The sequence below is a fragment of the Geminicoccus roseus DSM 18922 genome (assembly GCF_000427665.1).
GTDB classification, from domain to species: domain Bacteria; phylum Pseudomonadota; class Alphaproteobacteria; order Geminicoccales; family Geminicoccaceae; genus Geminicoccus; species Geminicoccus roseus.
Window position 1 is genome coordinate 2,825,820 of the sequence record NZ_KE386572.1, and the last position, 114,697, is coordinate 2,940,516.

Sequence of the window (114,697 nt, forward strand, 5' to 3'; positions counted from 1 at the left end):
CGGGTGACCATGCTCACCGATGCCGCCGCTCCCCCGGCCGGCGAGCCGTTCGCGGTGGCAAGCGTGCCCAGGCTGTTCGGACGCGACGAGCCCACCCGGGCGACCCGGGAGGCGCTGGCCGAGCTTCGGCCCGAGCGGATCTTCGTGGTGGTCGGCATCCACGAGTTCCTGCGGCCTGGCCGGTTCCGGCTGGGGGCGCCCACCTTCCTGGTGGTGGCGGCGCAGCCGTTCCGGCTGGGCGACTTCCTGCGGATCGCGCCGCTGGACCTGTGGCGCGAGCGCCATCTGCTCGGCCGCGCCCTGCTGGGCTCGCTGCTGCCGGGTGCCATGCTGCGCCGCGGGTTCAGGGCCAGCGGCGCCTCCGGCCTCGTCTTCGTGTCCGAGGCGGCCAAAGCGCGCTTCGCCGAGCTGGGGATCGAGGCGTCGGTGACCATCCATCCGCAGGTCGAGCCTCCCGCAGCACCGCCCGCCCGGGTCGGCACCTGGATCCCGACCATCCTCTACAGTGGCCCGCCCTTGGCCCTGCGCGGCGCCGACCTGGCGCTGCAGTCCTTCGAATATGCGAGGGCAGCGGGGCTGACGGCGCGGCTGCAGCTCCTGCTGCGGCCGGACGACCGGCCGGAGGCCACCCAGCGCTTCCTGGCGCGGGTCGAGCGCTCGCCCTGGCGCGCCTCCATCGAGGTGGTGACCGGGATGCTTTCCGCCGACGAGATGAGCCGGCGCCTGTCCGCCGCCGACGTCCACCTGCTGCCGTTCCGGGTCACCGTCTCGGACGCCCCGCTGGTGGTGATCGAGGCCGGGCTCACCGGCCGGCCGGTCGTGGTGCTGGACACGGCTGGGGTCACCGAGTTCGCCCGCGCCTTCGACGGCCTGGTCGCGGCCTCCGCCGACGCGCTGCCCGACGCGCTGCGCCAGGCCTGCAGCCGGCCCCGCCAGGCGGTTGCGGCGCAGGGCTGGACCCGCTGGGAGCAGGCGGTGGCTCCCCTGGCCGAACTGGCGCCGCTCGGGCCCGAGCGCCTGGGCACGGTCGCCCTGATCGGCATCGACGGTGCCGGCAAGTCGGTGCTGGCCCAGCGGCTGCAGGCCCGCCTGGCGGATGCCGGCCATCGCAGCACCCATGTCTGGAGCCGCTTCCGCAACTATCTGAGCAAGCCCCTCCTGGCCCTGGCCCGCCTGACCGGGCACAACCGCAAGCTGGTGGTCGGCGGGGTGAAGGTCGGCGTCCACGATTTCGAGAACCGGTACGGCCGGCCGTTCGTTTTCCTGCAGCGGATCGACCTCGTGCTGGATGCCTGGCTGCGGGTGCGGCCCGCTTCGGCGCGCGGGCTCGTGGTGATGGACCGCTGCGCCCTGGACCAGCTGGTGGATGTCGCGGTCGATACCGGCCTCGACGACGAGCTCATCGACCGGCTGGCGCCGCGCCTGTTCGCGCTCCTGCCGCAGCCGGCCAAGGTGGTGCTGGTCGAGCGCGAGCCGCTGCTGATCGGCCGGACGCGTCCGGACGCCCTGATGGATCCCAAGCTCCTGCGCCGCCGGGCTGTCTACCGGCGCCTGGCCGCCCGCCTGGGGCTCCCTGTGCTCCTGAACGACGGCAGCATCGAGGCGGCCGACCAGCAGCTCGACCGGATCGTGGGCCTTGCACCGCCCTCCGACGCGCTAAGGGCGCAGGGTTGATCCGGGTCTTCTACGCCAACGACCCGCAGGCGGCCGACCAGGGCGGCGGCGCCGAGCATTTCCGCGGCATCTTCCGCGCCCTGGCCGGCTCGGACCTGGACTGGCGGCTGGTGGCGGCCCGCCTGCAGGACCAGGACCATCCCCGGATCGACTACATCTCCCGCAGCTCGCATTTCGGCCGCTGGTACCTGGCCCTGTGGTGCTGGTTCTGGCGCAACCGCCACCGGATCGGCCGGGACGAGGTCCTGCATTTCCACCGCAACTACGCGGCCTGGCCGAAATACCTGCTTTGCCCCGGGCGCGGCCGGGTGGTGATCACCTACCACAATGTCAGCGGCCGGGTGCTGGACGGCCTGCTCGGGCGGCTGGCGCGCCCGATCCGCTTCTGGATGAAGCTGCTGGAGCGCCGGGCGGTGTCCCTGGCCGACCGGCTGGTCTGCGTCAGCGAGCGCGACCGCGCGGAACTGGAGCGCACGGTGGCGCCCGCCGCCTTCGCCCGCGCCGCCGTGCTGGCAGCCTCCGTGGACCTGCAGGGGCTGGCCGACCCGCCGCCGCGTCCGCCAGGCTCCTGCCAGCACCTCCTCCTGCTCGGCCGGCTGGAGCACCAGAAGAACCCGGAACGGGCGGTCGAGGTCCTGGAGGAACTGGTCCGACGGGACGACCAGGGCTGGACCCTCAGCATCGCCGGCGCCGGCAGCCTGCAGGCCCGGCTGGAGCGGCGGATCGCCGCCAGCCTGGCGCGCGGCCGTATCAGCTGTCTGGGCCTGGTCCCGCACGACCGGGTTGCGGCCCTTCTGGATGCCCACGACCTGCTGCTGCTCACCAGCCGCTACGAGGCCTCGCCGACCGTGGTGAAGGAGGCGTTGCTGCGGCAGCGGCCGGTGGTCGCCACCGATGTCGGCGACGTCCGGCGCTGGATCGAGCCCGGCAGCGGGCTGGTGTGCGACGACGATCCGGTGGCTCTGGCCGACGGGGTCCGGGCAATGGCGACGGTGCTCTCGTGCGGCGGCTACCGGCCGTCCAGCCGGCTGTCCGGCGATGTCGAGCGGGACCTGATGCAGCCGCTCATCGACCTCTACCGCACGGTCCTGGCTGGCGCGTGACCGCCCTTCAGGATCGCCTGCTGCCGCTGCTGGTCGGTACCGGCGCCCGCCTGGCTGCGGCCTGCATCGGGCTGCTCGGCACCATGGTGGCCGCGCGGGCGCTGGGTCCGGAAGGCTGGGGCGCCTGGGTGGTGCTGTTCGCGCTGTTTGGCTGGAGCCAGCATGTCGCGGAATGGGGGCTGCGCGGCGTCGCCCTGCAGGAAGGCGGGCGGCGGGGGCATGCCTGCCCTGGTCTGGTGCGGGACCTGCTGCGGGCGCGGCTCCTGCCGCTTGGGCTGGCGATCGCCGGCCTTGTCGCCGCGACCCTGCTCTGGCGCCCCGAACTCCTGGTGGCGACGGTTTGGCTGGCCCTGGCCCTGGCCGCGATCGCGGTCAACCTAGACTGGGCGGCCCTGGTGCGGGGCAGCCCGCTGCCGGCGGGCGCCACCCAGGTCCTGCGCCCGGTCCTGTTCCTGCTGGCCGTGCTGCTCCTGCCGGGGCCGCTGGGTGCTGGCGGGCTGGCGTTCGCCACCTTCGCCGGCTGGGCGGGCTCGGCGGCGCTGGCGGCGCTGGAGCTCAAGCGGATGCCGCCAGCACCGTTTGGCCGGCGGCCGCTGGGTGCCGGCCGCCTCCTGTCCGCGGGTACCCCCTATTTCCTGGTCAGCGCCGCCAACCAGCTGGCGCTGTCGGCGGACCTGCTCCTGGTGGCGCTGGTGCTGGGCACGAAGGCCGCCGGCACGTTCGGTCTGGTGGTCACCATTGCGCAGACCGCGACCCTGGCGGCCCAGGCGAGCGCGCAATGGTGGCTGGCCCAAGGGGGCCTCGCCCGGGCCGGGTCGCCGGGTCCGGCGCGGCTGCGCCTGGTCCTGGTCGAGACCGGGACGCTCGGCCTGCTGGCGGCAGCCGGCCTGGCGGTGCTGGGACCGCCCCTGGTGCGGCATCTGTTCGGGCCGGCCTGGCAGGCGGCGGCCCTGCTGTTGCCGATGGCGAGCCTCTATGTGGTGCTGGTCCATGTCTCGGCGGTGCTGGCGGCTCTGGCCTGCGCGCAAGGCGCGGCGCGCCAGGTGGCCGGGCTGCAGCTCGGCAGCCAGGTCCTGTCCTGGCCGGCACTGCTGCTGCTGGCCGGGTGGTGGGGGCTGGAGGCGGCGGTCCTGCTGCGCGGCGGCGTCGAGCTGGCGCGGGTGCTGGGGCTGGCATGGATCTGCCGATACCTGCCGGCGGTGCAGGTCCGACCAGAAGCGAATCCTGATCCGGTGATAATTCAATAAAATGCCATCCAAATCAGTTTGATATTTGAAAGCAAAGTCGAATCGAATCCGAAACGATAATGATTGCGAGAAATTGATCTTGGAGATTATTTACTGATGCAGAGGGAAGTGGACGAGAACTTCGCCGGTCGATGTCCCCGCGATGGACCGACGGCGAGCGGAGAAACCAGATGGCTGCTTCGACCCGCGAGCTGCATGCGTTGCTCAACCGCGAGAGCCGGGCGTTCCGCGAGGAGCGGCGCAGCGCCACGGTGACCCGCTTCCCGTCGTGGCGGAGCCGCTCGCCGGAGCTGGAGCTGGAGCATCTGAGCGTGGAGCTGGATGCCTCGGCGGGTCTGCTGTTCGCGCGGATGAAGCACCGCGCCCGGGCCTGCTACACCCCGGCCCTGATGCAGGACATGCGCCGCCTGCAGCACCACCTGGTCGAGCTCTATGCCGGCCGCCCGGCCGAGGAGATCCCGTTCCGCTACCTGGTCTGGGCGTCCGAGGCGCCCAAGGCCTGGAGCCTGGGCGGCGATCTCGCCACCTTCACCGGGATGATCCGTGCCAAGGACGAGGCCGGGCTGCGCGCCTACGCCCATCTCGCCATCGACATCCTGCACGACAACCTGACCAGCCTGGGCCTGCCGATCCTGACCGTGGCGCTGATCCAGGGCGACGCGATCGGCGGCGGCTTCGAGGCGATGCTCACCGACGACCTGGTGATCGCCGAGGCTAGCGCCAAGTTCGGCCTGCCCGAGATCCTGTTCAACCTGTTCCCCGGGATGGGCGGCTACAGCTTCCTCAAGCGCAAGCTGGGCGCCGCCCTGGCCCGGCAGATCCTGGAGGACGGCCTGTCCCGCTCGGCGGCCGAGGTCAAGGCGCTGGGCCTGGTCGACCTGGTCTGCGCCGAGGGTCAGGCCGAGGCGACCTTGCGCGGCTACGTCGCCGACAACGCCCGCCGCTTCAAGACCCTGCTCACCCTCAAGCAGGTCCGCGAGCGCGCCGATCCGCCCTGCAAGGCCGAGCTGGTCGACATCGTCGACCTGTGGGTCGACCTCGCCCTCGACCTCGGCGAGGACGAGCTGCGCCGCATGGACTGCCTCGCCCGTGTCCAGGAAAAAAAGCGGGCGACCCCGGGCGGCCGCAGCTGCACCGCCGCCTGATCTTCTTTCCGTTTTTCTCCGCGTTCCCCGCTCGGCGCGATGCCTCCCGGCATCGCGCCTTTTCTTTGTTTTCCGGGCTATCCGGTTGCAATGGCGATCCAACGCCGATGCCAGCCTGGAACGGGCGGCCAGGCCGTCCGGCCACGACCAATGGGATCGGCCGGCGGGCCAACCTCACCCCCTAACCTTGGTCCCGCCCATCCTGAGAATCGGCCGGGCCGGATCGGCGGTGCTGCAGCTCCGCGCCGCAGGCATGGGCTGGCCGGCATGGGAGCAGTGGGGGGCTGTTCCGGAAGCTTCGCCGTTGCGGGCGGCCTTCGGGCAGACGCCGAACAGGACAGTCGCGCCGCTCGCACCGGTGCCCTGCTGCCTCGGCTGGCCTGCTCGGGCAGCAGTGACCAGGCGGACGCTGCTGCCCGATGTCCGCCGGCAGCCTCTCCAGCACCGCAGGCACCTGCGACATGCTCGCAGCCGGATGGTGGCTCGATGCCGTTGCTGGGCGCGCGGCGTCCCTCCCGGACGGGAACGGTATGCCGGGTCACCGCCAGGCCCTGTGCGCCTGGATGAGCAATGCATGGCGCCACCGATCAGGTGGTGATGCACTGGACCTGCCCCCAGGAGGGGACAGCCTCAGCGCCAGCAACCGGTCCGCCGGCAGAGCGATCAATGACGTGCTGGCAGCGGCTTGGAGGAATGTCGGTCAGCCGGTGCTGCTCAGGAGGCGCGCCGGCCGCTGCCAGTGGCTGGCGAAGGGGGCAGTGCTTCGGAAGCGGGCCTCCGGATACCACCTGATCCGAGGGAGGTCGCCGCAGGCGGCCATGTCGGGATGACGAGGAGGCGTTGAGGCCGCTCGAGGCTTGGGGCAGCACTCACCCAGGGGCCATCCCTGGGAAAGCCGCCGGTCGGGCGGGAGGGGACGCCTGTGTTCTCAGGACGGCCGCTTCGCGCCTCGCGCCCATTGCCGTCTCGGTGGAGCAGCGCCGGCTGAGGCGTTCAGGGTGGCTTTTCGTTCCGTCACTCGGGTCGGCGGGCCGAAAGTCTTAGGCTGCTGCTGGGACTGCCTGGGAAACGGGAATGGATCTGGTCCCGGCTCCCGGCCATGGCGAAGGTTTGACGTCGTGCCGGGATGGCGCCTGAAGCGGCCGGACCGCCGGAGGGCCATGCGCCGGGAAGGCGCCTTGAGGAATCCGGCTGCCTTCCATGGGCAGGTTCCGCGGCGCGGCTTCCGCAACCAGCCCGTTCCGCCCGGTTAAAGCCGGCACGGAGCGGAACGGCCGCCTCGCCAGGGCGCACGGACCTCGGCCACGGAACGTCCCGGAGCAGGATCCGGATGGACAAGGATCTAGCTTCTCCCGGCGTGCTCGGTTTGCCAGGCCAGCAGGCCGGTCGCGGCCCGTTCCAGTTCCAGCTGGAGGCGCTGGACTTCCGCCGGGCCGCGCGCCAGCAGCCGGGCGTCGTCCAGGCCGCGCCAGCCCAGCAGCACGTCGAACAGCGCGCTCGCCCCGACATGGGCGGCGCTGCTGCGCAGGGCATGGGCATGGTCGCGCATGGCGGCGGCATCGCCCTCCGCCACCGCCCGCTCGATCGCGTGGATCAGTTCGCCGGCCTCGGCGACGAAGGTGTCGATCAGCTCCTCCACGAAGCCGTCGCCATGGTCCAGCGCCGCCAGCCCGTCCAGCTTGCGCCGGTCGAGGGCAGGCCGGCCTTCGCTGGCGGGGGCCAGCGCCAGGGCCGGGCGGGCCTCGGCGGGCGCGGCGGGCCGTGCCGGCAGGTCCGGCCTTGCCGGCGCAGCCGGTCGTGGAGGCGCCGCCCTCTGGCCTGATGTGGCGGGATGGACGACGCGCAGGCTGGCGGGGGCCGGGGGTGGACTGGCGGGGGGCTGGGGGCGGACGCGGTTCTCGACCAGGCGGTCGATCTGGGCCAGCAGGATGGGCGCGTCGATCGGCTTCACGGCATGGCCGGCAAAGCCGACCTGGCGGCATTCCTCGACGGTGGCCTCGGTGACGTCGGCGGTCAGCGCCAGCACCGGCGGCAGCTCGTCCTCGACAAAGCGCAGCAGCTTGAGCGCCTCGATCCCGCTCATGCCCGGCATGTTCAGGTCCATCAGCACCAGGTCGAACGCCTCGGCGGCGATCCGGTCGACCGCCTCCTGCCCGGAGCCGACCACCACCACCTGGTGCCCGGCGCTCTCCAGGATCCGCCTGGCCACCTGCTGGTTGGTCAAATTGTCCTCGGCCACCAGCAGCCGGGCCGGATGCGCCGCCCGCACCGGCGCCGGGCGGCCGTCGGGCAGGGCCTGGTGCGGCGCCAGCGCCGCGCGCACCAGCACCGGCAGGTCCCGCTCCAGGTCCGGCGCCGCCAGCGCCGCCAGGGCAGCGTCCGGGACCGGCCGCTCCGGCGGCTGCACCAGCACCAGGTCGACGCTGCCCTCGATCCGCCGCGCCACCAGCTGGGCCAGCTCGGCCAGGTCCTCGGCCAGCGGCTCGGCCAGCACCAGCAGCTTGCGGCCATGGCCCAGGCGCAGCGCCCGCACCGCGCTGGCCAGGTCGCCGGCGGCCATGGCCGCAGCGCCGGCCGCCTCCACCGCCGCCCGGGCCCGCGCCGCCAGGTCTCCCCGGCCCAGCACCACCACGGTGCCGTGCAGCGGGAAGGACGCCACCGTCGGGGCCGGGGCCGGCGCCAGCGGCAGCACGAAGCCGAACCGGGCGCCTTCGCCCACCGTACTGGCCAGGGTCAGCCGCCCGCCCATCAGCTCCACCAGCTCCTTGGCGATGGTCAGCCCCAGCCCGGTGCCGCCATAGGCCCGGTTGGTGGTGTCCTCCGCCTGGGTGAAGCTCTCGAAGATCCGCGCCTGCAGCTCAGGCGGGATGCCGATCCCGGTGTCCTCGACCACGAAGCCGACCCCGGCCCGGCCGTCCGGCAGCGCCGCCCTGGCCACCCGCAGGGTCACCCCGCCCTGCTCGGTGAACTTCAGCGCGTTGGCGACCAGGTTGGCCAGCACCTGCTGCAGGGCGGCGACGTCGCCCGACAGATGCGGCGGCACGCTTGGGTCCAGCACCAGGCGCAGCCACAGGCCGCGCGCCTGCGCCTGCGGCTCCAGCATGCCGCGCAGGACGCCCAACAGCGCGTGCAGGTCGAACGGCTTGGTCACCACCACGAACCGGCCGGCCTCGATCTTGGCCGCGTCCAGCACCGCGTCGACCAGCCCCAAAATGGTGCCGGCCGCGGTGCGGATCGTGCCGACCATCTCGCGCCGGTCGTCGTCGGCCTCGTCCTGGCGCAGCAGGTCGGACAGGCCGATCACCGCGTTGAGCGGGGTGCGGAACTCGTGACTCATCACCGCCAGGAACCGGCTCTTGGCCTGGTTGGCGGCCTCGGCGCGGCGGATCGCCTGCTCCAGCTTGCGCAGCAGCACCGACACGTAGGCCGGCAGCACCACCAGGGCCAGGATCATCGCCACGTCCAACGCCGGCACCTGCCGCCAGTCCGGGTTGAGCAGCACCACCAGCCCGAACAGCACCAGCGACACCGCCGCCGAGCCGAACAGATAGGGCCGGCCATAGCGAAAGCCGTGGCCGAAGATGATCCACAACAGGATCGGGTAGAACGGCGCCGCGGTCATCCCCCCCGCCAGCATCACCGCGTTCACCCCGCCGGTGTCGATCAGCATCCCCAAAACCCGGCGCACCACGCTCACCCCGGGCCACACCAGAATATGCACCAGAACCAGAACCGCCAAAACCAGCGCAACCACGCTGATCCCAAGGCCCAGCAGGAGGAACCGGGCCGGATCGGCATGGGTGGGGGAGGCGGCCAGGATGTAGAGGGCGATCGCCAGCGCGAACCCGATCCGGATCAAGGCCTGCTCGTGCTCGGTGTCCGGACGCGAGGCCAGGCGCTGGCGGAACCTGGCCAGGAGGCCCGGCCGCTCGGCCGGCGGGACCGGTTCAGCCGCGGCCAAGCCGCATCTTCCCGCAGGTCCGCCGCCTCATCCGGGCCATCTCCGGCCGGCGCCCGGATAAAGGCGCTCGAACTCCTCGGCCGGCATCGGCATGCCGATCAGGTGGCCCTGGATCTGGTCGCAGCCGACCCGCTGCAGGGCGGCACGCTGACCCTGGGTCTCCACCCCCTCAGCGAGGACGGTCAGCCCCAGGGTGCGGGCGAGCTCCACGATCATGTGCACGATCCGGCCGGACTGAGCGTCGTTCTCGATCTCGAGCACGAACTGGCGGTCGATCTTGAGCCGGTGCACCGGCAGGCGCTGCAGATAGGCCAGGGACGAATAGCCGGTGCCGAAATCGTCCAGGGACAAGGACAGGCCGAGCCCGGACAGAAAGCGCATCGTGGCCATCGCCTGGGTGGTGTTCTCGAACAGCGCATCCTCGGTGATCTCGATGTCGATCCATTTCGGGTCGATCCCGGTCTCCGCCAGGAGCTGGCCGATCTGCCGCTCCACGCCCTTCTCCCGGAACTGGCCGGGGCTGATGTTGACCGACAGGTTGAAGCCGCCGATCCCGCGCTCCTGCCAGGCGCCCAGCTGCCGGCAGGCCTGCTGCAGCACCCAGTTCGACAAAGGCGCGATCAGCCCGATATCCTCGGCGACATGCAGGAACTCGCCCGGGCGCACGATGCCGCGATGCGGGTGGTTCCAGCGCACCAGCGCCTCGACGCCCACCAGCTGCCCGGTGCGCAGGTCCTGCTGGGGCTGGTAGTAGACCGTGAACTGCCGGGAGGTGAGGGCCTGGCGCAGCTCGCGCTCGAGCTGGATCGTGCGCTTGGCGGTGACGTTCATCTCCTCGGCGAAGAACCGCCAGGTGTCGCGCCCGGACTGCTTGGCCCGGTGCATGGCAAGCTCGGCATTGCGCAGCAGCTGGTCCAGGTCATGGGCGTCGGTCGGCCAGACGGTGACGCCCATCGAGGCGCTGACGCTGATCTCGCGGTCCTCGATCTGGAACGGCTCGGCGAAGATCTCGCTCAAGCGGCCGCACAGCTCGGCGGCCTCGTCCGGCCGGCGCAGGCCCGGATGCACCACCAGAAACTCGTCGGAGCGCAGGCGGCCCAGGGTCTCGACCTCCTTCATCCGGCTGCGCAGCCGCCGCGCCAGGGCCTGGAGCAGGGTGCTGCCGAACGCATCGCCATAGGCGTTGTTGAAGCTCTTGAACCGGTCGATGTCGAGATGCACCACGGCCAGCAGCGTGCCGTCGGCGCTGGTGCGCCCGATCTCCTGGCTGATCCGCTCCAGGAGCGCGGGGAACGAGGGCAGGCCGGTCAGCGCGTCGACCCGCACCGCCGGCTGGACACCGGCCTCGGCGCGGAGCAGCCCGTCGATCTCCTGCCAGATGGTCAGCACATGGGCGACCTGGCCGGCCGGATCGGCCAGCGGCGCGCAGGTCAGGAGGATGCGCCGCGCCGCCTCGCCGGTGCCGACCGCCTCGACCCAGGGATGCTCCGGCGCCTGGCCGGTCTCCAGGACCTTGTCGGCCTGGAGCCGGTGGCGCAGCGCAAACTCCTCGCCCAGAAGCTCGTCCAGGCGCGGCAGCCGGCCAGGGCGGTGCGGCGCCTGCGGCAGGTCCAGGCCCATCAGGCGGGCCCAGCTGGCGCTGGCCGCCACCACCCGGCCGAGCGGATCGGTGACGAAGGCCGGCATCTCCAGCCGCTGGCACAAGGCAGCCGGGTCGAGCAGCAGGGCGGCGCTGCCGCCCTCGCCGACCAGGCGCTGTTCCAGGTCGGCCGCCCGTTCCGCCAGCAGACGCTGCTGGCGGCGCATGGTCAGCAGGTTCTTGACCCGGGCCCGGAACTCCAGATGGTCGACCGGGCTCAGCAGGAAGTCGGTGGCCCCGGCCTCCAGGGCCCGGTAGCAGAAGTCGCGGTCCTCGTAGACGGTCACCACGATGATCGGGATCAGCTCGCAGCCGGCCTGGCCGCGCAGCTGGCGGATCAGCTCCGCCCCGTTCATCCCCGGCATGTTGAAGTCGGTGACCACCAGGTCGGGAACGCTGTCCGCCGTGATCGAGGCCAGGGCGTCGGTCGGGGAGGCGAAGGCCTGCACCCTCAACCCTTCCTCGACCGACTGGGCGAGCCGGGTCAGAACGTTGCGGTTGGTGACCCGGTCGTCGATCACCATTATCCTGGCCATCCGGCCTCCATGCCGAGACCGGCCGGATCCGCTCCGAGCGGCGGGTAGCGTGCGACGGTGCCGGGCGTCCTCGGTGGCCGAAGCGCCGCGGAAGGGACGGACATGGGCGACACAACGACCTCTTCCCTGATCCCGCAGATGATGCGGGCGAGAAAAATCAAGTCAATGGATAGCCTCACGGTTGAGTACGCTATTGTGACATTTCGCGCATATGGAAGTTCCGGCAGGCCGCCCTGCCGGGCCGGGCGGTGCTGGTGACGGCGGACCGGCGGGACTATCCGCCCAACCCGATCGTCGGCGTGGGGGTGGTCGTCCGGCACCAGGGCAAGGTCCTGCTGATCCGGCGCAGCAAGCCGCCACGGGTCGGGCAATGGAGCCTGCCCGGGGGACGCCAGCATCTGGGCGAAACCGTGGAGGAGGCGGCGCGCCGGGAAGTCCAGGAGGAGGCGGGCCTGCCGCTGGGAGCTTGCCGGCTCCTGACGGTGGTCGACCTGATCGAGCGCGACCCTGACGGCCAGGTGGCCTGGCACTACACGCTGATCGATTTCGTGGCGGACGCGCTGCACGACCAAGCGGTTGCCGGCGACGACGCTGCGGAAGCGGCCTGGTTCACGCCGGCCGAGGCAGACAAGGCGGTCGCCTGGGCGGAGACCCGGCGGATCCTGGCCATGGCGCTGGCGGCGGACTGAGCCCCGCTCCCTGCGTCCGGCCCCTGGACGGGGCCGGGAACGGCTGGCGTCAGGCTTCCTCGCGCTCGGAGCCGGCCAGGACGCGTGCCAGGTTGCACAAGGCGTCCTGGTGCTTGCGGTTGCCGATCGACGAGAAGTTGCGCGCCAGCTCCAGGAGCATGCGCTGCTGCGGCATCAGCTCCTTGTCCTTGGGCTTGGCGTTCTTGTCGGGCTCGACGTCCTCGAAGAAATAGCTGATCTCGACGCCCAGCGCCTGGGCGATCTGGAACAGGCGGCCGGCGGAGATGCGGTTGATGCCGGTCTCGTATTTATGCGCCTGCTGGTAGGTCACCCCGATCAGCTCGGCCATCTGCTGCTGGGTGAGGCCCAGCATGATGCGGCGCTGGCGGATGCGCATCGAAACATAATGGTCGACATCGAGAGCCCGGGACCGGCCGCCGGTCCCGCGGGCGACGACCTTGGTGGTGGCCACCTGATTCATGAGGCGAAATCTCCAACCGCGTTCGAGACTCCCTCGGAACCCGGTTCCGTCTCGCGTCCCGATCGATTTCGCTAAAATACCGACAAATTTGCCGGAAGCCAGCACTTCGATAATTTCTCATCAACCATGATAGCTGGGCTCCTAGAGTTCCTCCGCCCGGGCCGTGCCGACGGCCGTGGCCTCCAGCACCCCCAGCACCGGCCGCGCCTCGGCGACCGCGGCCAGCATCGCGCCGCCGCCGCCGGCCAGGCAGAGCAGCATGGTTTCCGGACGGGGGCCCGGCAGCACCCGGCGCAGCAGCTCGCGGCCATCGCCCAGGCGCACCAGGGCATCGCGGCCGGCCACCTCGGCCGGATCGACCGGGTCGGCTGCCACCAGCGCCAGCTGGCCGGCCCGATAGAACGGAGCGTTGCTGTTGTCCTCGACCAGCCAGGCCTGGAGCCGTTCAACCCGCAGGGAAAACGGCGGAAGCGGCGTCGCCAGCGGCGAGCCGATGCCACCGGCACCGATCCGGCCGGCTGCGGTCAGCGCCGGGCGGTCCGGACTGCGGCCGAACCAAAGATATTCCGGGGTGGTCTCAAGCAGCTCGGCGATCCGGTCGACCACCTCGCGCGGCGGGGCATACTCGTCGCGCTCATAGGGACCGATCGTGGTGGGGTGGCGCCGGATCAGCCGGGCCAGCTCCACCTGGGACAAGCCCTTGGCAGAGCGCAGCGCCCGCAGGCGCGTGCCAAAGCTGTCGCCGATCATCCTGCCCTCCCGAACTACACCCCGGTCCACCTGCGGTTCATCGACTAGGGTGAATATCTCAGTTCATCGAGAAAAACTATATCATCCTCGGGTTGTTGGGAGCCACTGGGAGTGCGGCGATGTTCCGGGAAGGGCGGACGTGGAGGTTGTAGCGCCCGATCAAGCCGGCTCACCGGGCGGCCGGCGTCAGCTCCAGCCGGACCGGCAGGTCGCGCGAGGGCAGCGTGGTCCGCCGGTCGGCGGCGTAGCGGTCGACCCCGTCGCCGAACCAGCGCGACCAGGGATGCCCGCTCTGTCCGCCGGCGGCGACGATCTGGATCGCGTCGGGCTCCGCCAGGTCCACCAGGATCCGCAGGCTGGCTGCGTGGGTGACGGTCCGGCGCACCAGGGCCGGATCGACCGAGGCACCGGCGACGTCGACGCTGTACGGATCGCCGGCCTTCCTGGCGGCGTGGCCGAACAGGCGGCCCAGGACGGGCACGCTGTCCAGCACCGGATGCGGCAGGAGCGCGGTCTGGACCTCGTGCAGGGACCAGGCCTCCCGCTCCGGCCCGAACGTCGCCACCAGGGCCTGGTGCGCCTGCGCCAGGGCCCGGGCGGCCAGCGCCGCGCAGTCTTCCGTCACCGGAGTGCGCCGGTCGTCGCACCAGGCCTGTCGCTGGCGGACCACCCGGACCAGGAACGCACCGCGCAGGCCGCCGACTTCGCCGGCGGCAGCGCCCAGTTCGTCGCTGCGGACCAGCCGCGACAGATGCTCGGCGAACGCCAGGAACAGCCCGGCCCGCCAGCTGTCCTCGGCCATCGTGCCGTCCCAGCCGCGCATGGCGTCGCGCAGTTCCGCCAGGGCCGGCGGCAACCCGTCCGTCCGGAGCAGGACCGGCAGCAGGTCGCGGGCGAAGCCGGAGCGATGGTCGCGCTGGATCCGGATCAGGTCGGTGCCGTCCAGCCGGTCGCGCCCCGCCAGGAGGGCCTCGATCCGCCGGCGCCGCCAGACCGGCTCGGCGGTGGCGCTGATCGTGTAGGGGTAGTCGCCGTCCTCGACCCGGTCGTTGCCGTTGGCGACAACGCCCGTGGCCGGATCGAGCCTGACCGGCAGCTGGTCGGCCGGGATCGTTCCGACCCAGTCGGACTCCCCGCTGGCGCCGTCGCCCGGCATGGAGCCGTCGCCGCTGCGCCGGATCGGCACCGCGCCGGCCACCAGCAGCCCGACCGCGCCGGTCGCGTCGGCGGCGACGAAGTTCTGGACCGGGTTGCGATACGCCGCCAGCACGGTGCGCAGTTCCTGGAGGTCGGCGGCATGAGCCAGGCGGAAGCCCGCCGCGATCGTGGTGTCGGCGGGATCGAGCGCCGTCCAGGAAAGGCTCAGCACCGTGCCGGGCCGGGCGGCATCCTCCATGAGGTCGGAGATCACCGGGCCGTGCCGGGTCCGGCGCACCTCAAGCGTCTCTGGCTGGCCGCCCGCGACCCGGATCGTCTCCTGGCGCAGCTCGAACGGCTGCGGACCGTCCGGGGTGAGGTAGCGGGACGGATCGGCCGGATCCAGGGTCTCGACGAACAGGTCCTGCACGTCGGCGCCGGTGGTGGTCAGGCTCCAGGCAAGCGTGTCGTTGCGGCCGATCACCACGAACGGCAGGCCCGGCATGGTGGCGCCGGTGACGGCAAGGCCGGGGGCGCGCAGATGCGCCAGGTACCACACCCCGGGCGTGCGCAGTTCGAGATGCGGGTCGCCGGCCAGGAGGGCGGCGCCGCTGGCGCTGCGCGAGGCCGCCACCGCGAAGGCGTTGGAGCCGGTGCCGGGCCCGGGAGGAGCCGGGAGCGTCGCCAAGAGCCGGCTGGCCCGGGCCGCCGGCAGGGCCTGCCGCTCCGGCTCTGGCGCTTGGATGCCCGGCCAGAGGTCCTGGAGCTGGTCCGGCGAGAGCAGCCCGGCTAGGCGGCTGCGCAGCAGCTCGCCGTTCATGTCGCCGTCCAGGGTCAGCGCCATCATCTTGATCCAGACCGCGCTGTCCGCCGCGGTCCAGGGCTCCGGCTCGTGCCAGAAGATCCAGAACTCCGGCGGCAGCAGGCGGTCGCGGCCCTCGATCCAGTCGTTGATGCCCCGGACATAGGCGTCCAGCAGGTCGCGGGAATGGGGATCCAGTGCCGCCAGCGACGCTTCGGCCGCCTGGCGCAGGCCCAGCACCCGCAGGTAGCGGTCCACCGGCAGCGCTGCGGCGCCGACCACCTCCGCCAGCCTGCCCTGGGCGACCCGGCGCTGGAACTCCATCTGCCAGAGCCGGTCCTGCGCCTGGGCGTAGCCCAGCGCCCGGTAGGCGTCGCGCTCGCTGGACGCCTGAATATGCGGCACGCCGAACACGTCGCGGGCGATGGTGGCCGGGCCGTCCAGCCCCTGAAGCGCCTGGCTGCCGCGGATCCCGGGCAGCGAGCCGATCCCGATCGCCAGGACCGGGAGCGCAGCGGCGGCGGCCGCGAGGGCGAGGGCGCCGGCCAGCCGGCGCAGCGCCCGCCTGGCCATCAGCCGGCCGGGCCCAACAGGCCCTGCTCCACCAGCCAGGCGCGCAGCAAAGCGGGCTCGGTGAACCGATGGGCCCGCCAGCCGCGGGCCTGGGCCGCCGCCACGTTGGCCGGGTTGTCGTCGATGAACAGGAGCCGGTCCGGCGCCTTGCCCAGATCGTCCTCGACATGGGCGAAGATGCGCGGGTCGGGCTTGATCATCTTCAGCTCGCCGGAGACGTAGATCTTCGCGAACTCCTCGAAGAACGGGTAGCCCGGGTCGTGGCGGACCAGCGGCAGGGTCTCGACCGACCAGTTGGTCAGCGCCACCAGATGGGTGTCGCGCGCCGCCAGCTCATCCAGGATCGCGACGCTGCCATGGATCGGCCCCTTGATCATCTCGATCCAGCGGCTCTTCCAGGCGCGCAGCGGCATCTCGTGATGCGGATGGGCCGCCAGCAGCTCGGCGATCCCCTCGTCCATCATGCGGCCGGCATCGAACTGCTCGTTCCAGGCGCCGCTCGCGACATGGGTGAGGAAATGCTCCATCGCCGCCGGATCGTCGAAGATCGTCCGGTACAGGTAGCGGGGGTTCCAGTCGACCAGCACGCCGCCCAAGTCGAACACCACCGTCTCGACGCCGCGATCTTCCGTCATGCGATCCGTCCCTGAAAATAAGCTGGGATGCCGCTACGACCGGCCCGAAGCATCATCAAGTCGCTTCTCGACGGGCCGGTGACACGGCGGCATCTTGGCCCGGCCTGCGTCACACCCCGGGCACACCGGCCTTACCGGGTCCCACCGTCTCCTTGGGGTTCCTTTCATGCCGCTCGTTCCGATCGCCCCTCCCGATTTCGATGTCGAGATCGACCTGCGCTATGCGACGGAGCGCAACTTCACCGGCCGGCCCGTCTATGCCCGTGCCCTGCCGCTCCTGCACCCGGCCGCCGCGGCAGGACTGCGGCGGGCCATCGACCTTGCGCGGCCGCTCGGCCTGCGTCTGAAGCTGTTCGACCTGTACCGGCCGCCGGAAGCGCAGTGGAAGCTCTGGAACCATACGCCCGACCCGGAATTCCTGGCGGTGCCCTGGCGCGGCTCGCCCCATGGCCGCGGGGTCGCGGTGGACCTGACCCTCCTGGACGAGCAAGGCCGGGAACTCGACATGGGGACCGAGTTCGACGCGTTCACGCCCCGCTCTCACCATGGCGACCAGGAGATCCCGGTGGCGGCCCAGCGCAACCGTCTCGTCCTGCTCGGGCTCATGACCGCCGCCGGGTTCGACTTCTATCGGGCCGAGTGGTGGCACTACCAGCTGTTCGACGCGCGCGCCCTTTATCCCCTGATCGCGGACGGTGCGGCGGCGCCCGCCATGATGTGACGGCGCTTGCGGGCGGCGTGCAGCGCATCCTATTGCTTCTCCGCCCGCCGACCGGCGGGTGATGATCTCAGGGCGGGGCGGAAATCCCCACCGGCGGTGGTCGCGGCGGAAACGCCGCGCGAGCCCGCGAGCGCCTGCCGGCCGGAAGGCCGGCTGGGTCAGCAGACTCCGGTGCGATCCCGGGGCCGACGGTCACAGTCCGGATGAAAGAGATCGGCCGCCTCGTCCTGTTCCGGCCGGGGCTGCTGTCACCATGCCCTGATTCATGAACCGGCAACCCGAGGAAGCCGCCCGTGGATCAGTCTTCTTCCCGTTTCGCCTTCGTCCAGGCCTGCTGGCACAAGGACATCGTCGACCAGAGCCGTGACGCCTTCCTGCAGGCCATGGCCGAGGGCGGCGTCGCCCGTTCCCAGATCGACCTGTTCGAGGTGCCCGGCGCGTTCGAGATTCCCCTGCACGCCAAGCTGCTGGCGAAGTCCGGCCGCTACCAGGCGGTGGTCGGCGCCGGCCTGGTGGTCGACGGCGGCATCTATCGCCACGAGTTCGTCGCCCAGGCGGTGATCTCCGGGCTGATGCAGGTCCAGCTCGAGACCGAGGTGCCGGTCCTCTCGGCGGTCCTGACCCCGCAGCACTTCCACGAGCACGCCATCCACCAGGAATTCTTCACCCGCCACTTCCAGGTGAAGGGCCGCGAGGCGGCGTCGGCCTGCCTGGCGATCACCGCGGCGGTGGCGAAGCTGCCGCGATGAAGGGCAGGGGGTCCCGTCCGCACGGGACGGGGCCCCGGCCGCCGAGAGCTGCCGGCGCCGCTGTCGACCGCGCCATCGTCAACCTTCCTCCTGGTCCGGGTTCTCCGCGAGCCATTCCTTGAAGGAAAGGCGGGTCTTGGCCGGGATCGCGCTCTGGATGACCGACCGCACGTGCTCGGCCTTGCGGTCATTGCCGGCAAGGGCCCGGGCCACATGCCGGATGAGTTCGGCATCCTCTTCCCGTATCGACACCTCGACCCGCTTCATGCCGGCCTTCTTCATGCGATGGCGATAGGCTTGCAGAGACTCCTTCATGGGCTGGATTTCCTTTTGGCGGCCGGATTATCGGGGTGAAGAACAAAATCGGACCATCATGAATCGATGGGTGAAATCCTGGATCATGATCAATCTGCCAAGTATTCGTCGTCATCCGGCTGCCTGAGGCCAGCCGGAGGCAGGAAAGTCCGGCTCAACCGAAAATGAAGTCGGCCGGCTTGAGCACGAGCGGGTCCTGCCCGATAGTCTGCACGAGGACGTCGCTGCGATCGTCGAACCAGACCGTCACCGCGGTCGTGCCGTTGTCGAAGATGTCGAGCTGGTCGAACCCGTCGATCTCGTAGCCGCTGACGTCGATCCGGTCCTTGCCGCTCTCGAAATCGCCGATCAGGTCGTAGCCGCTGTTCGGGCCGAGCACGAACACGTCGCGGCCGCCGGTCACCTCGCCTTCGACAAAGGCGAAATCGCCCCACAGGACGTCGTTGCCGGGTCCGCCGACCAGCACGTCGTCGCCGCCCCGAACGTCGAGCGCCGGCCGGCCGATGCCGGCCTCGAAGGCGTCGCCGAACAGGCTGTCATTGCCGGAGCCGCCGACGAGCCGGTCGTTCTGGCCCCAGGCGGCGCCGGACATCTCGTAGGCGTCGCCATACAGCTGGTCCTGGCCGTCGCCGCCATGGAGATGGTCGCGGCCGCCACGCGTCTCGTGGGCCATGGTGTAGGCATCGCCGAACAGCCGGTCGTCGCCCTGGCCGCCATAGAGATGGTCGGCGGTGCCCCAGGCGTCGCCCCACATCTCGTAGGCCTCGCCGAACATGTTGTCCCGGCCCAGGCCGCCATAGAGATAGTCGGAGCCGCCGAGCGTCCGGTTGGACATCTCGAAGGCGTCGCCGAACAAATTGTCGTGGCCCCAGCCGCCGAAGATCTGGTCGCCGCCGCCTTCCGCCCGGCCGGTCATCGTGAAGGCGTCGCCGAACAGGTTGTCCTGGCCGCGCCCGCCGTCGATGCGGTCGCTGCCGCCGTGGCCGTGGGCGGTGAGCACCCAGGCATCGCCCAGCACGTTGTCCTGCGCGGCTCCGCCCGTGATCACGTCATGGCCGCCCTGCCGGTTCAGGAAGCCGCCGACTTCCTCCACCCCGTCCGGATTGCCGGCGGTGTAGCGGTCGCCGAAAATATAGTTGTCCTCGTCGTCGCCGAAGATGAAGTCGCTTGCATTGGCAGCCTTGCCCATGCCGCCGATGATGATTGCCATGGCTTTCACTCCCTGATCTGATGTCAACGGTTCTGGCTGGATCACCGTCCCCGACGGGCTGGACCTTGTCTGCAGGACGTCCGCGGGATGCTGAACGAGCGGTGCTCGTGTCAGCGACCGTTGCCGTTGCCGTTTCCGTTGCCGCTACCGGTGTTGCCATTCCCGTTGCCATTGCCGTTGCCGCTGGCACCGCCCTGGCCGGAACCGCTGCTGCCGTTGCCGCGTGAATCGCCGACGCCGTCATTGCCGCGGTTGTTGCCGAGATTGTTGTTGCCGTTGTTATTGCCGAGATTGTTGTTGCCGTTGTTGTTGCCCTGGCCGTCGCTGCTCAGGGTGGGCGTGTCGGGTCCGCCCGCTTTTGCATCCGACCTCCCGGCCAGCTGGGAGTCGTCGCCGAACCAGCGCTGCCAGTAGTCGGTCAGGTAGCGGTCCTCGGCGACCCGGCGGACACCCAGGTCAAGTTCCGGCGGCCCGACCCAGGACATCGCGGCGGCGCTGGTGGATCCGGCCATGAACAGGAGCGGGGCAAGCAGCATCCGGGGGAGCGGCCTGGTGTTCCGCCCGGGCCCGCCGGGGCCGCTCATCGGTCGATCCCGTTGCCGTTGCCGTTGAAGCGGCCGATGTTGCGGTTGCCGTTCAGGTTTCCGCCGTTCCGGTTGCCGTTGAAGCTGCCGATATTGGCGTTGCCGTTGCCGTTGCCGGAATTGTAGCTGCCGTTGTTCCGGCCGATATTGGCGTTGCCATTGTCGCTGCCGGTATTGTGGCTGCCGTTGCCGATCCCGATGTTGTGGTTGCCGTTGTTATGGCCGGAGTTCTGGTAACCGTTGTGGTTGCCGATGTTGCCATGGCCGCCGTTGTGGTTGCCGACGTTATTGTTGCCGGTGTTGTTGTTGCCGACATTGTTGGTGCCGGTGTTGTTCCGTCCGACATTGCCGTTGTCGAACATGCCGCCGGCAAACGACGAGAACGAGCGTGTTCCGTTGCCCTGCGCGGCGGCCTGGTCGATCGCCAGGAGCGGCGCGGCGGCAAGGGCGATGACGGCGATGGCTGTCGCTGGTCTCATGGCGTTGATCCTTTCCTGGGTGGGGCGGGGACATCCCCCGTGCCGGGGAAGGCACGGGGGACTCCTCGCGACGTCAGAAGGTCATCGGTGACCTGTCTGGATCACCACGCCCGGCCGCGATTGCCGTTGCCGTTGTAGTTGCCGTTGTCGTTGCCGCGGTTTCCGCTGCCGTTGTAGCTGCCGTTGTTGCTGCCGCGGTTGTCGTTGCCGTTGACGTTACCGTTGCCGTAGCCGCGGTTGTATCGGCCGTTCAGGTTGCCGTTGGCCGAGCCGTAGTTGAAGTTGCCGTTCTCGTTGCCGTTGTAGGAGCCCTTGTTGTGGCTGCCGTTCTTGTTGCCGTTCCAGTTGCCCCTGTTGTCGTTGCCGTTGCCGTTGCCATTGTAGGACCCGGCATTGGAGTTGCCGTTGTAGTTGCCGTTATGGTTGCCGACATTGCCATTCCCGTTCCCATTGCCGTTGTTGTTGCCTCCCGCCATTGCGGTCGCGGAGACCAGGCCGAGAACGGCAACCGAGCAGAGAAGAATTTTCAGACCACGCATTGCAATACTCCCGACATCCCTTCGACGAATATCCTCCGGGGAATTCCGGAACTATCGAGGGATATTTTTGGGATATCATGAATTTTCTGGATAACAACGAAAAAATGATTAAAATTTTCTGCTTTTATTTCCCAATATTTGGGCGCGGGTAATCGTTCCGCCTTCGTGCCAGAAGGCGGCGGCGAGGGCGCCAAGCAGCCGGCCCGAGAATTTCCCGTGTCAGCCGGCGACGTTGTTTCAGCGGATTGGCGGACGGCCTGTCAGCGACAGGCCCATGCTCCAGGTTGCTTTTGTTCTGCGCATGCCGGGGATCGACCGCCGGCCGGGAGGACGTCCGCTGAAGCGGATTCTCGTTTCACTCACTATTCTGGTAGTTTCCAGATGGTGACTTGTCGATGCCTGGATAGAAGAACCACCTTTCCCGATTTGGTTTTGGCGCAATCCTCGACGGAGTGCAGGAAAGAATCGGAAGGGTGAAAGTACGTAACTGAAAGATATTACCTTGAAGGATCCAGCCATGATCGCGTTTCCATTCCAAATTATTTATGTGTGACCAGAAATGCCAATTGTTCCAATTTTTATTTTCAGATTATTAGCAGAGCCAGATCGGATAATCCAAAATTGGTAGTAATATTCCTACAGATAACATAGAATATTCTTTTGGAACAAGAACATTCGTTCCGGAACCGGCTGCTCGGAGGGCCCCCGCAAGAATCAGCGGGTGGCGCGGCCGCCAAGCAGCGCCGCATCGGAGCCTCCGATCCTGTCCTGAAAGGAGAAGCCCGTTCCGTCGGGAACGGGAAACGGCCGGCGGTCGGCCGGTCAGCCCAGGGCCTGGTCCAGGTCCTCGATCAGGTCGTCGGCGTCCTCCAGCCCGACCGACAGCCGGACCAGGTCGTCATGGATGCCGATGCGGACCCGCTCCTCGCGCGACAGCCGGCCATGGGTCGTGGTGCCCGGGTGGGTCACGATGGTGCGGGTGTCGCCCAGATTGTTGGTGATCTCGATCACCTGGAGCCGGCGCAGCATCGCGAAGGCCCCCTCCTTGCCGCCGCCGGTCCGAAAGGCCAGCAGCGTGCCGCCGTTCAGCATCTGCCGCAGCGCCACGTCATGGTGCGGGTCGTCCGGCAATCCCGGATAGCGCACCGAGCCAGGAGCCAGCCGCCCGTTCAGGAAGGTGGCGATCCGGGCGGCGCTCTCCGCCATCCGCAGCACCCGCAGTTCCAGCGTCTCCAGGCTCTTCAGCAGCACCCAGGCGTTGAACGGGGAAAGCACCGGGCCGGTATGCTTGATGAACGGGTGGAGCAGCTCGTCCCGGGTGGCCCGGTCGCAGGCGATCAGCCCGCCCAGCACCCGGCCCTGGCCATCGGCATGCTTGGTGGCGGACGTCACCACGATGTCGGCGCCGTGCTCGGCGGCGCGCTGGCAAATCGGCGAGGCCAGCGCGTCGTCCACCACGAGCTTCGCGCCCGCCGCATGGGCCAGGTCCGCAACCGCGCGGATGTCGACCAGGTCCAGGGTCGGGTTGGCCGGGGTCTCCAGCAGGACCAGGTTCGCCGGACGGGCCAGGGCGCGGGCGAAGCCGTCCAGGTCGCCGGCATGCACCAGATCGACCTGCACGCCGTAGCGGGGCAGCAGGTCGGTGCACAGCCAGAAGCACGAGCCGAACAGCGGCTGGGAGGCAACCAGCCGGTCGCCCGCCTTCAGCGACGCCATCAGCACCGCCTGCACCGCGGCCATCCCGCTCGCCGTGCTGATCGCGGCCTCGGTGCCTTGCAGCAGGGCCCAGCGGTCCTCCAGCGCATGAACGGTGGGATTGCCCACCCGCGTGTAGCAGTAGCGCCCGCCGGGCTCGGCAAAGCCCGGCTCCGCCTCCTCGCCGCTCGCATAGGAGAAGCTGGCGGTCAAAAACAGCGCGTCGGAGGTTTCGCCGAACTCGCTGCGAACCCTCGGGCGATGGATCATCGCCGTGGCGCGGCGCAACTTGCTGGCCAACTCTCAGGACTCCGCTGGGCGCTCGGGAATCGGGCGATCTGGATGCGCTTGCCGGGTCCCCTTCGTCAATGGCGCGTGCAGCACCGCCAATGGCGCCCGGGGGCCGGACACGTCGCGCAGATGGGCGATTCCCTCCGCCTCCAGCCTTGCCCGCAGGCCGAAGCGAAGCTGGCGGGCGAGGCCAGCGCCCTGGCTGACCATGCCGCTGTAGACCTGGATGGCGTCGGCGCCGGCACGGAATTTCTGGAAGGCGCGCTCCACCGAATCGATCCCGCCGACCCCGATGATCGGCATGGCCGGCAGGCGGGCGCGGAACCGGCGCAGCAGGTCGGTGGACGGCTGGAACAAGGGCGCTCCGGACAGCCCGCCGGTCTCGTCCTTGTGGCTGGAGCGCAGGCCGGGCGGCCTGGCCACCGTCGTGTTCGACACGATCAGCCCGTCGGCGCCCTCGGCCAGCAGCACCCGGGCGATCGCATCCTCGTCGTCCGGCTCCAGGTCCGGCGCCACCTTGACGAAGAAGGGCCGCGCCCGGCCGGCGGCCGCCACCTGGTCGCGGGCGGCCCGCACCTCGGCCACCAGCCGCGCCAGCGCGTCCTGCTTCTGCAGCAGCCGCAGGCCCGGCGTGTTCGGCGAACTGACGTTCAGGACCAGATAGTCGACCAAGTCGTGCAGCCGGCGCACGCAGGTCCGGTAGTCGGCGATCGGATCGGCGGAATCCTTGTTGGCGCCGACATTGGCGCCCAGCACCGGCCCCTTGGGAGAGCGCCGCTCCAGCCGGGCGGCGACGGCGTCCAGGCCGTCATTGTTGAAGCCCATCCGGTTGATCACCGCCTGGTCCTCGTCCAGGCGGAACAGGCGGGGCTTCGGGTTGCCCGGCTGGGGCCTGGGCGTCACCGAGCCGATCTCGACGAAGCCGAACCCCATCCGCCCGAACCCGTCGAACGCTTCCGCGTTCTTGTCGAACCCGGCCGCCAGGCCGATCGGAACCGGCAGGTCGAGTCCGGCCAGTTCGGTGCGCAGCAAAGGCTCTGGTACCGGTCTGCCGGCCGGGAGCAGGGCAGTGCCGCGCACGGCCGCGCGGTGCGCGGCCTCGGACGGCAGCAGGCGGAGCAGGTGGTGCAGCATCGGCCGGCTCAAGAACCCCGTGCGATGAACTCGGGATTCTCGAAGCCGGGCTTGGCATAGCACAAGGGCTTGCCGTCCAGGCGCAGGACCTGGCCGCCCGCCGCCTCCAGCACGCCCTGGCCGGCCGCCGTGTCCCATTCCATGGTCCGCCCGAAGCGCGGGTAGAGGTCGGCCTTCGCCTCGGCCACCCGGCAGAACTTCAGGGAACTGCCCGCCGAGACGATGTTGGCGACCTTATTCTCCGCCAGCCAGGCATCGGTGCGCGCGTCGCGATGCGAGCGGCTGGCGACCGCCACCGGGGCGTCCGGCACCGGCCGCGCCTGGATGGGCCGGGTCCCATCGGCGTCGCGCACCGTGGCGCCGTGGCCGAGCGCCCCCCACCAGGTGGTGCGGATCGCCGGCGCCAGCACCACGCCCAGGATCGGCCGGTGGTTGTCGATCAGGGCGATGTTGACGGTGAACTCGCCGTTGCGGGCGATGAATTCGCGGGTCCCGTCCAGGGGGTCGACCAGCCAGAACTGGCCGGCGCCCACCTCGGGAATGTCGCCAGCGGCGGCGGCTTCCTCGGCCACCACCGGGATCGAGGGGGTCAGCTCCTTCAGCGCCGCCAGGATCAGCGCCTCGGCGTCCTGGTCGGCCGCGGTGACCGGGGAGCCGTCCCCCTTGGTGCTGACGGCGGCGCCTTGGGCGTAGTGCTGGAGGATGGCTTCCCCGGCGCGATCGGCGATCGCCACGACCTGGGGCAGGATGAGGATGGGCGGGAACAAGGGCGGCGCTCTCCAGGGCGAGAAAACGGCTGGTGTCCAATGCGGGCTACAGCCGACAGAGCGGCTTTACCTTCGTTCCGCCTTCTCCTGCCAGCGTGAAGCGGACATGGCGGCTGCGCAGGAACGCCACGGCCGCCAGGGTGCAGCCCGGCCTCCACCCTTACATGGGTGCATAAGCCTAGAACGGCCAGGACGGTCCATCTGCCGGCGCTGGCCGGGATGGTCATCTGGGAACGGGACAAACCGGGCCGCGCGCGACGCCTCCGGGATCCGCAGGCTCCGTGCCCCGATTTACACGAACGAACCCAAGCAGGCCTGCGACAGGATGGATCACCGCCTCCGGCGGGGAAACATCTGGATGTCTAGAGATCGTAGCGAAGTTTCGGTACGGCGCGTATCCAGGAGAAAGGACGGCTGGTGAAGGCTTGGAGGCATAATTATGAACGCGATCCTATTTGAGCCCTCGGCAGAGCGGATCGCGGCGAGCAACTGGACCGCGTTTCGTGACGGCTGGGCCTCCCGTGATCCAGCGGTGCCGGAGGATGCGCGCGGCCTGTGGCGGCGGTCGGTCGAAGATGCCCCGGCCTTCTGGCAGGAACTGCGCCGGTTCGCCGGCGTGATCGACGAGGGCGACCCGGAGCCGGCGCTGCAAGGCCAGGCGATGCCGGGCGCCCGCTGGTTTCCCGATCTGCGCCTTTCCTATGCGGAGAATCTCCTGCGCCGCTGCGACGACGGCGTCGCGCTGATCGCCCGGGACGAACGCGGCCGGCGCAGCGAGGTCAGCTTTGCCGAACTGAACCAGCAGACGGCGGGCTTAGCCGCGTTCCTGGAGCGGATCGGGGTTGGCGAGGGCGATCGCGTGGCCGCCATGCTGCCAAACATTCCCGAAGCCATTGTCGGCCTGCTCGCCACCAACGCCCTGGGCGGGATCTGGTCGTCCTGCTCGCCGGACTTCGGCCTGCAGGGCGTGCTCGACCGGTTCGGCCAGATCGAGCCCACCGTGCTGATCGCGGTTGACGGCTACAGCTATGGCGGCAAGCCGATCGACGTGCGCGCCAAGGTCGCCGACATCGCCAGGGCGATCCCGTCCCTGCGCGCGGTCGTGGTGGTCCCCTACCTGGAGGAGGCCCCGGACCTGGCGCCGATCCCGGACTCGGTGATCTATGCCGAGGCGATCGCGGGGGCGGCGCAGCGGCCGACGTTCCGCCGCCTGCCGTTCGATCACCCGCTGATGATCCTCTACAGCTCCGGCACCACCGGCAAGCCCAAGGCGATCGTCCACGGCCAGGGCGGCACCCTGTTCCAGCATCTCAAGGAACACCGGCTGCATGGCGACCTGAAGGACGGCGACCGGCTGTTCTACTTCACCACGACCTCCTGGATGATGTGGAACTGGCTGGTCAGCGGCCTAGCCTGCAGCGCCACGCTCGTGCTCTGGGAAGGATCGCCGTTCCATCCCGACCCGGCGATCCTCTGGCGTGTCGCCGAGGAGGAGCGTCTCACCCAGTTCGGCACCTCGGCCAAGTACATGGACGCCTGCAAGAAGGCCGGCGTGCGGCCAGACCAGTTCGACCTGGCGCCCCTGCGCAGCCTGTTCTCCACCGGCTCGCCGCTCCTGCCCGAGAGCTTTGCCTGGATCTACGAGGCGGTGAAGCAGGACCTGCAGGTCGCCTCCATCTCCGGCGGCACCGACATCGTCTCCTGCTTCGTGCTGGGCTACCCGACGCTGCCGGTGCGGATGGGCGAGATCCAGGGGCCGGGACTGGGCCTCGCGGTGGACGTGTGGAACGACGACGGCCAGCCGGTGCGCGGCGAGAAGGGCGAGCTGGTCTGCACCCGGCCGTTTCCCTGCATGCCGGTCTCGTTCTGGAACGACCCGGACGGCAGCCGCTACCGCGCCGCCTATTTCGAACGTTTCCCCGGCATCTGGCATCATGGCGACTATGCCGAGATCACCGAGAGCGGCGGCCTGGTGATCCATGGCCGCTCCGACGCGGTCCTGAACCCGGGCGGGGTCAGGATCGGCACCGCCGAGATCTATCGCCAGGTCGAGCAGGTCGAGGAGGTGCTGGAGGCGATCTGCGTCGGCCAGGACTGGCAGGGCGACGTGCGCGTCGTGCTGTTCGTGAAGCTGCGGCCGGGGGTGGCGCTGGACGACGCGCTGCGCGACCGGATCCGCAAGCAGGTCCGGGCCAACGCCACGCCGCGCCACGTGCCGGCGAAGATCGTCCAGGTCGCCGACATCCCGCGCACCATGAGCGGCAAGATCACCGAGATCGCGGTGCGCGACATCATCCATGGAAGGCAGGTCAAGAACACCGAGGCGCTGGCCAACCCGCAGGCCCTCGACCATTACCGCGACCTGGAAGAACTGCGCTCTTGAGCGAGGCACCGCCCTTCCTCGCGGCGCGCGGGACCTGGATGGAGGCGGTGGTCTGGAGCCTGCCCGGCTGGATCCCGCTGGGCCTGCTCTGGTTCGTGGGCCTGGTCGACAGCCAGGACGCGCTGATCGGTGGGGCCGTCGCGGTTGCCATCGGCGCGGTGGTCGCCTGGTGGCGGGTCCGCCAGCTGGCGCCGCTGATCGCCTGGGTCGAGCGGCTGCGGGTCGGCACCACCCAGCCAGGCTCGGTGCCGGACAGTTTCTTCTACGGCCGCCTGCCCCGTGCCTTGCTGGCGATGGAGCGGGAGACCCAGGGCCTGCGCCGCCGGGTCGCGGCCTCCGACGAGCTTCAGCGCGCCTTGGTCGATGCCATCCCCGACCCGGTGCTGGTGGTGGACAGCCGCGGCTATGTCCGCCTGGCCAACCCCACCGCCGAGCAGCATTTCGACCAGAAGCTCGCCGGTCATCCGCTCGGACGGTTCCTGCGCGACCCGGGCATCCTGGCGGCGATCGATTCCGCCATCCGCGCCGACGTCTCGTCCACGGTCAGCTTCAGTCCGCTGCTCGACCGGACCCGGCACTATACCTGCCGGATTCAGCCGATGCTCACGGTCGACGGCGAGCCGGCCGCGATCCTGTCGCTGCGCGAGACATCCGAGCAGGTCGCGATCGAGCGGATGCGCTCCGACTTCATCGCCAACGCCAGCCACGAGCTGCGCACGCCGCTCACCGCGCTGAACGGCTTCGTGGAGACCCTCAAGGGCCCGGCCCGGGACGACCCTTCGGCGCAGGCGATGTTCCTCGACATCATGGAAGCCGAATCCTCGCGGATGACCCGGCTGATCGACGATCTTCTGTCGCTGTCCAAGCTGGAGGCGGACGTGCACCGGCCGGTCTCCGAGGACGTCGATCTTGCCGAACTGGTGCAGGTGGCGGTCAGCGGGCTGGAGCCGCAGCTGCGCAAGAACCGGACCACGGTGGAGACGGAGGTCGAGGACCGGCCGATGCGCGTGCGCGGCGATCCCGACCAGCTCCAGCAGCTGGTGGCGAACCTGATCGACAATGCTTCGAAGTACGGCCGCCCCGGCACGCCGGTGCGGATCGAGCTCGCCTGCCTCGACCCGGCCGGCGACAAGGCCGGCCCGCTGGCCGGACGGCCGGCGATCCGCCTGTCGGTGATCGACCAGGGCGAGGGCATCGCCGCCGAGCACCTGCCGCGCCTGACCGAGCGCTTCTACCGGGTCGACCGCAGCCGCTCGCGGCGGGCGGGCGGAACCGGGCTGGGACTTGCGATCTGCAAGCACATCATCAAGCGGCATGGCGGCCACCTGAACGTGGAAAGCAAGCTGGGCGAGGGGTCCCGGTTCAGCGTGTTCATCCCGGTGCGCTGAGGCGCAGTCACGCTGCTGTCACACAAGCGCCATAAAAGCGGCACCGCCATGGGTCATCTCAGCGCCCATCGCACGCCACCTATGGAGCCTTCCAGATGAAGCATCTGGCTTATGCCGCGGCCGCCCTGGCCCTCGGCGCCTTCGCGACCGACGCCCACGCCCGGGACCAGATCCGCATCGTCGGCAGCTCGACCGTGTTTCCGTTCTCCACCGCCGTGGCCGAGCAGTTCGGCGCCAAGTCCGGCATGCCCGTCCCCGTGGTCGAGAGCACCGGCACCGGCGGCGGCATGAAGCTGTTCTGCAGCGGCGTCGGCGAGAGCAATCCCGACATCACCAACGCGTCGCGCCGCATGAAGGCCTCGGAGCTGGAAAGCTGCGCCAAGGCGGGCGTCGAGCAGGTCACCGAGGTCCAGATCGGCTTCGACGGCATCGTGCTGGCCTCCGACAAGTCCGCGCCGGACGTCAACCTGACCATCCCGCAGATCTTCCTGGCCCTTGCCAAGGAAGTCCCGGTGGACGGCCAGCTGGTCGCCAACCCCTATCGCAACTGGAGCGAGATCGACGCGTCGCTGCCCGACGTGAAGATCGAGGTGCTCGGCCCGCCCCCGACCTCGGGCACCCGCGACGCCTTCGTCGAGCTGGTCATGGATCATGGCTGCGAGACCTTCCCCGAAATCGAGGCGCTGGAAGGCGACGACAAGAAGGCGGCCTGCCAGACGATCCGCGAGGATGGCGGCTATATCGAGGCCGGCGAGAACGACAACCTGATCGTGCAGAAGCTGCAGGCCAACCCGAATGCCGTCGGCATCTTCGGCTACAGCTTCCTCGACCAGAACATGGACAGCCTGAACGGCCATCCGATCGACGGCAACGAGCCGACCTTCGAGAACATCGCCGACGGCACCTATCCGGTCTCCCGCTCGATCTACTTCTACGTGAAGAACGCCCATGTCGGGATGATTCCGGGCATCAAGGAGTTCATCGAGGAGTTCACCAGCGAGGCCGCGTTCGGCGAGGACGGCTACCTGGTCGACAAGGGCCTGATCCCGCTGCCGGAAGAGAAGCGCGAGGAGGTCCGCGAGCAGGCCCTGGCCCTGACGCCGGTCAGCCTGGGCTCCTGATCGAGACCTGAGGGCGAGGCGGTCTGCGGACCGCCTCGTATCTTTCGGGGCCGACGGGGCGGTGCCAGCCCCCGGCCTGTCGAGCGAGTTCCGCGGCCGGGCGGTAAGTAATGTATATTTTAGCGATCATTCTGGTCATGGCGGCGGGAGCGTACACGTTCTCGCGGCAACGGGCCTGGGCGATGGCGGGGGGGCGATCCAACGCCCTGCACAGTCGTCCCGGATATTATGGCTGGTACGCGGCGCTCCTCTCCGGAGGTCCGGCCCTGCTGGTCGTGCTGTTGTGGTTCCTGTTTTCCGGCCCGCTCGTCAGCTGGATTGTCACGTCCAGCCTGTCGGACGGGATCCGCAACGAGGCGCCGGAAGTCCTGCAGTTCTTCATGCAGGACGTGCGCCGGGTTGCGGCGGGCCTGTCGCCCACCCGTGAGCCCACCGCGGAACTGCTGGACGCCGGCAGCACCTATGCGACGGTGATGCTCATCGGGAACTGGGTGTTCGGCCTCATCGGCGTGGCGCTGGCGGGATGGCTCGGCTGGACCGCTTATCGCAGTGTCGATCCGGCCTTCCGCGCACGCAACCACGTCGAAAGCTGGATGGACTATCTCCTTCTGGCCGCCGCGGCGATCTCGGTCCTGATCACCGCCGGAATCGTCTTCTCGGTCCTGTTCGAGACCCTGCGCTTCTTCACCATGGTCTCGCCGATCGAGTTCTTCTTCGGGCTGAACTGGAGCCCGCAGACCGCGATCCGCGCCGACCAGACCGGCTCGAGCGGCAGTTTCGGTGCCGTGCCGCTGATCACCGGCACCCTGCTGATCACCTTCATCGCGATCTGTGTCGCCGGCCCGATCGGGATCATGGCTGCGATCTGGCTGTCGCAGTATGCGCCCAAGAAGGTGCGCGACGTCGCCAAGCCGCTGATGGAGATCCTGGCCGGCGTCCCGACCGTGGTCTACGGCTTCTTTGCCGCGCTGACGGTAGCTCCCTTCTTCCGCGGGCTGGGCGAGGCGGTCGGCCTGGACGTCGCCTCGGAAAGCGCGCTGGCCGCGGGCGTGGTCATGGGCATCATGATCATCCCGTTCGTGTCCTCCCTGTCCGACGATGCGATCAACGCGGTGCCCACCGCGATGCGCGACGGTTCGTTCGGGCTGGGCGCCACCAAGGCCGAGACCATCCAGCGGGTGATCATCCCGGCGGCGCTGCCCGGCATCATCGCCGGCTTCCTGCTCGCGGTCAGCCGCGCCATCGGCGAGACCATGATCGTGGTGATGGCCGCCGGGCTTGCCGCCAACCTGACCGCCAATCCGTTCGCCGCGGTGACCACCGTCACCGTCCAGATCGTGACCCTGCTGGTGGGCGACCAGGAGTTCGACAGCGCCAAGACGCTGGCCGCCTTCGCGCTCGGCCTGTTCCTGTTCGGCATCACCCTGATCCTGAACATCGTCGCCCTGTACATCCTCCAGCGCTTCCGGGAACGCTATGACTGACATGGTAACCACCGGAGGCCGGTTCGCCGCGATCACGCAGCGCCCGCCCCGGCCCGACGCGGAGGTCGCCGCGCACGTTCGTCGCCGCTATGCCCGCGAGCGTCGCTTCAAGGCGATCGGCATGGGTGCGGTGATGGTGGCGATCGGCCTCCTGGCGATCCTGCTGACCACCGTCCTGAGCCAGGGCTTGGGCGCCTTCCAGACGACCTACGCCGCGCTGGACGTGACGTTCGACGCCGCCGAGATCGATCCGTCGGGCAGCCGCGACCCGGAGCAGCTGGCCGATGCCGACTATCAGGCCGTCCTGAACCAGGCGCTCTACGCCACCTTCCCGGAGGTCACCGACCGGCTCGGCCGGCGCGCCCTGCGCGGGCTCCTGGCCAGCAGCAGCGCCATCGAGCTGCGCTCCATGGTCCTGGACGACCCGTCCATCATCGGCACCACCCAGAAGGTGCGCTTCCTGCTGGACGACGAGCGCGACCAGTACGTGAAGGGCGAGGTCGACCCGTCGATCCCCGAGGCGAACCGCCGCCTGAAGGACCGCGACATCGCCCTGGTCGATCAGCTGACGGAGCAGGGACGGATCGAGACCGGCTTCAACTGGGTGCTGTTCAGCAACGCGGACAGCCGCGAGCCCGAGCAGGCCGGCCTGCGCGCGGCCCTGGTCGGGTCGGCCTGGATGATGCTGATCTGCTTCTGCTTCGCGGTGCCGATCGGGGTGGCCGCCGCGGTCTATCTGGAAGAGTTCGCGCCCAAGAGCCGCTGGATCGACCTGATCGAGGTCAACGTCAACAACCTGGCGGCGGTGCCCTCGATCGTGTTCGGCCTGCTGGGCCTGGCGATCTTCCTGAACCTGTTCGGGATCCCGCGCTCGGCCTCGCTGGCAGGCGGCCTGACCCTGGCGCTGATGACCCTGCCGGTGATCATCGTGGTGACCCGGGCCGCGCTGCGCGCGGTGCCGCCCTCGATCCGCGCGGCAGCACTGGGCGTAGGCGCCTCGCCCCTGCAGGTGGTCACCCACCATGTCCTGCCGCTGGCCCTGCCGGGCATCCTGACCGGCACGATCATCGGCATGGCGCGGGCGCTGGGCGAGACCGCCCCGCTGCTCATGATCGGCATGGTGGCGTTCATCGCCAACGTGCCGTCCGGCCCGATGGATCCGGCCACGGCCCTGCCGGTGCAGATCTATCTGTGGTCGGACAGCCCGGAACGGGCCTTCACCGAGCGGATGGCGGCGGCGATCATCGTCCTGCTGGGCTTCCTGATCGTGATGAACCTGATCGCGGTCCTGCTGCGTAAGAAATTCGAACGGACGTGGTGAGCACCATGGCGACTGCAGTCAAAGTCAACGACCTGCCGAAGACGGTGTCGCCCGCGCAGGCGGACGTGCCGAAGATGGCGGCGCGCAAGGTCAAGCTCTGGTACGGCGAGAAGCAGGCCCTGTTCGATGTCGACCTCGACGTCGCCAAGAACTCGGTCGTGGCGCTGATCGGGCCGTCCGGCTGTGGCAAGTCGACGTTCCTGCGCTGCCTGAACCGGATGAACGACACGATCGACGGCTGCCGGATCGAGGGCGACATCCGCCTGGACGGCAAGGACGTCTACGATCGCAGCGTGGACGTGGTGCAGCTGCGCCAGCATGTCGGCATGGTGTTCCAGAAGCCAAACCCGTTCCCGAAGTCGATCTACGAGAACGTCGCCTACGGCCCGCGCATCCATGGGCTGGCCAGCAGCAAGGCCGAGTTCGACGAGATCGTCGAGACCAGCCTCAAGGGTGCTGGCTTGTGGAAGGAGGTCGCCGACCGCCTCCACCAGCCGGGCAACAGCCTGTCGGGCGGCCAGCAGCAGCGCCTGTGCATCGCCCGCGCCATCGCGGTGGCGCCCGACGTGATCTTGATGGACGAGCCCTGTTCCGCTCTCGACCCGATCGCGACGGCCAAGATCGAGGAGCTGATCGACGAGCTGCGCCAGCACTTCACCATCTGCATTGTCACCCACAACATGCAGCAGGCGGCGCGCGTGTCGCAGAAGACCGCGTTCTTCCACCTGGGCAAGCTGATCGAGTTCGGGGACACCGACGAGATCTTCACCAATCCCAAGCAGCAGATGACCCAGGACTACATCACCGGCCGGTTCGGCTGACGGGAAGGGAGGATCCATGACCATGACCGACAGCGGGCCGATCAAGAAGCACCTGGTTCGTTCCTACGACGACGACATCGAGCAGATCACCAAGCTGATCACCGAGATGGGCGCGGTGGTCGAGCAGCAGGTCGCCTTCGCCGCCCAGGCCCTGATGGATGGCGACGAGCGCATCGCCCGCACCGTGATCGACCGGGATCCGCAGGTGGACGGGCTGGAGGAGAAGCTCGACCAGACCGCGATCAAGGTGCTGGCGATCCGGCAGCCCATGGCGATCGATCTGCGGATCATCGCGATGGCGCTCAAGATCTCCAACGATCTGGAGCGGATGGGCGACTATGCGGTGAACATCGCCAAGCGCGTCATCCGGCTGCAGACCCAGACGCCGATGCGGCCGATCCCGACCATGTCGCTGATGGCCGAGATGTGCCAGGAGATGGTCAAGGACATCCTGGACGCCTACATCGCCCGCGATCCCGAGAAGGCGATGGCGGTCTGGAAGCGCGACCAGGAAGTCGACAACGCACACAACAGCGTTTTCCGCGAGCTCCTGACCTACATGCTCGAGGACCCGCGCAAGATCACGCCCTGCATCGACCTGATCTTCATCGCCAAGAACCTGGAACGGATCGGCGACCACGCGACCAACATCGCGGAGAAGATTCACTACATGATCCATGGCGACGAGATCAATCGCAGCCGGGACGAGGACAAATGAAGCCGATGATCCTGGTCGTCGAGGACGAGCCGCCTCTCCAGCAATTGCTGAGCTACAACCTGAAGGCGGCGGGCTTCGAGGTGGCGCAGGCCTATGACGGGGAGGAGGCGCTCCAGCTGATCGACGAGCGCACGCCCGACCTGGTCCTGCTCGACTGGATGCTGCCGGAGATTTCCGGCGTGGAATTGTGCCGGCGTCTGCGGCGGCGCAGCGACACCGCGCGGGTGCCGATCATCATGCTGACCGCGCGCACCGAGGAGCATGACCGGCTGCGCGGGCTGGAGACCGGTGCTGACGACTACGTCACCAAGCCGTTCTCGCCGGTCGAGCTGATCGCGCGGATCCGGGCGGTGCTGCGCCGGGTCCGCCCGGCCTTCTCCGAGCAGGCGCTGAGCTTCCACGATCTGCGCATGGACCTGACCGCCCACCGGGTGTTCCGCAACGGCCGTGAGGTCCATCTTTCGCCCACCGAGTTCCGTCTGCTCCGCTATCTCCTGGAGAATCCTGGTCGGGTCTTCAACCGTGCCCAGCTGCTCGACCGGGTCTGGGGCACCGACCTGGAGATCGAGTTGCGCACCGTCGACGCCACCGTGCGCCGCCTGCGCCGCTCCCTGAACCAGAACGGCGAGACCGATCTTCTCCGCACCGTGCGGGCTGAGGGCTATTCCCTGGACCTCAAGCACGGCGTCGCCAGCGAAGGAATGGCCGAAACCGGCTGAAGGCCGCACCCCCTCAGCTTCCGTCGCGGGGCATCCCCGCGCGTCGGGCCTCTTCAGGTCCGCCGGCCAGGCAGCACCTGGGGAAGTCGGCACCTGGGAAAGTCGGCGGCCAGGGCAAGGCGGGAGGCCAGCCATGCCGCCTCGTGAGCCGACATCCGCCTGCGCGGAGGCGGTCGTCGCGGGAATGAACAGCGGGTCGTCGACGACCGCTCGCGCCGGACCGTTCCGGTGCTGGCGAGGCCGGTACCGTCCGCGACAGGATGCCGGCGCCGGCGGCGTGGCGCGAGAGCATCGGCACGACGTTCCGTACTGCATCATCGGCCACCTGCGACCGGGCCCCGCGCGTTCCGGTTGCCCATCCTGGCATCCTGTCTTGCCGATCCGCTCCGCCCCGATGCGCCGAACTCCGCCGGAAGGGGCGGGCAGAGGTAACACATGGCTCAGAACGGGAGCAGGATATCGAGGGCCTGCTGGCCATAGCGCGGCTGCTGGACATCGGTGATCTGGCCGCGGCCGCCATAGGCGACCCGCAGTTCCGCGATCTTCTCGTGGGCGATCGTGTTCTCGGAGGTGATGTCCTGGGGACGGACCACGCCGGCCAGCACCAGCTCGCGCACCTCGAAGTTGACGCGGATCTCCTGGCGTCCCCGGATCACCAGGTTGCCGTTGGGCAGGACCTGGGTGACCACCGCCGCCACCGAGAGCCGGATCTCCTCGTCGCGGCTCACGGTTCCGCGGCCGCGATTGGTGGACTGGCTGTTCAGCCCGACGAAATCGCCATCGTCGGACTCATCGCTCAGCATGTCCTGGACCGTGCCGGCCACCCCGAACATGCTGTCGATGCCCAAATCCTCACTGCTCTTGCGCGAGCGGGTGCTCTCGTTGTTCAGCTGGGCCCGGTCCGCCATGGTGACGCGCACCGTCAGCACGTCGCCCACGTCCCGCGCGCGCTGGTCCTTGAAGAAGGCTCGCGCACCGCTGCGCCACAAGGAATTGGCGCCAGCGCTCGGTGCCTCCGCGGCAGGGGGCATGGGCAGGGATACCGGCTGGTAGCCGGCCACCGCCACCGGGTTCTCGATCGGGGTGAGGGGCGGGGTCTTGCCGATCATCTCCAGCCGCTCCGGGATCCCGCAGCCACAAAGGATCAGCGGCAAGATGGCCCAGCCAGTGCCCCGCCTCCTGGCGCTCCTTACCGCGCCATGCGCACCGGCGGGGCTTCTGGCCGCCGCCGGCCAAGGCAGGGTATGTCGCATCATGGTCCAGAACCTCCGATCACGATCTCGCCCGGCGCCACGACCCGGCCCTGCACCTGCCGGTTGGTGGTCGTGTTGATCGCACGGCCGAGTTCGCCCACCGCCGCGTCTTCCAGTGCGTGGCCGGTCACGGTGAGCTGAAGGCCGCGGTCGACAAAGACGATCCGCACCGGCTCGCCGCGATGGATCGCCCGGGCGGCGCGCAAGGCCGCGCGCCGGATCGGCCGGCCCGCCGGAAGGCGCCGCGCCAGTTCCAGGCCAGCCAGTTCGTCCAGCGAACGGATGACATCGTCCTCCAGCCGCGACCTGGGCCAAGCGGCCTCCCCGAACAATTCCGGTGCTGCGACCATGCCCGCGGCCAGCGGGCGGAGCGGCACCGGGATCGTCTCCAGGACCTGCAGCTCCGCAACGAGCCGCAGCCTGGCGCCATGACCTCGGGCATCGGTGGCCCGCAGCCAGCCGTTCACCCGTTCGGGCCCCCGGCCTCCCTCCATGGGCTTGGCCTCATCCAGGGCCACGGTGATCGAAAGAGGCTCGGCGGCAGGATTGAACAGGGGCAGTCCGGGCTGGACGATCCGGATCGACCATTCGCCGCCCTCCGGCCCGGGAAGGCTGCGGCGCACCAGGTCCTCGAGCGTCGCCGCATCAAGTGAATCGCCGGGCGTCACGACGACCGATCCGTCGGCGCAGACCGGCTGCGGAAGGACCATAATGCCGGCCAGGACGGCAGCCAGTGCTGCGTGGGGCAGGATCATGCGGAGGCGGCTCGGCCACGTCCAGGGCAGGCGGCTCATCACCGGCTTCCTCAGCCACGCAGCTGGGTGACGGTGCCCATCATCGAATCAGTGGCGGTGATCACCCGCGAGTTCAGTTCATAGGCGCGCTGGGCGGTGATCAGGCTGGTGATCTCGGCGACCGGATTGACGTTCGAGCTCTCCAGGTAGCGCTGCAGGATGGTGCCGAAGCCTTCCGATCCGGGCGTGCCGATGCTGGGAGGCCCGGAGGCGGCGGTTTCCGCATAGAGGTTGGTCCCGAGCGGCTCGAGGCCCACCTCGTTGACGAAGCTCGCCAGTTCGAGCTGGCCCAGCTCCTGCATCTCGACCTGGCCCGGCACACGAACGCTGACACCGCCTTCGGGGTTGATCGTCAGCTCCAGCGCATTGCTCGGCACCGTGATCCCGGGGGCCACCGGGTAGCCGTCCGCGGTGACAAGCTGTCCCTCGGGGCCAAGCTGCAGATTGCCAGAGCGGCTGTACGCGACCTCGCCGGACGGCAGCTCGACGGCAAGATAGCCGCGGCCCTGGATCGCGATGTCGAGATCATCCTCGGTCCCGACCAGCGGCCCCTGCTCCAGCACGCGGTAGATGGCCGCGGTCTTGACCCCCAGGCCGACTTCGACCCCGGCCGGCACCAGGGTGCCGTTCTCCGACGATGCGGCGCCACCCTGACGCTGGCTCTGGTAGAGCAGGTCCTGAAATTCCGGGCGGGCCCGCTTGAAGCCCGTGGTCGTCATGTTGGCGATGTTGTTGGAGATGATGTCGACGTTGAGCTGCTGGGCAGCCATGCCGGTGGCGGCGATGTTCAGCGAGCGCATGGGGCTTTCCGTTCCGGTACGGGAGGGGGCAGACAGGTCAGTCCGACGAGGACAGCATGCGGTCGACGGTTCGCCGCGCCAGGTCGTGATGGGTTTCCAGGAGCTTCTGGGTGCTCTCGAAAGCACGTGTCACCGCGATCAGGCGGGTCATCTCGGCGACCGGCTGGACATTGGAGCCTTCCAGCGATCCCTGGACGACCCTGGCCTCCCCGGCCGCCACCAGGGGGGCATCGGTCCGGTAGAGGCCCGCACCTTCCGGGATCAGGCCGGCACCTGCGGCCGGTTCGACGACCCCCAGCCGCCCGACCACGACCTGGTCGGCCGAGATGGTCCCGTCGGCCGCCACGGTGATCGTCCTGGCATCGATCGGCAGGACCAGCGGGGCGCCCGCCTCGTCCAGGAGCGGTGCGGCGGTGCTGGTGACGAGCCTGCCCTCGGCATCCTTGGCGAAGTGGCCGGCTCGCGTCAGCCGGTCCCCCTCGGCGGTCTGGACCCGGAACCAGCCCGCGCCGACCAGCGCCAGGTCGAGCATGCCGCCGGTGCTGCGCAGGGGGCCCTCCTGCTGGTCGACCACGGTGCCGCGGTCCTCGCCGAAGGACACCGCTCCAGGCTGGCCCGCCCGGCGGAGGTTCTGCTCGAACAGCAGATCCTGCCGGCGGTAGCCGGTGGTGTCGACATTCGCCACGTTGACTGCAAGGACATCCATCGCCCGCTGCAGGCCGATGCCGCGGCCGAGGCCGAGATAGCCGGTGAGGTCCATTCAGCGTCTCCGGGCAGCGCCAGTCGCGGGATAGCCCACGACTTGCACGGGCGGGATCCACTGCCTGCCCGGGGCGAGGTAGCTCGACGTCATGCGCAGCAACTCCGCTTCGTCCGACGAAGGGAGCATGGCAGAGGCTGGTTAACGAAAGCTTATCGCCGAAGCGAAAACCGGCGCGCCGGCACGGAGGTCGATCCCTGATGGCGCGAGGATCGCCGGGAGAATCCTCTGGGCCACCACTGCTCAGCACCGGATGCGGGAACGCCCGAGGCGCCGCGCCATCAGCCTTCCTTCGTCAGGGATGGACAAACGGAGCGGGACGTCCGCAGGAACAGCAGGGGCGCGACGCTCAAGGCGGGCTGGGCTGGCGCGAAGACGAGGTTGCCGCGATCAGGACCAGCCGTGACGGTCGCAGGCACGCAGGTGCACTGGATGCCGGCGCTGCGAGCGGCCACCCCTTCGGGGGGGCGGCCGAACCCCGTGTCAGTGCGTGCCGGTGGCCGCGTAGGTCTCGATCGCCCCGCTGATCGATCCGAGGATGTCGGCCAGAAGGGCCTCGTCCTCGGCTTCGACCATCACGCGGATCAGCGGCTCGGTGCCGGAGGCCCGCACCAGCAGCCGGCCCTTGCGGCCCAGCCGCTCCTGGCCGTCCCGGATCAGGCTCTCGATGGCCGGCGCGGTGAGGTCGATGCGCTGCTTCACCCGGACATTGGAGAGACGCTGGGGAAGGGGAAGGAACGGCCGGGCGACCTCGCTCACCGGCCGGTTCTTCTTCAAGAGCACCGCCAGCACCTGCAATGCGGCCAGGAGGCCGTCGCCGGTGGTGCCGAAATCGGTCATGATGATGTGGCCGGACTGCTCGCCGCCCAGATTGAAACCGCCTGCGCGCATCTTCTCCACGACGTAGCGGTCGCCCACCTTGGTGCGGTGCAGGGGAAGGCCGCGCTCGGCCAGGAAATTCTCCAGGCCCAGATTGGACATCAGGGTCGCGACGACGCCGCCGCCGGTCAGCCGGCTCTCCTCCTGCCACTGCGAGGCGATCAGGGCGAGGACCTGGTCGCCGTCGATGACCTGCCCATGCTCGTCGACCATCACGACCCGATCGGCGTCGCCATCCAGGGCGATGCCCAGATCGGCGCCGTGGGCCAGCACGGCGCGGGCGACGTTCTCCGGATGGGTCGAGCCGCACTCATGGTTGATGTTGAAGCCGTTCGGCGAGGTGCCGACCCGGACCACCTCGGCGCCCAGCTCCCAGAACAGGTCCGGGGCGATGTGGTAGGCCGCGCCGTTGGCGCAATCCACAGCGATCTTCAGGCCCGACAGGGTCATTCCCCGCGGAAAGCTGCTCTTCAGGTATTCGATGTAGCGGCCATGCGCGTCGTCGATCCGCAGTGCCCGGCCAAGCTCGGCAGGCCCGGCCAGCGCCTGCGCCGTCTCCGCAAGAATTGCCCGTTCGATCTCTATCTCGATCGCATCGGACAGCTTGTAGCCGTCGGGGCCGAACAGCTTGATGCCATTGTCCTGATAGGCATTGTGCGAGGCGGAGATGACGACGCCCAGATCAGCACGCAGGGTGCGGGTCAGGAATGCCGCTGCCGGCGTCGGCAGCGGTCCGGCCAGCATCACGTCCATCCCGGCCGATACGAAGCCTGCGGTCAGCGCAGGCTCGATCATGTATCCGGAGAGCCGGGTGTCCTTGGCGATCACGACGCGGTGGCGATGATCGCCACGAACGAACACGCGCCCGGCCGCCTGACCAAGCCTCAGCGCCATATCGGCGGTCATCGGCCAAGTGTTCGCGGTGCCACGCACCCCATCCGTTCCGAACAGCCGCCGTTCCATAACCTGCCCGCCTCCATACGCGTCGCGGTGTCATCGTCCAACTGCAACCCTTGTGGGCGCAAGTCCATCAAAGTCGTAGCGTCCAGCCACCCGTGATGTCGCACCGCAGCAACCTTGCCACAGTGATTGCCATCACGTTCCCGGAGAACCGGTCGGTTGCGGCGCGGGCACTTCATCGCCTCGAAGCGGCTCGACTTGCGAAGCGGCCGTACCGGGAGGTAGCCCGACACCGCCGCGCGCTCGACCACATACGCTCTAAATCCTATAAGTCATCTTGCGAGCGGATTAAGCTTCACCAAGGAGGTCGCGATGGAAGCCGGGGACCGCGGCGAGATCCTATGGCCTGACGGCCGCTGCGAGCCGATCGAACGGCGTACCCGGCATCGGCATCTGCTGGTTTACGGCCGCTCGGCCGGCAAGAGTGCAGGACAGGAATCGGTGGACCGCCGGGCTCGCCAGCGCCCGGTCGACCTGATCCTGCGGGGGCGCGTCGTGGACCTGCTCCGCTAAGAACGGGTTCCGGCTGTTCAGTCCGAAGGGCCTGGGTCGTCGGAGGCACTCGTCGGTGGCAGGCGTTCCAGGCCGAGCAGGAAGCACTCGGAACTGTCGCTCCGGGTGGCGTCTGGGCGGATGATCCGGACGCTCTTGAAGATGTCCTTGGCCTGCTTCTGCAGGACCGCCTCCGCACCCCGGACCAGCTTGATCAGCACTGAACCGCCCGGCACCACATGAATGTCGGCGAACACCAGGACCGCTTCGCCGAGCTGCTCGGCACGCAGGCGGTCGACCAGCTTGCGGCCGGTAGAGGATGCGGCCATGTCGCTGAGCACGAGGTCCACCCGGGCGCCGACGCTCTCCGACAGCGCCCTTTCCGTTTCCTCGGAAAGAAAGTCCCCCTCGATGATCTTCACGCCGGGGATCGGCTCCATCGGCTGGAGATCGACCGCCACCACGGTGGCGCCCTTCTTGACGGCGTACTGGCTCCAGGATCCCGGCGCGGCACCCAGGTCGACCACGACCTGACCGGGCCGGATCAATCCGAACCGCTTCTCGATCTCCTCGAGCTTGAACACCGAGCGTGCCCGGTAGCCCAGCGCCTTCGCACGCTTCACGTAGGGGTCGTTGAGCTGCCGGTTCAGCCAGCGCTGCGACGAGGAGGAGTGGGCCCGCGCATCCTTCAGCCGGACCCGGGTACGGGAGCCATCACTGCTCATGCAAAGAATCCGACAGGAGCCAGGAGTTGGTGCAGGTTCTTGCCGAGCAGTCCGTTCAGGATGCCCTCGCGCACGCCGCGGTCCGCAACATGGAGGCGCTCGATCGGCCAGACCCGGCAGACCGCGTCCAGGATGGCGCAGCCTGCCACCACCAGATCGGCGCGGCCCTTGCCGATGCAAGGGTGCGCCGCACGTTCGGCATTGCTGAGGGTGCGCAGGTGGCGGCCGACCGAATCGAGGACATCATAGTCCAGCAGCGCGCCGTCCACCCGGCGCCGGTCGTAGCGGCGCAGGCCCAGATGAATGGCCGCCATGGTCGTGACGGTCCCGGAGGTGCCCAGGACTTGCGTGGTGCCCTGCAGCCCATGGCGGGCGAAGTGCTGGATCTGCTCGTAGGCCGTGAGACGGCGCTCGACAAAGCCGACCATGCGATCATAGCGCTCGGCGTTCGGGTCCGACCCGAAGCTCTCCGACAAGGTGACCACGCCCAGCGGCAGCGACAGCGACACCGCACCGCCATCCTCCGGGGTGCGGGTCCGGTCCAGCCACATCAGCTCCGTCGAACCGCCGCCGATGTCGATCATCAGCAGATGCCGCGCATCCTGGTCGACCAGGGGGAGGCAGCCGAGCAGCGCCAGGGCGGCCTCCTCCTCCTGATCCAGCACCTCCAGCTGGATCCCCGTCTGCCGGTAGACCCGCTCGACAAAGGCCGGTCCGTTCTCGGCCCGTCGGCACGCCTCGGTCGCCACGCAGCGTGCCAGGGTTACCCCGCGCTTCGCCATGATGCTGCGGCAGACCCGGATCGCCGCGATGGTGCGGGCCATGGCGCCATCGGACAGGCGACCGGTATAGGCGAGGCCTTCGCCCAGCCGGACAATCCTGGAAAAGCTGTCGACCACGTCGAAGCTGCTGCCGGCCTCCTTGGCCACGAGCAGCCTGCAATTGTTGGTGCCGAGGTCGAGAGCCGCCAGCACAGGAGCGATCTCTGCGTCAGACTCGCCTGCTTCCAGAAGTTCGTTGTCATCCTCGGCTAACATAAAACGATCATAGTGCCGCGCCGGCCCCGTACGCAACGTACGCCGATGCAAGGGCGCCCGGCGCCATCGTCAAAGGCCCGGCTTGCTTGCGGGACCCAAGCGGTCCCTGCTACCGGCATTCTCCATCCGCGGGGGGGTGGCAGGTGCCGCCATACCTCGCCGCCGCCAGAGCTCCATGAGACGGCAGCCTGCCGAAACCGGGTGAAGATGAGCACGATCCGATCGCTTCTCGCAGCTGCCGTCGTTCTCGGCCTGGGGGCATGTTCCAGCGACAATGCCGGGTTCGGGAGCACAGCTCCCTACTGCCCCCGGCCAACCCTGGTCGCCGACCTGCAGTCCACCGAGAAGGGCGACGAGACTGGGCAGCTGGCATGGACGGCGCGGCTGGGCGATCTCGCCTCGATCTGCGATCCGCGCGAGTTCGACTATTTCGTAGAGATGGACGTCACCGTCGACCTGCGGACCGGCCCGGCCTTTGACGGAAGCCCGGTGCAGCTCGCCTATTTCGTCGCCGTCACCAACGAGAGCGGCGAGGTCGTCGACAAGCAGACCTTTCCCGTGGTGATGCAGCCCGGGCGCAACGAGCGCCGGGCGCTGCGCCGGGAAACCCTGCGCCAGCGCCTGCCGCGGACCTACCAGGACGAGCCGGCGATCTGGTCGGTCCTGGTGGGCTTTGAGCCGACGGCACAGCAGGTGCGCGACCGGACCGGCGAGGCGCCGGCCACGGCCGAGCCTCCGGTCGCGCCCGAGCCGCCTGCGACCGAAGGGAATGCGGCGGGAAGTGGACAGTAGCCGACCGGCACCCTTAGAACTTTGCCCCATACCCGGCCGATGACGTTAGCCCGTCGATCGGCCGGCCACGTGGCACGGGCGACCGCCCGACCTCTCCAGGCCGGGTGCATCCCCTTGCCGCCTAGGGGGGCAAAAGATGACGGGCTTCGAGATCTTCCTATACTTCGTGGTGATCGCCTGCGGGGTGGCCGGGCTTGGCTATGGCGTGATGACGCGTGCCCAGGTCCTGGCACTCCCCGCAGGCAATGAACGAATGCAAGAGATCGCCAGCGCCATCCAGGAGGGTGCCGGGGCGTATCTGAACCGGCAGTACACCACCATCGCGATCGTCGGGGTGGTGATCCTGGTGATCCTCGGCGTCCTGCTCGGGATCTACCCGGCGATCGGGTTCGCGATCGGGGCACTGCTCTCGGGCGCGGCCGGGTTCATCGGCATGAACGTTTCGGTCCGGGCCAATGTCCGCACGGCGGAAGCAGCCCGCCAGGGGCTGGCGCGGGGCCTGGACGTGTCCTTCAAGGCGGGTGCCGTTACCGGCATGCTCGTGGTCGCCCTGGGCCTCTTGGGCGTGTCGCTCTATTTCGGCCTGCTCCTCGCCATGGGCGTCGATGAGCGCAAGATCCTGGAAGCCCTTGTCGGCCTGTCCTTCGGCGCCTCTCTGATCTCGATTTTTGCTCGACTTGGCGGCGGCATCTTCACCAAGGGTGCCGATGTAGGCGCCGACCTGGTTGGCAAGGTCGAGGCAGGCATTCCTGAGGATGACCCGCGCAATCCGGCCGTGATCGCGGACAATGTCGGCGACAATGTCGGCGACTGCGCCGGCATGGCCGCCGACCTGTTCGAAACCTACGCGGTGACCATGGTCGCCACCATGCTGCTTGGCGCAATCTTCTTTGACGGCGCCCAGCAGGCTACCCTGATGCTGTTCCCGCTGGTGGTGGGCGGCGCCTGCCTGATCGCGTCGATCGTGGGCACCTACTTCGTCAAGCTCGGCGCGAACAACAACATCATGACAGCCCTCTACAAGGGCTTCATCGTGGCGGCGGCGATCTCGGCGGTCCTGCTGCTGCTCTTCTGCCTCATCATGCTGGGCGGGGTGGACTTCACGCCCTCCGTCGGCAGGCCGTTCGGCTGGCTCAACGTGTTTGGCTGCACGCTGGTGGGCCTGGCGGTCACCGGCCTCATGATGTGGATCACCGACTACTACACGTCGACCGCTCATGGTCCGGTCCGCTCGATCGCGAAGTCCAGCGAGACCGGCCACGGCACCAACGTGATCCAGGGACTGGCGGTGTCCATGGAAGGGACCGCGCTTCCGGTTCTGGTGATCTGCGCCGGGATCCTGGTCAGCTACCTGCTGGCCGGCATCTACGGCATCGCCGTCGCCGCGACGACGATGCTGGCGCTGACCGGCGTGGTGGTCGGCCTGGATGCCTACGGGCCGGTGACCGACAATGCCGGCGGCATCGCCGAGATGGCGGACCTGCCCAAGGAGGTCCGTGTCACGACCGATGCGCTGGATGCCGTGGGCAACACCACCAAGGCGGTCACCAAGGGCTACGCGATCGGCTCCGCGGGCCTCGCCGCGGTGGTGCTGTTCGCCGCCTACGTGCAGGATCTGGGGCATTACTTCCCGCAGTACGCCAATCTCGCCTTCAACCTGTCCGACCCCTATGTGGTGATCGGCCTCTTCGTCGGCGGCCTGCTGCCCTATCTGTTCGGCTCCATGGGGATGAAGGCGGTCGGCCGCTCGGCTGGGGCGATCGTCGAGGAGGTTCGCCGCCAGTTCCGCGAGAATCCCGGCATCATGGCCGGCACCTCCAAGCCGGACTACAGCCGGGCGGTTGATATGCTGACCAAGGCTGCGATCAAGGAGATGATCCTGCCGTCGCTGCTGCCGGTCCTGGCGCCGATCGTGCTCTACCTGATCATCGCGGCCGTCGACAGCCAGGCCCAGGCCTTCGTGGCGCTGGGCGCGATGCTGCTCGGCACCATCGTGACCGGCATCTTCGTGGCGATCTCGATGACCACCGGCGGTGGTGCGTGGGACAATGCGAAGAAGCTGATCGAGGAGGGGCATCACGGCGGCAAGGGCTCCGACGCCCACAAGGCCGCGGTGACCGGCGACACGGTCGGCGATCCCTATAAGGACACGGCCGGTCCGGCGATCAATCCAATGATCAAGATCATCAACATCGTGGCGCTGCTGATTCTTGCGGCGATGGGCGGCATGGCCGCAGGCTGACCAAGCCGGATCCATCGGCAAAAACTGGCCCGGCCGGAGCGATCCGGCCGGGCTTCGTCATGTTGGGAGCGCTGGAACCCGCTCAGCTGCCGGGGCGGCCTGTCTGGCTCCAGAAGGGTGGCGCCCGGTCACGCGGCTTGGAGTCGGTGTTGAAGCGCCCGATATTGCCCAGGAGCTGCTGCGCGAGGCTGAGCTCATTGCCGGTCGTCGGGGTCACGTCAGTGACCGGCGTGATCGGTTCGGCCTGGGAAAGGTCCGCGCGCTGGATGTCGCTGACCAGCCCGTCCTCGCCGAACGTGATCGCCAGGACCTGCTGGTCGGTGATCTCCGCCTGATAGAACGACTTGCGTTCCGTCTTCTGAGACACGTAGTACCACTGGTTGTCTTCGAACGTCGCCAGTGCGGAGGGCGAGCCCATCAGCCGCGTCACCTCCTGCTTGGATGTCACCCCCGGAATGATGGCTCCGGCCATATCGGCATCGAACCGATGGCCGTGGTTGTCGATCGTGGGCGAACACGCTCCGAGGCCGAACAGGGCCAGTGCAGGAAGCATGAGCCGAATCGTGCGGCGCGACGTCATCGGAAGGGCTCGATCCTTAACCTTGGCGGGCGGGACACCGGCCTGCGACCAGCGTCACGGAAACTTAATCGCATGAACTCTGCGCAACAAGGCGGGATCGTCGCCCGCCTCCGGAGGCTGGTCTCCTCCGGTGGAAAGGAAACCGCCGCGGCCACTCTCTATGCTGAGGCGGTGAGAAGGGCGCGGCGCCCGGAACTGTTCAACCAGTTCGGGGTGCCCGACACGCCCGCAGGGCGCTACGAGATGGTGGCGTGGCAGGTGCTGGTGCAACTCGCGGCGCTGACCGGCCGGAGCGGGGTGGACCCGCGTCTCGGTCAGGTCCTGGTCGACCACATGTTCACGGACATGGACCGCTCGCTGCGCGAGATCGGCGTCGGGGACCTCTCCGTGGGACGGGAGATGCGCAAGCTCGGGGAGACCTGGCAGGCCAGGGTCGTCCTGGCGGAGCGGGTGCTTCCGCTGCCGGGCCGGTCGACCGGGCCGGAGGCCCTGCAGGAACTCGCGGCGTTCCTGGAGAAGAACCTGGCCGGTGACGAGGGAAGTGCCGACGTCGACGGGCCGGGGCTTGCCCGGGATCTGCTGGCGGTTCTCCAGCGCCTTCGCGCCGAGGGCTGAGACCGGCGATCCATTCCGCGCACCTTGACCCCCCAAAGTCCGGGCCCTACTTTCCGCGCCCAATCGTGGGTAGCCATGCAACCAGGGCCCGGTCATCAATCCGGCCGAAGGTCGGCCTTGTCGTTTCGTAGCTGGTATCCATCCTATGGTGCTGAGGTGGCGCGCGGGGACGATGGCGCTGCGGGGGATGTGCGTGGACTGGTCGGTTGAATTCCAGCGTCGCCAGAAGGTGGACCAGGTCACTGGCACGCCGGTGATGGTGCACATCGAGGCGAAGCCGGATGAGCGGGTTGCAGTGGCCAAGCGACTCGAACTTCAGGACGTCGAAGCGCTGCAGGCGGAATGCACCCTGGATCGGCCGGCGCCAGGCGACAATGTCCGCCTGCGCGGACGTCTGAAGGCGAAGGTGACCCAGACCTGCGTGGTCACGCTCGAGCCGCTGCCGGTGGAACTCTCCGCAGAGTTCGAGCGGCTGTATGTGCCGGGATGGACCCCCTCCATGGAGGAGGGGGCCGAGACGATCGACGCCGAGGCACCCGACATGGAGCCCCTGGAAGGCGATACGATCGATCTGGGCGAAACGGTCGTGGAAGAACTGTCGCTGGCGCTGGATCCTCATCCGCGCCTGCCGGGAGTCGAGCCCGACCTTGCAGGAGGGGACGATGCCCCAAGCCCGTTCCAGGCCCTTGCGGCGCTCCGCCGATCATGAGCCTGATCATCGCGCTTGACCTCATGGGTGGCGACAACGCGCCCGAGATCGTCGTCGACGGCGCGGCCCTCGCCCGCAAGCGCTTTCCCGAGGTGAGCTTCCTGCTGTTCGGCGACGAAGCCAAGGTCCGGCCGCATCTGGCCCGGCATCCCGAGATCGCGGCGATGCCGCTGGTCCACACCGCCGATTTTGTTGCGGGCGATGCCAAGCCCTCGCTGGCGTTGCGCCAGGGGCGTCAGTCGTCGATGCGGCTGGCGATCAACGCGGTGAAGGACGGCTCGGCCGCGGCCGCCGTTTCGGCCGGCAACACCGGCGCCCTGATGGCGATGGCGAAGTTCGTCCTGAAGACGCTGCCGGGCATCGACCGGCCGGCGATCGCCGGACCGATGCCGACCAAGCAGAACACCGCGGTGGTCCTCGATCTTGGCGCCAACGTCGACTGCAACGTCGAGCATCTGGTCCAGTTCGCGGTGATGGGGCATGTGTTCGCGCGGATCGTCACCGGGGTGGCGGAACCCAAGATCGGCCTGCTCAACATCGGCACCGAGGACCTCAAGGGCAACGAGGTCATCCGGGGTGCCGCGGCTACCTTGCGGGCCAGTCCCCTTGGCCGGGATTTCTATGGGTTCGTGGAAGGTACCGACGTCACCAACGGTGCGGTCGACGTGGTGGTCACCGACGGCTTCACCGGGAATGTCGCGCTCAAGATCGCCGAGGGAACTGCCAGCATGTACAGTTCCTTCCTGCGACAGGCCTTCCGTTCGGGCTGGCGAGCCAAGATCGGCTATCTGCTCGCCAAGCCGGCCCTGGACGGGCTCCGCACCCGCCTCGACCCGCGCCGCTACAACGGCGCCATGCTGCTCGGGCTGAACGGCGTCGTGGTGAAGAGCCATGGCGGAACCGACGCCGTCGGGTTCGGGCATGCGATCGGCGCGGCGGTCGAGTTGGTCCGGGCCAGCGCGAACGAGCGGATCATCGAGGAAATGACCAGCGTCGCCGGGCGGGATGCCGGCGCACCTGCCGCTGTGGCCGGCTGAGGTTCATCATGTTGCGTTCGATCGTCCTCGGTATCGGCTCCTATCTTCCTGCGCGGATGGTCACCAACGACGAGCTCGCGCAGACCGTCGACACATCGGACGAGTGGATCCGCGAGCGGACCGGCATCACCCGCCGCTACTTCGCCGCCGAAGGCGAGACCACCTCGGATCTGGCCGTGGCGGCTGCCATGCGGGCGATCGAGGATGCCGGGATCGAGCCCGCCTCCATCGATCTGGTGCTGGTCGCCACGTCCACCCCCGACAACACCTTTCCTGCCACCGCCACGGCGGTCCAGCGCAAGCTTGGTCTCCCGGTCGGGGTCGCGTTCGACATCCAGGCCGTCTGCGCCGGGTTCGCCTACGCGCTCTCGGTGGCCGACGCGATGCTGGTCACCGGCCGTGTCAGGCGGGCGCTGGTGATCGGCGCGGAGACCTTCTCGCGCATCCTCGACTTCGGTGATCGCTCGACCTGCGTCCTGTTCGGCGATGGCGCCGGCGCGATGATCCTGAGCGCAGTGGAAGCCTCGGGGCGGGTGACCGACCGTGGCGTTCTCGCCACCGCCCTGGGTGCGGATGGCCGCCAGTACGATCATCTCTACGTCGATGGCGGCGTTTCCGCGACCAGGACGGTGGGTGTCCTGCGGATGAACGGGCGGGAAGTCTTCCGCCATGCCGTGCAGCGGCTGTCGGAGGCCGCGATCGAGGTCGTCGCGAAGGCTGGCCTCCGGCTTGCCGATGTCGACTACCTGATCCCGCACCAGGCCAACCGGCGGATCATCGAGGCGGTGGGCAAGCGCCTGGATCTGTCGGCCGATCATGTCGTGATGACCGTCGATCAGCATGCCAATACGTCGGCTGCGTCGATTCCTTTGGCGCTGGACGTCGCGGTGAAGGATGGGCGGATCAGTCAAGGCGACCTGCTCGTGCTGAATGCGATGGGAGGTGGCTTCACCTGGGGCGCTACCCTGCTCCGCTGGTGACCAATCCGCGTCTGCCGCCCGCCAGTCATCTCCCTCCGGTTGCTATCGCCTCTGGCGCGAACTGATCGACGCTCTTCTCTTGCGTTGAAGGATCGCGTTGATTTACCGTGACTTGGCGAGTGGTTCTGCCGAGAGGGACGAGATCCAGCATGGCCGAGCGGACGGTCACACGGGCGCATCTGGCGGAGGCCGTCTTCCAGGAGGTTGGGCTGTCCCGGAGCGAATCGGCGACCCTGGTCGACGAGGTGCTTGATCGGGTCTCCGAAGCCCTGATCTCCGATGGAACGGTGAAGATCTCGTCGTTCGGCACCTTTGCGGTGCGCCAGAAGGGCGAGCGGCTGGGGCGCAATCCCAAGACCGGCGAGGAAGTGCCGATCCTGCCGAGGCGGGTGCTGGTGTTCCGGCCGTCGCAGGTGCTCAAGGCCCGGTTGAACGGCGAAGATCCGCCGACCGCGGCGGATCGCGACGCATGAGCGAGACCTTGGTCGGAGCAGCAGGCGGAACCAGCGACCGCTCCGTGCGCTCGACCAAGGCGGCCAGCGCATTTCGCACCATCAGCGAGGTGGCGGAGGAACTGGACGTGGCGCAGCACGTCCTCCGCTTCTGGGAAAGCAAGTTTCCGCAGGTCCGTCCGCTCAAGCGGGGTGGCGGTCGCCGTTATTATCGACCCGAGGACATCGATCTCCTTCGCCGGATCCGCAGCCTGCTCTATGACGAGGGCTATACGATCAAGGGCGTGCAGAAGCTCCTGCGGGTACGGCGGCGTGGGCCGTCCGACGCAGGCGAGGCTGCGGCCAACGCTCCCGGCAGCCAGCCCGAGATCCCGCGGATCCCGGCACCGTCGAATCCGCCGGTTCCGGCTGCCGTGCCGCCCGGCCTCCCGGACGACCGGCCGTCGCCGGACCGGCAGGGGGCGGCAGCCCCGGAGATGGCGGAGCAGCGTCAGGCTCTGGTCGAGCTTCGGGATGAATTGCTTGTCCTGGCCGAGTATGCCCAGCAAATCGCGGATCAGGCAAAGCTGTCATTGTCGGAACCCTGATACGGTGCTATCGACCCCTCCGCACGGAGCGTGGCGCAGCCCGGTTAGCGCACCAGTCTGGGGGACTGGGGGTCGGGAGTTCGAATCTCCCCGCTCCGACCATTCTCCCGAGTGAGGCGGCCCGCTGATGTTCTGGCCCAGGACAGCCGCTAAGCGTACCGATCCGGGCGCTGATGTTCCGCCCCGATATCTGCTCTCCCAAGCCTGCGCAGGACCTTCTGCTGCTGCCTTCCAGCCAGCGACGCCGTCTGGGGCTACGTGAAGCGGTGGTGGCGGTTCATTTCAAAGACAGAACGATCCACGGCCGGTAGAACCTTCAACGATGGCCCTGAGAAGAGCTTCACCGACCTTGCGCGTAACTTCGCAAGAGGTCGCAAGGTCTCGGATCGGCTCGAAGCTGGGTTCAATGCGGATTGAAACGTTGCCGCAGCTCCCGGCGACTCGGCCCCGGATGTTCAATTGCTTGACCAGAAGCCTCTCGCGGATTCGGCTCTTGGTCGTATCGGCCCCAGCATCGTCTCGCCGTGGTAGAGGCGGCTTGGCAGGAGGGGCGTGAGGTCGGGGTTGGCCGCGCTGTGCGGATGCGGAGACCTTCTGCTCGACCCCCAGAGACACCTGTCGGCCTTGACCGGTCGACAAAATATCCATAATGCTGGATGTATCGATATCAAGGGGTCTGCCGAGGCCTTGGCTGCCTTTGCACGGACGATCCGGCTGGAAACCTTCTGCGTGCTCATGAGGCGTGGGCCTGTTGACGCCTTCAATTGCAGAACTCCTCCTATGTTGCCCATCGAATGGGACAACCTCATGACGGAAGACTTCCCAAGATGCCGCTCCGTGGATCAGCGATGCCGCCCGGCTTCGGGCAGGCTTGGTCAGAGAACGGAGGAGCTTGGGGCTCGGAACGGGCCAGCCTCGACCACGGTGCCAGCCATGAGCGTCACGGCCACCATCTATGGCCGCGTCGCCGATGAGGCTCCTCCAGTCTGGCCGGGGCGCTTGAACGCCATTCATGGCGGTGCCCCGGGTTTGGCAGCCGCCGTCGCACGTCGGATGGCCCAGAAGCCGAAATGGCGAGCTCGAGATTTGATCAGCCTGCCGGGACGCTCGCTCCACCGGCTGGGCGCGAGATGTGCGGCGAAGGCGATCGGGCGCCTTCATCCGGATGCGGAGGATTCAACGTCATGAAGGTCGCGATCAACGGGATGGGTCGGATCGGCCGGCTGGCGCTGCGTGCCGCCTTCGGCGGCGTCGGCACGGGCATGCCCAGCCTGGATATTGTTCATCTCAACGAGATCAAGGGTGGACCGGCCGCCACCGCCCATCTGCTGGAGTTCGACAGCACCCATGGACGCTGGCGCACGGAGATCGCGGCGGACGATGGTGGGATTGCCATCGCAGGCAAGCAGCTTCGTTTCACGGAAGCGCCGCAGCCTGGAACGCTGAATTGGGGCGACCTCGGCATCGACATCGTCCTGGAATGCAGCGGCAAGTTCGTCACGGCGAAGTCGCTGGCTCCCTATTTCGAGCGGGGGGCAAAAGCCGTCATCGTAGCGGCTCCCGTCAAGGATGGGGCGCTGAACGTGGTGATGGGCTGCAACGACCATCTCTACAATCCGGCCGAGCATCGGCTGCTGACCGCCGCCTCCTGCACCACCAACTGCCTCGCACCGATCGTCAAGGTGATCCATGAGGGCATCGGGATCCGCCATGGCGCCGTCACGACCATCCATGACGTCACCAACACGCAGGTGCTGGTGGATGCGCCGCACAAGGACTTGCGGCGGGCTCGCTCCGCGCTGACCTCGCTGATCCCGACCACCACCGGATCGGCCACCGCGATCGGCCTGATCTATCCCGAGCTGCAGGGCAAGCTAAACGGCCAAGCGATCCGGGTGCCGCTTCTGAACGCGTCCCTGACGGACGCCGTCTTCGAGGTGGCGCGCCCAACCGATGTCGAGGAGGTCAACAATCTGCTGCGCATGGCGGCCGATGGCCCGCTTCGAGGCGTTCTTGGTTTCGAACACCGGCCACTCGTCTCGGTCGACTTTCGCAGCGACACCCGCTCGTCGATCGTCGACGGTCCCTCGACCATGGTCGTCGATAGCACATCCGTGAAGATCTTCGCCTGGTACGACAACGAGATGGGCTACGCGTGCCGGCTGGTCGATCTGGCGGCGAAGGTCGCTGGCAGCCTTCGACAGGACCGAGGATGAACCTGCGCAGCTACGGGATCGTGACGGCCGCCTACTGGGGCGAGACCATCACCGACGGCGCGCTGCACATGCTCGTCCTGCTGCATTTCTATACGCTGGGCTTCACGCCCTTCCAGGTCGCGACCCTGTTCGTCCTCTACGAGTTCTGCGGCATCGTCACCAACCTGATCGGCGGCTGGATCGCGGTGCGGTTCGGGCTGAAGCTCACCCTGTACAGCGGGCTGATCCTGCAGATCCTGGCCTTGCTCGGCCTGACGCTGCTCGATCCGGCCTGGCCGGTCTGGCTGTTGGTCCTCTACGCGGTGGCGGTTCAGGGATTGGCGGGGGTCGCCAAGGACCTGACCAAGATGAGCTCCAAGAGCGCCATCAAGCTGGTCGTGCCGGAGAACAGCGAGAGTGTGCTGTTCAAGTGGGTGGCAATCCTGACCGGCTCCAAGAATGCGATGAAGGGGATCGGGTTCTTCGTCGGCGGCCTGCTCCTGGCTACGATCGGCTTCATCTCCGGGCTGCTTCTGCTGGCTGCCTGTCTGGCCGTCGTCCTGGTGCTCGTGCTGGCGGCGCTGCCGCCTGACCTGGGTCGTGTCAAAGGGAAGGCACCCTTCAAGGGGATCTTCGCAAAGTCACTGGAAATCAACCTGCTGTCCGCAGCTCGCTTCTTCCTGTTTGGCGCCCGGGACATCTGGTTTGCGGTCGGGGTCCCGGTTTTCCTCTATGACGCCGCTGGCTGGAGCTTCACCCAGGTCGCGACCTTCCTGGCTGTCTGGGTGATCGGCTACGGCATCGTCCAGGCTGCAGCGCCCAAGCTGGTTCGCCAGACCGCCGGAAGCCTCGCGAGCGAGGTGCGGGTGGCTCGTGTCCTGGCGCTGGTGCTGGCCATGGTCCCGTTCGCCCTGGCCCTGACCCTGGCCGCGACCCTGCCATGGGAGATCGTCACCACCGTCGCCGAGCCGGCGGGTGACGTCCCGGCGCTGGCGGATCCGGGCCTGATCGTGGCCATCGGCCTGGGTATCTTCGGGATTGTCTTCGCTCTCAACTCCTCGCTGCACTCCTTCCTGATCCTGGCCTACTCCAATGCCGAGCGGGTCGCCCTGGACGTCGGCTTTTACTACATGGCGAATGCCGGAGGCCGTCTGGTCGGCTGTCTTCTCTCCGGTCTGACCTACCAGTTCTATGGGGTGCTCGGTTGCCTCGCCGGATCCTCTTCCTTCCTCCTGGCCAGCTGGCTGATCACCACGGCACTCCCGACGAACCGGGTACGTGGCAGTGGTACTCCGGCGCTTCAACGGTGACCCGAGCAGGATGGCGAAGGCATGACGATGGCCTTCGCCTCCTTGGCTCTCCCTCGGGTAGTCCTTCAAATCCTGAACTCCTGTGGTCGCCACGACGTTGCCCGAGGGGCGACGATCGCCCTGCGGGCCGAACCGGGCGCAAGCATCCGATGGAAGCAGATAACCGAGCTTGGTGCGCGCTACCTCCCGCCCCCTTCAGCTTTCGTAACTCAGAAGGACAGCGACCCGGAGACCGGATGGCATCGGGAGTGGAGGCATGAGCAACGCTCTCATCACAGAGAAGACACCTCTTGATGCATAGATGGTCGAGGTATATAGTTCTCTCATGAGCAAGAGCCAGTCCGTCCGCAGCCTGCCTCGCGAGGTGCCCGACTACACCAGTCGGACCTACTGGAGCGGCACGATTAAGATGAGCCTGTCGAAGTTCTTTATCCTGCGCGTGCTGCACGATCAGCCGATGCATGGCTACGACATCGCCCGGGCGGTCGAGCGCGTCACCAATGGCTGCTGTTCGCCGACCGAGGGCACGATCTACCCGGTGCTGCGCGAGTTCGAGGAAGGCGGCTACGTCACATCGGAGACGATGGTCGTCTCAGGCCGGCAGCGAAAGACGTACACGCTGACGGAGAAGGGGCGCATCGCGTTTGCCGTGGGCGTGGAGGCCTGGCTGGAAATCACCCAGGCTCTGGTCGACACCGAGCGACTGCTCGTCTCGACAGGATCCCGGTCCTGCTGTCGCTGACAGGCTTCTCTTGGCCAAATACCTTGATGTTCGATGCATAGATCCATGGAGGGTGCGGAATGAAGGAGCATGAGAGGATGGAGCGGGCCAACGGTGTGAGCCACCATCCCGTCCTTCCGGTCGCAGTCATCGGTGCCGGCCCGGTCGGCCTGGCCGCGGCCGCGCATCTGCTGCGCTACGGCATCGAGCCGGTGATTCTCGAAGCGGGAGAGGCGGTGGGCAGCGCGGTGCGTGACTGGGGGCATGTACCGATGTTCTCGAACTGGAGCTTCAACCTGGATCGTGCTGCCGTGGACCTGCTCGATCGCCATGGCTGGAGCCCGCCGCGGGGAGAGGACTTTCCAACCGGCACCGATCTCGTCGCCCAGTATCTGGAACCTCTGGCGGCCCTGCCGGAAATCGCCCGGCACCTCCGGCTGAACAGCCGGGTCATGGGCATTGGCCGCTCAGGCCTTGGCAAGGTGAAGACGCCGGGACGGGAGAAGCAGGCCTTCGAGATCCAGATCGCGCAGGGCGATGGAAGCGAAGAGCGGCTTCATGCCCGTGCGGTGCTCGATGCCTCGGGCACTTGGCTGTCGCCCAGTCCGGCGGGCGCCAGTGGTTTGCCGGCGCCGGGGGAGCGGACCAATGCAGACCGCATCCGCTATGGGATGCCCGATATCCTTGGTGGCGAGCGCTCCCGCTATGCCGGCAGGCGCGTGCTCGTCCTGGGCGGCGGCGATTCGGCGATCGGTTGCCTGTTGAGCCTGGCCGAACTGCGCAGGGCGGAGCCGACGACCCGCGTTGTCTGGGCGATCCGGCGGCCAGACCTGGCCCGAAGCTTCGGCGGCGGGGAGGCTGACCAGCTTCCGCGGCGTGGTGCTCTTGGATCGGCGCTGCGGGGGTTGGTGGAGCAGGGCCTGATCGAGCCAGTCGCACCCTTCGCGCTCAAGCGGATCGAGCGTCAGGCCGACAACTCCCTGCTCCTGGTCAGTGAAGGGACCAGCGGCGAGCAGCACGCCGTAGTCGACCAGCTGATCGTCGCCACCGGTCTCCGGCCGGATCTTTCGTTCCTCCGGGAGTTGCGCACCGATCTTGACCCGGCACTGGAGTGCGCGCGCGGCCTCGCGCCGCTGATCGACCCGAACGAACATTCCTGCGGGACCGTCCCACCCCATGGTGCGGCAGAGCTGGCCCAGCCCGAGCCCGGCCTGTTCATCATTGGCATGAAGTCATACGGCCGCGCCCCGACCTTCCTGCTCGCAACCGGCTACGAGCAGGCCCGTTCGGTCGCCGCCCATCTGGCCGGGGACGAGGAGGCCGCCCGGCGGGTCGAGCTTGTCCTGCCGGAGACCGGGGTCTGCAGCGGTCCTTTGGCAGCGGCGGGCTCGTGCTGTGGCGGTCCGGCACCGGCGGGCATCGACGCCTGCTGCGCGCTCGATGCCGAGGCGAAGCAGGCTGGCGGGAGCGGCTGCGGCTGTGCCGGCCAGACACCAGTGCAGCCCGAGCCCGCGGCAGCCCTGGCTTGCTGCCCTGGCAGCTGAGGCAGCACCTCCGGCCATGCCCAATCCTGCAAGACAGCGGGTCGCGATCATATCGGCGCTGGGCATGACCCAGATCTTCGCCTGGGGCTCCTCCTATTATCTTCTCGCTGTCCTGGCGCAGCCGATTGCCAGGGATACCGGCTGGCCGCTCACCTGGACTGCCGGCGGGCTGTCGCTTGGCCTGCTCATTGCGGGTCTGGTCTCACCGATGGTCGGCCGCGCCATCGAGCGCAGCGGCGGCCGGCCGGTCCTGGCAGGCGGCGCCATGCTGCTGGCGCTGGGCTTGGCGGGGCTGGCGCTGGCGCCGACCCTGCCGATCTATTTCATCGCCTGGGCGATCCTTGGCCTTGGGATGGGCGCTGGCCTCTACGATGCAGCCTTCGCAACCCTTGGGCGCCTCTACGGAACATCGGCGCGCCAGGCCATCACCGCGCTTACACTGTTCGGGGGCTTCGCCAGCACGGTGTGCTGGCCCCTCTCAGCCTTCCTGGTGGATTGGCTGGGCTGGCGGTCGACCTGCCTGACCTATGCCGCCATCCAGCTGTTCCTGGCGTTGCCAGTCTATGCCTTGTTCCTGCCTGGGACAGCGAAGAAGGATGCGTCGAGCCTGTCCGCTGGTGCCGATCCGGCTCCTGCCATGCCTGCCCGCACTCCTGGCGCAGCCATGCTGGTCATCCTGCTGCTGGCTACGGCCATCACGATCGGCTCGGTGATCTCGGCGACGATGTCGGTGTACCTGTTCACCATCCTGCAGGCGTACGGGATCGAACTCGGCGCTGCGGTGGCCCTGGGTGCCCTGATCGGCCCGTCCCAGGTGGGTGCGCGTGCGATCGAGATGATGGTCGGCCGATATCATCATCCGATCTGGACAAAGGCAGCCGCGTCCCTGGCGGTGGCCATCGGCCTTGGGACGCTCTGGGCCGGCTTCCCCATCGTGGCGATCACCTTGATGTTCTATGGCGCCGGGATCGGCCTGGACTCGATCGCCCGCGGCACGCTGCCGCTCAGCCTTTTCGGTGCCAAGGGCTATGCCGCGTTGATGGGCAGGCTTGCCATGCCGAGCCTGATCGCCCAGGCCGTCACGCCATTCATGGGCGCTGTCCTGCTGGACGCGCTGGGTGCTCGGCACCTGCTGGGCGTGCTGGTCGGGCTCGCTGTCCTGAACCTGCTCCTGGTTGTCACCCTTTGGCTCTGCGCGATGCAGCGCAACCGGCCTGCCGTCACCTGACGTACAGGTCCTTCGCACGAAAGTAACCGGAGCAACTTGAGCGTTGGATGACCGTCGGACAATTGATCTTGGACGGCTGTGGAACGAGAGCGGCGCGGTGGGGTTCCTTCCAGGGAACTCTTCTGGTCGGGTGATCGGTGCTCGACGTCAGCTGGCTAGGGAGTCACCATTCATCGACCAGGCGGAACAGCGACGGATCTCACCGTGTCACCAGAAGACCTTCGCCCAGGTTTCCAGGCGCATCCGATCGGACATGCCGGCCATGCCATGCCCAGAATCTACTATGTGCACCCGCTGCTGATCGGCGCGCTCGACGCATGGGATCACGTGTTCGACCATGCCGCTGCCCTGGGGTTCGATACGGTCCTGACCGCTCCCCCCTTCTTCCCGGGGCGTGGCGGCAGCGTCTTCCTTCCGGCCGACATGGCCAGGCTCCATCCAGATCTCGGTCATGAGGATGCGACCGACGGCATCGCGCGGCTGACCGAGAAGGCGCGGGCGCGCGGGCTGGATCTGATGCTCGACGTCGTGGTCGATCGGGTTGCGGTGGACAGCGTCATAGCCCGGGAACTCGGGCTGGACAGCGGAAACGCCGGATGGCTCGATCCGAGACGCGACCCTGCGAATCGGGAAGGGGTGACCATTCCCTTCGATCCTGTAAGGCCGGCGGATCATCCCTATCTGTCGATGCTGTCCGCGCGGCTGGGTGAACTCGTGTCCGCGGGCGTCGCGGGCTATCGCTGCCTGCACTGGGATCGGGTTCCGCAGGCGGCGCTGGGGCATCTGCTCGGGTCGGTGCGCGAACGCGCCCCCGATACCCGCTTCCTGGCATGGACCCCGGGCACCACCTTCGATGCGCGGCACATGCTGCGCCCGGCCGGCTTCGACGCGACCTTCTCCTCGCTGCGCTGGTGGGACCTGCGGGAGAGCTGGCTGGTCGACGAGCATGAACTGCAGCGCGGCATCGGCGGCCAGATCACCTTTCCGGAAGCGCCGTTTGCGGAGCGCGTGGCGCACGAGGTGGAGGCACAGGAGGTGCTGGAGCGGCGGGCGCTCCGCGCCCTGAGGCTGGCTGCAGCCTTGGGCGACGGTCTCCTGGTGCCAATGGGCTTCGAGTATGGCTGCCGCGACAGGCTCGACCCGACGCGAGGCGACGCCGCCGGCTTGGCGGGGCTGAAGGAGCGCGGGAACCTGGACCTCTCCGCGGCGATGAAGAGCGCCAATGCCATGCTCGCGCAGGACCAGGGGCGCTTTTCCGGCCGGCCGCTCCAACTCGTGGTGGATGGCGCGTCGGCGACCGCTGCCTTGCTCAGGATTGACTCCGAGGATGCGCGACGTGCCGGGACGGGACGGCTGATCCTCGTGAATCCCGATCTTCGTCATGGCGCCGACATAGCCGGCTCGTTCCTGATCTCGGGCGACAAGGCAGGCTTGGCGCCCTTCCGCGAGATCGATGGAAGCGACGCCGAACTGTCCCCGGCCACCACGGTGAAACTCCATCCGGGCGAGGTCCGCATCCTAGAAGGTCGGCCGGTCAGGCCGGTCCAGGGAGCAACCACGGTTGCCGGCGTCGAGGATGCCGTTGCCGCGCCCAGGCTGATCATCGACAACATCACCCCAGCCGTAGATGGCGGCAGGTTCCCGGTGAAGCGGGTCATGGGCCAGCTGATCCAGGTGGAAGCCGACATCTTCGGCGACGGTCACGACCGCCTTGCCGCTTCGCTGTTCTGGCGGGCCGCCGACGAGACCGAATGGCGGGAGGCTCCCATGAGCCTCGTGGTCAACGACCGCTGGGCCGGCGAGTTTCCCGCCATCCGCCTGGGCCGCCATGAATTCGCCATCGAGGCCTGGCGCGACCCGTTCGCCATCTTCCAGTACGAGCTGACCACCAAGTATCGCGCCGGGCTCGACGTCACCCTGGAACTGGAGGAAGGGCGCCTGCTGGTCGAGGCTGCTCTCGCCGACGCGGAGGAAGAGGTTGCCGGGCGGCTCCGGCCGATCGCGGCGCGGCTTGCCGATGCGGGCTATGACAGCCGGCTCGAGATCCTGCTGGGCGGCGACACGTCCGAGGTGATGAAGGCAGCTGACCGGCGGCCTTTCCGGCTGCGGTCCGAGCCGGTCCCGGTGGATGTCGAGCGGACGGGAGCCGAGTTTGCGAGCTGGTACGAGCTGTTCCCGCGATCGCAGAGCGGCGATCCCGCCCGGCACGGCACCTTCGATGACGTCATCCGCCGGCTGCCCGCCATCCGTGACATGGGCTTCGACGTGCTCTACCTGCCGCCGATCCACCCGATCGGCCGGATCCACCGCAAAGGCCGCAACAACAGCCTGACGGCAGGGCCTGAGGATCCGGGCAGTCCCTACGCCATCGGTTCGGAGGAAGGCGGCCACGACGCCATCCATCCGGAACTGGGGACTTTCGAGGATTTCCGCCGTCTCGTCGCAGCAGCGGCCGATCACGGAATGGAGGTCGCGCTGGACATCGCGATCCAGGCCGCGCCGGACCATCCATGGCTGAAGGAACATCCGGACTGGTTCGACTGGCGGCCGGACGGGACGATCAAGTATGCCGAGAACCCGCCCAAGAAGTACGAAGACATCGTCAACGTGGACTTCTACGCCAAGGGCGCGATGCCATCCTTGTGGGTGGAACTGCGCAATGTGATCCTGCTCTGGATCGAGCAGGGGGTGAAGCTGTTCCGGATCGACAACCCGCACACCAAGCCCTTCCCGTTCTGGGAGTGGCTGATCGCGGATGTGCGGCGCGATCATCCGGATGCCGTCTTCCTGGCTGAGGCATTCACGCGCCCGAAGGTCATGTACCGGCTCGCGAAGATCGGGTTCTCCCAGTCGTACACCTACTTCACCTGGCGTAATACCAAGGTGGAGCTGACCGAGTACCTGACCGAGCTGACCCAGACGGCGCCGAAGGATTATTTCCGGCCGCATTTCTTCGTGAACACGCCTGACATCAATCCCGACTTTCTGCAGGATGCGCCCCGCTCCGCCTATCTGATCCGCGCGGCCCTGGCCACGACCCTGTCCGGCCTCTGGGGGATGTACAACGGCTTCGAGCTCTGCGAGGGCCGGCCTGACGCGAAGAAGAAGGAGTATGCCGACAGCGAGAAGTACGAGATCCGTGCATGGGACTGGGACCGGCCCGGCAACATCATTACCGAGATCTCGATCCTGAACCGGATCCGGCGCGATAATCCTGCCCTTCACTCGCATCTGGGCGTCACGTTCCTTCACGCCTGGAACGACAACGTCCTGTTCTTCGAGAAGGCAACTCCTGGCCGGGAGAACGTGCTGCTCGTGGCGGTAGGACTCGATCCATACCATGTCCAGGAAGCTGACGTGGAGATCCCGCTCTGGAAGTTCGGCCTTCCTGATCATGCTACAGTTGCAGTCGAGGATCTGGTGCGGCGTCAGCAGTTTACCTGGACGGGGAAGTATCAGCGCGTCCGCTGTGATCCGGGAGAACTTCCCTTCTCCATCTGGCGTCTCACCTCGAAGGGCTAAGAAAAATGCTCGAAAAGAACGACACGTCCGTTGAGGATGTCGACGTCGCCGTCGAGACCGTGGATCCGACGCCGCGCACCGATCCGCTCTGGTACAAAGACGCCATCATCTACCAGCTTCATGTGAAGTCGTTCTTCGATGCCAACAATGATGGCATCGGTGACTTGGAAGGGCTGCTGGCGAAGCTCGACTACATCGCTTCCCTGGGCGTCAACACGATCTGGCTCTTGCCCTTCTATCCATCGCCCCGGCGCGACGACGGTTACGACATCGCCGAGTACCGGGACGTCAGCCCGGACTACGGGTCGCTGGACGAGTTCAAGACCTTCGTGCGTGAGGCCCATGCCCGGGGGCTGCGCGTCATCACCGAACTGGTGATCAACCACACCTCCGATCAGCACCCCTGGTTCCAGCGCGCCCGCAATGCGCCTCCAGGGTCGCCGGAGCGGGACTTCTATGTCTGGTCCGACACCGACCAAAAGTACCCCGAGACCCGCATCATCTTCATCGATACCGAGAAGTCGAACTGGACCTGGGATCCGGTGGCTGGCGCCTATTTCTGGCACCGGTTCTACTCGCACCAGCCCGACCTGAACTTCGACAACCCGCTGGTGCTCGAGGAGGTCCTGAGCGCCATGCGGTTCTGGCTGGACATGGGGATCGACGGGCTGCGCCTGGATGCGATTCCCTATCTGGTGGAGCGCGAGGGCACCAACAACGAGAACCTGTCCGAGACCCACGACATTCTCAAGAAGATCCGCGCGGCGCTGGACGAGGCCTATCCGGACCGGATGCTGCTGGCCGAGGCCAACCAGTGGCCAGAAGATACCCAGCAATATTTCGGCGACGGCGACGAATGCCACATGGCGTTCCATTTTCCGCTGATGCCGCGCATGTACATGGCGACCGCCAAGGAAGACCGCTTCCCGATCACCGACATCCTGCGCCAGACTCCGGAGATCCCGGAGAATTGCCAATGGGCGATCTTCCTGCGCAACCATGACGAGCTGACCCTCGAAATGGTGACCGACGAAGAACGCGACTATCTCTGGAACACCTATGCCGCCGACCGGCGCGCGCGGATCAACCTGGGCATCCGCCGCCGCCTGGCGCCACTCATGCAGCGCGACCGGCGGCGCATCGAACTGATGAACGCGCTCCTTCTGTCGATGCCTGGCACGCCGGTCGTCTACTACGGCGACGAGATCGGCATGGGCGACAATGTCTATCTGGGCGATCGCGACGGTGTCCGCACGCCGATGCAATGGTCGCCCGACCGCAATGGCGGGTTCTCCCGCGCCGACCCGGCGAGCCTGGTCCTGCCGCCCATCATGGATGCCGTGTACGGCTTCGATTCGGTCAACGTCGAGGCGCAGAGCCGGGACCAGCACTCGCTCCTGAACTGGACCCGGCGGATGCTGATGCTGCGTCGCAGCCATCAGGCCTTCGGGCGCGGCACGTTCCGCCTTCTCTATCCGTCGAACCGCAAGGTCCTGGCGTATTTCCGGGAACTCGGCGACGACAAGATCCTGTGCGTCGCCAACCTGTCGCGCACGCCCCAGGCCGTCGAGTTGGACCTGTCGGCGCTGGCGGGCTATGTCCCGGTGGAGATGACCGGTCCGTCCACCTTCCCGCCGATCGGGCAACTCACCTACCTCCTGACCCTGCCGCCCTACGGGTTCTACTGGTTCCAGCTGATGTCGGAGGCCGACACCCCGGCATGGCGGATGACGCCGCCCGAACAGCTGCCCGAGTTCGAGACGCTGGTGTTGCGCCACCGGCTCGAGGAGATCACGGAGACCAGGACGGCCGGTGTCATCGCAAAGGACATCCTTCCGACCTATCTGCCGATCCGCCGCTGGTTCGCCTCGAAGAACGAGAAGCTGAAGGGCGCCCGCATCGCCTGGGCGGTGCCGATGCCACATGCCGATGATGTGCTGATGGCCGAGATCGGGGCCTCGGTGGGCGACCGTACCGAATGCTACTGCCTGCCGCTCGGCATCGCCTGGGATCAGGCGAACGTACCTCCGCTCGCCCAGCAGCTTGCCCTGGCCCGGGTACGGCGCGGTCGGCGCGTAGGCTTCCTGACTGATGGGTTTGCGGTCGACCGTTGGGCGCATGCCGTCCTGCAGGCACTGGCCGAACAGGCCAAGGCGCCGACACCGGACGGAGAGATCCGCTTCCTGGGCATGCCGCAGCTGGACGACATCGAGCTGCCAGCGGACGTCCCGATCCGGTGGCTCTCCGCCGAACAGTCGAACAGCTCCCTGATCATCGGCGATGCCGCCATGATCAAGCTGGTGCGGCGGGTCCTGGCCGGGATCCATCCCGAGGCAGAGATGACCCAGTACCTGACCCACGCCGGCTACGAGAACTCGGCGCCGCTGCTCGGGCAGATCGTGCGGGTCTCCCAGGATGGGACGCCGCACACGCTGGCGATCGTCCAGGGGGCCATCCGCAACCAGGGCGATGCCTGGAACTGGATGCTCGAGAACCTGAAGCGCACCGTCGACGAGCAGGCGCCGATCGAGGCGGAAGGTGCTACCGCCGACGGAATCTTCACCACGCTCGAGAATTTCGCCGGCGTTGTCGGTCGTCGCTTGGGCGAACTCCACGTGGCTCTTGCCGCTGCCAGCGATGACCCCGCCTTTGCGCCGGTGGAGGCCGGCAAGGAGGAGATCGAGGCATGGAAGAAGAGGGCCAACGACCAGCTGGTCGTCGCCCTCGACATTCTCGCCCAGGCGAAACAGGACCTGGAACCCGACCTTGCCGAACTGGCGGACCGGCTCCTGGCCCAGCGGGAACAGCTTGCCGCAGCGATCGAGCGGTTCGCCGATGCCGGCCGAGGTACCCTGCTGACGCGCATTCACGGTGACTTCCATCTCGGCCAGATCCTGGTCGCGCACGGCGACGCCTACATCATCGACTTCGAGGGGGAGCCCGTGCGCGTCCTGGACGAACGTCGTGCCAAGACCAGTCCGCTGCGGGATGTGGCCGGCCTGTTGCGGTCCCTCGACTATGCAGCAGTGTCCGCGTTGCCGCCCGACGAGGATGTCGCCGCCCAGCAGTTCCGGGAAATCCGGATCTCGCTGCTTGAACAGTTCCATGCACAGGCGCAGCAGGCCTTCCTGGGCTGCTATGGCGAGGCCCTCGCCGCTGCACCTCAGATGGGCTTCACGGACGAGAAGCGGGCTGCCCTGCTTGATCTCTTCGTTCTGGAAAAGGCTGCGTACGAGATCCAGTATGAAGCATCCAACCGTCCGCGCTGGCTGGGCATCCCGCTGCGCGGTCTGGCGCGCGTCGCCGACCGTCTGATCGGCGTCGACGAAGGGCAGCTTTCATGACCGCCGGGCACGACCGGCTGCTGGCCGGCCTCGACCCGGCCGCTGTCCAGGCCCTGGTCGACGGACGTCATGGCGATCCGTTCGCGATCCTGGGACAGCATCCGCGGGACGACGGACAGGTCGTGCGCGTGTTCATGCCGGGTGCCACGGCCGTCGATCTCCTGGCGCGGGAAACGGGCGACCAGCTGGCTTCCATGGAACTGGTCCATCCGGGCGGCCTGTTCGCCGCCTCTCTCGACCATTACGCGGCATACCGGCTGCGCATCCACTGGCCTGAAGCGGTGCAGGAGACGGAGGACCCGTACAGCTTCGGGCTCCTGCTCGGCGATCTCGACCTGCACCTGGTGGGGCAGGGGACCCATTATGAACTCAGCCATGTCCTTGGGGCGCAGGCCATATCGGTCCATGGAGTGGCCGGAGTCCGCTTCGCGGTGTGGGCACCCAATGCTCGTCGTGTGTCGGTAGTCGGCGACTTCAATGCCTGGGACGGCCGCCGCCATCCGATGCGCCTGCGGGGTGCTTCCGGAGTATGGGAGCTGTTCATTCCGCGGCTGGGGCCGGGAGACCACTACAAGTACGAGCTGATCGGGCCGCAGGGACAGCTCTTGCCGCAAAAGGCCGATCCGGTCGCTCGCACCAGCGAAGCCGCGCCGGGGAGCGCCTCGATCGTGGCGCGCTCGGAGCCCTTTCGCTGGACCGACGCAGAGTGGATGAACTCCCGCGCCCAGCGCCACACCGACCAGGCGCCGATCTCGATCTACGAGGTCCATGTCGGCTCATGGCTGCGCTTCCCCGAAGAGGGCAACCGCAGCCTCGACTGGGCCGAACTTGCGGCGCGGATGATCCCGTACGTCGTGGACATGGGGTTCACCCATATCGAGCTCTTGCCGATCATGGAGCACCCGTTCGGTGGCTCCTGGGGCTACCAGCCGCTGGGTCTGTTCGCGCCGACCGGGCGGTACGGCACGCCGGAGGACTTCGCCGGCTTCGTCGACCGGTGCCATGAGGCCGGGCTCGGCGTGATCCTGGACTGGGTGCCGGCGCATTTCCCCACCGACGTGTTCGGCCTGGCGCAGTTCGATGGCACCGCCCTCTACGAGCACCAGGATCCGCGGGAAGGGTTCCACCAGGACTGGAACACCCTGATCTACAACCTCGGTCGTAACGAGGTGAAGGGCTTCCTGATCGCCAGCGCACTGGAATGGCTGGAACGCTACCATATCGATGCCCTGCGGGTCGATGCGGTCGCGTCCATGCTCTACCGCGACTACAGCCGCGCGCACGACCAATGGATACCCAACCAGTATGGAGGGCGGGAGAACCTCGAAGCCATCGAGTTCTTCAAGCACCTGAACAGCATCGTTCGGGACCGGTGCCCGGGCGCGATCACCATTGCGGAGGAGTCGACTGCTTGGCCGGGAGTGACGAAGCCGGCCGAGGAAGGTGGGCTGGGCTTCACCTTCAAATGGAACATGGGGTGGATGCACGACACGCTCCACTACATGGAGCAGGACCCGATCTATCGGAGCTACAACCACGGCGCGTTCGCGTTCGGCATGGTCTATGCCTACTCGGAACGGTTCATCCTTCCGCTGTCGCATGACGAGGTCGTGCATGGCAAAGGCTCGCTCCTGCGGAAGATGCCCGGTGACGCCTGGCAGCGCTTCGCCAACCTGCGGGCCTATCTCGGCTTCATGTGGGCGCATCCCGGCAAGAAGCTCCTCTTCATGGGGATCGAGATCGCCCAGGAGCGGGAGTGGGACCACGATTCCTCCGTGTCCTGGGAACTCCTGGACCAGCCCAGCCATGCCGGCGTCCAGAGGCTGGTCCGCGACCTGAACCGGATCTACGGCTCCGAACCTGCTCTGCACGCGACGGATCAGGATCCAGAAGGATTTGCCTGGGCCGTCGTCGACGATCAGGCGAATTCGGTGTTCGCCATGCTGAGGACCGCCCCCGACCAGAGCACCGTCATCCTCGCCGTCAGCAACATGACCCCCGTGGTCCGGGCCGACTACCGCGTTGGTGTATCCCATGAAGGCTGGTGGCAGGAGATCCTGAATACCGACGCTGCCGTCTATGGGGGCAGCAACCTTGGCAATGGCGGAGCGGTCGCCACCGAGGAGATCCGCGCCCACGGACAATCCGCTTCGCTGAAGCTCATCCTGCCCCCGTTCAGCACCGTCCTGTTCCGCTGGCGCCCGCAGGACTGACAACCGGAACGAGCGGCCCTACTCCGCTGAAACCTCTGCGGGACCGGGTCGCTGCTTGTTCGCGGAGGGAGGACGGAACCTGCTAGATGGACTGACCGGCCACGAGTTGCAGCGGGAGTACGTGCTCCCGCTCGCGGAACTGGCCGGTCTCTAGGCGATCCAGGATGATCTCTCCGCCGATCTGGCCGATCTCGTAGGCGCGGGACCGGACGGTCGTCAGCGACGGGTTGGCGATATCCATGAACGGGAACGCGTTGAAGCCGGCGACGCCGACATCCTCGGGAATCCGCAGCCCGCGGCCACGAAGGGCATGGATAGCGGCGATCGCGATCTGGTCGTTCTGCCCGATGATCAGGTCCGGCTTCTTTTCCCGGTCCATGTAGGCGTCGACGGCTGCCACGATCGCCTCGCTGCGGGTCTCATCGCACTGGATCAGGTCAAGATGGACCTGTTCCGGATCGAGAACCGCGCGGATGCCGCCCATGCGCTCTCCAACTGCCGGCCAGTACACATTTGGGATGATCATCAGGGCCCGCTTGGGACGTCGCTTCATCATCTCGCATGCGAGCTTCCGCGCGCCGTCCCGGTCGTCCTGGCGGATGAAGCAGACGTCGTTCAGGGCCGGATCAGGCCGCTGCTGAAAGATGACGACGGGATGGCCCAGGTTGGCCAGGAGCCGGGTTGCCGTCTGCTGCTGCTCCTCGGTCCCGGACAAACTCAGGCACAGCGCATCCACCTCGGACTCCCGGACCAGGAACGAGGTCTCGAGCTGGCCAGGCTGGATTCCGTGGAGGAGCAGGCCGAAGCCGCGTGAATTCAGGTGGTTGGCCAGCCCCGCCACCAGATTGGTCGTAAAGGGATCGGCCAGGAACCGGGGCGATGGATCGACGATTGCGAGCCCGATCCGGTAGTTGCGCAAGGTCCGCAGGCTTCGGCCGAGGCGGTTTGGACGATACCCCAGTTCCTTGATCACCGCTTCGACCCGCGCCCGCGTGGCCGCGGATACGCCGGTGGGAATCCGGTTCACCACCTTGGACACGGTAGCGGTCGACACGCCGGCTCGGGCAGCGACGGCATGAATGGTGGGGCGAGGCGACATGCGGGCGGATCTCCGCTGCTGCGACTAAGGGCATTGACGATTGTGTGGAAGCATCTTAGCGTTTTGGTTAATCGTTTAATATAAGTGTTGAGGTCAGGCGCTCATGGATCTCGATTTCTCGGCCCTGAAGCAGCGGCTCTATTCCGCTGTCTTGTCGGACGTCCTCGATGGCTTCGGACGTAAGGATCAGGCGATGCTGCCGTTCGTACGTCCCCTGGACGAGAGCCTCGTGATGTTCGGACGGGTGCGGACCGGCCAGTACATGAACACCTATTCGGTGGCCGAGGGGGAAAATCCCTACGAGATCGAGATCGCGCTCATCGACGATCTGAAGTCGGACGAGGTTCCAATCTTTGCCTGCGACGGGCCGACCACCAGGATCGCGCCCTGGGGCGAGCTGCTCAGCACCGCGGCGCGCCTGCGTGGTGCAGTGGGCTGCGTGACTGATGGCCTTGTGCGCGATGTCCGACAAATCCGGGCCATGGGCTTTCCGGTGTTCCATGGCGGGATCGGCCCGCTCGATTCGAGAGGCCGGGGCAAGATGATGGCGATGGACGTGCCGGTCATGTGTGGCGGCGTCGCCGCCTCGCCCGGCGACCTCGTGTTCGGCGACGTCGATGGGGTGGTGGTCATCCCGCAGGACATCGCTGCCGATGTCGTTTCCGCCGCGCTGGCGAAGATCGAGAGCGAGGACAACACGCGCCGCGCGCTCGAGGAGGGGCATCTGCTGGGTGAGGTCTACCAAAAATTCGGCGTTCTCTGATCAGCCCGGCGATGAGTTGACCAAACCGCAACGCAAACAGGGGACCACGATGAAGGTTCGGGGGATTTTCGGTGTGTGCGCAGGGGCGCTGTTGCTGGCCTCTGCATCCACCACGGCGGTATCGGCCGAGTTCAACATCCGTGCCAGCCATGGTGAATCAATCGAGAGCCCGCTGCACAAGGGCTGGCAGGTCTTTGAAGCCTATGTCGAGAGCTCCAGCGGCGGTCGGATCGACGTGACGATTTCGCCGGCCAGCCAGCTTGGCTCGATCAAGGACGCGCTGGAGCAGACCAAGACCGGGTCCATTCAGCTGGCGCATGGTGACGAGCAGACGCTGGACAGCTTCTACAAGCCGATGATGATCCTCGCCACGCCCTATCTGTTCGCCAACGACGAGGAGGGCCAGCGCTTCCTCAACTCCGAATTCTTCATGGATGTCCGGGAGAAGATGGCGGAAGAATCGGGGCTGCGCCTGCTGGCGGCCGCTTCCTATGGCTTTCGGTGCTTCACCAACAACGTGAAGCCGATCAAGTCGGCGGCCGACATGGAAGGCATCCGCATGCGGGTGCCGCCGAGCCCGATGTCGCTGGAAATGGTCAAGGCCATGGGCGGGTCGCCGACGCCGGTGCCATGGGAGGAACTCTATGGCGCCATGCAGTCCGGCGTGGTCGATGGCCAGGAGAACCCGGTCGGGGTCGTGCTCGATTACTCGTTCTACCAGGTCCAGCAATATCTGACCCTGGACAACCACCAGCTCGGCATGAACGCCCTCGTGGTCAACGAGCAGTTCTTCCAGAGCCTGCCGCCCGACCTGCGGGTCGTGCTGGTGACGGGCGCGCAGATGGCGGCGGCGACCGAATATGGCGAGCGCAACTACCAGGCTCGCGTCAGCGCGGTGGAGCAGCTGCGCGCGGACGGCATGGAAGTGTACGCTCCCACGCCCGAGGAACTGGACACGTTCCGGACCGCCACGCTGGAGCCGATCCAGGCCTATCTGAAGCAGGAGCTCGATCCTGCCTATGTCGATGCGGTCTACCAGGAGATCGCCCAGATCCGCGCCGACCTCGCCGCCTCGGTGGCGGACTGACCACCTCTTCCCGTAAGCCATGTCCCGGACCGCAGCGCCGGTCCGGGACCCGACGGGGAGAACCCGCTTGAAGTCCCTCGTTCACGGGTTGAACCGCATCATCGACATCCTGCTCGTCGGCAGCATGATCGTGATCACCACGGTCTTGGTGATGCAGGTCGCCTTTCGCTACCTCTTCCGCGCGGCTCTGCCTTGGCCCGAGGAACTGTCGCAGTTCCTGCTGATCGCCATCGCGTTCCTCGGCATGTATCGCGCGTTCGGCAAGGACCTGCACATCCGGATCGACTGGCTCCCCAAGCAGATGAAGCTGGTGCGCCTAGTCAAGGCGCTGGGTCTCCTGCTGGTTGGCGGCTTCCTCGCCTATGTCGGGATCGGCGGCTGGGAACTCGCCATGGGTGCCTGGAACCAGCCATCGACCGCGCTTCGTGTACCGATGGCGATCCCGTACCTGATCATCCCGCTGGCATGCGTCCTCTCGCTGTTCGCGGTGATCGCGGCGCTGCGCGTGACGCTGGCAGGACCGGGCATGTCGAAGGATCGGTCATGACGACGGCACTCGTCGTTCTCCTGCTGCTCGTCCTGCTGGCGATCGAGACGCCGATCGCCTTCGGCGTGGGGATTTGCGCGCTGTTCGGCCTGCTGTTCGCCGACCTTGGCAACGCACCCACGGCGGCGCAGCGCCTGTTCGCCGGAATGAACAGCTATGGCCTCCTGGCGCTGCCCCTGTTCATCCTGGCCGGCAACCTGCTCGTCGCGGGCGGCATCATCCAGCGGATGGTCGACTTCGCCGACGTTATCGTCGGGCGGATCCGCGGCGGCCTCGCCTACGTGAACGTCGTCTCGAACCTGCTGATGGCAGGCGTCTCGGGCTCCGCCACCGCGGATACCGCGGCGCTGGGATCGGTCATGGTCCCGATGATGCGGGCGCGGGGCTATTCGACCGATTTCGCGGCGGCCCTGACGATCTCGGGCGCGATCGTGGCGCCGATCATCCCGCCCAGCTTGATCATGGTGATCTACGCGATTCCGACCCGCCTCTCGATCGGCGCCATGTTCTTCGCCGGGATCCTGCCTGGCCTGCTGATCACCCTCCTGATCGCCGCTTACGTTGCCTATGCCTGCCGCCACCATCCGATCTCGGCGCCCCGGGACTCGTCGCAGCCGGGCTTCCTCCGCTCGACCCTCCACGCCATCCCGATCCTGATCGCGCCCGTCATCATCGTGGGCGGGGTGAGGGGCGGCATCTTCACGGCGACCGAGGCAGCGGCGGTCTTGTGCGCCTATGCCTTGTTCCTGACCTGCGTGCTCTACCGCTCGGTCGACCTGGCCGGGCTGTTCACCGTGTTCCGCGACAGCGCACTGACCACGGCGACCGTGATGATCGTGGTCGCGACCTCCAGCCTGTTCGCATGGTTCCTGGCGATCGAGGACATCCCGACCGCCGTGCGCGACATGTTCCTGGCGATCACCGAGAACCGCTACGTGTTCCTGTTCATCGTCAATATCTTCCTCCTGGTGGTGGGCAGCTTCCTGGACACCGTTCCGGCCATCCTGATCTTCGTGCCGATCTTGCAGCCGGCTGCGGTCGAGTTCGGAATCGATCCGATCCATTTCTCGATCGTGGTGATCGTGAACCTGATGATCGGCCTGAACACGCCGCCGATCGGCACCAACCTGTTCGTGATCTCCTCGGTCAGCGGCCGATCCGTGGCGACCATCACGCGGGCATTGTTGCCTCTCTACGTGGTCAAGCTCATTGCCCTCACCATCATCACCTATGTCCCCTACCTGTCGCTCTGGCTCCCCAAGCTGGCGGGGCTGATCCGGTGAACAGGACCTGTCGACGAGATGCAGCTCCATGCCCGACCTGATCCTTCATCCCGATCTCCAGTCCGCTGGCCCGGCCGACATCGAGCGCACGGTGTATGGCCAGGAGTTCGACCTTTGGACCTCGCGCGCCTGCGATGCGGCCGCCATCCCGGCCGAAGTCTGGTCCCGCGCCGCCGCCCTGGTCTGCTATCACGAGGTGAGGATCGATGCGGCGCTGCTGGATCGCCTGCCGTCCTGCCGCGTCGTGGTGCGTGCCGGCGTGGGGTTCGACAACATCGACCTTCAGGCAGCCGGCACCCGCGGGATCGCTGTTTGCAATACCCCGGACTACGGCACCACCGATGTGGCGGACCATGCCATTGCGCTGACCCTGAACATCCTCAGGGGCATCTCGGCCTATGACGGCCACGTCTTTGCCGACCCGGCCGGGGGATGGGACTTCAGCCTGGTCCCTACGGTCCGCCGCCTGTCGACCCAGACCTTCGGCGTGGTCGGGCTCGGGCGGATCGGGACAGCCACCGCCCTGCGCGCCAAGGCGATCGGCATGCGGGTCGCCTTCTTCGATCCGTACCGGCCAACCGGCACCGAACTGAGCCTTGGGCTGGAACGGGCAGCTTCGCTCCACGAACTTCTGGGCATGGCTGATGTCGTCTCGCTGCACACGCCGCTCAGCGACGAGACCCGCCACCTGATCGGACCGCAGGCGATCGCTGCCATGAAGGCGGGCAGCGTCATCATCAACACAGCGAGGGGCGGCATCGTCGACCTGGCCGCACTGCTTCAGGCCCTGCTCGACGATCGGATCGCCGCTGCCGGTCTCGACGTGTGGGAAAGCGAGCCGCCGAATCTGGATCACCCGCTCCTGCAGGCTTGGCGCAAGCCAGGCTCGCCACTGCGCAACAAGCTTGTCCTTACCCCCCACGCAGCCTTCTACAGCCCGTCCAGCCTAGTGGACCTGCGCCGTAAGTCAGCGATGACCGCTGCGTCCTACCTCCGACGGGGCTGGTCGCGCGACTGCGTCAACAGCCACTGCCTGGATGTCCCCAAGGCCGCTTCGAGAGCGGGCCATGGGCAGGATCAACAGGCCTGAGCCCGCCATTCAAGTGACGGAAGACCATCGATGACGCTCTGCTCGTTCGACAAGTCAAAGAATCGTATCGCCGAGGCTAAGCGCTACATGCCGGGCGGGGTCAGCAGCCAGTTCCGATTCGGGGTCTCGCCTACCCCGCTGGTCTTCGAGCGGGCTGAGGGCGTCTATCTGCACGACATCGATGGTAACCGCCTGATCGACTACTACATGGCGCTGGGCCCGATGATCCTGGGTCACAGCCCTGCCGACGTGATCCAGGCGGCGCGCGACCAGTACGAGCGCGGGCTGCTTTATGGCGGGCAGAGCGAACTGGAGTTCCAGGCAGCCCGCCTGATCTGCGAGATGGTCCCTTGCGCCGAGCGGGTGCGATTCGCCTCCTCCGGTTCCGAGGCGGCGCAACTGGCCCTGAGGCTGGCCCGGGCCATGACGGGACGCAGCACCGTCGTGAAGTTCGAGGGCCACTACCATGGCTGGCTCGACAGCGTGCTTTGGAGCGTGGCGCCGCCGGCCGACCTGATGGGGCCCGAGGCGCAGCCAGTGCCGTTTGCCGGAAGTGCCGGACAGGATCCGCAGGCAGGTGCCCATGTGGAGGTCCTGTCGTGGAACAGGCCGGAACTGGTCGCCGAAAGGCTGGCCCTGGGGGATGTCGCGGCGGTCATCATGGAGCCGGTGATGTGCAACAGCGGGGGGATCCTGCCGGCACCGGGCTACCTCCAGGCCGTCCGCGACGCCTGTTCCAGATCCGGCACCGTGCTGATCTTCGACGAAGTCATCACCGGCTTCCGGGCGGCACCTGGCGGCGCGCAGCAGCTTCTGGGCGTGACGCCGGACCTGGCCATCTTCGCGAAAGCGATCGCCAATGGCTTCTCGGTGGCGGCGGTGGCCGGGAAGGCCGACATCATGGACCGACTGGCCAGCGGCGGCATCGTCCATGGGGGGACCTACAATGCCCAGCCGGTCGCGATGGCCGCCACGATCGCCACCCTGCGCCGGCTGTCGGCCCCGGGCACCTACGAGCTCATGGCCTCCCGTGGACACCGTCTGATGGAGGGGATCCGCGGCGTGCTGGACAGGGCAGGGATAAGGGCGACGGTCACCGGGCTGCCGCAAATCTTTCACGTGGCGCTGGGCCTGGAGAAGCCGGCGACGAACTATCGCGACCTGCTTGCGGTCGACCGAAAGACCTATGTGCGCCTGACCACCGCCCTGCTCGAGCGCGGCGTGCGCGCCCTGGAGCGGGGTTCCTGGTTCATGTCCACCGAGCATGACGAGGCCATCATCGACACGACAGTTGCCGCCTTCGAGGATGCCGTTCGGTCGGTTCTGGTGGAACAGAGAGCCTGAAGGCCTCGTACGAACCCCGGTGAGAAAGGCGCTTCCGCCGGATCACGAAGGATGGACCCGGCAGAGGCGCAATCTCTTGGGGACAGGCAGTGCCTCACTGTCCGGATGAATGAAGGGCCGAGTAGTTTCGGACCCGCCGCCGGGCCTTGCCGCCGGTCCCGGCCGTGCCGGCGACCGAGGCACCACCCATGCCGGCCACGGCGCCTTCCGCAGCCGGATGGCTGGCCTGGTCGTCCTCGTCCAGGTTGATCGGATCGTGGCTCTCCAGCAGCTGCTCGACCTCGTGCTCCCGCCCGTCCGGTACCTGGACAGCAACCATGAAGGCGCCGCGACGCATGCCTTCAAGATAGGTCGGATGCTCGCTCTGCGGGATGAAGATCTCGAACAGGTTCCGCCAGAAGCCCGTCGGGCCGGAACCGGCGGAGGTGTCCGGGGTCTGGCCCTGCTCCTCTGCACTGCGCAACAGGATCTCCTGCTCCGCGATACCCATGGCACGGAGGCCGCCATGGGCCGCCTCGGCTGCGCCGCGCGTGTCATAGACCGCCGTCATCACCTGGGTCATGGCTTGTCGTCCTCCATCACATTGGCTGCAGCATACTCCAAGAACCCTCCTGCGCCGCGCGAGTTCCTGATCCCGGACGGGCCAAGTCAGCCTGGGATCCCGGCGACCTGGCGAGGAGAACGGTCAGCGTCCTTCGCCTTCTCGCGCTTTGCCGTCCGGGAGGAGGCGCGCGCCGGAAGCGCCCGTTGTTCGGCTGCTTCTTCCAGCACGCGCACCGTCAGTGCCAGCCGCTCTTCGGCAGTGGTGGTCTGGCGCTGCCATACCAGGCGCTCGCCGCTCCAGCTCCAGCCGGGAAAGGATGCCTCTGCCGTCTCCTTCCGCTCCTTTAAGTGGAACGACAGCGCAAGCCCCTGGGGCCCGCCATCCAGCCGGGCAATGCCCAGCTTGCGGCACAGCGCCCTGATTCGCGCCAGGGTGAGTAGATGGCTCATGCTCGCCGGCACCGGCCCGAACCGGTCCGCCATCTCGGCCGCGAAGGTCGCGGCATCAGCTTCCGTTTCGATCGCGGCCGCACGGGCATAGAGATTGATCCGCACGTCCTGCTCGGGAACATAGTCCGAGGGGATTCGCCCGGTGATCCCCAGATGCAGGGCGGGCAGCCACTCCTCCTCGACCGGTTCGCCGCGCGCGGCCCGCAGCGCCCGATCCAGAAGATGCTGGTAGAGGCTGAGGCCGATCGCGCTGACGTGGCCGGCCTGCTCGTCGCCGATCAGCTCCCCCGCACCGCGCAGGTCGAGGTCGCGGGCACTGATGGCAAAGCCGGCGCCGAGGCGATCCAGCGCCTCCAGCGTGCGCAGCCGCTTTTCGGTGGCCGGGGGAAGCCGGTGCTCTGGATCGGTCAGGAGGTAGGCGGTGGCTCGCCGGCTTCCACGGCCGACCCGGCCGCGAAGCTGGTGGAGCTGCGCCAGGCCGAAGCGGTCAGGGCGCCAGACCAGCATCGTGTTGGCCCGCGGCACATCGAGACCGCTCTCGATGATGTTGGTGGCCAGCAGGAGGTCGCCCTCTCCATCGGCGAACCCAACCATCACCTCGTCGATCTCGTCGGCCGGCATCCGCCCGTGTGCCACCTGCATCCGGAGCTCGGGCACCAGCGCCCGCAGCCGGACCGCCATCGGTTCGATGTCCTCGATCCTGGGACATACGACAAAGCTCTGGCCGCCGCGCCGGTGCTCGCGCAGCAACGCCTCGCGAACCATTCCTTCGTCGAAGGAGGCGAGGATCGTGCGGACCGGCTGGCGCAGCACCGGCGGCGTCGCGATCACGCTCAGTTCCTGAAGCCCGATCAGGCTTGCCTGCAGGGTTCGCGGGATCGGCGTGGCGGTCATGGTCAGCACATGTCCGCGCCCGGCGAGCGCCCGAAGCTTCGCTTTCTGGACCGATCCGAAGCGCTGCTCCTCGTCGATGACGACAAGGCCGAGATCGGCGAAGCGGACCGCGCGGGCGGCGAGGGCATGGGTGCCGACCACGACGCGCACCTCGCCGCTGGCGAGCCCGCTCCTCACGCGACGTGCTTCCGCCGGCTTCACCAGGCGGGAGAGATGGCACACCTCGATCCCGAAGGGGGCGAACCGCCGCTGGAACAGCCGCAGGTGCTGCTGCGCCAGTACGGTCGTCGGCGCCACGACCGCCACCTGGCGACCGGCGAGAGCAGCGGCCGCCGCGGCGCGCAGCGCCACCTCGGTCTTGCCGAAGCCGACATCGCCGCACACCAGCCGATCCATGGGTCGCCCTGCGGCCAGATCCTGCAGGACTGCATCGACGGCCGCTGCCTGATCCTCGGTCAGCACATAGGGAAAGCGGGCGGCGAAACGCTCGTAGTCCCGCCAGGGCGGCACCAGCTTCGGCGCGGCGGTGCGCCGGCGCTCCGAGACCAGATCCACGAGCCGATGCGCGCAGCCCTGGATTTCCGCCTCCACCTCCGAGCGCCGCTTCGGCCAGGCTGGGCCATCCAGCCGATCCTTGGAGACCGCAGCGCCATCGCCGCCGTAGCGCCAGATCGCGCTCATCTCGTCCACGGGCGCCATCAGGGTCTGATCGTTGGCATATTTCAGCCGGAGCACCTCCGACGGCTCTTCGCCATCGATCGTGACCTCTTCCAGGCCTTCCAGCACGCCCATGCCATGCTCGATGTGGACCACGGCATCGCCGACCCGGAAGTCAGTCTCCGTGCCCTGGATCAGGACGTTTCCGTTTGTCGCCGGCCTGTTTGCACGGCTACCCAGCAGGTCGGCCGCGGCCACCACGGCCAAGCCCGCCTCATCATCCAGGAAGCCCTCCCGGAGGGGCAGAGCCAGCGCCAGGAGGGAGCCCGGAGGGGAAGCCAGTACCTCTGACCAATCCACGGCGCGAACTGGCTTCTGTCCGGTTGCCCGCTCGGCGCGATCGGCGATCAGGCGCAGCGGCCGGTTGCCGCCGGCGACAAGCGCCACCCGACCATTGCGGAGATGCTCCTCAAGAAAGCTTCTGAATGCGCCCGCCGTATCCTCCATCTCCACGAAACGCGGGACATGGGGATTCCCTGGCGCGTCGTCGCCCGAGGCAGGCTGCTCGGCATGCTGGAGAAGCTCTTCCCATGCCGCTGCGGTCAGGAACGAGCGATCAGGCGGTGCGACAGCAGGATTGCCTCCAGAATGCCGGAATTCGGCCCTGCTTCGATGGGATTCGGCGATCTGGTCCAGGAAGTCGGTGGCGTGCCGCTTGGCAGCAGCATCGATCCGGAACGTGGCGTCAGGCGCGTAGTCCAGCAGTGTCTCGAGCTGGTCGTGGAAGAGGTGGAGTTCGTGCTCCTGCCCCTGAGGAAACGCTCCGGCCTCCAGCATCCTGGCCCGGCTGAACACGATCTCCGATGCGGGATCGACGATCAGCAGTTCCGTGTCCACGTCGGAGAGCTGCGACACCGGATCGTAGGAGCGGATCTCCGTGATGCGCCCGTCCTGATGCTCGATGCGACATGGCCGAGGAGCGGCTGCCGGAAACAGATCGACGACCTGGCCACGCAGGGCTGCCTCGCCCGGCTCGTCGACCCGCTCGTCGATGATGTAGCCAATCCGCTCGAGATCGAGCCGGACCATGTCGAGATCGATGGCCTCGCCGATCCGGAACTCCAGATGCGCATCCGGCCAGACGGTTCTCGGCGGAACACGCCGCAGCAGCGCCGGAGCAGTGGTCAGCAGGAGCTGTGGCGGCGCCTCCTCATCAAGCAGCCAGCGCAGGACCCCCATGCGATGGCCCATGACCGCACGGGAAGGCGGTGCATGGTCGAAGGGCAGACAGTCCCAGCCGGGAAACATCGCGACCCGGAGGTCAGGCGCGAGGACGTTCAGGATCGCCGACAGTTCGGACATCTGCCGGCTGCTGGCGCAGACCTGCACGAGCGGACCTCCGGAGCGATCCAGGGCCAGGGAGGCGAGCCTGGCGGCAAGGAGACCCAGCGGAAGCTCTGTTCCGTGGCTTGGCTGCGACGCTGGATCCGGCATGGACGATCCTGAAGCATGGAGGAACTGGATGGAGACGCTAGCCAACCCGGAGGGCGCGATCCCGGTTCCTGGCGCCAGGTCTTCAGTGGATTGCGGGACGAGCCTGGCGGATGATGAAGCCGGTTTCCGGCAGGGCCGGCATCCGGTCAGGACGGATGGTCAGGTCCTGGGCCGGCACCTCGTAGCTGGTGTCGTGCGCGAGCTGCCGGATCGCCTCCTTCAGGACGGCGATGGTGAGCCACTCGCCGGGGCATCGGTGGCCGGTCTCGAAATCGGCCGCCCCTTGAGCGACCAGCGTGTTCGGATCGCCGGGCCACCCGCGGAAGCGCTCCGGCCGGAACGCATCGGGCTCCTGCCAAAGGCGCCGATCATGGTTGGTGCCATAGAGATCGAGCAGCACCCAGTCGCCTTCGGCGAAGCCGTGGCCGCGCCAGGCGAACGACTCGCGTACCTTGCCGCCGATGACCGGAAAGAACGGATAGTAGCGCCGGATTTCCTGGACGAACGGCTCCAGGTCGTCCTCGCCGCCCGATGCGAAACGGCTGTGCCAATCGGGATGCTGGTGCAGGGCCAGGGCCGTGAAGGTGATGAAGCGGGCGACCGCCACGATCGGGCGCACCACGTTCAGGAGTTCCACGGCGGCTATGGCGTCGTCCAGGAGCTGCCCGTGTTCGTCGCGGTGGCCGGTGATGAGACCGGCTGGCGAGCCGGGCTGGACCGCAAGGCTCCCTTCGCGGATCTGCCGGATGGTTGCCTGCCACCAGCGTTCGGACCGGCGACGCAGATGCTGGGCCCACCAGTTGGCCGGGCCGATGGAGCCGGCCTGCTCGACCATCGCCGCGAATTCACGGGTACGGTCGGCAACCACTTCCTCGGCGAGCGGCACCCCGGCCCAGGCGGCGCCAGCCCGCGCCAGGATCTCCAGCATTGCGTCGTGAAGAACCACCTCGCGGCCGTCCCATCGCCGGACAGCGGCCTGCCACTCGATCCGGAAGAGGTCGGTCATGCGCGAGAGCGCGTCCGGCGTCATCATCGCCATGAACATCTGCTTGCGATGCCGATGAGGAGCGCCGTCGAGCGTCTGGACGCTGCCCTTGTCCTGCAGCAAATGGAGGACCGACCTTGGCATGGCGCCCACGCGGGTGAAGCGCCCTTGCCCATAGAACAGGCCTGCCGCCTCGGCGCCGCGCATGCACACGACAGGAGTGAGCATCAGGCGGGTCCGGAAAAGATCGGTCTGGAGCCGCTCACACCTGCTGGAGATGAAGTCGTAGCCCTCGCGCAGGAAGGCCAGGGACTCGTCGAAGCCACCGGAACGGGGAATGCAGGGCTTCATCAGATCGCCGCCGCTCTCAGTCCTCTTTCCTCCCCCCGCACATGGTCCTGGTCCATCCCGAACGTGAGAATCATCCGGTAGCGCCCGCCACCGACACGGGCTGCAACGCCAGATCCACCGGCTTGAACATGCGGCGGCTGGGCTGCTCTTCCTGCCGCGCATTCGCGAACCAGCTGATCGTCGCTTTCAGGCCGTCGCCGATGGACGTCCGCGGCGCCCAGTTCAGGAACTTGCGGGCGAAGGTGATATCCGGCCGGCGCAGATGCGGGTCGTCGGCGGGCAGGGGCTCGTAGACGACGGGCGAGGCCGAGCCGGTGAGCTTGCTGACGAGCTGGGCAAGCTCGTTGATGGTGTACTCGTCCGAGTTGCCGATATTGATCGGGGTGCGCGGGTTGTCCTGGACCTCCATCAGCCTTGCCAGACCCTCGATCAGGTCGGTGACGAAGCAGAAGGACCGGGTCTGCTGGCCAGAGCCGTAGATCGTGAGCGGCCGGCCGCTCAACGCCTGGACGATGAGGTTCGAGACGATCCGCCCGTCATCGGCGCGCATGCGGGGGCCATAGGTGTTGAAGATCCGCGCGACCCGCACATCGACATGGCGGGTGCGCATGAAGTCGAAGCACAGGGCCTCCGCCGCACGCTTGCCCTCGTCGTAGCAGGCACGGATCCCGACCGGATTGACGTTGCCCCAGTAGCTCTCCCGCTGCGGGTGCTGGTTGGGATCGCCATAGACCTCGCTGGTGGACGCCTGCAGCAGGCGGGCATGGTTGCTTCGGGCAAGTTCCAGGAGATTGCGCGCCCCGAGCACGCTGGTCAGCAGCGTATGGACCGGGTCGGCCTGGTAGTGCCTCGGCGAGGCGGGGCATGCCAGGTTGTAGATCTGGTCCACCTTCATGCTTGCCGGCAAAGGCTCGCAGACATCCGCCTCGAGGAATGAAAATCGGGGGTCCCGGTTGAGCCCGCGAAGGTTCTCAGGCGTTCCGGTGCGGAAACTATCCAGGCAGATCACGCGCTTGCCTTCACCGATCAGGCGCTCGCACAGGAAGCTGCCGAGAAACCCGGCACCCCCGGCAACCAGCACTGTCGTGGCGGGCGGAGAGCGCCGTGTTTGGAAGGGCATCTTGACCTCCAGAGGATCTTCTCTGAGAGGAGCCGCCGAAGCGCCGACAAGTTCCCGCTGCTGATGATGTTCCCCGCCGCGGCCGCCTGCCGGGCGACACCGCATCGCTGCAAGGAGATGTTCCAGTTCCGCGGCCCGGGCCAGCCCGGTGTGGGCGCGCAGAATGATGGAACGCGCCTTCTCCCGCAGCTTCAGCCGGGCCGGCTCGTCGATATCCCGGAGAGCCGCAACCACCTCCTCCGTCCCGTCGGCGATCAGGATGGCCTCGTTCTCGGGCAGGAGATCGCCCAGGCCGTTCCAGCGGTCGCTGATGATCGGCGTGCCGCAGGCGGCCGCTTCGAACAGCCGGACACTGGGCGACCATCCGGCCGCGATCATGTCGGCGCGGGTGACGTTGAGGGTGAAGCGTTGGCGGGCGTAGAACGCGGCATGTTCCGAAGGCGGCAGATGCTCGATCCGCTCGACGTTCCTGGGCCAGTCGATGTCGGATGGATACTGGGGGCCGGCGACGACGAATCGGCGCTCGGGCATCCGGCGGGCCGGCTCGATCAGCAGGCGCTCCAGGGTCGGCTGCCGGTCGGGGCTGTAGGTGCCGAGATAGCCCAGATCCCAGGTGAGCGACTGCGGCGAGGGCGCATAGCGCGCCTCGTCGACGGCGCAGTAGAAAGCTTCGGCGCGCGGCGCGCCATATTGCCGTTTCAGCCGGTCCAGCACCGGCCCGCCAGAAAAGGACAGGTACAGGTCGATGCCGGGAATCTGGCGCGGCGCCAGATAGGCGATGTCACCGCGCTCCAGCCCCGCCAGCGTCACCGGCGTATCGATGTCGTAGAAGGCGCAGGTCCCGCCGGCCTTTTCGCGGGCAAGGTCGAGTACGGCGATGCCGTCCGGCACATAGGAACCCACGATGACGGCGTCGGCGCTGGCGATGCGCCCACCAAACCGCTGCTCCAGGTCCACGACGTCTTGGTACAGCTGCAGCTCGCAGAAGTCCGGATCCGGCAGGTCCCGGTTCGCGGCGTACCAGGGCACGTCCCGTTCCAGGAAGAGCAGCCGGTGGCCGCGGGCTGCCAGACCTCGCAACAGCGCCCGATAGGTGGTGGCGTGGCCATTGCCCCAGGACGAGGACAAGGACAGCCCGATGAAGACGAGGTCCAGCGCGCGGCTGTTCATGCGGCAAGCTCCTCGGATTTCGTGGCAAGGGCTCTGCCGAGGATCTGGTCCACCTCGATCGCCCGCTGGTCGTAGGTATGTTCCTTCAGGACGCGCCGCAGCGCCGCCTGGCCGATGGCATGGGCGCGGACCGGGTCCAGCATCCGCAGGGCCTCCGCGACGTCGGTGCCATCCCGAACCACCAGCACCTCTTCACCCGGGGTCAGGAACATCTCGATGCCCGTCCAGGCGTCCGTCATTAAACAGGCGCCGGCACCGGCCGCCTCGAACACGCGGGTCGGCGGCGAGAAGCCGGTGGAGGCCATGCTGTCGCGGTTGATGTTGAGAACCGCGCGCGGGCTGCAGTTGAAGGCGTTGTGTGCCGACGTGGGCACGTGGCCGATCTTGGCGACATTCCGTGGGCAGTCCTTGTCGGCCCATCCCGACCCACCGAGGATGAAGCGGTGGTCGGGCATCAAGGCGGCCGGCCTGATGAAGAACTCCTCCACCCGCCGTTCCCGGTCCGGAAGACGGTTGCCGAGAAAGCCGAGCTCGGCCTCGAAGCGCCCGTCCTGCTGGACCGGATGATGCGTGGAGGGGTCCAGCGCATTGTAGACCGGGATGCAGTCGGGCGCGCCGAGGCTTCGGTAGGCCGCCACGACCGGCGGCCCTCCGCCATAGGTTAGCACCAGGTCCAGGTCCGGCAGGATGCGGCGCAGCACGTGGCCGGCATCCCCGTCGATCTCGGCAAGGGTGGCCGGCGCGTCGACATCCCACCAGATCCGCACGGCATCACCGCGGGCAGCCGCCATCGTGCCCGCCAAAAGCTCGTCATCGGCGAATCCAACCCCGCTGGCCTTGACCACCACATCGGCGAGGGCTGCCTTGGGGATTACGCTGCGCAGGCCCTCGGGGGTGGCAGGATAGACCACGACGTTGCACCAGGGCGGCGGCTCGATGTCCCGATGGCTTTGCCGGTCGAAGGCGTCCGGCTCGTAGAAGGTGATCTCATAGCCATGCGGGGCAAGCGCGCGCAGGATGCCGCGATAATAGGTGGCCGCCCCGTTCCAGTAGGACGACAGGAGGCTGGAGCCATAGAACGCGATTTTCTTGGTCATTCGGCAGCCTCTCTGGCGGCAAGTCCTTCCTGCACCCGCGCCGTGCCGCGCAAGGCCAGGATGGCCAGCAGTTCGTCGACGCGATGGGCGCAGGTGTGGCGCTGGCGGATTGTTTCCAGTCCGTTGCGGGCAATTTCGGCGGCGAACGCACGGTCATCCCGCAGTGTCCGCAGCCGTTCGGCCATTTCCGCACCATCGGCTGCGCGCAGATAATCCTGGCCAGTGCGGAACAGGTTCTCGGCGTCGTCCCAAGGCGCGCTCACCAGCGGGATTCCGCAGGCCAGCGCCTCGAACATCCGGATGGTGGGAATGCCCGGCAGGGCCTGGACATAGGGGCGGCGCGGGACGTGCATGGTCATCCGGTGTCGGGCGAACACCATTGGGACCAGGGCGTTGGCGATCCAGCCGCGATAGGCGAGGGGGGAACGGCGCAGGACCTCGAGTGCCTTGTCCGGATAGCGGACGCCATGGACAGCGCCGCTGAGCCCGAGCTTCGAGGCCGGCTCGATCAGGAACTCGGCCAGTTCCCGCTCGCGCTCGCCATCGCCCCAGTTGCCGATCCAGACTAGATCCTCGCTTGGCTGGATCTCCGGATGCGGCTGGAACAGACGGATATCGGCCGCCTCATGCCAGGTGAACACCTGCCTGCCCCAGCCGCGACGCTCGTAGCGCTGGCGGAGTGTCTCCCCGAAGGCGAGCACGGCATCGTAGTCCGCCAGGGCCAGATCGCCGATGGCGCCCTCGTCGGAGACGGCGCGGTGGTGGGTATCGTGGAAGAGGAGGGTGAAGCGGCCGCCACCCCGGCGGAGCGAACCCAGCTGCGCCACCAGTCCGGGATCGGTCCACTCATGGACGATCACGACCGAGGCATCCTCGACCGCGGCGGCATGGTCGAAGCCCGGGCCATAGGTGCGCACGGTCAGGTTCGGAAACTGCCGGCCAAACTGCCCGAGCGCTTCCTGCCCCTGATCGGCCAGCAGGTTGGCGCGGCTCCAGCCGTCTTCCGGCTCCAGCGCCACGGTCTGGTGCCCGCGCGCTTCCAGTTCGACCAGGATGCCGCGCAGAAAGTGCGCGTTGCCGTGGTTCCAGTCGGAGACCAGGGAGTGCGTATAGAGAACGAATTTCATGATCGATGATCGCCCGTATCGGCAGGAACATGGCGCAGCATGGCGGTGCCGTAGGCCTGCAGGATCCCGTTCAGCTGGCCATGCGCGGTGAAGCAGCGCGAACGGCAGCGCGCTTCCTCGGCGAGATTCCAACGAAGCGGCGGGTCGCCAGCCAGCTGGCGGATGGCCTCGGCGTAGGCGTTCGGATCGTCCGGCCGGACGAACAGGGCAACGCCATTCCAGATTTCGCGAAATGTGGGGATGTCCGCCAGCACCAGGGCGGCACCGTTCGCAGCGGCCTCGAGGACCGCAAGCCCGAACGGCTCATAGCGGGATGGCGCCGCGAAGATGGCCGCCTTTCGCATCAGCGCCTGCATCTCCGACGACGGCAATTCCCCTGGGGCGTGCGCGTGCCGAAAGGCGATTCGTTCACCGTTCGGACCCTCGAGAGCGCCCGCCATGACCACCGGCCACGCGATCGCCGCGGAGGCTTCATCGAGCACGCGGCCGTTCTTGCCCTCGTCCCACCATCGGCCCGCCGACAGAACCATCTCGTTCTTGCCGCTGGGCAGGGGGGTGACGGCGGTGGCGTTGTGGACCACGGCCAGCCGCCGGAGCGGCCCGTAGGCACATTCGAGTGCGGCGCCGTGGCTTCGGCTCGGAGCAAGCACGACCTCGGCGCGGGCGAACCCTGCCCGGTTGAGGCGATGCTGCCAGCGCCACGCACTCGGCAACTCGCTGCCGCGGACTGCGGCCCACCAGGTGGCCACGCAGGAATGGGATGCGACCACCACCGGCAGATCCGCCCGCAGGCCCGCAGCCTGAGACGGCAGGTTCAGATGGAGCAGGTCGGCCTGCCACTCCCGCGCGATCCGCTCCAGCGTGGCCGGTACCCGGTCCAGCGCCGCCGCATCCGCCGCCAGCCAGTCGAGCGGCGCATCCGTCCAGGCCAGCTCGATCCCGGCCCGGGCGCATTCCGCGCGCCGCTTCTGGTCCGGCTCGGGGCCAGCGCCGACCAGGAGGGTCCTGATGCTTTCGCTTTCCAGCCCGATGGCGAGGTCCATTGCATAGCGCCAGACGCCGCCCACCGCGTCCAGCGTGATCATGACCCGTCTCGGCCGCATCAGGAGCCCGACAGACATGGCACGCCCGGGCAGAAAGATGCTGAACGCCCACCACCCGCGAGATCGCGCCGCGTCATGCGATCATCCTCTGCGGAGCAGTTCTCTCCGGCACCCGTCCCGGCGCCTTCAGGCCCAGCTCGGCCTGCACCCAGGCAGCCAGGTCCCGCAGCCCATCCCGCCAGCCGATCCGGGCGCGCCACTGCACTGCCTCGGTCAGCCTGCGCGTGTCGGCCACGAAGTAGAGCTGGTCGCCGGTCCGCCAGGCCTCAGTCGCGTAAGGAACTTCCACCCCGGTCACGGCGGCGATCTCGGCCAGAACCTCATGCAGGCTCACGGCGTTGGCCGGCCCGCCGCCCAGGTTGAACGCCTTGCCGGCGACCTGGTCGATCCGGTCCAGCACGCTTCGATAGGCAGCCACGGCGTCCGAAACATGCAGGATGTCGCGCACCTGCCTGCCGTCGCCATAAAGCGTGATCGGCTCGCCCTTCAGGGCCTTGATCAGGAAGTGGGCGACCCAGCCCTGGTCCTCGGTGCCGAACTGGCGGGGGCCGTAGATGCAGCTCATCCGCAGGACGGCGGTGCGCAGGCCGAAGCTCTTGCCATAGTCCAGGACATACTGGTCGGCTGCGCCCTTGGAACAGCCATAGGGCGTGCAGAAGTCGAGAGGACGGTCCTCACCGACGCCATGAGCACGCAGGGCGGGGTCGACCGGCAGGTGCCGTCCACCCCGTTCCGAGACTGGAATGTCCTGGAGCGCGCCGTAGACCTTGTTGGTGCTGGCGAAGATCACCGGCGTGGCGGGCGCGTGGTTGCGCACCGCCTCCAGGACAGTGAGCGTCCCCTGGGCATTCACGGCAAAATCGTGGACCGGGTCCACCAGGCTGGACGTGACCGCGACCTGGGCTGCCAGATGGAACACCGCCTTGGCGTTTCGGACGACGTCGTTCACCATCGTCGCGTCGCGGATGTCGGCGATGCAGGTGTGCAGGCGGCTGTTGTTGCTGCGTTGCAGCCAGGTGAGGTTCCGTTCCACGCCGGGCCGGGCGAGGCTGTCGAGCACGACCACCTCCTCGCCCTCGACCAGCAGGTCGTGCACCAGGTTGGAGCCGATGAAGCCGGCGCCGCCGATCACCACGATCGGGCTCGCCGGACGGGCGACGCTGGGCGCGGAGATCTGGTCCGGCAGCGATGGCAGCTGGTTCACGGCTCTGTTCTCCAGCAGTCGCCGCAGCAGTTTCGGCCGTCCTTGCGCATCGTTGATGCCCAGGTGGTAGTGACGGGGATCGAAATAGACGCCTTCCTGGACCGGCACTTCGCGAGGGATGTCCTGCCAGCCGTACCAGTAGACCCGGGCAGCCGGTGCGGCGAGAACGTCGCGGAAGCGCTCGACCTGCTGGGCCTCGTCATGGCGCCAGGTCGCATAGCCCGCCTCGGTGATCCAGATCTCCGCATCGGGATTGTAGCGGTCGACCACGGCGCGCATCTCGGCCAGATGGCCATGATAGCCCTGCCAGCTCGCAGCCTCGCTGTCCCAGGTTCCGGGAAAGCCATGAAAGCCGACCGCAGACACCGTCTTGAGCAGGCCGCGCTGGCCCATCAGGTCCAGCCAGTAGGCATCGAACGGCGAGGGACCGCACAGCACCGCCTTCCAGCCACGCTGCTCGATCCAGTAGGCGGCTGCCCCGGCCATCTCGCAGAACAGCAGCCAGTCGTGATCCTCGCGCCAGTCCCAGTCGAGCAGGTTGTTCGGCTCGTTCCAGATCTCGACATGGGTGAAGTGCTCACCGTAGCGGGTCAGCACGTGGTCGATGAAATCCGCATAGTCGCGCAGCCGTTTTGGCGGCCCGGAGGACTGGCCGGTGCGCGACAGGGAGGGCGGCGTGTAGTGCACGCAGGGCAGCAGGTCGAACGCGCGCCCCAGGGTCGGGATCAGCCAGTCGTACCACTCCTGCCCGCCCGGCGCATGGTACTCGGCCCAGGAAAGATGCGTCCTGAGATAGGTGGCACCGGTTGCCCGCATGCCGGCGATCGCCTCGAGGACGCGGTCGTGCTCACCGATCCGAAACCACTCAACGAAACCGAAGCGCGGGGAGGTGCCGGGCGGAAGACCTACCCTCATGCCACCAGCCCACGGGCTTCAAGCTGACGTCGCGCATCCTCGCCTCGATCCTGGGCGTCCTGGGCATGGATCCAGCCGGCCAGCTCATCCAGACAGTCCTCGAGATAGCCGCTGGGGACGAAGCCCAGCAGTTCCCGCGCCTTGGAGATGTCGGCGAAGCAGTGGCGGATGTCGCCGGCGCGGGCCTTGCCGAGGAGCTGCGGTTTCAGCTCCGGCACGCCCATCGCGTCGGCCAGGATCTCGGCCACATGCGCGATCGTGTAGGCACGCCCGCTGCCGACATTGATGACGTGGCCGGCCGCGGTGGTGCTCTCCATCGCCAGCCGGAAGGCGCGCGCGACGTCCCGCACATGGACGAAGTCGCGCTTTTGCTGCCCGTCCTCGAACACCATCGGGGCCTGGCGATGCAGGAGGCGCGCCCCGAAATTGGCAAGCACGCCGGTATAGGGATTGGATAAAGCCTGGCCCGGGCCGAACACGTTGAACAGGCGAAGCGCCACCGTCTCGATGCCGTAGGCTGTCCCGGTGATCAGGCAGCTCCGCTCCTGCGCATACTTGGTAAGGGCGTAGATCGACGCCAGATCTACCTGCTTGGTCTCGTCGGTGGCTAGCGGCGTCAACGGCCGTCCCTCGGCATCCACCGGATCCCAGGTCGTGGACCCTTCCCGCAGCGTGCGGCGCACGGCACCCGCCCGCTCGCCATCAATCGTCTGGTAGAGGCCTTCGCCGTAGACGCTCATCGAGGAGGCCACCACCAGGCGGCGATGCGGCTCGTCGATCATGTTCTCCAGGAGCACGGCGGTCGCGAGGTCGTTGCCGCCGACATAGCGGGCGATCTCATACATGCTCTGGCCAACGCCTACCTCGGCGGCGAGATGGAAGACGCCATCCACGCCGGAGAGAGCCCGGCGGACCAGATCGGCATCACGCACATCGCCTTCCATGAACTCGATGTCGGACGGCAGCAGCGGCTCGGTGTCGCCATGGACCTGGGGCACCAGACTGTCGAGCACCCGGACACGGTGACCTTGCGCGAGGAGATCCTCGCAAAGATACCGACCGATGAAGCCGGCCCCTCCAGTAACGAGATAGGAAGCCGCCATGCGTATCGTCTCCGCTGTTGCCGACGGGAAGGTCCAGTCATTCAACTGCTAGCCGACGGCATTGTTCCTCGGTGGAAGATGACAAAGATGCTGCTGTTGCGGACGCCCGCCGTTGCCTCCACGGAACAAAGAAAGCCGCCGGACGGTTTCTCGACACCGAACCGGCGGCTTCCCGTGGCCGCAGACGAGGATCCGACGCGATCAGTTGCGGTCGAGGTCACCCAGCGCCGGCTTGGTGCCGGGCGACGTCGACGTGGTGCCCGGGTTGTTGCCGGACGAAGCGCCGGTCCAGGCGGTCCCGGTGGAGGAACCGGTGCCGCTGCCGGTGGAAGTTCCGGCGGTGCCCGTCGATGAGCCGGCAGTGCCGGTCGTCGAAGAGGTGCCCGTGCTGGAGGTCGACGCGGAGCGGCCGGTCTCGTCCACCTTCGCCTTGGCCTGATCGGCCTTCTCGTCGATCGTCTGACGCGCCTTGTCGGAAGCCGACCGGGCAGTGTCACGGGCCTTGTCGGCAGCCGAGGTGATCGCATCGGTCACCTTCTCGGTGACGCCGCTCTCGCGCACGGAATCCGATACGTCTTTGTAGGTGTCCGCCGCGACCTTGGAGGCATGCTCGTACTGCTCGGACGCAGTCTCGGCGATGCTGTCCTTGAAGTGGTCGGAGGTCTCGCCGATCAGCTCGTTCTCCATCCGGGTGCGCGGCAGCGATGCGCCGAGCAGCGCTCCAATGGCGAGGCCGATGCCGCCCAGCACCAGAGGCTGCTCCTCGATCATCCGGCTCCAGCGGTCCTGCGCGTAACCGGAGGCACGCGAGGTGGCATAGCGCATGTTGCCTCCCATCTCGGCTGCACGGTGCGCCGCATCGCCCGCTGCATCGCTGAAGGCTTGGCCGGCTTCGCTGGCGCGGCGACGGGCACTTTCATAGGTGCTGGATGCCGCTTCGGACGCCTGTCCATAGGCGCTGGAGACCGCACCGCTGGTCTTGCCATAGGCCGAGGACACGCCGCCGGTCACCCGGTCGGTGGCGCCGCGAACCGCACCCGCCGCTGAGTTGCCCGCGTCCCTCACCGAGTGTGACGCAGCACTTGCCCGGTCGGACATGGACGGGCCGCTGGAGGACGAGGTGGAGGAAGCGGTGCTGCCCGTGGTGTGGACAGTCGTGGTCCCGACCGCCGGACGCGGGGCGACCCCGGTACCATATGCGCCGACCGGCGCCCCCAGAGGACCGCCATTGGGGGTGGCATGCCCGTGCCCGTAAGGGTCGTGGCTGCCGAGTTGACGACGGGCAGCCGGCTGGCCCCCCATCATCAGCCAGCCGATGCCAGCACCCACCAGGAGCAGCGGAAGCGGGTTGTCGCGGACCTGCCGGCCCAGATTGTGGGCGAACTCGTTGCCGCCCGAGTTCTTCATATAGTCGAATGCCTGGTCGACCAGTTGGCCGGGCGACATGCGGTCGCTCAGCGCCCGCAGCGTGTCCTGGACATTGGCGCGGCTGGCCTCGACTTCGCGTTCGATCTCGTCGCTGGTCTTCTCGTGGTGGCTGTTCATCGCACCTGCTCCTTGGCGACAGCCGCGTCACGCTGCAGCTGCTCGACGGTTCGACTCGGCATCAGCTGGGCTGCCTTGAGGTTGCTGATGCCCTTCTGGAGGGCGACGTAGCCGATGATCGCTACGACCACGCCCACGATCAGGAAGCCCCAGTGGGGCGGGATGCCGGCCACGGCGAGCCATGCGACCACGGCGTGCAGCAGGAAGATCAGCGCGGCGAGCAGCACGACGCCGCCGATACCGACCGATGCCGAGGCCGTGCCGACCTGGCTGGCCTTCTCGGACAGCTCGGTCTTGGCGAGCTGCACTTCCTTGCGGAACAGCGTAGTGACGTTCTCGATCAGGTCCGAGAACAGCGCGGGTACGGAACGGTCCTGCATCATCCGTTGGGCCCTCCGACCTTGGTCGAGCTGGTGGCCGGGGCGCCCGGCTTGGTGGCGGGGTTGCCGGCCGACGAGCCGAGCTGGCTGGAAGACGTGGTGCTCGTCGAGGATGCGCTCGACGAACCATGCATCGGATCGGTCGTGCCGGTACGGCCGGTCGGATACTCCATGGGCGTGGAGTGGGTCGAGGCGACCGGCGTCGTGCGGTCGGCCGATCCGCCATAGCTCGACCAGCGGGCATCAGTGCCGTGGCCGCCGCCGTAGCTGCCATAGCCGCGGCGGGAGTCATAGCTGGCGCCCTGGCGTTCCGCCGAACTCTTCAGGAAGCGCGAAAGCGCAAAGCCGGCAGCCACCGTGATCCCGAAGAACACGACCGGCTCGCGGCGAGCATAGTTGGTCACGTCGTCGAGGATCTCGCCGAGGTTCCGGTTGCGCAGCGACCCAGCGAATTCGTCGGCGGCGGAAGCCGCGTCCCGGACATAGCCGGCAAGGAGGGGCGAGGTGTCCTGCAGTTCCTCGGCCGCCTTGTTGGCCGCACGGGCGATGCCGCCGATCTGGTCGGCGCCAGCCGTCTTCTGCTCATCGGCGAAGCCCTCGGCACGCTCACGTGCGACACCGGCCAGCTCTTCGCCCTGCCTCTTCAGGTCGTGTCCCAGGCCCTCTGCTTCCGCCCTGGCGGTATGCCCCAGGTTCGATGCCTCGGCCTTGGCAGTGTCCAACGTGTTCCTGGCCGCATGAGCCGCCTTGTCCCGGTTCTCGTCGGTGGTCGAGCGGGGACCTGCACCAGGAGAATTGGCCGAGGTCGAGGACAGGGTGGGATTCGATCGGTAGTCCGTCGAGCCCGTCGTCATGGCATCACCTCTGTGGTTGCCGCATTCTGGAGGGCTTTCTGATCCGTCCGAGGAGGTCACCGCGCATGATCGGCAGGATGTGAGGGTTCGTTGACGCGACATGGGCCGCTAGAAACCTGGTTCACTCCGAATACCAACCAGCGCAGAAATCTTATGAACGGAACACGCCGCCTCGAGACTGCGTGTTCAAGCCTGTGCCACCTCAACGAGATGACCTGCACCAAAGTTCCAACGTGATCTGGCAAGCGCCCAGAAGTTATCCGAACGGCAGGTAGGGGCCCGCTGAGCGTCGGAACCGCGCAGGGGACGGAGGGTTGAACTGTTCATCCATGACGACGAGGAAGCCCAAGATGGCGAACCGCATCGATCAGACCGCCGATGATGGCACCTCCAAGGGAGGCGGAAGCGGGAACCGGCCGGACAGCGGTCTTCAGCATTCCGTCGACAAAGCCGTTCCTGCCAGCGAGAAGCTTCCGGACAGGGCCGGGGAGAATCCTCTCAGCCAGCAGGTGAAGGACTCGGCCGATCGACGTGATCCAAAGCCGGGCTCCTCCACCCTGCAGGGTGGTGATGAGGTTCAGTGATCTGGCGCAGCCGGATAGGCTAGCTGGCAAGTCCACCAGCCTGACAAGGACCGTCCGTGTGCGATGCATGCGGGCGGTCCTTCTCGTTTCTGGACCTTGCTGTCCTGGACGCGTCTGGTGGCTGGAGGGCTCCGTCTGATCGCCACGATCATCGGCTCTCTCCGGAACCCGCGGTTCCACGCCAAGTTTGCGATAAACTGAACTAGATCGGTCGTGGACGGATGATGGCGGAAGCACGTGAGACGGTGCTCATCACGGGGAGCAACGGCTTCCTCGGGCAGGCTCTCGCCCGGCGCCTGAGCAAGAGCTACCGGGTGATCGGCCTGGACCTCAGCGTGCCCGAGCAAGCCGCGGAGGGGATGGAGACGCTGGAGTTCGACCTCACGTCGGACGAAAGCGTGCGCGATGCGATCGCCCGGGCGCGCCAGATGAGCGGCGGCCCGATCGCCTCGGTGGTGCATCTGGCCGCCTATTACGACATCAGCGGCGACGACCACCCGCTTTACCAGAAGGTGACCGTCGAGGGGACGCGGCGGCTGGTCCGGGCGCTCCGCGACGGCCCGACCGGGCAGTTCGTGTTCGCCAGCACCCTGCTGGTCCATGCGCCCGCCGAACCGGGCACCAAGATCGACGAGCAGCACCCCGTCGATCCGGCCTGGGCCTATCCCCAGTCGAAAGCCGAGACCGAGAAGGTTCTGGCTGAAGAGCGAGACGACATGCCGACCGTCGTGCTGCGACCGGCCGGCGTCTATGACGACGACTGCAGCGCCGCATTCGTGGCCCAGCAGATTGCGCGGATCTACGAGCGGCTGCCCACCGCTTACCTCTTTGCCGGCGACCTGGATCGCGGCCAGCCCTACCTGCATGTGGACGACTTCGTCGAGGCCGTCTGGCGGATCGTGGAGCGCCGGAAGGAGCTGCCGGACGAGACCGCTTTCCTGCTGGGGGAGGAGACAACCCCAACCTACCGGGAGATGCAGCGCCGGCTGGGCAAGCTGATCCACGGCGAGGACTGGAAGACCTTCTCCATTCCCAAGCCCCTGGCCCAGGCCGGCACCTGGGTGCAGACCGACGTCCTGGACGAGGACAGCTACATCAAGCCGTGGATGGTCTCGATGTCCGAGGACCACTACGAGCTCGACATCTCGCGGGCCAAGCGGCTGCTCGGCTGGCGCCCCCAGCGCGACCTGCTGGAGACGCTTCCGGAGATGGTGGCGCGGCTGAAGGCGGACCCGCCCGGCTGGTACGAGCGCAACAAGCTGGATCCTTCCACGGTCGCCGCGGCCGATCAGGTCATCGAGGAGGCCGTCGAGGAACTGGACGACCTGTCGGAGGCCAAGCTGCAGGCAGCCTGGGACGCGCGGGAGGACCGGCGCCAGTCCAGGAACTGGTGCCATCTGGTCAACATGGCGCTGGGGCTCTGGCTGGCCGTTTCGCCCTTCCTGCACGGCCTGTTCGATCAGGTGGGCGCCATCGCGCCGCCGCCGGCGCTCGGCCACGAGATCGCGGATGCCACCCTGCGCAACAGCTGGCTCGGCATCAGCGAGATCCTGAGCGGCCTGGCGATCATGCTGTTCGCCGCCATCGCCATGAGGCGGGGAAAGGGCTGGGCAGCCTGGGTGCTGGCCGCGATCGGCTGCTGGCTGCTGTTCGCGCCGCTGCTGTTCTGGACGACCAGTGCCGCGGCCTACACGATCGACACCATGGTGGGCATGCTGGTGATCACCCTGTCGGTGATCCTGGCGCCCCCGCCGGGGATCGGGCGCGAGGCGCTGGCGACCGAGGGCGACCGGCCACTCGGCTGGTCCTACTCGCCGTCCAGCTACACCCAGCGCGCGCCGATCGTGGCGCTGGCCTTCATTGGCTTCTTCGTTTCCCGCTATCTGGCCGCCTACCAGCTTGGCCACATCGACAGCGTCTGGGACCCGATCTTCGGTCCCGGCCCAAGCGACACGGCCAATGGCACGGCAGCCGTGATCACCTCCTCGGTCTCCAAAGCCTTCTTCATTCCCGATGCCGGCTTCGGGGCGGTGGCCTACATCCTCGACATCGTCACCGGATCGTCCGGAGACCGTCGCCGCTGGCGGACCATGCCGTGGCTCGTGCTCCTGTTCGGCTTGCTGATCATCCCGCTGGGCGCGGTGAGCCTGACCTTCATCATCCTGCAGCCGACCGTGATCGGCGCCCTGTGCACGCTCTGCCTGATGCAGGCAGTGGTCACGGTGATCCTGATCCCCTATTCGGTCGACGAGGTCCTGGCGAGCACGCAGTTCCTGATCCGCAGCAAGCGGGCTGGGCGACCGTTTTGGCAGACCCTGCTGCACGGCGGCCCGGCGCTCGCCGACGACCGGGACACGACCCCGGCCATCAACCAGCCGTTCAGCCGGCTGGTCGGCGATTTTGTGACCGGCGGGGTGAACTATCCCTGGGCCCTGGCCGCCTCGGTGGCCGTGTCGGTGGCGCTGATGGCGACGCCGCTGATCCTCGGCACGGAGGGCGCGCTCTACTACAGCCACCACATCGCCGGCTGCCTCGCCTTCACCATCGCGATCACCGCCATGGCCGAGATTGCCCGTGCCCTTCGCTTCGCCAACGTGGCGATCGGTGCCTGGGTCGCGGCGTCGCCCTTCCTGCTCGGCAGTGCCGGCCTGGTGGACCAGGTGGGCGCGGTCGTGCTGGGCGTCCTGCTGATCGGGCTGAGCCTGCCCCGTGGCAAGCGCAGCGAAGAGGAGTATGGCGGCTGGAACCACTTCATCGTGTGAGCGGAAAACAAGCGGTGAGAACGGCAATGCAGGCGACCCGGCGCCGGATCCTGGGGACGCTCGGCGGCGTCGCCGCCGGCTGCCTCGGTCTGCCGGTCCTCGGGCGGGCGCAGCAAGCGCCGGCATCGACTAGGGCGATCCCTTCTTCCGGCGAACAGGTCCCGGCGGTGGGGCTTGGCAGCTGGATCACCTTCAATGTCGGCGAGGACCCGGTGCTGCGCGACGAGTGCGCCGAGGTGATGGAGGCGTTCTTCCAGGCTGGCGGCCGGATGATCGACTCGTCGCCGATGTACGGCTCCTCGCAGGCAGTGATCGGGTACGGGCTGGAGAAGCTCGGCCGGACCAGCGACGTGTTCGCCGCCGACAAGGTCTGGATCTCCTCAGGGGAGGACGGTCCCCCGCAGATCGAGGAGTCGCGGCAGCACTGGCGCGTGGAAGGGTTCGACCTGATGCAGGTCCACAACCTGCGCAACTGGCAGGACCATCTGGAGACCCTCCAGGCGATGAAGGCGGACGGCCGGCTGCGCTATGTCGGCATCACCACCTCCGAGGGGCGGCGCCATGACGAGTTCGTCCGGGTGATGCAGACCGAGCCGCTCGACTTCGTCCAGGTCACTTACAACGTCCTGGACCGCGAGGTGGAGGAGACCATCCTGCCTTTGGCGCAGGAGCGCGGCATCGCCGTGATCGTGAACCGGCCGTTCCGCCAGGGCGTGCTGATCCGGTCGATCCAGGACCAGCCGCTGCCGGACTGGGCGGGCGAGATCGACTGCGCCAACTGGGCCCAGATCCTGCTCAAGTTCATCGTCTCGCACCCGGCGGTGACCTGCGCCATCCCTGCCACCACTCGGGTCGACCATGTGCTGGAGAACATGGGCGCCGCCCGGGGACGGCTGCCGGACGCGGACCTGCGCCGGCGGATGGTGGCGCATGTCGAGGCAATGTGATGGAAGGTGGGGCCTCCTACCGCCTGGAAGACTTCCTGCTGTTCTCGTCGCGGACCTACTTCCGCCTGGTGACGATCCATCACGAGGCGATCTGGCCGGCGCAGGTCCTGGCGGTGCTGGCCGGAGCCGTGATCGTCGCCCTGATGTGGCGGTGGCGCTGGCCCTGGGCGGTGCCGGTGCTGCTGGCGATCGCCTGGGCATGGGTGGCATGGAGCTGGTTTCACCTTCGCTATGCGACCATCAACTGGGCCGCCGACCATGGCGCGCTGGCGTTCGGTGCGGAGGCGCTGCTGCTCCTGGTGCTGGCAGCCACGGGCAGCTGGAGCGGAGCGGCGGGATGGCCACGCCGGGCCGGGATCGGCCTGGTGCTGGCCGCGCTGCTGGCGGCGCCGCTGGCAGCACCGCTGGCCGGCCGCGACTGGGCGCAGATCGATCTGTTCGGGGCGACGCCGGATGCGACGGCGATGGTGACCCTTGGAACTCTCGTCGCCGCGCGGGGGCGCTGGCGCTGGCTCGCCATGCCGATCCCTCTCCTGTGGTGCGCCGCCGCGGGGGCGACGCTGGCAGCCATGGAAGCGCCCGATGCCTGGGTGGCGCCGGGATTCGCTATGTTGGCGCTGCTTCTTGCCATCGCCGCAGCATGGCGGACCGAGCCGGCCGGCGCCGCGCTGCGGCACCTGGGTGTGGGGGACTGATGGGTTTGGTCCCCGGCGGATGCGTATCCTGCTATGAACCCTGGCGTTGGTCTCTGGGATGTCGAGGATGGTGATGACCGAGGAAGCCGAGCGGCCGGCAGTGGCCGAAGCCCGCAATGAGCCGGCTGCCGGCATCCTGAAGCCGGGGCGCAATTGCTGGCGCATCGCGAAGGCGTCCAGAGCTTCCCTGCTGCCGGATGCCGCGACCTATTTCGCCAGGCTCGAGCAGGCGTTCCGGCAGGCGGAGCGGTCGATCCTGATCATCGGCTGGGACTTCGACGGCCGGATCCATCTCTGCCCGGAGGATCGGGTCTGCCTGCCGCTCGGGCCGATGCTGCGCGAGCTGGTCGAGACGCGGCCGGACCTGCATGTCCGGATCCTGGTCTGGAGCCTGGCAGTGGTCCACGGGCCCAGCGCCACCACCGAGCTCCTGATCAACCCGGACTGGCAGGAACATCCCCGCATCACGGTGCGGCTGGACCACGAGCATCCGATCTACGCCGCGCACCACCAGAAGATCGTGTGCGTGGACGACCAGGTCGCGTTCGTGGGCGGCATCGACCTGACGGTGAAGCGCTGGGACACCTGGCGGCACAAGGCGGGCGACCACCGGCGCATCGACCCGGACGGCCACGACTACGAGCCGGTTCACGACATGCAGATGATCGTGGAGGGCGACGCGGCGCGGGCGGTGGCGGAGGTGGCGAAGACGCGCTGGAAGCGCGCGCTGGACGAGGAACTGCCGCCGGTGGCGGCTGCGGGCACGCGCTGGCCGGACGGCCTGGTGCCCCATTTCGTCGACACCGACGTCGCGGTTGCCCGGACCCTGCCGGTCTGGCGGACCCACCCGCCCGTCCACGAGATCGGCACGCTGACCCTGGATGCGATCTCGGCCGCCAAGCGCTGCATCTATATCGAGGCGCAGTACTTCGCCAATTTCGAGGTGGCCGAGCGGCTGGCGGAGAGCCTCCAGCGGCCGGACGGGCCGGAGGTGGTCGTCCTGATGAGCCGGGTGCTGCCGGGCAAGTTCGAGCAGTTCATCATGGGCCGCAATCGCGACCGGGTGCTGCGCCGGCTGATGCAGGCCGACCGGTACAAGCGCTTTGGCGGCTACCATACGGTCAGCCCGTCCCCGAAGGGCGACGTGGAGATCCTGATCCACGCCAAGCTGCTGATCGTCGACGACCAGTTCCTCCGGGTGGGCTCGGCCAATCTCAACAACCGCTCGGTCGGGCTCGACACCGAGTGCGACCTGGCGATCGAGGCCTCCACCGACCAGCAGCGCGAGGTCATCGCCCGGCTGCGGCGCGAGTTGCTGGCCGGCCACCTGCATGTCAGCCCGGACGAACTGGCCGAGACCACCAGGCGCCTGGGCTCCACCATCGCGGCGATCCGGGCCCTAGGCAAAGGCGGCACTGGCCTGCACGACTTCACCACGGTGAAGCCCAAGGGGCCGACCGGGCCGGTGTTCGGCACCGGGCTGCTCGACCCGAAGGAGCCGCTGAGCGAGCGGTGGTGGTGGGGCGGCAGGAAGAAGGGCCAGCCGCCGAAGCTGGCGCCCTCCTGAACCGGGGGAAGAGCCTCAGGCCGTGCGGCGGCGGGACGGGTGGCCCCGGGCGCGCAGGGCGATCTCGGTCAGCGCGAACGAGACCCCGCCGATCGCCAGGGGAATGAAGAAATAGATGCAGCGGAACGCGATCAGGCCGCCGATGACCCCGTCGCCGGGCATCAGGTAGAGCACGACGCTCTCGATCACGCCCAGGCCGCCCGGGACATGCGAGATCATCGTGGTGATGTTGGCGATCACGAAGATGGCCGCCACGCCCAGATAGGGCATGTCGCTGACCGCCGAGAGCGCCTGGTGCAGGCAGGCGGCGACCAGGGTGAAGTTCAGGGTGCCGATCACCACCTGGCCGATCGCCAGGCGGAAGCTCGGCATCTGGAACGACCATCTCCACAGATGCAGCGGCCGGCGCACATAGGCGGCGAGCGCCAGGTAGCCGGCGGCCGCGACCAGGCAGGCCGCTCCCAGCGCCATCATCCAGGTCTGGCTGAAGCCGGTGATCCGCTCGCCCAGGTCCGGGCGGACCAGGAGGCCGGCGCCGCCCAGGGTGATCATGCCGATGCCGACCGTGACGCCGCAGAACAGGACGACCTTGGCGACCTCCTCGGTGCTCAGGCCCCAGCGGGAATAGAAGCGGTAGCGGATCATGCCGCTGCTGAAGGCGGCCATGCCGACGGTGTGGCCGATGGAGAGGGCGAGGAACGAGGTCAGCGCCACCTTGCGATAGGGCAGCCGGTGGCCGGCATAGCGGACCGCCATCCAGTCGAAGCCGGTGAGGCAGACATAGCTGGCCGCCGCCGCGGCCGCCGCCCAGAGCAGGTGGGTAGTGGGCACCTCGGCGACCGAGGAGACCAGCTCGTCCCAGGTGAACTTGGAGAAGGTCCGGTAGAGCAGGAAGGACGCCAGGCTCAGCGCCGCGACGGTGACGCCGGCGGTGATCCACCGCTTCCTGGAACTGGTGCCCTGACGGTCGGGCGGGGCCTCCCGGTCGTCCAGCGTGGCTGTCGAAGACTGCATCGGCGCGCCCATCCACCGTAAAGCCGGTCGCACAACGGCCACCGTGCCGTCACGGTCGCCTGTTCCATCAACGGGACAGGGCGTCGATGGCTCCAAGGGCATGTGCGTCCCGCGGCAGGGCGGGGGCGGCGGTGATGCGGAAGTCGACGGCCAGGGGCAGATGGTCGGAAGCGATCCTGGCCAGGGGCGTGCGGATCGTCCGGGCCCGGTCGATGGCGATCGGGCCGGCGTGGAAGACATGGTCCAGGCAGAGCAGGGGGAAGCGGCCGGGGAAGGTCGCCTGGCGGCGGCCCGGCTGCCCGTTCTGCGCCTCGCCCAGGCGCGCGCGCAGCCGCCGGTAGGCGGCGGTCGGCGGCGGGGCGTTGAAGTCGCCGGTCAGGATCACCGGCTCGCGGCAGTCCGGATGGCCCAGCCAGTCCGGGCCCAGCAGGGCGTCGACCTGGGCGACGCGCTCCCGGCCGATCAGGCCCAGATGGGTGTTGAGCACCTGGAGCCGGTGGCCCTCCAGGTCGACCTCCACCCAGAGCGCGCCGCGCGGTTCCAGCAGCGGGCGCGCGGTCAGGCCGGGCAGCGGGCCGGCCTTGACCAGGCGCACCGGCAAGGCGGTCAGGATCGCGTCGCCGTAATGCTCCTCCAGCACCGACACGGCCGGGTGGAAATGCATCTTCATGCCGAGCCGCTGGGCGATCGCATGGGCCTGGTCGATCCCGCCGCTGCGCATCCGGCCGACATCCAGCTCCTGCAGCGCCACGATGTCTGGCTCCAGCGCCGCCAGGACGTCGGCGATCCGCTCCGGCGAGAGCTTGCGGTCGACGCCCAGGCAGCCATGGACGTTGTAGGTGACGATGGACGGCAAGAATTCTGCTCCGCTGCGAAAAGATCCGAGCCCGGCCGGTCAGCTTCCCTTCACCTCGATCCCGGCCAACTGTTCGTAGACCTTCACCACCGCGGAATCGTCCTCGCCGCCGAGACCCGCGGCGGCGGCCGCCAGGAACTGCTGGTGCGCCGAGGCGGCGATCGGGAGCGGAAAGCGCAGGTCGCGGCCGGTGTCCAAAACCAGGCCCAGATCCTTGACGAAGATCTCGACCGCGGAATGCGGGGTGAAGTCGCGCTCCAGCATGTGCGGCACGCGGTTCTCGAACATCCAGGAGCGCCCGGCGGCGTTGCTGATCACCTCGAACAGCTCGCGCGCATCGGCGCCGGCGCGCACGCCCAGCGCCATCGCCTCGGCGGCAGCGGCGATGTGCACCCCAGCCAGGAGCTGGTGCACGGTCTTGACCGTGGAGCCGGTGCCGATCTTGGGGCCCAGGCGGAACACTTTCGCGGCGCAGGCGTCCAGCATCGGCTGGGCCTTGGCGAACGCCGCGTCGCTCCCTGACGCCATGAAGGTCAGCTCGCCGGTGCCGGCCCGGGCGGAGCCCCCGGAGACCGGCGCGTCCAGGTAGAGATGGCCGCCCTGCTCGACCCGCGTGCCAACCCGCTCGGCATCGGCGGTGGGGATGGTGGCGCTGGACACCACCACGGCGCCCTTCGGCAGGGCGGACAGGGCGCCGTTCGTTCCGAACAGCGCGTCCTCCAGCTGCTTCGCGTTCACCACCATGACCAGCAGGATGTCGGCGGCTTCGGCGGCCTCGGCCGGGGAGCCGGCGGCGGTCACGCCGTCGAGGGCGGTGGGGCGGACATCGTAGCCGCGCACCGACAGTCCTGCCTTCGCCGCGGAGCGGGCCATGCCGCCGCCCATGGATCCGAGGCCGATCACGCCTAGCTGCACCGGTGGTTCTCCCTGTGGTCTGCCCCATACCTGCGCCGCGGGCATGGGCGAGACAAGACGGTTGCGCTGTTTGCGCGGCCGGCCCGCCAGGGGCGGGGCGGCGGGCGGTGCTTACGCTTCGCCGAACGCCGCTCTAGGATCGCCGCCCGCTCAACAGGGAGACGATGATGACGGCACTCGCCACGCGCGAGATCGGGACCACCGGCCTGCAGGTGCCGGTGCTTGGGTTCGGGTCCGCACCGCTCGGGGACATCTACGAGAAGATCCCCGAGGACCGGGCGCTGGCCACGGTGCAGGCCGCCTACGACACGGGCTGCCGGCTGATCGACACTGCCCCCCTGTACGGCTACGGCCTGTCCGAGCATCGGGTCGGCCACGTGCTGCGCCAGCAGCCGCGCGACAGCTACGTGCTGTCCACCAAGGTCGGCCGCTGGCTGAAGCCGACCCCGCCCGAGCAGATCGACCGGGGCCAGTGGGTCGGCGGGCTGAACATGCAGCCGGTCTACGACTATTCCTATGACGGCACCTTCCGCGAGGTCGAGCACAGCCTGCAGCGCCTGGGCGTGGAGCGGATCGACATCCTGTTCATCCACGACGTCGACATCTGGACCCATGGCAGCCGGGAAGCCTACGAGGAGCGCTACCGCCAGGCGCTGGAAGGCTCCTACAAGGCGCTGGCCGAGCTGCGCGCGCAGGGCGTGGTCAAGGCGATCGGCATGGGCGTCAACGAGATCGAGCCGTGCCGGCGGCTGGCGACCGACGCCGACCCGGACGTGTTCCTGCTGGCCGGGCGCTACACGCTGCTGGAGCAGGACGGGCTGGACGACCTGATGCCGCTGGCCCGGCAGAAGAAGTTCAGCTTCCTGCTGGGCGGCCCGTTCAATTCCGGCATCCTCGCCACCGGCCCGGTGCCGGGGGCCAAGTACAACTACAAGCCGGCGCCCCCGGAGATCCTGGAGCGGGTGCGGAAGATTGAGACGATCTGCCAGCGCCACGACGTTCCGCTGGCGGCGGCCGCGATCCAGTTCCCGCTGGGCCTGAAGGAGGTCGCCTCGATCATCCCGGGTGCGGTGAAGCCGGAGGAGGTCCAGGCCAACACCCGGCTGATGACCCAGCAGATCCCGGCGGCGCTGTGGGACGAGCTGCGCCACGAGGGCCTGCTGCGCGAGGGCTGCCCGGTCCCCGGCTGACCCGCCCGGGTTCGTTCGTGCAAAAAGCCGGTGCGGGGCGTGCCGAGCATCGCCTCGTCCGGCCTGCGGCGGCCGCCTTTCCCGCGGGGAGGGGCGGCCGCGCCCGGCTTGGGTTCGTTGGTGCCGCATGGCGATGTCCTGGGGCTGTTTCGGCCGGTGCGGGCGGGATCGGGCAGGGTAAGGCCCGGCGCTCGGGTTCGTTTCTGCAAAAAGCCAGTTCTGGGTGTTGCGGGGTGCCGTTTTGGCGGAGGCTGGGCGTGCGGCTGCCTGGAGAGCCGGGGTGATCGCGTCTGGCTCGGGTTCGTTCGTGCAAAACGGTGATGCTTGGGGCTGAGGCGGTCGGACCTGGCCGGATGCAGACGGCTTGCGGCAGGTGCTTCCTCGGTGCTCGGGTTCGTTTGTGCAAAAAGCCAGTTCTGGATGTTGCGGGTGCTGTTTCGGCGGAGGCTGGGCGTGCGGCTGCCTGGAGGGCCGGGTTGATCGCGTTCGGCTCGGGTTCGTCCGTGCAAAACGGTGATGCCTGAGGCTGAAGCGGCCCGTGCAGACCGGGTGCAGATGGGTTGCGGCCGGGCAATGCCCGGTGCTCGGGTTCGTTTGTGTAAAACGCTGGTTCCCGGCGTTGCGGGTGCAGTTCCGGGGAAACCTCGGAACCGGCTGCCTGGAGGGCTAGGGCCGTCGCGTCCGGCTCGGGTTCGTTTGTGCAAGAACGGCGTCATGCAGGATCGGGTGTGCCGGGCAGGGGGCATGCGGCCGGGCTGGTTCGGGCGGTGGCGCGGTGGCGGTTCGGGCGTCGGCGCTGCGGCGCGGGTGGTGGCATCCCGTGCTTCCAGGCCAACCGGAACGGGCATGCCAACCGGCATGGGCAAGTGAACCAGCATGGGGAGAAGGCGTCATGGGGCGGGTCCTCGTCGGGCACCCCTAGCAGATCACGGGCTCATATTCCTATATCGACGTGGAACTCCGCCGTCCGACATGCTTGTTCCATCATTGTCCTGCCGCGATGATGCGGGCATGTGGCCGGGCGATCCCTTTTCCGGAGCCCGTCCATGCGCCCAGCCGTCGTCCTGGCGATCCTGATCCTGTTCCTGGCCCCGGCGCTGGTGCGCCTGGTCCTGGGGCCGCCGGTCCCCGACCATCCGCTGGAGCCGGCGGTCGCGGCCTCCCATCGCTGAGACGGCCACCCGAACCCGGGGCTCTCACAGGCGGTCGCGGCCGATCGGCAGCCAGGAGAAGCCGTCCCGGCCGATCAGCTCGTCGGCGGCGGTGGGGCCGTCGGTGCCGGCGAAGTAATGGTGGATCTCCTGCCGGCCGGACGTCCAGGCGTCCAGCACCGGCTGCACCGCCGCCCAGCCCGCCTCGATGTTGTCGGCGCGCTGAAACAGGGTCGCGTCGCCGACCAGGCAGTCATAGATCAGCGTCTCGTAGCCGGTGGACGGCTCGGCCCGGAAATAATCGCTGTAGCGGAAATCCATGCGCACCTCGGACAGGCGCACCCTGCGGCCGGGCACCTTGGCGGCGAAGCGCATCGAGATGCCCTCGTCCGGCTGGACATGGATCACCAGCATGTTGGGGTCGAGCCCGTCGGTCAGGCTGCGGAACAGGCTGCCCGGCGCCTTCTTGAACTGGATCGCGATCTCGGTCCGCCTGGCCGCCAGCGCCTTGCCGGTGCGGACAAAGAAGGGCACCCCGGACCAGCGCCAGTTGTCGATCGTGTAGCGCAGCGCGACATAGCTCTCGGTGCGGCTGTCGGGCGCCACGTCCGCCTCCTGGCGGTAGGCTGGCACCGAGCGGCCCTGGATCTGGCCGGGCGCATACTGGGCGCGCACCGCCATGGCGGCGGCCAGGTGCGGGTCGGGGCGCTCGATCGCCTCGATCACCTTGGCCTTCTCGCTGCGCACCGGATCGGCGCCGAACGAGTTGGGCGGCTCCATGGCGACCATCGCCAGGAGCTGGAACATGTGGTTCGGCACCATGTCGCGGAGCGCACCGGTGGCGTCGTAGAAATGGCCGCGCGTCTCGACCGTCACCGTCTCCGCCGCGGTGATCTGGACATGATCGATGAACTCGCGGTTCCAGATCGGCTCGAAGATGCCGTTGCCGAAGCGCAGCGCCATGACGTTCTGGACGGTCTCCTTGCCCAGGAAATGGTCGATCCGGAACATCTGGCGCTCCTCCAGCACCTTGAGGATCCGGGCGTTCAGCGCCTTGGCCGAGGCTAGGTCGGAGCCGAACGGCTTCTCCACCACCAGCCGGCGGAACGAGCGCTCGCCCTCGGCCAGGAGACCGGCCGTCCCCAGCTGCTCGGCGATCGGGCCGAAGAAGCGTGCCGCCACGGCCAGGTAGAACACGGCGTTGGACTGGCCATGCGCCTTCTCCCGCTCGGCCAGCAGGGCGCCGACCCGCTCGAACGTGGCCGGATCGGCGAAGTCGCCGGACAGATAGCCGATCCGCCCGCACAGCCAGTTCCAGCTGTCCTGGTCCAGGGGCGCGCCGCCCGCCTCCGCGATCTCGCCGGCGGCCTTGGTCAGGTGCTCGCGGAACCCCGGCTCGTCCGCCTCCACCCGGTCGACCCCGAGAATGGCGAAATCATCGGGGAGCAGGCCCTCGCGGGCCAGGTTGTGCAGGGCCGGCATCAGCAGGCGCTTGGTCAGGTCGCCATAGGCACCGAAGATCACCACGGTCGAGGCCGGGGCCGGTCCCGCATCCGCCGGCATGGTGGTCCGGCTTCCTGGTGCTGCCTTGGTCATCGGAAAAGCCCCCTGCTGTCCAACGGTCGGTGATCGCCCGGGCGCGACCAGGCCGGTCCCGCCCAAACCCGCGCATCCGGTTCTTGCCTGGACATGGAAATGCGGCAGATCATCGGTGGCCTTTTGCCAGCGTGGCGCGCATGGCGACAAGGGGCGGGCAGGGGGCGGCACGATCCCCCGGCGGTCCCGACGGGGAGGAAAAGACCAAGATGACCGATGCCAGCACCATCCTGCCGCCGGGCGCGCCGGGCCTGCCGGCCCGCTGGACCTCCAGCGCGAAGAGCGGGGTCGGCACCGCCATGACCGCCGCCAGCCGGATCTGGTTCACCCTCAGCCACGGCATCCTCAACGAGATCTATTATCCGCGCGTCGACAGCGCCTGCACCCGCGACTTCGGCCTGATCGTCACCGGCCGGGACGGCTATTTCTCCGAGGAGAAGCGCGACGCCGACCATGCGGTCGGCATGATCGAGCAGGGCATCCCCGCCTTCCGCCTGGTCAACACCGCGCTGGACGGCCGCTACCGGATCACCAAGGAGGTGCTGACCGATCCCAGGCGCGAGGCGCTGTTGCAGGAGGTCCGCTTCGAGGCGCTGGAGGGCGGGCCCGGCGACTACCGGCTGTTTGCGCTGCTGGCGCCGCACCTGGTCAATGCCGGGGCCAGCAACAGCGCCTGGACCGGCGCCTACAAGGGCACGCCGATGCTCTACGCCCGCGGCCGCTTCGGCGCGTCGCTGGCGCTGGCCTGCTCGGCGCCCTGGCTGGCCCGCTCGGTGGGCTATGTCGGCACGTCGGACGGCTGGCAGCAGCTGAAGGCGAACGGGCAACTGGACGAGCGCTGGCAGCGCGCCCCGGACGGCAACGTGGCGCTGTGCGGCGAGATCGATCTTGCCGCCACGGGCGGCCGGTTCCTTTTGTCGCTGGGCTTCGGCATCCGCCCGCAGGAGGCCGGCCACCGCGCCCTGGCCAGCCTGCAGGACGGCTTTGCCGCCGCGCGCCGCACCTATGTGCAGGGCTGGCGCGCCTGGCAGGACCGGCTGCTGCCGCTGGACCGCCCGGCCGGGCCCGCCAACCTCAACAGCTACCGGATCAGCACCGCCGTCCTCGCCACCCATCAGCCGATGTCCTTTCCCGGCGCGGTGATCGCCAGCCTGTCGATTCCCTGGGGCTTCAACAAGGGCGACGAGGACCTGGGCGGCTACCACCTGGTCTGGCCGCGCGACCTGGTGGAGATCGCCGGCGGCTTTCTGGCGGCGGGTGCGGTGGACGAGGCCAGGTCGGTGCTTTCCTACCTGATGGCGATCCAGGAGGAGGAGGGCCACTGGTCGCAGAATGTCTGGCTAGACGGCCAGCCCTACTGGACCGGCGTGCAGATGGACGAGTGTGCCTTCCCGATCCTTCTTGCCGACATGCTGCGCCGGGAAGGCTGCCTGGATCACGACGACCTTGCCCGGTTCCTGCCGATGATCGAGCGCGCCGCGGGCTTCGTCGCCCGGCACGGCCCGGTCACCGGCCAGGACCGCTGGGAGGAGGATGGCGGCTATTCGCCCTTCACCCTGGCGGTGGAGATCGCAGCCCTCCTGGCCGCGGCCGACATGATCGAGGCGGCCGGCAAAATGGAGGCCGCTGCCTATCTGCGCGAGACCGCGGATGGCTGGAACGACGAGATCGAGCGCTGGACCTATGCGGCCGGCACCGGGCTGGCCCAAGAGCTTGGCATCGACGGCTATTACGTGCGGATCGCACCAGCCGAGACCGCGGACGCGGCCTCGCCTTTGGACGGGTTCGTGCCGATCAAGAACCGGCCGCCCGGCGACAGCGACCGCCCGGCCAGCCAGATCATCAGCCCGGACGCCCTGGCCCTGGTCCGCTTCGGCCTGCGCGCGCCGGATGACCCGCGCATCCTGTCGACGATCCGGGCGATCGACGCGGTGCTGCAGGCCGACCTGCCCCAGGGCCGGCTCTGGTACCGCTACACCGACGACGGCTATGGCGAGCAGGCGGACGGCGGGCCGTTCGACGGCACCGGGGTGGGGCGGCCCTGGCCGCTCCTGGCCGGGGAGCGCGCCCATTACGAGCTGGCCGCCGGCCGGCCGGAGGTCGCCCGCGAGCTGTTGGCCACGGTCGAGGCCTCGGCCAGCGCCGGCGGGCTCCTGCCCGAGCAGGTCTGGGACGGTCCTGACCTGCCGGAGCGCGAACTGTTCCGCGGCCGGCCGTCGGGCAGCGCCATGCCGCTGGTCTGGGCCCATGCCGAGCACATCAAGCTGCTGCGCTCCTTGCGCGACGGCGCCGTGTTCGACATGCCGCCGCAGACGGTGCAGCGCTACCAGCGCGACAAGGTCCGCGCGGCGATGCGGTCCTGGCGCTTCGAGCACAAGCTGCGCAGCCTGCCGGTGGGCAAGATCCTGCGCATCGAGCTGGCCGCCCCGGCTTTGGTCCGCTGGAGCGACGACGACTGGGCGACCGTGCAGGAGGACCCGACCCGGCCGAACCCGTTCGGCATCCACCTGCTCGACCTGCCGCCCATGCCGGGCGGCCACGGCACCCGGATCCGCTTCACCTTCTTCTGGACGGAGGCCCAGCGCTGGGAGGGGCAGGACTTCCTGGTGGAGCTGGACGGCGACGAACTGCTGACCGGCGTGATGGTGGGGTGAGCGGGCCGGGACGGCGGGCGTCGCGGTCGGGGCTCCGGCTCCGACGGCCGGGTCGTTCGCGCAGCTGTCAAACGGTCGCGGACCCTCCGCATGCGTGGTTGCAGGCCGGGAACGAGGCCGGGGTCAGGCCGCCTCGGCCGCCTTCAGGCCGGCCAGGTGGCGCGTCAGCCCGGCCGCGGTGGCGATCCGGCTCAGCGCCACGGCCTGGCCGGCCCAGAGATTGGTGAAGTCGGCCGAGCCGCGTTGCTCCGCCCATTGCCGCAGCGGGAGAAGGGCCGCTCCGGCGGTCGGGAAGGCGGGGGCGAGGCCGGACATCGGCCCAAGCTCGCGCATCAGCCGGTTGGTGATGCCGCGCGCCGGCCGGCCGGTGAACAGGTTGGTGAGCGCGGTCTCGTCGCCCGCCGCCGCCAGCAGCGCTTCCCGGTAGAGCGGCGAGACACTGGCCTCGCGGGTGAAGAGATAGGCGGTGCCGACCTGCACCGCGGCGGCGCCCAGGGCCATGGCGGCCGCGACACCGCGCGGATCGGCGATGCCGCCGGCCGCGATCACCGGCACCTTCACCGCATCCACGATCTGCGGCACCAGCGCGATGGTGCCGACCTGCCCGGACATGTCCCCGGTCAGGAAATTGCCGCGGTGGCCGCCCGCCTCGGCCCCCATGGCGATCACGGCGTCGACGCCGCGCCCGGCCAGCCACAGCGCCTCGCCGACCGTGGTGGCGGACGACAGGATCCGGGCGCCGGTGCGCCGCACCCGGTCCAGCAGCCGGGGTTCCGGAAGCCCGAAATGGAAGCTGACCACCGGCGGGCGGAACGCCTCCACCACCTCGCAGAACGCGTCGTCGAACGGCGCGCGTCCCGCTCCCCCTGGCGGCGCCACATCGTCGAGGCCGGCCTCGCGGTAGTAGGGGGCCAGAAGCTCGCGCCAGCGCGCCTGGGCTGCCGGGTCCTCGCCGGGCGGGCGGTGGCAGAAGAAGTTGACGTTGATCGGCCGTGCCGTGCGCTGGCGGATCCCGGCCAGCGCCTCGCTGAGCTGCGCCGGCGCATATTGCGCGCTCGGCAGCGAGCCCAGGCCGCCGGCCTCGCTCACCGCCACCACCATGTCGGGGGTGGTCGCCCCGGCCATCGGCGCCTGGATGACCGGCAGCTCGATGCCGAACAGGTCGAGGATGCGGCGGTCCTGGTCGGGGGTCATGGCGGGGGCCTTTCCTGGTCGTTCGGGGGCGGATGGGGGAGCTCCGGTCCTGTCCTGGACCGCCCGCGCCGGGCACGGGCGGAAAGCCGCACAACGGGGTGGGGGCCATCACGGGAGTTGGGGCCATCAGGTGCGTCTCGATCATCCCGCTCGTGGCGGAGCCGCCGAAGGTGCCGCTCTGGAAGATGGCATGGAAGGCGCCGCTGCCCAAGACGGCGCGGGTGCTGCGCCGGGACCCGCGGGATCGAGCGGCATCCCTTCTTGCGGCGGGCCATGGTCCGCACCGGGAAGGGAAAGGCGTCAGCGCCCGGCCTGGGATTTCAGCCGGACGAAGGCCTGGCGCAGGCGCGGGGTGGCGAAGTCGACGAAGGCGCGCACCTTGGGCGTCGAGAGCCGGCGCTCGGGCGTGATCAGGTGCACCGGCAGGGGCGGCGGCTCGTCGTCCTGCAGCACGATCTCCAGTTCGCCGGCACGCCTCTTTTCGGCGACCTGATAGCAGAACAGCCGGGTCACCCCGCGCCCTTCCGCCGCCGAGGCGATCGCGGCACGGACGCTGTTCACCACCAGACGCGGGGTGAACGACACGGTCCTGGGAAGGGTGGATTCGCCCAGCGGGGGAAAGCTCCAGCTGTCGAGGCCAAAATGGGTCATCGCCACGATCTGCTGCCGGGCGAGGTCGGGCGGCGTCTCGATCGGGGGATGCGCGGCCAGATAGCCGGGTGCTGCCACCACCACCCGGCGGACCTCGCCCAGGCGCAGGGCGACCATCGACGAATCGGGCAGATGCGCGATGCGCAGGGCGACGTCGATGCCTTCGTCGATCAGGTTGACCGGCCGGTCGAGCAGGTGCAGCCGCGCCGACACCATCGGGAAGGCAGCCAAAAAATCGTCGACGATCGGGCGCAGCACGTCCTCGCCGCTGACCGTCGGTGCGGTGACCACCAGCGTGCCGCGCGGCGCCGAGCGCTCGCCGGCGGCGAGCATGTCGGCTTCCTCGAGATCGGTGAGCACCCGCCGGCAGGCGGCGGCATAGCGCTCGCCCGCCTCGCTGAGCTTCAGGGAGCGGGTGGTGCGGTGCAGGAGCTGCACGCCGACATGGTTCTCCAGGAAGTCCATGGCCCGGCTGACGGCGGCCGGGGAGCGGCCGAGCCGCCGGCCCGCGCCTGCCAGGCTGCCTTCGTCCAGCGCGGCGACGAACAGCTTCATCGCGTCGATCCGGTCCATGGATTGTTCCGATCCGCGGAAGAGTGAATACCCAGGATCGCGCATTCCGCCGAAAGCGGCAATGGAGGAGGGTGATTTGCGGGGAACGCACCCAATCACCTTCCCTTCGGGAGAGCATCCATGGCTGCCTCAGCCGCCATCGCCCTGCGCCAAGCCTCGGTCGGGCCGGTCAACGTCTTCTACCGCGAGGCCGGCGATCCCAGGAACCCGACGCTGCTGCTGCTGCACGGCTTCCCCAGCTCGTCGCACATGTTCCGCGACCTGATCCCGCTGCTGGCGGAGCGATACCATCTGGTCGCCCCGGACCTTCCCGGCTTCGGCTTCACCACCGCCCCGCCGCGCGGCGAATTCACCTACAGCTTCGACCAGCTGGCCAGGGTGATCGAGCAGTTCACCGACGTGATCGGCCTGGAGCGCTACGCCCTCTATGTCTTCGACTATGGCGCACCGGTCGGCTTCCGCCTGGCCATGGCGCGGCCCGGGCGGGTGCTGGCGATCATCTCGCAGAACGGCAATGCCTACGAGGAAGGCCTGGGCGAGGACTGGGCCCCCATCCGCCGCTACTGGCAGGAGCCGACCCGGGAGAACCGCGACGCGATCCGCTTCATCCTGACGCTGGAGGGGACGAAGTGGCAGTATGTGCACGGCGAGCGGGACGAAAGCCGGGTCGCCCCGGAAGCCTACTGGCTGGACCATGCGCTGCTCAGCCGCCCGGGCAACGACGAGATCCAGCTGGACCTGTTCGGCGACTACGCGACCAACGTCGCCCTGTATCCCCGCTTCCAGGCCTATTTCGCGGAGCACCAGCCGCCGTTCCTGGCGGTGTGGGGCCGGCACGACCCGTTCTTCCTGCCGCCTGGCGCCGAGGCCTACAAGCGCGACAACCCGAACGCGGAGGTCCACCTGCTCGACGCCGGGCATTTCGCCCTGGAGACCCATGCGGAGGAGATCGCCGTTTTCATCCGGCGCTTTCTGGGCCGCCTGCCCGGCTGACCCGGCCCGTTCGTCCCGCTGCGGCCGGGCAGGTCAGGTCCGGCCGGGGCCCTCGGCGCGGGACAGCTCGTCGCAGCAGCGCTTGAGGATGTCGATCAGGGTCAGGTCGGCCGGGCCCAGCGACATGCCTTCCCGCTTCCACAGCCCGGCATGGCGCACCGCCGCGGTGCCGGGCGCCATGATCGGCCGGATGAAGTCCGGGCAGTAGGCGCGCAGATGCGCCATGGCGTGGTAGCTCAGATAGTCCGAGCCGCGCATCAGGTTGAACTTCAGGTGGATGCTCTCGGTCTCGACCGAGGGGACCGGGTCGGACAGGCCCAGCGAGCGGAGCAGAAGGCGCAGCCGGCCGACCATGTTGCCCTGCTGCGGCGGCAGGATCCACGGATAGTCCAGGAGCTGCGCCGGGGAGATTTCGGCGCAGCGGTGCAGCGGGTGGCCGACATCGGCGATCACCCGGTACTCGTCGACCATCAGGTTCTCCCAGACCAGACCCGGCTCCGAGCGCAGGGCGGGGGGATGGTCGGCCGAGAGCATGAAGGCCAGCCGGCGGCTTTTCAGAAGCTCGCGCAGATGGTCGTCCGCGCCGCTCATCACCTTGATCAGCACGTCCGGGCGCAGGCGGCGCATCTCGGCGATGGCGCCGGGCAGCACCGCGTCCTGCCAGAACGGGCCGGCGGCGATGGTGATCAGGCCGGTGATGCCCCGGCGCAGCGAGCGCATCCGCCCCATGGCGTCGTGGAAGGCCTGGTCCAGGTCCTGGGCGTCCTTCAGGAACGCGCTGCCATAGGCGTTCAGCCGGACCCCGTAGGCATGGCGGTCGAACAGGCGCACGCCCACCGAATCCTCGATCCGGCGGATCGCCTTGGTCAAAGCCGGCTGGGTGATGCCCAGGCGGCGCGCCGCCATCTGCAGGCTGCCATGCTCGGCGACGGCCAGGAAATACTTGAGATGCCGGAAGTCCAAGGCGCCGCCCTATGCCTGTTGGTTATCACGGTACCCTAGGATTCGTGTTGCAGGGGGACCCGTTTGGGTCAAGCTTCCTGGAGCAAGACGACCAGAAACAAACAATCAGGGTAGGGAGGTCTGTCATGTCCGAGCTGCATCGGCGCATGTTCCTTGGAGGTGTCGCGGCCGGGACCTTGGCCGCGGTCACCGCTCCGACATTCTCGGCGCGCGCGCAATCATCGGCGCCCGCGGATGCCAGCGAGATCGACCTGGAGAAGGCCAAGGCCGAGGGGCCGCTGACTTTCTATACCAGCCTGGACACCAAGATCGTCGACGAGGTCATCAAGACCTTCAAGGAGATGCACGGCATCGACGTCACCTATTTCCGCGGCGGCTCGGCCGACGTGACCTCCAAGGTTTTGGCCGAGGCGGATGCCGGACGGCTGCAGGCCGACCTGGTGGACTGCTCCGACCTTGCCGCCGTGCTGGTGATGAAGGATCGCGGCCTGCTGCGGCCGTTCAAGTCGGAGGCCGCCGACAAGGTGCGCGCCGACCTGCGCGACCCGGACGGCACCTGGATCGCCGACCGGCTGACCCAGGCCTGCATCCAGTACAACGCGAACGAATTCGGCGACAATCCGCCCAAGACCTGGCAGGCGCTGACCGAGGAGCCCTATGCCAGCCGGCTGACCTTCTTCAGCAGCGCGAATGGCGACGGCGCGCCCAGGCTCTACACCCTGGCGCAGGCGTTCGGCTGGGAGCTGCTGGAGCAGCTGGCCGCGGCCGACCCGCTGCGGGTGCAGTCGCCCCAGGTGATCAACCAGCTGATCGAGAGCGGCGAGCGCGGCGTGGCGTTCTGCACCAACGACAACATCGCCTGGCGCTCCAAGATCCAGGGCAAGCCCACCGACTATGTCTACCCGAGCGAGGGCGTGCCGACCGAGCCGGGCGCGCTCGGTCTGTTCGAGGGCTCGGCCAAGCCGCATGCCGCGGCCCTGTTCTACGAGTACTGGATGAGCAAGGAGGGCCAGGAACTGATGGCCCAGGCGGGTGGCAAGTATTCCAGCCGCTCCGACGCCGCCCCGCCCGAGGGCGCGCCGCCGCTTTCCGACCTCAACCTGCTGACCATCGACTATCGCGACTACGCCAAGCAGCGGCAGGACATCCTGCAGCGCATGGCCGACACGTTCGGCGGCGAGTGGGGCGTCTGAACGGCCGGGCCGGCTGCCGCCCGCAGCCGGCCCGGCGCGTTTCCGGCGCCTGAGGAACACAGCCGAAGCCCGTTGAGGGATTGGCGGGCGGCATGCCGCCCGCCGGGCCCTGGCCGCGCGCCCGCGCGATCCGGCCCGTCGTCGTCGAGGAACTCCTAAGACCATGGTCGAGCGACCCTTGCCCCTGCGGCGCGAGCCGCGCCTGAACGCCATGACGGTCGTGCTCGGCCTGGCCGTGGCGGTGCTCCTGGTGATCGTCGTCTATCCGCTGCTCTGGCTCCTGCTGGCGGCGTTCGGCCTGCCGAACGAGTTCGGCCTCAGCCATTTCGTGCGGGCCTATGCCCGCTCGCAGAACGTGCAGCCGCTGGTCAACACGATCATCCTGGCCATCGGCGCCGGGTTCTTCAGCGTGGTGCTGGGAGTGCCGCTGGCCTGGGCCACCGCCTGCACCGACATGCCGCTGCGCAAGACGGTGCGGGCCTGCGTGGCGCTGTCCTACATCACGCCGCCCTATCTCACCGCACTGGCCTTCATCATCCTGATGGGGCCGGACGCCGGCTACCTGAACCGGCTGGTGCGCCTGGTGATCGACGTGCCGAGCGGCCCGTTCAACGTGTTCGGCATGACCGGGATCATCCTGGTGATCAGCCTGCACGTGTTCGCCTTCACCTATTTCCTGACCGAGGCCGCGCTGAAATCGGTGGACGCCTCGCTGGAGGAGGCGGCGCAGATGCTGGGCGCGCGCCGCTGGACCACGGTGGTCCGCATCAACCTGCCGCTGGTCGCACCCGCCATCACCGGCGGCGCGTTGCTGGCGGCGGTGGAATCGCTGGCGCTGTTCGGGCCGCAATCCTTTCTCGGCACGCCGGCGCAGATCAGCTTCCTGCCGACCCGGATCTACGGCGTGATCAGCAGCTACCCGCCGCGCTGGGGCGAGGCGGCCGCCCTGTCGCTGATCCTGATCCTTTTGACCTGCATCGGCTTGCTGATCCAGCGCAGCTACCTGCAGCGGCGCTCCTACGTCACCATCGGCGGCAAGGGCGGGCGGCAGCGCCCGGCCAGGCTGGGGGCCTGGAAATGGCCGCTGCTGGGCTTGTGCCTGCTGATCGTGTTCTTCAGCGCGATCGCGCCGGTGGGCGTGCTGGTGCTGGCCTCGTTCAGCGACAGCTGGGTGGCGCCGCTGAGTTCCGCCAACTTCACGCTCCGCCACTTCCAGTCCGCATTGCTGGAGGACCAGATGGCGGTGCGCGGCATCTGGAACAGCTTCCGGCTGGCCACCGCGGCCGGGCTGATCGCGGTCGTGATCGGCGCCGCCATCGCCTATATCGACCTGCGCACCCGGGTCACCGGCCGCAGGCTCCTGGACTACCTGGCCCTGCTGCCGCTGGGCCTGCCCGGCACGGTGATGGCGATCGGCCTGCTCTTGGCCTTCATCCGCCCGCCTTTGGTGCTCTACGGGACGATCTGGATCCTGCTGGTCGCCTATGTGGCGAGGTTCATTCCGCTGGCGACCCGCAGCGTCAACAGCTCGCTGCGCCAGCTGGAGCCCTCCCTGGAGGAGGCCGCGCGGATCACCGGCGCCACCTGGATGCAGTCGATCCGGCTGATCCTCCTGCCGCTGGTCCGCCCAGGCCTGGTGGTGGCGTTCCTGCTGGTGTTCATCCCGGCGTTCGCCGAGCTCAGCGCCACCGTCCTGCTCTACTCCAGCGGCACCGAGACGATCTCCATCGCGATCTTCCGCCTGAACGATCTCGGCCAGCTCGAGGTGGTGTCGGCCCTGTCGGTGTTCACCATCGCGGTCGTGCTGATCGTGAGCCTCGGCCTGAACTGGTACTCCGCGCGGCTGCCCAAGCGCCGCCAGGCGCTGCCCAAGGACTGAAACGAAACCATGGCGTTCATCGAGATCAGCCGCCTCACCAAGCGGTTCGGCGCGTACACCGCGGTCAACGACGTCAGCCTGGCGGTCGAGGAGCAGAAATTCGTGACCCTGCTGGGCCCGTCCGGCTGCGGCAAGACCACGACGCTGCGCCTGCTTGCCGGTTTCCTGGAGCCGGACGAGGGCACCATCGCGGTGGGCGGCCGGATCCTGTCCCAGGCGCGCGACATCGTCCTGCCGGAGAACCGGCGGATGGGGATGGTGTTCCAGAACTATGCGGTCTGGCCGCATCTCTCCTTGTTCGACAATGTCGCGTTCGGGCTGCAGCTCAAGAAGCTGGCCAGGCGGGAGATCGACGAGCGGGTCCGCCAGGTCCTGTCGGTGGTCGGCCTGGAGGGGCTGGAGGACCGCTTTCCAAGCGAGCTCAGCGGCGGGCAGCAGCAGCGCGTGGCGCTGGCCCGCTCGCTGGTGGTGGAGCCGTCCATCCTGCTGCTCGACGAGCCGCTCTCCAACCTGGACGCCAAGCTGCGCGAGCA

Annotated in this window: 92 protein-coding genes, 1 tRNA gene, 1 pseudogene and 1 riboswitch (2 of these 95 only partly in view); of the genes and pseudogenes, 51 read left to right on the forward strand and 43 right to left on the reverse strand. The window is 68.2% G+C overall.

Going from position 1 to position 114,697, the window contains the following annotated elements:
- The 4 genes from GEMRO_RS0114225 to GEMRO_RS0114240 form a co-directional block, all read left to right on the forward strand.
- A protein-coding gene (locus GEMRO_RS0114225; protein WP_027134527.1) for a glycosyltransferase crosses the window boundary here: on the forward strand, positions 1-1,674 show its 3' portion. The gene continues 111 nt to the left of window position 1, outside the view; 1,674 of the gene's 1,785 nt are visible here — the last part of the coding sequence; the start codon falls outside the window, past its left edge; its stop codon occupies positions 1,672-1,674.
- Complete coding sequence (locus GEMRO_RS34255; protein WP_027134528.1) at positions 1,671-2,777, forward strand: glycosyltransferase; 1,107 nt, start codon at positions 1,671-1,673, stop codon at positions 2,775-2,777. The genes GEMRO_RS0114225 and GEMRO_RS34255 overlap by 4 nt, the downstream gene beginning before the upstream one ends.
- Positions 2,774-4,024 (forward strand): hypothetical protein, encoded by a 1,251-nt coding sequence (locus GEMRO_RS0114235; RefSeq protein ID WP_027134529.1) that lies wholly within the window; start codon positions 2,774-2,776, stop codon positions 4,022-4,024. The genes GEMRO_RS34255 and GEMRO_RS0114235 overlap by 4 nt, the downstream gene beginning before the upstream one ends.
- Before the next feature lie 170 nt (positions 4,025-4,194).
- Positions 4,195-5,169 (forward strand): crotonase/enoyl-CoA hydratase family protein, encoded by a 975-nt coding sequence (locus GEMRO_RS0114240; RefSeq protein ID WP_027134530.1) that lies wholly within the window; start codon positions 4,195-4,197, stop codon positions 5,167-5,169.
- 1,342 nt (positions 5,170-6,511) lie between these two features.
- Here the strand turns inward: GEMRO_RS0114240 and GEMRO_RS0114245 are convergent.
- Both GEMRO_RS0114245 and GEMRO_RS0114250 read right to left on the reverse strand, forming a co-directional pair.
- Entirely contained in the window at positions 6,512-9,130 is a 2,619-nt protein-coding gene (locus GEMRO_RS0114245) for a hybrid sensor histidine kinase/response regulator (RefSeq protein WP_027134531.1), read from the reverse strand.
- A 27-nt stretch (positions 9,131-9,157) separates the two neighbouring features.
- On the reverse strand, positions 9,158-11,305 hold the full coding sequence (locus tag GEMRO_RS0114250) for a putative bifunctional diguanylate cyclase/phosphodiesterase (RefSeq protein WP_027134532.1): 2,148 nt from the start codon (positions 11,303-11,305) through the stop codon (positions 9,158-9,160).
- 254 nt (positions 11,306-11,559) lie between these two features.
- On the opposite strand from GEMRO_RS0114250, the gene GEMRO_RS0114255 reads away from it, so the two are divergent.
- The gene (locus GEMRO_RS0114255) at positions 11,560-11,994 is read left to right on the forward strand and encodes an NUDIX hydrolase (RefSeq protein ID WP_035487264.1); all 435 of its coding nucleotides are present in this window, start codon (positions 11,560-11,562) and stop codon (positions 11,992-11,994) included.
- 49 nt (positions 11,995-12,043) lie between these two features.
- Here the strand turns inward: GEMRO_RS0114255 and GEMRO_RS0114260 are convergent, their stop codons facing one another.
- The 4 genes from GEMRO_RS0114260 to GEMRO_RS0114275 form a co-directional block, all read right to left on the reverse strand.
- Positions 12,044-12,475, reverse strand: a complete 432-nt coding sequence (locus tag GEMRO_RS0114260; protein WP_027134534.1) for a helix-turn-helix domain-containing protein — start codon at positions 12,473-12,475, stop codon at positions 12,044-12,046.
- Positions 12,476-12,616: 141 nt separating this feature from the next.
- Positions 12,617-13,225, reverse strand: coding sequence for a helix-turn-helix transcriptional regulator (locus GEMRO_RS32730; protein WP_051329073.1), 609 nt, complete (start codon positions 13,223-13,225; stop codon positions 12,617-12,619).
- Between the two features lie 169 nt (positions 13,226-13,394).
- Entirely contained in the window at positions 13,395-15,737 is a 2,343-nt protein-coding gene (locus GEMRO_RS29710; protein WP_051329074.1) for a penicillin acylase family protein, read from the reverse strand.
- Positions 15,737-16,372 carry an HAD family hydrolase gene (locus GEMRO_RS0114275; protein ID WP_027134535.1) on the reverse strand — a complete coding sequence of 212 codons (636 nt, stop codon included), beginning with the start codon at positions 16,370-16,372 and terminating at the stop codon, positions 15,737-15,739. Before GEMRO_RS0114275 ends, GEMRO_RS29710 begins: the two co-directional genes overlap by 1 nt.
- A 166-nt stretch (positions 16,373-16,538) precedes the next feature.
- On the opposite strand from GEMRO_RS0114275, the gene ddpX reads away from it, so the two are divergent.
- Positions 16,539-17,093, forward strand: coding sequence for a D-alanyl-D-alanine dipeptidase (ddpX, locus tag GEMRO_RS0114280; RefSeq protein WP_027134536.1), 555 nt, complete (start codon positions 16,539-16,541; stop codon positions 17,091-17,093).
- A gap of 59 nt (positions 17,094-17,152) precedes the next feature.
- Positions 17,153-17,312, forward strand: a riboswitch (FMN riboswitch).
- Between the two features lie 74 nt (positions 17,313-17,386).
- The gene (locus GEMRO_RS0114285; protein ID WP_027134537.1) at positions 17,387-17,842 is read left to right on the forward strand and encodes a 6,7-dimethyl-8-ribityllumazine synthase; all 456 of its coding nucleotides are present in this window, start codon (positions 17,387-17,389) and stop codon (positions 17,840-17,842) included.
- Between the two features lie 78 nt (positions 17,843-17,920).
- Here GEMRO_RS0114285 and GEMRO_RS0114290 read toward each other — a convergent pair whose 3' ends face one another.
- The 8 genes from GEMRO_RS0114290 to cysQ form a co-directional block, all read right to left on the reverse strand.
- Positions 17,921-18,157 (reverse strand): hypothetical protein, encoded by a 237-nt coding sequence (locus GEMRO_RS0114290; protein WP_027134538.1) that lies wholly within the window; start codon positions 18,155-18,157, stop codon positions 17,921-17,923.
- Between the two features lie 154 nt (positions 18,158-18,311).
- Positions 18,312-19,367, reverse strand: coding sequence for a calcium-binding protein (locus GEMRO_RS29715; protein ID WP_051329075.1), 1,056 nt, complete (start codon positions 19,365-19,367; stop codon positions 18,312-18,314).
- Between the two features lie 110 nt (positions 19,368-19,477).
- Positions 19,478-19,951: a hypothetical protein gene (locus GEMRO_RS34915; protein ID WP_157505592.1), complete on the reverse strand. Its 474-nt coding sequence runs from the start codon at positions 19,949-19,951 to the stop codon at positions 19,478-19,480.
- A complete protein-coding gene (locus GEMRO_RS0114305; RefSeq protein ID WP_027134540.1) occupies positions 19,948-20,430 on the reverse strand; it encodes a hypothetical protein in 483 nt (160 codons plus the stop codon). Before GEMRO_RS0114305 ends, GEMRO_RS34915 begins: the two co-directional genes overlap by 4 nt.
- Positions 20,431-20,531: 101 nt before the next feature.
- Positions 20,532-20,969 (reverse strand): hypothetical protein, encoded by a 438-nt coding sequence (locus GEMRO_RS29720; RefSeq protein ID WP_051329076.1) that lies wholly within the window; start codon positions 20,967-20,969, stop codon positions 20,532-20,534.
- An 822-nt stretch (positions 20,970-21,791) separates the two neighbouring features.
- Positions 21,792-22,964, reverse strand: a complete 1,173-nt coding sequence (locus GEMRO_RS0114315) for a trans-sulfuration enzyme family protein (RefSeq protein ID WP_027134541.1) — start codon at positions 22,962-22,964, stop codon at positions 21,792-21,794.
- A gap of 3 nt (positions 22,965-22,967) precedes the next feature.
- Positions 22,968-24,089: a quinone-dependent dihydroorotate dehydrogenase gene (locus tag GEMRO_RS29725; RefSeq protein ID WP_157505593.1), complete on the reverse strand. Its 1,122-nt coding sequence runs from the start codon at positions 24,087-24,089 to the stop codon at positions 22,968-22,970.
- Between the two features lie 8 nt (positions 24,090-24,097).
- Positions 24,098-24,856, reverse strand: a complete 759-nt coding sequence (gene cysQ / locus GEMRO_RS0114325; RefSeq protein WP_035485338.1) for a 3'(2'),5'-bisphosphate nucleotidase CysQ — start codon at positions 24,854-24,856, stop codon at positions 24,098-24,100.
- Positions 24,857-25,295: 439 nt separating this feature from the next.
- On the opposite strand from cysQ, the gene GEMRO_RS0114330 reads away from it, so the two are divergent.
- The 8 genes from GEMRO_RS0114330 (at position 25,296) to phoB (ending at position 34,811) form a co-directional block, all read left to right on the forward strand.
- Positions 25,296-27,239, forward strand: a complete 1,944-nt coding sequence (locus GEMRO_RS0114330; RefSeq protein ID WP_027134543.1) for an acetoacetate--CoA ligase — start codon at positions 25,296-25,298, stop codon at positions 27,237-27,239.
- Positions 27,236-28,627 carry an ATP-binding protein gene (locus GEMRO_RS29730; RefSeq protein WP_051329077.1) on the forward strand — a complete coding sequence of 464 codons (1,392 nt, stop codon included), beginning with the start codon at positions 27,236-27,238 and terminating at the stop codon, positions 28,625-28,627. Before GEMRO_RS0114330 ends, GEMRO_RS29730 begins: the two co-directional genes overlap by 4 nt.
- A 95-nt stretch (positions 28,628-28,722) precedes the next feature.
- On the forward strand, positions 28,723-29,748 hold the full coding sequence (locus GEMRO_RS0114340; protein ID WP_027134544.1) for a substrate-binding domain-containing protein: 1,026 nt from the start codon (positions 28,723-28,725) through the stop codon (positions 29,746-29,748).
- A gap of 110 nt (positions 29,749-29,858) precedes the next feature.
- On the forward strand, positions 29,859-31,232 hold the full coding sequence (gene pstC, locus GEMRO_RS0114345; RefSeq protein WP_027134545.1) for a phosphate ABC transporter permease subunit PstC: 1,374 nt from the start codon (positions 29,859-29,861) through the stop codon (positions 31,230-31,232).
- Positions 31,225-32,553: a phosphate ABC transporter permease PstA gene (pstA, locus tag GEMRO_RS0114350; RefSeq protein ID WP_084506973.1), complete on the forward strand. Its 1,329-nt coding sequence runs from the start codon at positions 31,225-31,227 to the stop codon at positions 32,551-32,553. The genes pstC and pstA overlap by 8 nt, the downstream gene beginning before the upstream one ends.
- A gap of 74 nt (positions 32,554-32,627) precedes the next feature.
- Positions 32,628-33,374, forward strand: coding sequence for a phosphate ABC transporter ATP-binding protein PstB (pstB, locus tag GEMRO_RS0114355; protein WP_240476808.1), 747 nt, complete (start codon positions 32,628-32,630; stop codon positions 33,372-33,374).
- A 16-nt stretch (positions 33,375-33,390) separates the two neighbouring features.
- Positions 33,391-34,092 carry a phosphate signaling complex protein PhoU gene (phoU, locus tag GEMRO_RS29735; protein WP_240476689.1) on the forward strand — a complete coding sequence of 234 codons (702 nt, stop codon included), beginning with the start codon at positions 33,391-33,393 and terminating at the stop codon, positions 34,090-34,092.
- Complete coding sequence (gene phoB, locus GEMRO_RS29740; RefSeq protein WP_035485340.1) at positions 34,089-34,811, forward strand: phosphate regulon transcriptional regulator PhoB; 723 nt, start codon at positions 34,089-34,091, stop codon at positions 34,809-34,811. The genes phoU and phoB overlap by 4 nt, the downstream gene beginning before the upstream one ends.
- 440 nt (positions 34,812-35,251) lie before the next feature.
- Here the strand turns inward: phoB and flgH are convergent, their stop codons facing one another.
- The 5 genes from flgH to glmM all read right to left on the reverse strand — a co-directional run bounded on the left by flgH (position 35,252) and on the right by glmM (position 40,260).
- Positions 35,252-35,965, reverse strand: a complete 714-nt coding sequence (flgH, locus tag GEMRO_RS29745; RefSeq protein ID WP_240476690.1) for a flagellar basal body L-ring protein FlgH — start codon at positions 35,963-35,965, stop codon at positions 35,252-35,254.
- A 98-nt stretch (positions 35,966-36,063) separates the two neighbouring features.
- Positions 36,064-36,858: a flagellar basal body P-ring formation chaperone FlgA gene (gene flgA, locus GEMRO_RS32735; protein ID WP_027134548.1), complete on the reverse strand. Its 795-nt coding sequence runs from the start codon at positions 36,856-36,858 to the stop codon at positions 36,064-36,066.
- An 11-nt stretch (positions 36,859-36,869) separates the two neighbouring features.
- Positions 36,870-37,658 carry a flagellar basal-body rod protein FlgG gene (flgG, locus tag GEMRO_RS0114380; protein WP_027134549.1) on the reverse strand — a complete coding sequence of 263 codons (789 nt, stop codon included), beginning with the start codon at positions 37,656-37,658 and terminating at the stop codon, positions 36,870-36,872.
- Between the two features lie 37 nt (positions 37,659-37,695).
- Positions 37,696-38,418: a flagellar hook-basal body complex protein gene (locus GEMRO_RS0114385; RefSeq protein ID WP_027134550.1), complete on the reverse strand. Its 723-nt coding sequence runs from the start codon at positions 38,416-38,418 to the stop codon at positions 37,696-37,698.
- 483 nt (positions 38,419-38,901) lie between these two features.
- Positions 38,902-40,260 (reverse strand): phosphoglucosamine mutase, encoded by a 1,359-nt coding sequence (glmM, locus tag GEMRO_RS0114395; RefSeq protein WP_027134551.1) that lies wholly within the window; start codon positions 40,258-40,260, stop codon positions 38,902-38,904.
- Positions 40,261-40,569: 309 nt separating this feature from the next.
- Here glmM and GEMRO_RS0114400 point away from each other — a divergent pair, with 309 nt between their 5' ends.
- Complete coding sequence (locus GEMRO_RS0114400) at positions 40,570-40,770, forward strand: hypothetical protein (RefSeq protein WP_027134552.1); 201 nt, start codon at positions 40,570-40,572, stop codon at positions 40,768-40,770.
- Positions 40,771-40,787: 17 nt separating this feature from the next.
- Here the strand turns inward: GEMRO_RS0114400 and GEMRO_RS0114405 are convergent, their stop codons facing one another.
- Complete coding sequence (locus GEMRO_RS0114405) at positions 40,788-41,474, reverse strand: RlmE family RNA methyltransferase (RefSeq protein WP_027134553.1); 687 nt, start codon at positions 41,472-41,474, stop codon at positions 40,788-40,790.
- Positions 41,471-42,511 carry a Ppx/GppA phosphatase family protein gene (locus tag GEMRO_RS29755; RefSeq protein ID WP_051329078.1) on the reverse strand — a complete coding sequence of 347 codons (1,041 nt, stop codon included), beginning with the start codon at positions 42,509-42,511 and terminating at the stop codon, positions 41,471-41,473. Before GEMRO_RS29755 ends, GEMRO_RS0114405 begins: the two co-directional genes overlap by 4 nt.
- A 207-nt stretch (positions 42,512-42,718) precedes the next feature.
- Between GEMRO_RS29755 and GEMRO_RS0114415 the strand changes: the two genes are divergently transcribed.
- Both GEMRO_RS0114415 and GEMRO_RS0114420 read left to right on the forward strand, forming a co-directional pair.
- The gene (locus tag GEMRO_RS0114415; RefSeq protein ID WP_157505595.1) at positions 42,719-43,303 is read left to right on the forward strand and encodes a hypothetical protein; all 585 of its coding nucleotides are present in this window, start codon (positions 42,719-42,721) and stop codon (positions 43,301-43,303) included.
- Between the two features lie 136 nt (positions 43,304-43,439).
- Positions 43,440-45,545, forward strand: coding sequence for a sodium-translocating pyrophosphatase (locus tag GEMRO_RS0114420; protein WP_027134555.1), 2,106 nt, complete (start codon positions 43,440-43,442; stop codon positions 45,543-45,545).
- An 82-nt stretch (positions 45,546-45,627) separates the two neighbouring features.
- On the opposite strand, the gene GEMRO_RS29760 is transcribed toward GEMRO_RS0114420, so the two are convergent.
- Complete coding sequence (locus GEMRO_RS29760; protein WP_051329079.1) at positions 45,628-46,125, reverse strand: outer membrane protein assembly factor BamE; 498 nt, start codon at positions 46,123-46,125, stop codon at positions 45,628-45,630.
- 72 nt (positions 46,126-46,197) lie between these two features.
- On the opposite strand from GEMRO_RS29760, the gene GEMRO_RS33545 reads away from it, so the two are divergent.
- From GEMRO_RS33545 to glgB, 15 genes are all read left to right on the forward strand, one after another.
- Positions 46,198-46,740 (forward strand): ubiquinol-cytochrome C chaperone family protein, encoded by a 543-nt coding sequence (locus GEMRO_RS33545; protein ID WP_169728390.1) that lies wholly within the window; start codon positions 46,198-46,200, stop codon positions 46,738-46,740.
- Positions 46,741-46,912: 172 nt separating this feature from the next.
- A complete protein-coding gene (locus GEMRO_RS29770; protein WP_169728391.1) occupies positions 46,913-47,449 on the forward strand; it encodes a YceD family protein in 537 nt (178 codons plus the stop codon).
- Complete coding sequence (gene plsX / locus GEMRO_RS0114440; protein WP_027134556.1) at positions 47,446-48,486, forward strand: phosphate acyltransferase PlsX; 1,041 nt, start codon at positions 47,446-47,448, stop codon at positions 48,484-48,486. Before GEMRO_RS29770 ends, plsX begins: the two co-directional genes overlap by 4 nt.
- 8 nt (positions 48,487-48,494) lie before the next feature.
- Positions 48,495-49,466, forward strand: a complete 972-nt coding sequence (locus tag GEMRO_RS0114445) for a beta-ketoacyl-ACP synthase III (RefSeq protein WP_027134557.1) — start codon at positions 48,495-48,497, stop codon at positions 49,464-49,466.
- A 149-nt stretch (positions 49,467-49,615) separates the two neighbouring features.
- Entirely contained in the window at positions 49,616-49,939 is a 324-nt protein-coding gene (locus GEMRO_RS0114450) for an integration host factor subunit alpha (RefSeq protein ID WP_035485344.1), read from the forward strand.
- Positions 49,936-50,505, forward strand: coding sequence for a MerR family transcriptional regulator (locus GEMRO_RS33550; RefSeq protein ID WP_084506979.1), 570 nt, complete (start codon positions 49,936-49,938; stop codon positions 50,503-50,505). Before GEMRO_RS0114450 ends, GEMRO_RS33550 begins: the two co-directional genes overlap by 4 nt.
- Before the next feature lie 24 nt (positions 50,506-50,529).
- Positions 50,530-50,607 (forward strand) — tRNA-Pro (locus GEMRO_RS0114460).
- A gap of 1,082 nt (positions 50,608-51,689) precedes the next feature.
- Positions 51,690-52,721, forward strand: a complete 1,032-nt coding sequence (locus tag GEMRO_RS0114465; RefSeq protein WP_027134559.1) for an ArsJ-associated glyceraldehyde-3-phosphate dehydrogenase — start codon at positions 51,690-51,692, stop codon at positions 52,719-52,721.
- Complete coding sequence (arsJ, locus tag GEMRO_RS0114470) at positions 52,718-54,010, forward strand: organoarsenical effux MFS transporter ArsJ (RefSeq protein ID WP_027134560.1); 1,293 nt, start codon at positions 52,718-52,720, stop codon at positions 54,008-54,010. The genes GEMRO_RS0114465 and arsJ overlap by 4 nt, the downstream gene beginning before the upstream one ends.
- A 325-nt stretch (positions 54,011-54,335) precedes the next feature.
- The gene (locus GEMRO_RS29780; protein WP_035485346.1) at positions 54,336-54,752 is read left to right on the forward strand and encodes a PadR family transcriptional regulator; all 417 of its coding nucleotides are present in this window, start codon (positions 54,336-54,338) and stop codon (positions 54,750-54,752) included.
- Between the two features lie 59 nt (positions 54,753-54,811).
- On the forward strand, positions 54,812-56,275 hold the full coding sequence (locus GEMRO_RS29785; RefSeq protein WP_084506981.1) for an NAD(P)-binding domain-containing protein: 1,464 nt from the start codon (positions 54,812-54,814) through the stop codon (positions 56,273-56,275).
- A gap of 64 nt (positions 56,276-56,339) precedes the next feature.
- On the forward strand, positions 56,340-57,503 hold the full coding sequence (locus tag GEMRO_RS0114485) for an MFS transporter (RefSeq protein WP_084506983.1): 1,164 nt from the start codon (positions 56,340-56,342) through the stop codon (positions 57,501-57,503).
- 267 nt (positions 57,504-57,770) lie between these two features.
- Positions 57,771-61,025, forward strand: coding sequence for an alpha-1,4-glucan--maltose-1-phosphate maltosyltransferase (locus GEMRO_RS0114490; protein ID WP_051329082.1), 3,255 nt, complete (start codon positions 57,771-57,773; stop codon positions 61,023-61,025).
- A 5-nt stretch (positions 61,026-61,030) separates the two neighbouring features.
- Entirely contained in the window at positions 61,031-64,369 is a 3,339-nt protein-coding gene (gene treS, locus GEMRO_RS0114495; protein WP_051329083.1) for a maltose alpha-D-glucosyltransferase, read from the forward strand.
- Positions 64,366-66,582, forward strand: coding sequence for a 1,4-alpha-glucan branching protein GlgB (glgB, locus tag GEMRO_RS0114500; RefSeq protein WP_027134564.1), 2,217 nt, complete (start codon positions 64,366-64,368; stop codon positions 66,580-66,582). The genes treS and glgB overlap by 4 nt, the downstream gene beginning before the upstream one ends.
- A gap of 82 nt (positions 66,583-66,664) precedes the next feature.
- Here the strand turns inward: glgB and GEMRO_RS0114505 are convergent, their stop codons facing one another.
- Positions 66,665-67,681 (reverse strand): LacI family DNA-binding transcriptional regulator, encoded by a 1,017-nt coding sequence (locus GEMRO_RS0114505; protein WP_027134565.1) that lies wholly within the window; start codon positions 67,679-67,681, stop codon positions 66,665-66,667.
- Positions 67,682-67,784: 103 nt separating this feature from the next.
- Between GEMRO_RS0114505 and GEMRO_RS0114510 the strand changes: the two genes are divergently transcribed.
- The 6 genes from GEMRO_RS0114510 (at position 67,785) to GEMRO_RS29795 (ending at position 73,795) form a co-directional block, all read left to right on the forward strand.
- Positions 67,785-68,444 carry an RraA family protein gene (locus GEMRO_RS0114510; RefSeq protein WP_027134566.1) on the forward strand — a complete coding sequence of 220 codons (660 nt, stop codon included), beginning with the start codon at positions 67,785-67,787 and terminating at the stop codon, positions 68,442-68,444.
- Positions 68,445-68,535: 91 nt separating this feature from the next.
- Complete coding sequence (locus tag GEMRO_RS0114515) at positions 68,536-69,531, forward strand: TRAP transporter substrate-binding protein (RefSeq protein ID WP_205624978.1); 996 nt, start codon at positions 68,536-68,538, stop codon at positions 69,529-69,531.
- Positions 69,532-69,598: 67 nt separating this feature from the next.
- Positions 69,599-70,078 (forward strand): TRAP transporter small permease, encoded by a 480-nt coding sequence (locus GEMRO_RS0114520; RefSeq protein WP_027134568.1) that lies wholly within the window; start codon positions 69,599-69,601, stop codon positions 70,076-70,078.
- Positions 70,075-71,361: a TRAP transporter large permease gene (locus tag GEMRO_RS0114525; RefSeq protein ID WP_027134569.1), complete on the forward strand. Its 1,287-nt coding sequence runs from the start codon at positions 70,075-70,077 to the stop codon at positions 71,359-71,361. Before GEMRO_RS0114520 ends, GEMRO_RS0114525 begins: the two co-directional genes overlap by 4 nt.
- Positions 71,362-71,389: 28 nt before the next feature.
- A complete protein-coding gene (locus tag GEMRO_RS29790; RefSeq protein ID WP_084506987.1) occupies positions 71,390-72,451 on the forward strand; it encodes a C-terminal binding protein in 1,062 nt (353 codons plus the stop codon).
- A 30-nt stretch (positions 72,452-72,481) separates the two neighbouring features.
- Positions 72,482-73,795 carry an aspartate aminotransferase family protein gene (locus GEMRO_RS29795; protein WP_051329084.1) on the forward strand — a complete coding sequence of 438 codons (1,314 nt, stop codon included), beginning with the start codon at positions 72,482-72,484 and terminating at the stop codon, positions 73,793-73,795.
- 94 nt (positions 73,796-73,889) lie between these two features.
- On the opposite strand, the gene GEMRO_RS32750 is transcribed toward GEMRO_RS29795, so the two are convergent.
- The 13 genes and pseudogenes from GEMRO_RS32750 to GEMRO_RS32755 form a co-directional block, all read right to left on the reverse strand.
- On the reverse strand, positions 73,890-74,357 hold the full coding sequence (locus GEMRO_RS32750; RefSeq protein WP_027134570.1) for a hypothetical protein: 468 nt from the start codon (positions 74,355-74,357) through the stop codon (positions 73,890-73,892).
- Between the two features lie 86 nt (positions 74,358-74,443).
- Positions 74,444-77,578, reverse strand: a complete 3,135-nt coding sequence (locus tag GEMRO_RS29805) for a DEAD/DEAH box helicase (RefSeq protein WP_157505596.1) — start codon at positions 77,576-77,578, stop codon at positions 74,444-74,446.
- A 337-nt stretch (positions 77,579-77,915) separates the two neighbouring features.
- Positions 77,916-79,169, reverse strand: a complete 1,254-nt coding sequence (locus GEMRO_RS0114550; protein WP_027134571.1) for a cytochrome P450 — start codon at positions 79,167-79,169, stop codon at positions 77,916-77,918.
- Positions 79,170-79,239: 70 nt separating this feature from the next.
- Entirely contained in the window at positions 79,240-80,394 is a 1,155-nt protein-coding gene (locus GEMRO_RS33555; protein ID WP_322100064.1) for a UDP-glucuronic acid decarboxylase family protein, read from the reverse strand.
- A pseudogene (locus tag GEMRO_RS35830) lies at positions 80,377-81,459 on the reverse strand (CgeB family protein); the annotation flags it as partial. The pseudogene GEMRO_RS35830 and the gene GEMRO_RS33555, both read right to left, overlap by 18 nt.
- Positions 81,456-82,556, reverse strand: a complete 1,101-nt coding sequence (locus GEMRO_RS0114560; RefSeq protein WP_027134572.1) for a CgeB family protein — start codon at positions 82,554-82,556, stop codon at positions 81,456-81,458. The gene GEMRO_RS0114560 and the pseudogene GEMRO_RS35830, both read right to left, overlap by 4 nt.
- Entirely contained in the window at positions 82,553-83,683 is a 1,131-nt protein-coding gene (locus tag GEMRO_RS0114565; protein ID WP_027134573.1) for a CgeB family protein, read from the reverse strand. Before GEMRO_RS0114565 ends, GEMRO_RS0114560 begins: the two co-directional genes overlap by 4 nt.
- Positions 83,680-84,768, reverse strand: coding sequence for a glycosyltransferase family 4 protein (locus GEMRO_RS0114570; protein WP_205624979.1), 1,089 nt, complete (start codon positions 84,766-84,768; stop codon positions 83,680-83,682). The genes GEMRO_RS0114565 and GEMRO_RS0114570 overlap by 4 nt, the downstream gene beginning before the upstream one ends.
- A 91-nt stretch (positions 84,769-84,859) precedes the next feature.
- Positions 84,860-86,905, reverse strand: coding sequence for an NAD-dependent epimerase/dehydratase family protein (locus GEMRO_RS29815; RefSeq protein ID WP_051329085.1), 2,046 nt, complete (start codon positions 86,903-86,905; stop codon positions 84,860-84,862).
- A complete protein-coding gene (locus GEMRO_RS0114580) occupies positions 86,902-88,008 on the reverse strand; it encodes an NAD-dependent epimerase/dehydratase family protein (RefSeq protein WP_027134575.1) in 1,107 nt (368 codons plus the stop codon). The genes GEMRO_RS29815 and GEMRO_RS0114580 overlap by 4 nt, the downstream gene beginning before the upstream one ends.
- Before the next feature lie 201 nt (positions 88,009-88,209).
- Positions 88,210-89,553 carry a DUF3618 domain-containing protein gene (locus GEMRO_RS0114585; RefSeq protein WP_027134576.1) on the reverse strand — a complete coding sequence of 448 codons (1,344 nt, stop codon included), beginning with the start codon at positions 89,551-89,553 and terminating at the stop codon, positions 88,210-88,212.
- The gene (locus tag GEMRO_RS0114590; RefSeq protein ID WP_027134577.1) at positions 89,550-89,936 is read right to left on the reverse strand and encodes a phage holin family protein; all 387 of its coding nucleotides are present in this window, start codon (positions 89,934-89,936) and stop codon (positions 89,550-89,552) included. Before GEMRO_RS0114590 ends, GEMRO_RS0114585 begins: the two co-directional genes overlap by 4 nt.
- Positions 89,933-90,787 (reverse strand): hypothetical protein, encoded by an 855-nt coding sequence (locus GEMRO_RS32755; RefSeq protein ID WP_157505597.1) that lies wholly within the window; start codon positions 90,785-90,787, stop codon positions 89,933-89,935. Before GEMRO_RS32755 ends, GEMRO_RS0114590 begins: the two co-directional genes overlap by 4 nt.
- A gap of 350 nt (positions 90,788-91,137) precedes the next feature.
- Between GEMRO_RS32755 and GEMRO_RS0114600 the strand changes: the two genes are divergently transcribed.
- The 5 genes from GEMRO_RS0114600 to GEMRO_RS29830 all read left to right on the forward strand — a co-directional run bounded on the left by GEMRO_RS0114600 (position 91,138) and on the right by GEMRO_RS29830 (position 97,342).
- Positions 91,138-91,371, forward strand: a complete 234-nt coding sequence (locus GEMRO_RS0114600; protein ID WP_027134578.1) for a hypothetical protein — start codon at positions 91,138-91,140, stop codon at positions 91,369-91,371.
- Between the two features lie 221 nt (positions 91,372-91,592).
- Positions 91,593-94,133 carry an NAD-dependent epimerase/dehydratase family protein gene (locus GEMRO_RS0114605; protein ID WP_027134579.1) on the forward strand — a complete coding sequence of 847 codons (2,541 nt, stop codon included), beginning with the start codon at positions 91,593-91,595 and terminating at the stop codon, positions 94,131-94,133.
- Positions 94,134-94,159: 26 nt separating this feature from the next.
- Positions 94,160-95,080 carry an aldo/keto reductase gene (locus GEMRO_RS0114610; protein ID WP_027134580.1) on the forward strand — a complete coding sequence of 307 codons (921 nt, stop codon included), beginning with the start codon at positions 94,160-94,162 and terminating at the stop codon, positions 95,078-95,080.
- Positions 95,080-95,775 (forward strand): DUF6064 family protein, encoded by a 696-nt coding sequence (locus GEMRO_RS29825; protein ID WP_035485359.1) that lies wholly within the window; start codon positions 95,080-95,082, stop codon positions 95,773-95,775. Before GEMRO_RS0114610 ends, GEMRO_RS29825 begins: the two co-directional genes overlap by 1 nt.
- Before the next feature lie 73 nt (positions 95,776-95,848).
- The gene (locus GEMRO_RS29830) at positions 95,849-97,342 is read left to right on the forward strand and encodes a phospholipase D-like domain-containing protein (RefSeq protein WP_084507799.1); all 1,494 of its coding nucleotides are present in this window, start codon (positions 95,849-95,851) and stop codon (positions 97,340-97,342) included.
- Positions 97,343-97,357: 15 nt separating this feature from the next.
- On the opposite strand, the gene GEMRO_RS0114625 is transcribed toward GEMRO_RS29830, so the two are convergent.
- From GEMRO_RS0114625 to ltnD, 3 genes are all read right to left on the reverse strand, one after another.
- On the reverse strand, positions 97,358-98,356 hold the full coding sequence (locus tag GEMRO_RS0114625; RefSeq protein ID WP_084506993.1) for a lysylphosphatidylglycerol synthase domain-containing protein: 999 nt from the start codon (positions 98,354-98,356) through the stop codon (positions 97,358-97,360).
- A gap of 67 nt (positions 98,357-98,423) precedes the next feature.
- The gene (locus GEMRO_RS34260; protein WP_027134582.1) at positions 98,424-99,212 is read right to left on the reverse strand and encodes an endonuclease/exonuclease/phosphatase family protein; all 789 of its coding nucleotides are present in this window, start codon (positions 99,210-99,212) and stop codon (positions 98,424-98,426) included.
- Between the two features lie 39 nt (positions 99,213-99,251).
- On the reverse strand, positions 99,252-100,172 hold the full coding sequence (gene ltnD / locus GEMRO_RS34265) for an L-threonate dehydrogenase (RefSeq protein WP_051329087.1): 921 nt from the start codon (positions 100,170-100,172) through the stop codon (positions 99,252-99,254).
- A gap of 122 nt (positions 100,173-100,294) precedes the next feature.
- Here ltnD and GEMRO_RS0114640 point away from each other — a divergent pair, with 122 nt between their 5' ends.
- On the forward strand, positions 100,295-101,317 hold the full coding sequence (locus GEMRO_RS0114640) for an aldo/keto reductase (RefSeq protein WP_027134584.1): 1,023 nt from the start codon (positions 100,295-100,297) through the stop codon (positions 101,315-101,317).
- Positions 101,318-102,363: 1,046 nt separating this feature from the next.
- Positions 102,364-102,489 (forward strand): hypothetical protein, encoded by a 126-nt coding sequence (locus GEMRO_RS35670; protein ID WP_276202832.1) that lies wholly within the window; start codon positions 102,364-102,366, stop codon positions 102,487-102,489.
- A gap of 24 nt (positions 102,490-102,513) precedes the next feature.
- On the opposite strand, the gene zwf is transcribed toward GEMRO_RS35670, so the two are convergent.
- The gene (zwf, locus tag GEMRO_RS0114650; protein ID WP_205624980.1) at positions 102,514-104,031 is read right to left on the reverse strand and encodes a glucose-6-phosphate dehydrogenase; all 1,518 of its coding nucleotides are present in this window, start codon (positions 104,029-104,031) and stop codon (positions 102,514-102,516) included.
- A 242-nt stretch (positions 104,032-104,273) separates the two neighbouring features.
- On the opposite strand from zwf, the gene GEMRO_RS29835 reads away from it, so the two are divergent.
- A complete protein-coding gene (locus GEMRO_RS29835; protein ID WP_035485361.1) occupies positions 104,274-106,718 on the forward strand; it encodes a glucan 1,4-alpha-glucosidase in 2,445 nt (814 codons plus the stop codon).
- A 123-nt stretch (positions 106,719-106,841) separates the two neighbouring features.
- Here GEMRO_RS29835 and GEMRO_RS0114660 read toward each other — a convergent pair whose 3' ends face one another.
- Together GEMRO_RS0114660 and GEMRO_RS0114665 are read right to left on the reverse strand one after the other, a co-directional pair.
- Positions 106,842-107,912 carry an NAD(P)H-dependent flavin oxidoreductase gene (locus GEMRO_RS0114660; protein ID WP_027134586.1) on the reverse strand — a complete coding sequence of 357 codons (1,071 nt, stop codon included), beginning with the start codon at positions 107,910-107,912 and terminating at the stop codon, positions 106,842-106,844.
- Between the two features lie 300 nt (positions 107,913-108,212).
- A complete protein-coding gene (locus tag GEMRO_RS0114665; protein WP_027134587.1) occupies positions 108,213-109,136 on the reverse strand; it encodes a LysR family transcriptional regulator in 924 nt (307 codons plus the stop codon).
- Positions 109,137-109,256: 120 nt separating this feature from the next.
- On the opposite strand from GEMRO_RS0114665, the gene GEMRO_RS0114670 reads away from it, so the two are divergent.
- Positions 109,257-110,129 (forward strand): alpha/beta fold hydrolase, encoded by an 873-nt coding sequence (locus tag GEMRO_RS0114670; protein WP_051329088.1) that lies wholly within the window; start codon positions 109,257-109,259, stop codon positions 110,127-110,129.
- A gap of 33 nt (positions 110,130-110,162) precedes the next feature.
- On the opposite strand, the gene GEMRO_RS0114675 is transcribed toward GEMRO_RS0114670, so the two are convergent.
- Positions 110,163-111,092 carry a LysR family transcriptional regulator gene (locus tag GEMRO_RS0114675; protein ID WP_027134589.1) on the reverse strand — a complete coding sequence of 310 codons (930 nt, stop codon included), beginning with the start codon at positions 111,090-111,092 and terminating at the stop codon, positions 110,163-110,165.
- A 125-nt stretch (positions 111,093-111,217) separates the two neighbouring features.
- On the opposite strand from GEMRO_RS0114675, the gene GEMRO_RS0114680 reads away from it, so the two are divergent.
- From GEMRO_RS0114680 to GEMRO_RS0114690, 3 genes are all read left to right on the forward strand, one after another.
- Positions 111,218-112,285, forward strand: coding sequence for an ABC transporter substrate-binding protein (locus tag GEMRO_RS0114680; protein WP_027134590.1), 1,068 nt, complete (start codon positions 111,218-111,220; stop codon positions 112,283-112,285).
- 163 nt (positions 112,286-112,448) lie between these two features.
- Complete coding sequence (locus tag GEMRO_RS0114685; RefSeq protein ID WP_084506997.1) at positions 112,449-114,164, forward strand: ABC transporter permease; 1,716 nt, start codon at positions 112,449-112,451, stop codon at positions 114,162-114,164.
- Between the two features lie 9 nt (positions 114,165-114,173).
- Positions 114,174-114,697, forward strand: partial view of an ABC transporter ATP-binding protein gene (locus GEMRO_RS0114690; RefSeq protein ID WP_027134592.1) — the 5' end (the start) only. The gene runs 586 nt beyond the window's last position; 524 of the gene's 1,110 nt are visible here — the first part of the coding sequence; the start codon lies at positions 114,174-114,176; its stop codon lies beyond the right edge, outside the window.

Excerpts from the sequence above, each read along its gene's own strand:
- GEMRO_RS0114240 (WP_027134530.1), top strand. The coding sequence starts at position 4,195 with ATGGCTGCTTCGACCCGCGAGCTGCATGCGTTGCTCAACCGCGAGAGC.
- GEMRO_RS0114250 (WP_027134532.1), bottom strand. The coding sequence starts at position 11,305 with ATGGCCAGGATAATGGTGATCGACGACCGGGTCACCAACCGCAACGTT.
- GEMRO_RS0114260 (WP_027134534.1), bottom strand. The coding sequence starts at position 12,475 with ATGAATCAGGTGGCCACCACCAAGGTCGTCGCCCGCGGGACCGGCGGC.
- GEMRO_RS32730 (WP_051329073.1), bottom strand. The coding sequence starts at position 13,225 with ATGATCGGCGACAGCTTTGGCACGCGCCTGCGGGCGCTGCGCTCTGCC.
- GEMRO_RS29710 (WP_051329074.1), bottom strand. The coding sequence starts at position 15,737 with ATGGCCAGGCGGGCGCTGCGCCGGCTGGCCGGCGCCCTCGCCCTCGCG.
- GEMRO_RS0114275 (WP_027134535.1), bottom strand. The coding sequence starts at position 16,372 with ATGACGGAAGATCGCGGCGTCGAGACGGTGGTGTTCGACTTGGGCGGC.
- ddpX (WP_027134536.1), top strand. The coding sequence starts at position 16,539 with ATGCCGCTCGTTCCGATCGCCCCTCCCGATTTCGATGTCGAGATCGAC.
- GEMRO_RS0114290 (WP_027134538.1), bottom strand. The coding sequence starts at position 18,157 with ATGAAGGAGTCTCTGCAAGCCTATCGCCATCGCATGAAGAAGGCCGGC.
- GEMRO_RS29715 (WP_051329075.1), bottom strand. The coding sequence starts at position 19,367 with ATGGCAATCATCATCGGCGGCATGGGCAAGGCTGCCAATGCAAGCGAC.
- GEMRO_RS34915 (WP_157505592.1), bottom strand. The coding sequence starts at position 19,951 with ATGAGCGGCCCCGGCGGGCCCGGGCGGAACACCAGGCCGCTCCCCCGG.
- GEMRO_RS0114305 (WP_027134540.1), bottom strand. The coding sequence starts at position 20,430 with ATGAGACCAGCGACAGCCATCGCCGTCATCGCCCTTGCCGCCGCGCCG.
- GEMRO_RS29720 (WP_051329076.1), bottom strand. The coding sequence starts at position 20,969 with ATGCGTGGTCTGAAAATTCTTCTCTGCTCGGTTGCCGTTCTCGGCCTG.
- GEMRO_RS29725 (WP_157505593.1), bottom strand. The coding sequence starts at position 24,089 with ATGCTGCACCACCTGCTCCGCCTGCTGCCGTCCGAGGCCGCGCACCGC.
- GEMRO_RS0114330 (WP_027134543.1), top strand. The coding sequence starts at position 25,296 with ATGAACGCGATCCTATTTGAGCCCTCGGCAGAGCGGATCGCGGCGAGC.
- GEMRO_RS0114340 (WP_027134544.1), top strand. The coding sequence starts at position 28,723 with ATGAAGCATCTGGCTTATGCCGCGGCCGCCCTGGCCCTCGGCGCCTTC.
- pstC (WP_027134545.1), top strand. The coding sequence starts at position 29,859 with ATGTATATTTTAGCGATCATTCTGGTCATGGCGGCGGGAGCGTACACG.
- pstA (WP_084506973.1), top strand. The coding sequence starts at position 31,225 with ATGACTGACATGGTAACCACCGGAGGCCGGTTCGCCGCGATCACGCAG.
- pstB (WP_240476808.1), top strand. The coding sequence starts at position 32,628 with ATGGCGGCGCGCAAGGTCAAGCTCTGGTACGGCGAGAAGCAGGCCCTG.
- phoU (WP_240476689.1), top strand. The coding sequence starts at position 33,391 with ATGACCATGACCGACAGCGGGCCGATCAAGAAGCACCTGGTTCGTTCC.
- phoB (WP_035485340.1), top strand. The coding sequence starts at position 34,089 with ATGAAGCCGATGATCCTGGTCGTCGAGGACGAGCCGCCTCTCCAGCAA.
- flgA (WP_027134548.1), bottom strand. The coding sequence starts at position 36,858 with ATGAGCCGCCTGCCCTGGACGTGGCCGAGCCGCCTCCGCATGATCCTG.
- flgG (WP_027134549.1), bottom strand. The coding sequence starts at position 37,658 with ATGCGCTCGCTGAACATCGCCGCCACCGGCATGGCTGCCCAGCAGCTC.
- GEMRO_RS0114385 (WP_027134550.1), bottom strand. The coding sequence starts at position 38,418 with ATGGACCTCACCGGCTATCTCGGCCTCGGCCGCGGCATCGGCCTGCAG.
- glmM (WP_027134551.1), bottom strand. The coding sequence starts at position 40,260 with ATGGAACGGCGGCTGTTCGGAACGGATGGGGTGCGTGGCACCGCGAAC.
- GEMRO_RS0114400 (WP_027134552.1), top strand. The coding sequence starts at position 40,570 with ATGGAAGCCGGGGACCGCGGCGAGATCCTATGGCCTGACGGCCGCTGC.
- GEMRO_RS0114405 (WP_027134553.1), bottom strand. The coding sequence starts at position 41,474 with ATGAGCAGTGATGGCTCCCGTACCCGGGTCCGGCTGAAGGATGCGCGG.
- GEMRO_RS29755 (WP_051329078.1), bottom strand. The coding sequence starts at position 42,511 with ATGTTAGCCGAGGATGACAACGAACTTCTGGAAGCAGGCGAGTCTGAC.
- GEMRO_RS0114415 (WP_157505595.1), top strand. The coding sequence starts at position 42,719 with ATGAGCACGATCCGATCGCTTCTCGCAGCTGCCGTCGTTCTCGGCCTG.
- GEMRO_RS0114420 (WP_027134555.1), top strand. The coding sequence starts at position 43,440 with ATGACGGGCTTCGAGATCTTCCTATACTTCGTGGTGATCGCCTGCGGG.
- GEMRO_RS29760 (WP_051329079.1), bottom strand. The coding sequence starts at position 46,125 with ATGACGTCGCGCCGCACGATTCGGCTCATGCTTCCTGCACTGGCCCTG.
- GEMRO_RS33545 (WP_169728390.1), top strand. The coding sequence starts at position 46,198 with ATGAACTCTGCGCAACAAGGCGGGATCGTCGCCCGCCTCCGGAGGCTG.
- GEMRO_RS29770 (WP_169728391.1), top strand. The coding sequence starts at position 46,913 with ATGGCGCTGCGGGGGATGTGCGTGGACTGGTCGGTTGAATTCCAGCGT.
- plsX (WP_027134556.1), top strand. The coding sequence starts at position 47,446 with ATGAGCCTGATCATCGCGCTTGACCTCATGGGTGGCGACAACGCGCCC.
- GEMRO_RS0114445 (WP_027134557.1), top strand. The coding sequence starts at position 48,495 with ATGTTGCGTTCGATCGTCCTCGGTATCGGCTCCTATCTTCCTGCGCGG.
- GEMRO_RS0114450 (WP_035485344.1), top strand. The coding sequence starts at position 49,616 with ATGGCCGAGCGGACGGTCACACGGGCGCATCTGGCGGAGGCCGTCTTC.
- GEMRO_RS33550 (WP_084506979.1), top strand. The coding sequence starts at position 49,936 with ATGAGCGAGACCTTGGTCGGAGCAGCAGGCGGAACCAGCGACCGCTCC.
- GEMRO_RS0114465 (WP_027134559.1), top strand. The coding sequence starts at position 51,690 with ATGAAGGTCGCGATCAACGGGATGGGTCGGATCGGCCGGCTGGCGCTG.
- arsJ (WP_027134560.1), top strand. The coding sequence starts at position 52,718 with ATGAACCTGCGCAGCTACGGGATCGTGACGGCCGCCTACTGGGGCGAG.
- GEMRO_RS29780 (WP_035485346.1), top strand. The coding sequence starts at position 54,336 with ATGAGCAAGAGCCAGTCCGTCCGCAGCCTGCCTCGCGAGGTGCCCGAC.
- GEMRO_RS29785 (WP_084506981.1), top strand. The coding sequence starts at position 54,812 with ATGAAGGAGCATGAGAGGATGGAGCGGGCCAACGGTGTGAGCCACCAT.
- GEMRO_RS0114485 (WP_084506983.1), top strand. The coding sequence starts at position 56,340 with ATGACCCAGATCTTCGCCTGGGGCTCCTCCTATTATCTTCTCGCTGTC.
- GEMRO_RS0114490 (WP_051329082.1), top strand. The coding sequence starts at position 57,771 with ATGCCCAGAATCTACTATGTGCACCCGCTGCTGATCGGCGCGCTCGAC.
- treS (WP_051329083.1), top strand. The coding sequence starts at position 61,031 with ATGCTCGAAAAGAACGACACGTCCGTTGAGGATGTCGACGTCGCCGTC.
- glgB (WP_027134564.1), top strand. The coding sequence starts at position 64,366 with ATGACCGCCGGGCACGACCGGCTGCTGGCCGGCCTCGACCCGGCCGCT.
- GEMRO_RS0114505 (WP_027134565.1), bottom strand. The coding sequence starts at position 67,681 with ATGTCGCCTCGCCCCACCATTCATGCCGTCGCTGCCCGAGCCGGCGTG.
- GEMRO_RS0114510 (WP_027134566.1), top strand. The coding sequence starts at position 67,785 with ATGGATCTCGATTTCTCGGCCCTGAAGCAGCGGCTCTATTCCGCTGTC.
- GEMRO_RS0114525 (WP_027134569.1), top strand. The coding sequence starts at position 70,075 with ATGACGACGGCACTCGTCGTTCTCCTGCTGCTCGTCCTGCTGGCGATC.
- GEMRO_RS29790 (WP_084506987.1), top strand. The coding sequence starts at position 71,390 with ATGCCCGACCTGATCCTTCATCCCGATCTCCAGTCCGCTGGCCCGGCC.
- GEMRO_RS29795 (WP_051329084.1), top strand. The coding sequence starts at position 72,482 with ATGACGCTCTGCTCGTTCGACAAGTCAAAGAATCGTATCGCCGAGGCT.
- GEMRO_RS32750 (WP_027134570.1), bottom strand. The coding sequence starts at position 74,357 with ATGACCCAGGTGATGACGGCGGTCTATGACACGCGCGGCGCAGCCGAG.
- GEMRO_RS29805 (WP_157505596.1), bottom strand. The coding sequence starts at position 77,578 with ATGGGGGTCCTGCGCTGGCTGCTTGATGAGGAGGCGCCGCCACAGCTC.
- GEMRO_RS0114550 (WP_027134571.1), bottom strand. The coding sequence starts at position 79,169 with ATGAAGCCCTGCATTCCCCGTTCCGGTGGCTTCGACGAGTCCCTGGCC.
- GEMRO_RS33555 (WP_322100064.1), bottom strand. The coding sequence starts at position 80,394 with ATGCGGTGTCGCCCGGCAGGCGGCCGCGGCGGGGAACATCATCAGCAG.
- GEMRO_RS0114560 (WP_027134572.1), bottom strand. The coding sequence starts at position 82,556 with ATGACCAAGAAAATCGCGTTCTATGGCTCCAGCCTCCTGTCGTCCTAC.
- GEMRO_RS0114565 (WP_027134573.1), bottom strand. The coding sequence starts at position 83,683 with ATGAAATTCGTTCTCTATACGCACTCCCTGGTCTCCGACTGGAACCAC.
- GEMRO_RS0114570 (WP_205624979.1), bottom strand. The coding sequence starts at position 84,768 with ATGATCACGCTGGACGCGGTGGGCGGCGTCTGGCGCTATGCAATGGAC.
- GEMRO_RS29815 (WP_051329085.1), bottom strand. The coding sequence starts at position 86,905 with ATGAGGGTAGGTCTTCCGCCCGGCACCTCCCCGCGCTTCGGTTTCGTT.
- GEMRO_RS0114580 (WP_027134575.1), bottom strand. The coding sequence starts at position 88,008 with ATGGCGGCTTCCTATCTCGTTACTGGAGGGGCCGGCTTCATCGGTCGG.
- GEMRO_RS0114585 (WP_027134576.1), bottom strand. The coding sequence starts at position 89,553 with ATGAACAGCCACCACGAGAAGACCAGCGACGAGATCGAACGCGAAGTC.
- GEMRO_RS0114590 (WP_027134577.1), bottom strand. The coding sequence starts at position 89,936 with ATGATGCAGGACCGTTCCGTACCCGCGCTGTTCTCGGACCTGATCGAG.
- GEMRO_RS32755 (WP_157505597.1), bottom strand. The coding sequence starts at position 90,787 with ATGACGACGGGCTCGACGGACTACCGATCGAATCCCACCCTGTCCTCG.
- GEMRO_RS0114600 (WP_027134578.1), top strand. The coding sequence starts at position 91,138 with ATGGCGAACCGCATCGATCAGACCGCCGATGATGGCACCTCCAAGGGA.
- GEMRO_RS0114605 (WP_027134579.1), top strand. The coding sequence starts at position 91,593 with ATGATGGCGGAAGCACGTGAGACGGTGCTCATCACGGGGAGCAACGGC.
- GEMRO_RS0114610 (WP_027134580.1), top strand. The coding sequence starts at position 94,160 with ATGCAGGCGACCCGGCGCCGGATCCTGGGGACGCTCGGCGGCGTCGCC.
- GEMRO_RS29825 (WP_035485359.1), top strand. The coding sequence starts at position 95,080 with ATGGAAGGTGGGGCCTCCTACCGCCTGGAAGACTTCCTGCTGTTCTCG.
- GEMRO_RS29830 (WP_084507799.1), top strand. The coding sequence starts at position 95,849 with ATGACCGAGGAAGCCGAGCGGCCGGCAGTGGCCGAAGCCCGCAATGAG.
- GEMRO_RS0114625 (WP_084506993.1), bottom strand. The coding sequence starts at position 98,356 with ATGCAGTCTTCGACAGCCACGCTGGACGACCGGGAGGCCCCGCCCGAC.
- ltnD (WP_051329087.1), bottom strand. The coding sequence starts at position 100,172 with ATGCCCGCGGCGCAGGTATGGGGCAGACCACAGGGAGAACCACCGGTG.
- GEMRO_RS0114640 (WP_027134584.1), top strand. The coding sequence starts at position 100,295 with ATGACGGCACTCGCCACGCGCGAGATCGGGACCACCGGCCTGCAGGTG.
- GEMRO_RS35670 (WP_276202832.1), top strand. The coding sequence starts at position 102,364 with ATGCGCCCAGCCGTCGTCCTGGCGATCCTGATCCTGTTCCTGGCCCCG.
- zwf (WP_205624980.1), bottom strand. The coding sequence starts at position 104,031 with ATGCCGGCGGATGCGGGACCGGCCCCGGCCTCGACCGTGGTGATCTTC.
- GEMRO_RS29835 (WP_035485361.1), top strand. The coding sequence starts at position 104,274 with ATGACCGATGCCAGCACCATCCTGCCGCCGGGCGCGCCGGGCCTGCCG.
- GEMRO_RS0114660 (WP_027134586.1), bottom strand. The coding sequence starts at position 107,912 with ATGACCCCCGACCAGGACCGCCGCATCCTCGACCTGTTCGGCATCGAG.
- GEMRO_RS0114665 (WP_027134587.1), bottom strand. The coding sequence starts at position 109,136 with ATGGACCGGATCGACGCGATGAAGCTGTTCGTCGCCGCGCTGGACGAA.
- GEMRO_RS0114670 (WP_051329088.1), top strand. The coding sequence starts at position 109,257 with ATGGCTGCCTCAGCCGCCATCGCCCTGCGCCAAGCCTCGGTCGGGCCG.
- GEMRO_RS0114680 (WP_027134590.1), top strand. The coding sequence starts at position 111,218 with ATGTCCGAGCTGCATCGGCGCATGTTCCTTGGAGGTGTCGCGGCCGGG.
- GEMRO_RS0114685 (WP_084506997.1), top strand. The coding sequence starts at position 112,449 with ATGGTCGAGCGACCCTTGCCCCTGCGGCGCGAGCCGCGCCTGAACGCC.